General features: G+C 68.5%; 100 protein-coding genes, 2 pseudogenes and 1 riboswitch (2 of these 103 only partly in view). Of the genes and pseudogenes, 45 read left to right on the top strand and 57 right to left on the bottom strand.

Translation table 11 applies throughout. The features are described 5' to 3' along the window. The 11 genes from ACEI37_RS00735 to ACEI37_RS00685 all read right to left on the bottom strand — a co-directional run. Positions 1-1,710, bottom strand: partial view of a condensation domain-containing protein gene (locus ACEI37_RS00735; RefSeq protein ID WP_373376860.1) — the 5' end (the start) only. 2,814 nt of this gene lie to the left of the window's left edge; 1,710 of the gene's 4,524 nt are visible here — the first part of the coding sequence; its start codon is at positions 1,708-1,710; the stop codon falls past the left edge of the window. A gap of 56 nt (positions 1,711-1,766) precedes the next feature. Next, positions 1,767-2,537, bottom strand: a complete 771-nt coding sequence (locus tag ACEI37_RS00730; RefSeq protein ID WP_373376859.1) for a thioesterase II family protein — start codon at positions 2,535-2,537, stop codon at positions 1,767-1,769. 2 nt (positions 2,538-2,539) lie between these two features. Beyond that, positions 2,540-2,761: an MbtH family protein gene (locus ACEI37_RS00725; RefSeq protein ID WP_373376858.1), complete on the bottom strand. Its 222-nt coding sequence runs from the start codon at positions 2,759-2,761 to the stop codon at positions 2,540-2,542. Between the two features lie 214 nt (positions 2,762-2,975). Beyond that, entirely contained in the window at positions 2,976-3,392 is a 417-nt protein-coding gene (locus ACEI37_RS00720; protein WP_092316818.1) for an SRPBCC family protein, read from the bottom strand. A 238-nt stretch (positions 3,393-3,630) separates the two neighbouring features. Then, positions 3,631-5,712, bottom strand: coding sequence for a BCCT family transporter (locus ACEI37_RS00715; protein WP_373376857.1), 2,082 nt, complete (start codon positions 5,710-5,712; stop codon positions 3,631-3,633). A 93-nt stretch (positions 5,713-5,805) separates the two neighbouring features. Next, the gene (locus tag ACEI37_RS00710) at positions 5,806-6,582 is read right to left on the bottom strand and encodes an HpcH/HpaI aldolase/citrate lyase family protein (RefSeq protein WP_373376856.1); all 777 of its coding nucleotides are present in this window, start codon (positions 6,580-6,582) and stop codon (positions 5,806-5,808) included. After that, positions 6,569-7,801, bottom strand: coding sequence for a type III PLP-dependent enzyme (locus tag ACEI37_RS00705; protein WP_373377692.1), 1,233 nt, complete (start codon positions 7,799-7,801; stop codon positions 6,569-6,571). Before ACEI37_RS00705 ends, ACEI37_RS00710 begins: the two co-directional genes overlap by 14 nt. Next, the gene (locus tag ACEI37_RS00700; protein WP_373376855.1) at positions 7,798-9,669 is read right to left on the bottom strand and encodes an IucA/IucC family siderophore biosynthesis protein; all 1,872 of its coding nucleotides are present in this window, start codon (positions 9,667-9,669) and stop codon (positions 7,798-7,800) included. Before ACEI37_RS00700 ends, ACEI37_RS00705 begins: the two co-directional genes overlap by 4 nt. Positions 9,670-9,697: 28 nt before the next feature. Then, positions 9,698-10,873, bottom strand: a complete 1,176-nt coding sequence (locus ACEI37_RS00695; RefSeq protein ID WP_373376854.1) for an MFS transporter — start codon at positions 10,871-10,873, stop codon at positions 9,698-9,700. Then, a complete protein-coding gene (locus ACEI37_RS00690) occupies positions 10,870-12,687 on the bottom strand; it encodes an IucA/IucC family siderophore biosynthesis protein (RefSeq protein WP_373376853.1) in 1,818 nt (605 codons plus the stop codon). Before ACEI37_RS00690 ends, ACEI37_RS00695 begins: the two co-directional genes overlap by 4 nt. After that, the gene (locus ACEI37_RS00685) at positions 12,684-13,889 is read right to left on the bottom strand and encodes an ATP-grasp domain-containing protein (protein WP_373376852.1); all 1,206 of its coding nucleotides are present in this window, start codon (positions 13,887-13,889) and stop codon (positions 12,684-12,686) included. Before ACEI37_RS00685 ends, ACEI37_RS00690 begins: the two co-directional genes overlap by 4 nt. Before the next feature lie 375 nt (positions 13,890-14,264). Here ACEI37_RS00685 and ACEI37_RS00680 point away from each other — a divergent pair, with 375 nt between their 5' ends. Beyond that, complete coding sequence (locus ACEI37_RS00680; RefSeq protein WP_373376851.1) at positions 14,265-14,750, top strand: helix-turn-helix transcriptional regulator; 486 nt, start codon at positions 14,265-14,267, stop codon at positions 14,748-14,750. A 42-nt stretch (positions 14,751-14,792) separates the two neighbouring features. Here ACEI37_RS00680 and ACEI37_RS00675 read toward each other — a convergent pair whose 3' ends face one another. From ACEI37_RS00675 to ACEI37_RS00655, 5 genes are all read right to left on the bottom strand, one after another. Next, positions 14,793-16,193: a 3-deoxy-D-arabino-heptulosonate 7-phosphate synthase gene (locus ACEI37_RS00675; protein ID WP_373376850.1), complete on the bottom strand. Its 1,401-nt coding sequence runs from the start codon at positions 16,191-16,193 to the stop codon at positions 14,793-14,795. Positions 16,194-16,467: 274 nt separating this feature from the next. After that, the gene (locus tag ACEI37_RS00670) at positions 16,468-17,496 is read right to left on the bottom strand and encodes a tripartite tricarboxylate transporter substrate binding protein (protein ID WP_373376849.1); all 1,029 of its coding nucleotides are present in this window, start codon (positions 17,494-17,496) and stop codon (positions 16,468-16,470) included. 46 nt (positions 17,497-17,542) lie between these two features. After that, positions 17,543-20,014: a CoA transferase gene (locus ACEI37_RS00665; protein WP_373376848.1), complete on the bottom strand. Its 2,472-nt coding sequence runs from the start codon at positions 20,012-20,014 to the stop codon at positions 17,543-17,545. Between the two features lie 43 nt (positions 20,015-20,057). Next, entirely contained in the window at positions 20,058-23,375 is a 3,318-nt protein-coding gene (locus ACEI37_RS00660; RefSeq protein WP_373376847.1) for a carboxyl transferase domain-containing protein, read from the bottom strand. A 61-nt stretch (positions 23,376-23,436) separates the two neighbouring features. Further along, positions 23,437-24,987: an acyl-CoA carboxylase subunit beta gene (locus ACEI37_RS00655; protein WP_373376846.1), complete on the bottom strand. Its 1,551-nt coding sequence runs from the start codon at positions 24,985-24,987 to the stop codon at positions 23,437-23,439. A 164-nt stretch (positions 24,988-25,151) separates the two neighbouring features. On the opposite strand from ACEI37_RS00655, the gene ACEI37_RS00650 reads away from it, so the two are divergent. Continuing rightward, entirely contained in the window at positions 25,152-26,927 is a 1,776-nt protein-coding gene (locus tag ACEI37_RS00650; RefSeq protein WP_373376845.1) for a sigma-54 interaction domain-containing protein, read from the top strand. A gap of 208 nt (positions 26,928-27,135) precedes the next feature. Further along, positions 27,136-28,062 carry a LysR family transcriptional regulator gene (locus ACEI37_RS00645; RefSeq protein WP_373376844.1) on the top strand — a complete coding sequence of 309 codons (927 nt, stop codon included), beginning with the start codon at positions 27,136-27,138 and terminating at the stop codon, positions 28,060-28,062. Between the two features lie 53 nt (positions 28,063-28,115). Here ACEI37_RS00645 and ACEI37_RS00640 read toward each other — a convergent pair. The 7 genes and pseudogenes from ACEI37_RS00640 to ACEI37_RS00610 all read right to left on the bottom strand — a co-directional run bounded on the left by ACEI37_RS00640 (position 28,116) and on the right by ACEI37_RS00610 (position 36,283). Then, positions 28,116-29,094: pseudogene (locus ACEI37_RS00640) on the bottom strand (Bug family tripartite tricarboxylate transporter substrate binding protein). 75 nt (positions 29,095-29,169) lie between these two features. After that, entirely contained in the window at positions 29,170-30,381 is a 1,212-nt protein-coding gene (gene tcuB / locus ACEI37_RS00635) for a tricarballylate utilization 4Fe-4S protein TcuB (RefSeq protein ID WP_373376843.1), read from the bottom strand. After that, positions 30,365-31,795 carry an FAD-dependent tricarballylate dehydrogenase TcuA gene (tcuA, locus tag ACEI37_RS00630; RefSeq protein WP_373376842.1) on the bottom strand — a complete coding sequence of 477 codons (1,431 nt, stop codon included), beginning with the start codon at positions 31,793-31,795 and terminating at the stop codon, positions 30,365-30,367. The genes tcuB and tcuA overlap by 17 nt, the downstream gene beginning before the upstream one ends. A gap of 163 nt (positions 31,796-31,958) precedes the next feature. Next, complete coding sequence (locus tag ACEI37_RS00625; RefSeq protein WP_373377691.1) at positions 31,959-32,399, bottom strand: RidA family protein; 441 nt, start codon at positions 32,397-32,399, stop codon at positions 31,959-31,961. A gap of 57 nt (positions 32,400-32,456) precedes the next feature. Further along, entirely contained in the window at positions 32,457-33,905 is a 1,449-nt protein-coding gene (locus ACEI37_RS00620) for an aminotransferase class V-fold PLP-dependent enzyme (protein ID WP_373376841.1), read from the bottom strand. Between the two features lie 231 nt (positions 33,906-34,136). Beyond that, on the bottom strand, positions 34,137-34,808 hold the full coding sequence (locus ACEI37_RS00615) for a response regulator (protein WP_373376840.1): 672 nt from the start codon (positions 34,806-34,808) through the stop codon (positions 34,137-34,139). Continuing rightward, entirely contained in the window at positions 34,805-36,283 is a 1,479-nt protein-coding gene (locus ACEI37_RS00610; RefSeq protein WP_373377690.1) for a cache domain-containing protein, read from the bottom strand. Before ACEI37_RS00610 ends, ACEI37_RS00615 begins: the two co-directional genes overlap by 4 nt. A 696-nt stretch (positions 36,284-36,979) precedes the next feature. Here ACEI37_RS00610 and ACEI37_RS00605 point away from each other — a divergent pair. After that, positions 36,980-38,992 carry a hypothetical protein gene (locus tag ACEI37_RS00605; protein ID WP_373376839.1) on the top strand — a complete coding sequence of 671 codons (2,013 nt, stop codon included), beginning with the start codon at positions 36,980-36,982 and terminating at the stop codon, positions 38,990-38,992. Positions 38,993-39,019: 27 nt separating this feature from the next. Here the strand turns inward: ACEI37_RS00605 and ACEI37_RS00600 are convergent, their stop codons facing one another. The 3 genes from ACEI37_RS00600 to ampC all read right to left on the bottom strand — a co-directional run bounded on the left by ACEI37_RS00600 (position 39,020) and on the right by ampC (position 42,208). Continuing rightward, positions 39,020-40,411, bottom strand: coding sequence for a YncE family protein (locus ACEI37_RS00600; protein ID WP_373376838.1), 1,392 nt, complete (start codon positions 40,409-40,411; stop codon positions 39,020-39,022). A 31-nt stretch (positions 40,412-40,442) separates the two neighbouring features. Beyond that, positions 40,443-40,877, bottom strand: a complete 435-nt coding sequence (locus ACEI37_RS00595; RefSeq protein WP_373376837.1) for a DUF305 domain-containing protein — start codon at positions 40,875-40,877, stop codon at positions 40,443-40,445. A gap of 137 nt (positions 40,878-41,014) precedes the next feature. Further along, complete coding sequence (ampC, locus tag ACEI37_RS00590; RefSeq protein ID WP_373376836.1) at positions 41,015-42,208, bottom strand: class C beta-lactamase; 1,194 nt, start codon at positions 42,206-42,208, stop codon at positions 41,015-41,017. A 193-nt stretch (positions 42,209-42,401) separates the two neighbouring features. Here ampC and phnC point away from each other — a divergent pair, with 193 nt between their 5' ends. The 4 genes from phnC to ACEI37_RS00570 all read left to right on the top strand — a co-directional run bounded on the left by phnC (position 42,402) and on the right by ACEI37_RS00570 (position 45,698). Next, complete coding sequence (phnC, locus tag ACEI37_RS00585) at positions 42,402-43,250, top strand: phosphonate ABC transporter ATP-binding protein (protein WP_373376835.1); 849 nt, start codon at positions 42,402-42,404, stop codon at positions 43,248-43,250. A gap of 62 nt (positions 43,251-43,312) precedes the next feature. Continuing rightward, a complete protein-coding gene (phnD, locus tag ACEI37_RS00580) occupies positions 43,313-44,314 on the top strand; it encodes a phosphonate ABC transporter substrate-binding protein (protein ID WP_373376834.1) in 1,002 nt (333 codons plus the stop codon). A 104-nt stretch (positions 44,315-44,418) separates the two neighbouring features. Then, positions 44,419-45,231: a phosphonate ABC transporter, permease protein PhnE gene (gene phnE, locus ACEI37_RS00575; RefSeq protein ID WP_373376833.1), complete on the top strand. Its 813-nt coding sequence runs from the start codon at positions 44,419-44,421 to the stop codon at positions 45,229-45,231. Between the two features lie 5 nt (positions 45,232-45,236). Beyond that, a complete protein-coding gene (locus ACEI37_RS00570) occupies positions 45,237-45,698 on the top strand; it encodes a GNAT family N-acetyltransferase (protein ID WP_373376832.1) in 462 nt (153 codons plus the stop codon). A gap of 2 nt (positions 45,699-45,700) precedes the next feature. Here ACEI37_RS00570 and phnN read toward each other — a convergent pair whose 3' ends face one another. The 3 genes from phnN to phnF all read right to left on the bottom strand — a co-directional run bounded on the left by phnN (position 45,701) and on the right by phnF (position 47,884). Next, a complete protein-coding gene (gene phnN / locus ACEI37_RS00565) occupies positions 45,701-46,291 on the bottom strand; it encodes a phosphonate metabolism protein/1,5-bisphosphokinase (PRPP-forming) PhnN (protein ID WP_373376831.1) in 591 nt (196 codons plus the stop codon). Then, the gene (locus ACEI37_RS00560; protein WP_373376830.1) at positions 46,288-47,013 is read right to left on the bottom strand and encodes a DUF1045 domain-containing protein; all 726 of its coding nucleotides are present in this window, start codon (positions 47,011-47,013) and stop codon (positions 46,288-46,290) included. Before ACEI37_RS00560 ends, phnN begins: the two co-directional genes overlap by 4 nt. Before the next feature lie 136 nt (positions 47,014-47,149). Beyond that, positions 47,150-47,884 carry a phosphonate metabolism transcriptional regulator PhnF gene (phnF, locus tag ACEI37_RS00555; RefSeq protein ID WP_373376829.1) on the bottom strand — a complete coding sequence of 245 codons (735 nt, stop codon included), beginning with the start codon at positions 47,882-47,884 and terminating at the stop codon, positions 47,150-47,152. Positions 47,885-48,062: 178 nt separating this feature from the next. Between phnF and phnG the strand changes: the two genes are divergently transcribed. From phnG to ACEI37_RS00520, 7 genes are read left to right on the top strand one after another with little or no spacing between them, the layout of a single operon-like run. Next, positions 48,063-48,575, top strand: coding sequence for a phosphonate C-P lyase system protein PhnG (gene phnG / locus ACEI37_RS00550; RefSeq protein WP_373376828.1), 513 nt, complete (start codon positions 48,063-48,065; stop codon positions 48,573-48,575). Between the two features lies 1 nt (position 48,576). Further along, a complete protein-coding gene (gene phnH, locus ACEI37_RS00545; RefSeq protein WP_373376827.1) occupies positions 48,577-49,194 on the top strand; it encodes a phosphonate C-P lyase system protein PhnH in 618 nt (205 codons plus the stop codon). Between the two features lies 1 nt (position 49,195). Next, positions 49,196-50,368, top strand: coding sequence for a carbon-phosphorus lyase complex subunit PhnI (locus ACEI37_RS00540; RefSeq protein ID WP_373376826.1), 1,173 nt, complete (start codon positions 49,196-49,198; stop codon positions 50,366-50,368). Beyond that, positions 50,365-51,276, top strand: coding sequence for an alpha-D-ribose 1-methylphosphonate 5-phosphate C-P-lyase PhnJ (locus ACEI37_RS00535; RefSeq protein WP_373376825.1), 912 nt, complete (start codon positions 50,365-50,367; stop codon positions 51,274-51,276). Before ACEI37_RS00540 ends, ACEI37_RS00535 begins: the two co-directional genes overlap by 4 nt. Then, positions 51,273-52,049 carry a phosphonate C-P lyase system protein PhnK gene (gene phnK, locus ACEI37_RS00530; protein WP_062803124.1) on the top strand — a complete coding sequence of 259 codons (777 nt, stop codon included), beginning with the start codon at positions 51,273-51,275 and terminating at the stop codon, positions 52,047-52,049. The genes ACEI37_RS00535 and phnK overlap by 4 nt, the downstream gene beginning before the upstream one ends. Before the next feature lie 5 nt (positions 52,050-52,054). Then, entirely contained in the window at positions 52,055-52,810 is a 756-nt protein-coding gene (phnL, locus tag ACEI37_RS00525) for a phosphonate C-P lyase system protein PhnL (protein WP_373376824.1), read from the top strand. Positions 52,811-52,837: 27 nt separating this feature from the next. Further along, positions 52,838-54,064 (top strand): alpha-D-ribose 1-methylphosphonate 5-triphosphate diphosphatase, encoded by a 1,227-nt coding sequence (locus ACEI37_RS00520; protein ID WP_373376823.1) that lies wholly within the window; start codon positions 52,838-52,840, stop codon positions 54,062-54,064. A gap of 4 nt (positions 54,065-54,068) precedes the next feature. On the opposite strand, the gene ACEI37_RS00515 is transcribed toward ACEI37_RS00520, so the two are convergent. Continuing rightward, the gene (locus tag ACEI37_RS00515; RefSeq protein ID WP_373376822.1) at positions 54,069-54,902 is read right to left on the bottom strand and encodes an IclR family transcriptional regulator; all 834 of its coding nucleotides are present in this window, start codon (positions 54,900-54,902) and stop codon (positions 54,069-54,071) included. A gap of 240 nt (positions 54,903-55,142) precedes the next feature. Here ACEI37_RS00515 and ACEI37_RS00510 point away from each other — a divergent pair, with 240 nt between their 5' ends. The 3 genes from ACEI37_RS00510 to ACEI37_RS00500 all read left to right on the top strand — a co-directional run bounded on the left by ACEI37_RS00510 (position 55,143) and on the right by ACEI37_RS00500 (position 59,194). Beyond that, entirely contained in the window at positions 55,143-56,078 is a 936-nt protein-coding gene (locus ACEI37_RS00510; RefSeq protein ID WP_373377689.1) for a Bug family tripartite tricarboxylate transporter substrate binding protein, read from the top strand. Between the two features lie 88 nt (positions 56,079-56,166). Next, the gene (locus tag ACEI37_RS00505; protein WP_373376821.1) at positions 56,167-58,506 is read left to right on the top strand and encodes a cytochrome P450/oxidoreductase; all 2,340 of its coding nucleotides are present in this window, start codon (positions 56,167-56,169) and stop codon (positions 58,504-58,506) included. A 112-nt stretch (positions 58,507-58,618) separates the two neighbouring features. Next, positions 58,619-59,194, top strand: coding sequence for a hypothetical protein (locus tag ACEI37_RS00500; RefSeq protein WP_373376820.1), 576 nt, complete (start codon positions 58,619-58,621; stop codon positions 59,192-59,194). 10 nt (positions 59,195-59,204) lie between these two features. On the opposite strand, the gene ACEI37_RS00495 is transcribed toward ACEI37_RS00500, so the two are convergent. Beyond that, positions 59,205-60,110, bottom strand: coding sequence for a LysR substrate-binding domain-containing protein (locus tag ACEI37_RS00495; protein ID WP_373376819.1), 906 nt, complete (start codon positions 60,108-60,110; stop codon positions 59,205-59,207). A 196-nt stretch (positions 60,111-60,306) separates the two neighbouring features. Here ACEI37_RS00495 and ACEI37_RS00490 point away from each other — a divergent pair, with 196 nt between their 5' ends. The 6 genes from ACEI37_RS00490 (at position 60,307) to ACEI37_RS00465 (ending at position 65,889) form a co-directional block, all read left to right on the top strand. Beyond that, positions 60,307-62,298 (top strand): FUSC family protein, encoded by a 1,992-nt coding sequence (locus ACEI37_RS00490; protein WP_373376818.1) that lies wholly within the window; start codon positions 60,307-60,309, stop codon positions 62,296-62,298. Positions 62,299-62,322: 24 nt separating this feature from the next. Beyond that, complete coding sequence (locus tag ACEI37_RS00485) at positions 62,323-62,541, top strand: DUF1656 domain-containing protein (protein WP_373376817.1); 219 nt, start codon at positions 62,323-62,325, stop codon at positions 62,539-62,541. Next, on the top strand, positions 62,538-63,446 hold the full coding sequence (locus tag ACEI37_RS00480; protein WP_373376816.1) for an efflux RND transporter periplasmic adaptor subunit: 909 nt from the start codon (positions 62,538-62,540) through the stop codon (positions 63,444-63,446). The genes ACEI37_RS00485 and ACEI37_RS00480 overlap by 4 nt, the downstream gene beginning before the upstream one ends. Beyond that, positions 63,443-64,906, top strand: a complete 1,464-nt coding sequence (locus ACEI37_RS00475) for an efflux transporter outer membrane subunit (RefSeq protein ID WP_373376815.1) — start codon at positions 63,443-63,445, stop codon at positions 64,904-64,906. Before ACEI37_RS00480 ends, ACEI37_RS00475 begins: the two co-directional genes overlap by 4 nt. Positions 64,907-65,087: 181 nt before the next feature. Continuing rightward, positions 65,088-65,429 (top strand): hypothetical protein, encoded by a 342-nt coding sequence (locus tag ACEI37_RS00470; protein WP_373376814.1) that lies wholly within the window; start codon positions 65,088-65,090, stop codon positions 65,427-65,429. Positions 65,430-65,553: 124 nt separating this feature from the next. Further along, on the top strand, positions 65,554-65,889 hold the full coding sequence (locus ACEI37_RS00465; protein ID WP_018004579.1) for a cupin domain-containing protein: 336 nt from the start codon (positions 65,554-65,556) through the stop codon (positions 65,887-65,889). 7 nt (positions 65,890-65,896) lie between these two features. On the opposite strand, the gene ACEI37_RS00460 is transcribed toward ACEI37_RS00465, so the two are convergent. Next, positions 65,897-66,781, bottom strand: a complete 885-nt coding sequence (locus ACEI37_RS00460; protein ID WP_373376813.1) for a LysR family transcriptional regulator — start codon at positions 66,779-66,781, stop codon at positions 65,897-65,899. A 125-nt stretch (positions 66,782-66,906) separates the two neighbouring features. On the opposite strand from ACEI37_RS00460, the gene ACEI37_RS00455 reads away from it, so the two are divergent. Next, positions 66,907-67,338: a VOC family protein gene (locus tag ACEI37_RS00455; protein WP_115683006.1), complete on the top strand. Its 432-nt coding sequence runs from the start codon at positions 66,907-66,909 to the stop codon at positions 67,336-67,338. A 21-nt stretch (positions 67,339-67,359) separates the two neighbouring features. On the opposite strand, the gene ACEI37_RS00450 is transcribed toward ACEI37_RS00455, so the two are convergent. Next, complete coding sequence (locus ACEI37_RS00450) at positions 67,360-67,683, bottom strand: thioredoxin family protein (protein ID WP_111521599.1); 324 nt, start codon at positions 67,681-67,683, stop codon at positions 67,360-67,362. A gap of 124 nt (positions 67,684-67,807) precedes the next feature. Further along, a complete protein-coding gene (locus ACEI37_RS00445; protein ID WP_373376812.1) occupies positions 67,808-70,093 on the bottom strand; it encodes an ATP-dependent DNA helicase in 2,286 nt (761 codons plus the stop codon). A gap of 220 nt (positions 70,094-70,313) precedes the next feature. Between ACEI37_RS00445 and ACEI37_RS00440 the strand changes: the two genes are divergently transcribed. Next, positions 70,314-71,891, top strand: coding sequence for a fatty acid--CoA ligase (locus ACEI37_RS00440; RefSeq protein WP_373376811.1), 1,578 nt, complete (start codon positions 70,314-70,316; stop codon positions 71,889-71,891). A 7-nt stretch (positions 71,892-71,898) separates the two neighbouring features. On the opposite strand, the gene ACEI37_RS00435 is transcribed toward ACEI37_RS00440, so the two are convergent. The 3 genes from ACEI37_RS00435 to ACEI37_RS00425 all read right to left on the bottom strand — a co-directional run bounded on the left by ACEI37_RS00435 (position 71,899) and on the right by ACEI37_RS00425 (position 73,936). Then, entirely contained in the window at positions 71,899-72,372 is a 474-nt protein-coding gene (locus ACEI37_RS00435) for an RES family NAD+ phosphorylase (protein ID WP_373376810.1), read from the bottom strand. After that, positions 72,369-72,884: an antitoxin Xre-like helix-turn-helix domain-containing protein gene (locus tag ACEI37_RS00430; protein WP_373376809.1), complete on the bottom strand. Its 516-nt coding sequence runs from the start codon at positions 72,882-72,884 to the stop codon at positions 72,369-72,371. Before ACEI37_RS00430 ends, ACEI37_RS00435 begins: the two co-directional genes overlap by 4 nt. Before the next feature lie 92 nt (positions 72,885-72,976). Beyond that, positions 72,977-73,936, bottom strand: coding sequence for a DNA-binding protein (locus ACEI37_RS00425; RefSeq protein ID WP_373376808.1), 960 nt, complete (start codon positions 73,934-73,936; stop codon positions 72,977-72,979). Between the two features lie 112 nt (positions 73,937-74,048). Here ACEI37_RS00425 and ACEI37_RS00420 point away from each other — a divergent pair. After that, positions 74,049-75,171, top strand: a pseudogene (locus ACEI37_RS00420) (site-specific integrase). Positions 75,172-75,413: 242 nt separating this feature from the next. Then, complete coding sequence (locus tag ACEI37_RS00415; RefSeq protein ID WP_092316998.1) at positions 75,414-75,839, top strand: hypothetical protein; 426 nt, start codon at positions 75,414-75,416, stop codon at positions 75,837-75,839. A 61-nt stretch (positions 75,840-75,900) separates the two neighbouring features. Here ACEI37_RS00415 and ACEI37_RS00410 read toward each other — a convergent pair whose 3' ends face one another. The 4 genes from ACEI37_RS00410 to cls form a co-directional block, all read right to left on the bottom strand. Further along, positions 75,901-76,083, bottom strand: a complete 183-nt coding sequence (locus tag ACEI37_RS00410) for a hypothetical protein (protein ID WP_373376807.1) — start codon at positions 76,081-76,083, stop codon at positions 75,901-75,903. Positions 76,084-76,160: 77 nt separating this feature from the next. After that, complete coding sequence (locus ACEI37_RS00405; protein WP_373376806.1) at positions 76,161-76,484, bottom strand: hypothetical protein; 324 nt, start codon at positions 76,482-76,484, stop codon at positions 76,161-76,163. Positions 76,485-76,828: 344 nt separating this feature from the next. Continuing rightward, positions 76,829-77,473: a TetR/AcrR family transcriptional regulator gene (locus tag ACEI37_RS00400; protein ID WP_062803149.1), complete on the bottom strand. Its 645-nt coding sequence runs from the start codon at positions 77,471-77,473 to the stop codon at positions 76,829-76,831. Positions 77,474-77,596: 123 nt separating this feature from the next. After that, complete coding sequence (gene cls, locus ACEI37_RS00395) at positions 77,597-79,033, bottom strand: cardiolipin synthase (RefSeq protein ID WP_373376805.1); 1,437 nt, start codon at positions 79,031-79,033, stop codon at positions 77,597-77,599. Between the two features lie 453 nt (positions 79,034-79,486). Between cls and ACEI37_RS00390 the strand changes: the two genes are divergently transcribed. Next, the gene (locus ACEI37_RS00390) at positions 79,487-80,224 is read left to right on the top strand and encodes a response regulator transcription factor (RefSeq protein ID WP_373376804.1); all 738 of its coding nucleotides are present in this window, start codon (positions 79,487-79,489) and stop codon (positions 80,222-80,224) included. A gap of 4 nt (positions 80,225-80,228) precedes the next feature. On the opposite strand, the gene ACEI37_RS00385 is transcribed toward ACEI37_RS00390, so the two are convergent. Beyond that, positions 80,229-82,079, bottom strand: a complete 1,851-nt coding sequence (locus ACEI37_RS00385; protein ID WP_373376803.1) for an EAL domain-containing protein — start codon at positions 82,077-82,079, stop codon at positions 80,229-80,231. Positions 82,080-82,324: 245 nt separating this feature from the next. Between ACEI37_RS00385 and ACEI37_RS00380 the strand changes: the two genes are divergently transcribed. From ACEI37_RS00380 to ACEI37_RS00370, 3 genes are all read left to right on the top strand, one after another. After that, complete coding sequence (locus ACEI37_RS00380) at positions 82,325-83,950, top strand: methyl-accepting chemotaxis protein (protein ID WP_373376802.1); 1,626 nt, start codon at positions 82,325-82,327, stop codon at positions 83,948-83,950. A 185-nt stretch (positions 83,951-84,135) separates the two neighbouring features. Next, on the top strand, positions 84,136-84,732 hold the full coding sequence (locus ACEI37_RS00375; RefSeq protein WP_373376801.1) for an HAD domain-containing protein: 597 nt from the start codon (positions 84,136-84,138) through the stop codon (positions 84,730-84,732). Between the two features lie 181 nt (positions 84,733-84,913). Then, positions 84,914-85,282, top strand: coding sequence for a 5-carboxymethyl-2-hydroxymuconate Delta-isomerase (locus ACEI37_RS00370; protein WP_026163988.1), 369 nt, complete (start codon positions 84,914-84,916; stop codon positions 85,280-85,282). Positions 85,283-85,531: 249 nt separating this feature from the next. On the opposite strand, the gene ACEI37_RS00365 is transcribed toward ACEI37_RS00370, so the two are convergent. Then, entirely contained in the window at positions 85,532-85,990 is a 459-nt protein-coding gene (locus tag ACEI37_RS00365) for an HU family DNA-binding protein (RefSeq protein ID WP_026163989.1), read from the bottom strand. A 251-nt stretch (positions 85,991-86,241) separates the two neighbouring features. Beyond that, positions 86,242-86,739 (bottom strand): DUF962 domain-containing protein, encoded by a 498-nt coding sequence (locus tag ACEI37_RS00360; protein WP_373376800.1) that lies wholly within the window; start codon positions 86,737-86,739, stop codon positions 86,242-86,244. 201 nt (positions 86,740-86,940) lie between these two features. Between ACEI37_RS00360 and ACEI37_RS00355 the strand changes: the two genes are divergently transcribed. The 5 genes from ACEI37_RS00355 to ACEI37_RS00335 all read left to right on the top strand — a co-directional run bounded on the left by ACEI37_RS00355 (position 86,941) and on the right by ACEI37_RS00335 (position 92,284). Next, entirely contained in the window at positions 86,941-87,642 is a 702-nt protein-coding gene (locus tag ACEI37_RS00355; protein ID WP_373376799.1) for a Crp/Fnr family transcriptional regulator, read from the top strand. A gap of 27 nt (positions 87,643-87,669) precedes the next feature. Then, on the top strand, positions 87,670-88,536 hold the full coding sequence (locus ACEI37_RS00350; RefSeq protein WP_373376798.1) for an arylamine N-acetyltransferase: 867 nt from the start codon (positions 87,670-87,672) through the stop codon (positions 88,534-88,536). A gap of 248 nt (positions 88,537-88,784) precedes the next feature. Next, the gene (locus ACEI37_RS00345) at positions 88,785-89,549 is read left to right on the top strand and encodes an SDR family oxidoreductase (RefSeq protein ID WP_111521579.1); all 765 of its coding nucleotides are present in this window, start codon (positions 88,785-88,787) and stop codon (positions 89,547-89,549) included. 97 nt (positions 89,550-89,646) lie between these two features. After that, positions 89,647-91,395, top strand: a complete 1,749-nt coding sequence (locus ACEI37_RS00340; protein ID WP_373376797.1) for a class I adenylate-forming enzyme family protein — start codon at positions 89,647-89,649, stop codon at positions 91,393-91,395. A 46-nt stretch (positions 91,396-91,441) separates the two neighbouring features. Then, complete coding sequence (locus tag ACEI37_RS00335; protein WP_373376796.1) at positions 91,442-92,284, top strand: phosphatase PAP2 family protein; 843 nt, start codon at positions 91,442-91,444, stop codon at positions 92,282-92,284. A 24-nt stretch (positions 92,285-92,308) separates the two neighbouring features. Here the strand turns inward: ACEI37_RS00335 and ACEI37_RS00330 are convergent, their stop codons facing one another. The 3 genes from ACEI37_RS00330 to ACEI37_RS00320 form a co-directional block, all read right to left on the bottom strand. Beyond that, positions 92,309-92,791 carry a CreA family protein gene (locus ACEI37_RS00330; RefSeq protein ID WP_373376795.1) on the bottom strand — a complete coding sequence of 161 codons (483 nt, stop codon included), beginning with the start codon at positions 92,789-92,791 and terminating at the stop codon, positions 92,309-92,311. 21 nt (positions 92,792-92,812) lie between these two features. After that, complete coding sequence (locus ACEI37_RS00325) at positions 92,813-93,298, bottom strand: acyl-CoA thioesterase (protein ID WP_012355963.1); 486 nt, start codon at positions 93,296-93,298, stop codon at positions 92,813-92,815. Positions 93,299-93,497: 199 nt separating this feature from the next. Continuing rightward, positions 93,498-93,779, bottom strand: coding sequence for an HU family DNA-binding protein (locus ACEI37_RS00320; RefSeq protein ID WP_010814166.1), 282 nt, complete (start codon positions 93,777-93,779; stop codon positions 93,498-93,500). 507 nt (positions 93,780-94,286) lie between these two features. Here ACEI37_RS00320 and ACEI37_RS00315 point away from each other — a divergent pair. Next, positions 94,287-95,489 (top strand): ammonium transporter, encoded by a 1,203-nt coding sequence (locus ACEI37_RS00315; RefSeq protein ID WP_373376794.1) that lies wholly within the window; start codon positions 94,287-94,289, stop codon positions 95,487-95,489. Positions 95,490-95,703: 214 nt separating this feature from the next. Continuing rightward, positions 95,704-96,573 (top strand): mechanosensitive ion channel family protein, encoded by an 870-nt coding sequence (locus ACEI37_RS00310; RefSeq protein WP_373376793.1) that lies wholly within the window; start codon positions 95,704-95,706, stop codon positions 96,571-96,573. An 18-nt stretch (positions 96,574-96,591) separates the two neighbouring features. Here the strand turns inward: ACEI37_RS00310 and ACEI37_RS00305 are convergent, their stop codons facing one another. Further along, positions 96,592-97,815, bottom strand: coding sequence for a Bcr/CflA family multidrug efflux MFS transporter (locus ACEI37_RS00305; protein WP_373376792.1), 1,224 nt, complete (start codon positions 97,813-97,815; stop codon positions 96,592-96,594). 392 nt (positions 97,816-98,207) lie between these two features. On the opposite strand from ACEI37_RS00305, the gene ACEI37_RS00300 reads away from it, so the two are divergent. Beyond that, positions 98,208-98,795, top strand: coding sequence for a hypothetical protein (locus ACEI37_RS00300; protein ID WP_373376791.1), 588 nt, complete (start codon positions 98,208-98,210; stop codon positions 98,793-98,795). A gap of 68 nt (positions 98,796-98,863) precedes the next feature. Here the strand turns inward: ACEI37_RS00300 and mdoH are convergent, their stop codons facing one another. The 3 genes from mdoH to ACEI37_RS00285 form a co-directional block, all read right to left on the bottom strand. Beyond that, positions 98,864-101,488, bottom strand: a complete 2,625-nt coding sequence (gene mdoH, locus ACEI37_RS00295) for a glucans biosynthesis glucosyltransferase MdoH (protein WP_373376790.1) — start codon at positions 101,486-101,488, stop codon at positions 98,864-98,866. After that, positions 101,461-103,059 (bottom strand): glucan biosynthesis protein G, encoded by a 1,599-nt coding sequence (locus tag ACEI37_RS00290; protein WP_373376789.1) that lies wholly within the window; start codon positions 103,057-103,059, stop codon positions 101,461-101,463. The genes mdoH and ACEI37_RS00290 overlap by 28 nt, the downstream gene beginning before the upstream one ends. Before the next feature lie 378 nt (positions 103,060-103,437). Then, positions 103,438-103,809, bottom strand: a complete 372-nt coding sequence (locus ACEI37_RS00285; RefSeq protein ID WP_092317066.1) for a hypothetical protein — start codon at positions 103,807-103,809, stop codon at positions 103,438-103,440. A gap of 201 nt (positions 103,810-104,010) precedes the next feature. Between ACEI37_RS00285 and ACEI37_RS00280 the strand changes: the two genes are divergently transcribed. Next, entirely contained in the window at positions 104,011-104,436 is a 426-nt protein-coding gene (locus ACEI37_RS00280) for an RT0821/Lpp0805 family surface protein (protein WP_373376788.1), read from the top strand. Between the two features lie 37 nt (positions 104,437-104,473). Here ACEI37_RS00280 and ACEI37_RS00275 read toward each other — a convergent pair whose 3' ends face one another. Beyond that, positions 104,474-105,061, bottom strand: coding sequence for a surface-adhesin E family protein (locus ACEI37_RS00275; RefSeq protein ID WP_373376787.1), 588 nt, complete (start codon positions 105,059-105,061; stop codon positions 104,474-104,476). Positions 105,062-105,164: 103 nt separating this feature from the next. Then, entirely contained in the window at positions 105,165-105,872 is a 708-nt protein-coding gene (gene ribB, locus ACEI37_RS00270; RefSeq protein WP_373376786.1) for a 3,4-dihydroxy-2-butanone-4-phosphate synthase, read from the bottom strand. A 165-nt stretch (positions 105,873-106,037) separates the two neighbouring features. Further along, positions 106,038-106,196: riboswitch (FMN riboswitch) on the bottom strand. A 473-nt stretch (positions 106,197-106,669) separates the two neighbouring features. On the opposite strand from ribB, the gene ACEI37_RS00265 reads away from it, so the two are divergent. Continuing rightward, positions 106,670-107,077 (top strand): acyloxyacyl hydrolase, encoded by a 408-nt coding sequence (locus tag ACEI37_RS00265; RefSeq protein ID WP_373376785.1) that lies wholly within the window; start codon positions 106,670-106,672, stop codon positions 107,075-107,077. Here the strand turns inward: ACEI37_RS00265 and ACEI37_RS00260 are convergent. Beyond that, positions 107,052-107,945, bottom strand: coding sequence for a helix-turn-helix domain-containing protein (locus ACEI37_RS00260; protein ID WP_373376784.1), 894 nt, complete (start codon positions 107,943-107,945; stop codon positions 107,052-107,054). The two genes, ACEI37_RS00265 and ACEI37_RS00260, sit on opposite strands and share 26 nt — an antisense overlap. 191 nt (positions 107,946-108,136) lie before the next feature. Between ACEI37_RS00260 and ACEI37_RS00255 the strand changes: the two genes are divergently transcribed. The 3 genes from ACEI37_RS00255 (at position 108,137) to ACEI37_RS00245 (ending at position 111,349) form a co-directional block, all read left to right on the top strand. Then, positions 108,137-109,450: a hemolysin family protein gene (locus ACEI37_RS00255; RefSeq protein WP_373376783.1), complete on the top strand. Its 1,314-nt coding sequence runs from the start codon at positions 108,137-108,139 to the stop codon at positions 109,448-109,450. 305 nt (positions 109,451-109,755) lie between these two features. Continuing rightward, positions 109,756-111,072: a GGDEF domain-containing protein gene (locus tag ACEI37_RS00250; RefSeq protein ID WP_373376782.1), complete on the top strand. Its 1,317-nt coding sequence runs from the start codon at positions 109,756-109,758 to the stop codon at positions 111,070-111,072. 145 nt (positions 111,073-111,217) lie between these two features. Then, positions 111,218-111,349, top strand: a complete 132-nt coding sequence (locus ACEI37_RS00245) for an entericidin A/B family lipoprotein (RefSeq protein ID WP_010814145.1) — start codon at positions 111,218-111,220, stop codon at positions 111,347-111,349. Between the two features lie 84 nt (positions 111,350-111,433). Here ACEI37_RS00245 and ACEI37_RS00240 read toward each other — a convergent pair whose 3' ends face one another. The 3 genes in view from ACEI37_RS00240 to ACEI37_RS00230 are tightly spaced (at most 51 nt apart) and all read right to left on the bottom strand, a layout consistent with a single transcriptional unit that may run on beyond the window. Next, entirely contained in the window at positions 111,434-112,078 is a 645-nt protein-coding gene (locus ACEI37_RS00240; protein ID WP_373376781.1) for a bifunctional 4-hydroxy-2-oxoglutarate aldolase/2-dehydro-3-deoxy-phosphogluconate aldolase, read from the bottom strand. Between the two features lie 51 nt (positions 112,079-112,129). Beyond that, positions 112,130-113,065, bottom strand: a complete 936-nt coding sequence (locus ACEI37_RS00235) for a sugar kinase (protein ID WP_373376780.1) — start codon at positions 113,063-113,065, stop codon at positions 112,130-112,132. A 13-nt stretch (positions 113,066-113,078) separates the two neighbouring features. Beyond that, on the bottom strand, positions 113,079-113,932 hold the 3' portion of the coding sequence (locus ACEI37_RS00230; RefSeq protein ID WP_373376779.1) for an amino acid deaminase. 415 nt of this gene lie beyond the right edge of the window; only the last 854 of its 1,269 coding nucleotides appear in the window; the start codon falls outside the window, past its right edge; the stop codon is at positions 113,079-113,081.

Raw genomic sequence — 113,932 nt, 5'->3', positions numbered from 1 at the left:
AAAGCTGCCGTGCGCCCAGACCGCGCACGCGTCCAGGCTGTCATCCAGCCAGCCAGCGCGGCACGCACTGCGCTGCAGCTTGCCGCTGGTGGTTTTGGGCAGGCCGCCAGGATTGAGCAGCAGCGCGACCGCCAGCGGTTCGCCGCAGGCGTTGCCCACCGCCTGCGCCAGCGCCTGCACCAGGGCCACATGGCCCGCGCGCTTCTGCTCCGGACGGGAGATTTCCACGGCGATGCCGACCCCCTCGCCATCGGGACCTTCGACCGCGAACGCCGCCACCCGGCCGCGACGCGCGGCGGGCACCTGCTCTTCGACCGCGCGCTCGATATCCTGCGGATAGAGGTTCTGGCCGCGCACGATGATCAGGTCCTTGCGGCGCCCGGCAATATAGAGCTGCCCGCCATGCCACAGGCCGAGGTCGCCGGTGCGCAGCCAGCGGCCTGCGCCGGCATCGTCGCCGTAGGCCGAGGCGCTGGCTTCGGCATTGCGCCAGTAGCCGCCGCACAGGCTGGGACCGGCGATCTCGATCTCGCCGATCTGCCCGTCGGGCAGCGCCCGCCCGTCGGCGCCGGCGATGCGGATGGCATGGCCGGCGCGCGGGAAGCCGCATCCGACCAGTTCCATGCCGTCCGGCGCCGGTTCCGCGTTGCCGCGCGCCAGCGCGGCCGCATCGAAGCGCGTGCTGACCATGCCGGCGCCACGCTCGGAGCCGGTGGCGAACAGCGTGGCCTCGGCCAGGCCGTAGCACGGATACAGCGCCTGCTGGCGGAAACCGGCCGCGGCAAAGCGCTCGACAAAGGCGCGCAGGGTATCAGCCCGCACCGGCTCGGCGCCCGAGTACGCCACCGCCCAGCTCGACAGGTCGAGCCCGGCAAGATGGCTGTCGCGCACGCGTTCGACGCACAGCCGGAAGGCAAAGTCCGGCCCGCCGGACAGCGTGCCGCGATGCTGGCTGATCGCCTGCAGCCAGCGCACCGGGCGCTCCAGGAAGAACTGCGGCGACATCAGCACCACCGGGATGCCGCTGTAGATGGGCTGCAGCAGCCCGCCGATCAGGCCCATGTCGTGATACAGCGGCAGCCAGCTGACCATCACGTCGCCGGGCCCCACGCGCATGCCCTCGGCAATCGCCACCTCGTTCGCCATGACATTGCCGTGGCTGACCATGACGCCCTTCGGCGAGGACGTCGAGCCCGAGGTGTACTGCAGGAAGGCCAGCGTCTCGGCACGGGCGGGGTAGGGCTGCCAGGGTTCCGCCGGGGCGGGCCGGGTGGCATCGGCAGCCACCACCGCCGCGCCGGGCGCAATTTCGGCCAGCGCCTCGGCGTGGTCACGCGCCTGCGCGCTGTTGGTCAGCAGCAGCGCCGGTTCGGCGTCGACGGCAATTGCGCGCAGCCGCACCACTTGCGCGGAGCGCACGGCGCCGGGCTCGAACGCCGGCACCGCGACCAGTCCCGCATACAGGCAGGCGAAGAAGGCGGTGACGTAGTCAATGCCGCTGTCCATCAGCAGCAGCGCGCGCGCGCCCGGCTCGGCCTGCGCGGCCAGGTGCGCCGCCAGCGCCCGCACGCGCGTGTCCAGCGCGGCGTAGCTGTAGCGGGTCTCGCCGGCGGCGTCGACGATGACCAGCGCCGTGTCGGCGCCGCGCTGTGCGGCCAACAGGCTGAGATGGGCCACCAGCGTGGCCGTTGGATTCGGAGCGGGCTGCATGCTTGGATCGGCTCTTCGAGAAGACAGTTGGCGTTGGGTCGTGCGGGACGGGGGGGTCAGGCGGGCAACAACGAGGCGGATGCTGTGGGCGAGGGCACGGACGCTCCCACGCTGCCGGCCGACGCAGCCTCCAGGTATGCAATGAGCCGGCCGACCACGTCGGCCTGGCTGTCGTGCAGGAAGAAGTGGCCGCCGGCGAACCAGTCGAGGGTGTGGCCGGCGCGGGTCTCGATGGCCCAGGCGTGCAGGTCGGCCGGCGCAATCGGGTCGTCAAGGCCGGCAAAGACGTGCACGGGCAAGGGCAGGGGCGGCACTGCGCCGCAGCGGAAGCTCTCGCACACGCGATAGTCGGCATCCAGGACATCGAGCGTCAGGCGCAGCAGCTCGGCATCGGCAAACACCGCCTCGGGCGTGCCGCCGTGCTTGCGCAGGTCGGCGCTCAGCGCGGCGTCGCCGCGCAGTGCCGCCAGCCTGCCGGGATCGCGCCGGGTCGGCGCGGCGCAGCCGGACACCACCAGCCGCTGCGGCAGCGCGCGGCCGCGCTCGCGCAGCAGGTGGCACAGGTGCCAGGCCAGCAGCCCGCCCATGCTGTGTCCGAACAGCACGTACGGACCGGCGCGCCGCTCGAGCTGCCGGCACAGCACGTCGGCCATTTCTTCCGCGAGCACGTCGAAATCGCGCAGCAGCGGCTCGTCGAGCCGCGCACCGCGGCCCGGCGGCTCCAGCGGGCGCAGGTCGACCTGCGCCGGCAACAGGCGCCGCCAGCGCAGGTACGCCGTGGCGCTGGCCCCCGCGTAAGGCAGGCAGTACAGCTGCAGGGGCACCATGGTCAACCGCCCGCCTGCGCTTGCGCCTCCATGAAGCGGCGCAGGCTGAGCGGACGCATGTCCACCCAGGTGCGCTCGATATAGTCCAGGCAGGCCTGCCGGTTGCCGCTGAACCCCGCCGCGCGCCAGCCGCCGGGCACGGCTTTGTAGTCCGGCCAGATCGAATACTGTTCTTCGTGGTTGACGAGGACCAGGAAAGTGGCGTCGTCGCGGTCGAAACTCATGGCGGGCTCCCGTTCAGTACAAGGTGTGTGGCGCCATCTGGCGCATCACCCTGTGGGACGAAGGCGGAACGGGAATATTTAGGCGGGAAGGGCCGCGGCGGCGGCCGGCGGCCCGACGGGCAGGGCCGGATTTGGTGGGAGGAACCGGCGGAAACCGGGATGGTGTCGCGGCCTGCCCGGCCAGGCCGCGACCGCGCTGGTCACACCGACGCCGTCAAGCCCGCGCCTCGATGAACTCCTTGAAGCGCTTCAGGTCGCCCTCGACCTTGCGCTTGAGCACGCCGGCGGCATCGCCGACCGCCTCGACCACGCCTTCGGTTTCGTAATTCATGCGCACCGACACCCGGGTCGCGCCCGCATCCAGCGGAGAAAAATTCACCTGGCCCGAGTTCTCCGCCCCGGCGACGCTGCGCCACGCGATGCACTGGTCGGCGACATTCTGCGTTATCTCGGCATCCCACTCCTTCTGCTTGCCGCCGACCTCGGCGCGCCAGTGCAGACGGCGGTCATCGAGCTGCCTGACCTCTTCGACGCCCTCCATGAACCGCGGAAATTCCTCGAACCGGCACCATTGCTGATACGCGACCTGCACCGGCACCCGCACGTCGATCGACTCTTCGATGGTTGACATAGCACCTCCTTTTTTCAAAAGGCGGGCGAACCGGTGCAAATCCCGTTCCATACGCGTGGCGCGGCGCTGGCCCTTGCCAGAGCGATAGGGGCGGGAGCGGTGCAGAAATTACGCGCAGCACTGGAAGAACAGGTCGTGAATACCGGACACGGTGGGTACCGCGGCGTGCCGATGCCGCCACACGGGGGCCTTGGCGTAAATCGGGCGCAGGGCAGGGGAAGCTGCCCCGCTGCCCGCGTCACTCCCCTTCGCCAGCCAGCGACGCATGCCCCGGCGCACGCCGCAGCAACTGCGTGCGCCGGTCGGCCGCCAGCGACAGATAGCGCTCATAGTGGCGCAGGATGTCGGCGATGATCTCTTCCTGCCGCAGATACTGGATGTCGTAGCCTTCGCGGCCATCCTCGAAGAACGTCACCGGCGCATAGGCGTGCTGGCGCCGTGCCTCCGGCTCGGCCGCCTCGCGTACCAGGAACGAGGGCAGCGCCTGGCGCCGGCAATGCACGCCGTAGACGAAGTCGCGCATGTCCGCCACCGGGATGGTCAGGCGCGCGCCGGGGCCGCCAGGCTCCATATCGTCCGCGTGCAGCAGCACCGTGCTGGCGACGCCGCGCCGCTCCAGCTCGGCCGACACGTCGCGCATCGCCGGCACCACCGAGCCTTCGATGAACTGCCGCACATCGGCCTCGCTGGGCTGGTGGACGATCTGCGCCAGCCGGCGGCGCCAGTGCTGGCCGCTCCAGAAGCTGGTGGCCGGCGCCAGCTCCTGCGACGAATGCGCGAGATCCGCCTGCAGCCCCTGCCATAGCCCGTAGCACAGCGCCAGCATCACCAGCGCCACCGGCAGCGCCGCCACCAGGGTCATCGCCTGCAATGCCTTGAGGCCGCCGGCCACCATCAGGATGGCGGCGGTCGCGCCCAGCACCGCGGCCCAGAACAGCCGTTGCCACACCGGCGAGCCGGTCGCGCCCTGCGAGGCAATGGTGTCGATGACGAAGGCGCCCGAATCCGCCGAAGTCACGAAGAACACCGCAATCAGCACGATCGCCAGCCACGACAGCACCGTGCTGAACGGGAAATAGCCGAAGAAGCGGAACAGCAGCGCGTCGACATTGCCGGCCGCCTGCCCCAGCGCGCCAGCCGCGGCATGCATGTCGAGCCAGATCGCGGTATTGCCGAAGGCCGTCATCCACACCAGGTTGAATGCGGTCGGCACCAGCAGCACGCCGATCACGAACTGGCGGATGGTCCGCCCGCGCGAAATGCGCGCGATAAACATGCCGACGAACGGCGACCACGAGATCCACCAGGCCCAGTACAGAATGGTCCAGTCGCCGAACCAGCCGGCATCGCGCGTGGGGGCATAGGCATAGGTCCGCAGCGACAGTCCCACCACGCCGGACAGGTAGTTGCCGATGTTGTCGCTGAGCGCGCGCAACAGCGTCACGGTCGGCCCCTCGACAATGATGAAGGCCAGCAACACGAAGGCGAGCGTCAGGTTAAGCTCGGACAGGCGGCGCACGCCCTTGTCGAGTCCCGTCGCCGCGGAGATGCCGGCCATCGCCACCACGGCGGCCACCAGCCCGACGCGGAAACCCGCGCCGCCGGTATCCCAGCCGACCACCTGCTGCAGCCCCGCGCCCAGCTGCAGCACGCCGTAGCCCAGCGTGGTGGCAATGCCGGCGATGGTGCCGACCAGCGCGAAGGCATCGACGGCATGGCCGGCAACGCCGTTGATGCGCTGGTGCAGCACCGGATACAGGCCGGAGCGCATGGTCAGCGGCAGGTTATAGCGAAAGCCGAAGTACGCCAGCACCAGCCCCATCACGCCATACACCGCCCAGGCATGGAAGCCCCAGTGGAAGAACGTCATCAGCATGGCCTCGCGCGCGGCCTCGGGCGTGCCGCCGGCGACGGTCGGCGGCTTCAGGTAGTGCTGCATCGGCTCGCCCACGCCGAAGTACATCAGCCCGATGCCCATGCCGGCGGCGAACAGCATGGCGGTCCACGAGACAAAACTGAACTCCGGCCTGGCATCGTCCGGCCCCAGCCGGATGTCGCCGAAACGGCTGCCCGCGACCAAAACCAGAAACAGCAGGAAGATGGTGACGGTGAGGGTGTAGAACCAGTCGAAATGGCTCGTGACCCAGGCCTGTGCTTCGGAAAACATGGCATCGGCCTGGCGCGGAAACGCGGCGCAGAACACCAGCAACAGGCCCACCGCCAGCAATGCCGGCACGACGACCTGGGGCTTGAGCGTGGTGCGCGGGCGCGCGGGGGCCGCACCGGAGGGGCCGGGCGCGGCGGCGTGCGGGTCGTTCATGCAAGCTCCTGTCGCGTTGTGCCAGCTTGCATGATGCCAGAGCGGGTAGGCAACGCATACCGGCTGTCAGCGTGCGCGGCGGTTGTCGACGATTCAGCCTGATTGTTCACACCGGTAGCCCGCCACCAATTGCTTCATCGCGCGGAAGGCGGTGGCGCGGTCGTCCCCCAGCAGGAAGGCGTGCACGCCTTGCTTGCGCCATTGCTCGCATTGCCCGGCCGCGCGCGGGATAGCGCAGAATGGCACGCCCCCGGCCTGGCAGGCCTGCGCGACGTGGCGGATCGCAGCCTGCACGGCGGGATGCTGTGCGTCGGCGGGAACGCCCAGGCTTTGCGACAGGTCGATCGCGCCCTCCAGTACCATGTCGATGCCCGGCACGGCCACGATCTCTTCGATCGCGTCGACGCCGGCGCGGTCCTCGATCATCGCCACCACCATCAGCTCGCGATTGGCCCGGTCCATGTACTCGGGCAATGTCAGCGTACCGAAGCCGGTGGTCCGGCCACCGGCGATGCCGCGCTTGCCGAGCGGGTGGTAGCGCGCGCTGTGGACCGCCAGTTCGGCGGTGGCGCGGCTGCATACGTGCGGCACCACGATGCCCTGCGCGCCGGCATCCAGCACCCGCAGGATGATGTCCGGCGCTGCCCACGGCACCCGCACCAGTGCCGTGGTGCCGGCGCACTCCGTGGCGCGGATCATGTTCTCGAGCGTCTGCGGGTTCACGCCGACATGCTCGAGGTCCAGGATCACGAAGTCGAAGCCGGCGTAGCCGATCATCTCCGTCATCAGCGGCAACGGCAGCGAGTTGATCAGCCCGAACACATCGCGCCCGTCCGCGAGCGCGGCCTTGAGACGGTTAGGCTGCAGCATGGGCATCCTCCACCGGCAGGTAGCAGTGCCGCGGGTGCGGGTGGCGCAGGAAGTCGTGGTGCGAGATATGCCAGGCATAGGCGCCGGCATACGGGAACACCACCAGGTCGCCGGCGCGCACGCTGTCGACATACGCGTCGTGCGCGAGGATGTCCTTGGGCGTGCAAAGCTGCCCGACCACGCTGACGCGCGCCTCCTGCACACCGGGACGGGCGAACGGATAGCGCCATGACTCCACCGGCAGCACCCGGAACGGGTGGCTGTGCCCCTGCGCATAGGGCGTGCGGAAGTGGTGCGTGCCGCCGCTGGCCACGGCGAAGGCCTGGTCGAAGGCGTGCTTGACGTCGATCACCTCCATGGCGTAGTAGCCGCAGAACGCGGTGATATAGCGCCCGCACTCGAACCGCACGGTCAGCCCGTCGCGCTGCGCCGACAGCGCCGGCAGGCCTTCGGCAAAGCGGGCCCAGTCGAACTGCCGTTCGGGCTCGCGGTAATTGACGCCGATGCCGCCGCCGACGTTGACCTGGTCCAGCATGGCGAGCCCGTATTGCGCGCGCCAGCGCCTGACCTGCTGCAGGTAGGCCTCGAGCAGGCGCAGGTGGGCGGCGGCGTCCAGCTGGTGGGACATCAGGTGGAAATGGAAGCCGTGCAACCGGATTTCGGGGTGCGCGCGCAGCCAGGCCAGGCATGCGGGCAGCTGGTCGCCGGCGATGCCGAACGGCGTGGGCTTGCCGCCCATCATCAGCGTGGTGGCTTGCAGCCCTTCGACCGCCAGGTTGACTCGCAGCAGGACTGGCGCCGTGGTGCCGCGCTCGCGCGCGAGCCAGGCCAGGCGTTCCAGCTCATGCAGGCTTTCCACATGCAGCGCCTCGACCCCGAGGTCCAGCGCGCCGGCCAGTTCCGCGTCGGTCTTGCCGGGGCCGCTGAAGATCAGCGGCACCTCGGCAAAGTGCTCGCGCACCCAGGCCAGCTCGCCGCCGGAGGAAATCTCGAAGCCATGCGCCAGCGGCGCCAGCGTCTGCAGGATCGGCAGGTCGGAGTTGGCCTTGATGGCGTAGAACAACTCGAAACCCGGCGGCAGGCTGCCCGCAATGCTGGCGGCGTGCGCCCGCAGCGCCTCGAGGTCGTAGACGTAGGCGCTGAGCGGGGCGCCTGCGTCGGCGAGCGCCTGGTGCAGGTGTTCGGTGATGTGCGACCAGCGCAGTACGGGGGCGGTCATTGCCATGCTGCCTCCAGGCCGGCGAAGGGAATCGGATTGGCGACGGGCACGTAGGTCGAGGCGCGGTCGGCACGCTGGAAGAAGCGGTTGCTGAAATTGGTCTTGGCGGGGAACGGGCGGCCGGCCAGCAGGCCGTTGATGCGCCGCGCCGACGCCGCATTGCCATGGCGATGCTGGTAGGTATGCAGGTGCTGGCGCACCACCGACCACAGCCGCGCACTCAGGGCCTGCCTGCCGGCACCGAGTTGCGCGATCACTTCACACAGGTTGTTGACGAACAGGCAATAGGCGACGCGGTTCCAGCCCTGCTCCTCGTCATACCATAGCGACGACCGGGCGCGCTCGCTGATGCCGGCCATGGACGACGCGGGATGGCGCTCCGGGGTCAGCTTGACCCCCTCGAAGTCGCGCAGGAACAGCTGCGCCGGCATGTCCTGGCGCAGGCCCAGCACCACGTTCTGCAGGTGCGGCTCGAAGATGACGCCGTGCGCGAAGAAGAGGTGGAATACCGGGTAAACCAATTGCTCCACATAGGCGGAGAACCAGCGCTCGGTCATGGCATCCACCGTGGTCTTTTCCTGCGCGGCGAGCGCCGTGAGCAGACGCTGCATGCGCGCATCGCCGTAATAGTGATTGCCGAACAGCGAGCCGGCCAGCAGCGGCACGCAATCGGGCGCGCGCAGCGTATCCACGCTCTGGCGCAGGATCAGGCCGAAGCCTTCGATGACCTGGCGGTTCTGTTCGATGTCGTCGTGCCGGAGGTCGACCGACAGGAACGCCGGCTCTTCCATCAGCGCCAGGCCCGGGAATTCGCGCGCCAGCTCCGGCAGCAGCGGGCGCAGCACGCGGTTGACGTGCATGGCGCTCTCCAGCTCATACCATGCGTTCTTGCGCACGCAGTTGGTGATGCGGATGTTCAGCGACAGCTTATAGAAGTACGGATTGTCGGGCTGGTACAAGGTACGGATCGACGAAGTCGGATAGAAGTCCGCGCCCTGCGTGCCCAGGTCCTGCAGGCGTCCGCTTGCCAGTGCATCGCGCACCAGCGGATGCTCGCGCAGGTAGCCCGCTTGCCACGGATGGACCGGCACCGCGACGCGGTCGTCGGCGACGGCCGGGGCATTCGCCGCGATCAGCTGGTCGCAGCTGGCGTCGAGCAGCGACTGCTGCGCGATGTCGTCGCGCGGCACCGCGAACCACGCCAGCGCAAAGCGGGTGCGCAACTCAGGCGAGTAGCGCAGCAGGTCTTCGTCGGAGAAGCCCTGCCGGCTTTTCGGCGTGGGATGGAAGGGGTGGCCGAAGGTCAGCGATTGCTCGGAGTCGATATAGGCGTCGACCGGATCGGCCGGGATGGTCGCGGATACCGGCACAGACAGCACTTCGGTGCTGACCGCGACGCTGTTGCGGATCTGCTCCATCAGCTCGGTGTTGGGCGGCAGTTCGTGCTGTTGCGCCATCTCGCGCAACAGCAGCGCGGCCAGCGCTTCCCAGTCGAGCAGCGCCCACGGCTTGTTCTCGGCCTTGTGGAAGACCGGTGACAGGTAGCGGTAATTTCCGGTCAGCCAGGCCCCGCCGACCACGGCCAGCAAGCGGCCGTGGATATGCGACAGCTGCACTTCCAGCACCTGGGCCACGTGGGCCGCCTGGGCCGCCTCGCGCTGCAGGGTCATGGCGATGGTCGCGGGCCAGTCGTTCTGCCCCGCCGGCGGGCCGACGCGCAACTGGCCGGTGGGGGCCGCGACTTCGCGGCAGTAGCAGTTCAGCAGCGTTTCCTGGCAGCGCCGCGCGGCGGCCAGTGCGGCCAGCTCCGCCATTTCAGCCAGGGGGCGGCGCGTGCCGGCAGATTCCATCTTGCTTTGCGTTTGCATTGTCTTGTGACCTCGTTCTCGGGAGGGATCAGAGCGGGCTCATCCGCTGTCGGGCGGTAAGGACCAGGTAGGCGACGGCCGGCACCAGCAACGCCGCGCCAAGCAGGTAGGGCGCGCGCTGGCCGGCCAGGCCGACCGCGGCGCCGGCGCCAAGCCCGGCCGCGACGCCGCCCCATTTGGAACTGCTTTCAAACCAGCCGAAGGTGCGGCCGGCGTTGCCCGCGTGCACCACGCTGGCCACCAGCGCATGCAGTGCGATAAAGCCGACCGTCATGGCGATACCCATCAGCAGTCGCCAGGCCACCAGCGCGGGCAGCCCCAGCGGCGCGGCCTGTGCCAGCAGCGCGACCGCCAGCGTGCCGTAGGCGCTAGCAAGCAGCGTCAGCGACGGGACCAGGCCCAGCCGCCTTGACAGCAGCGGTGCAGCCGCCAGGTACACCAGATGCGGCAGGCCAAACAGCAGCCCGGCGGTGGCCGTCGACAGGCCGGGCATGCGCTGCTGCAGGTCAGGGATGAAGTAGGGGAACGTCGCCACGGTGGCAAAAACGAACGCGAACTGCAGCACATAGATCTGCCGCGGCGTCGCCGGCGCCGCCGTGCTGGCGCCGCTGGAGCGTGCCGCCGGCCGCTGCGCCGCGCCGGTGGCGTCGCCCGCGGGCAGCCAGGCGATCAGCGCCGCGGCGGCCAGCGGCAGCAGCGCCAGCCAGCGGTACAGCTCAATCGGCGATTCAGCGCCCATCCACAGGCCGAGGCAGGCCGGCGCCGCCACCAGCGCGGCGCGCGCCGACCACTGCATCGCCGTCAGGCTGCGCGTAAGCGTGGTGCCGCTGGCGACCGTGGCCAGGTAGGCGTTGGAGGCGGAGAAGGTCCCGCCCAGCACGCCCTGCAGCACCAGCGCCGCCAGGAACGCAAACGAGCTGGTCGCGTAGCTGGCGAGCAGGAAGCTTGCCGCCAGGCCCAGTTGCGCGCGCATCAGCAATGGCTTCTTGCCGAAGCGGTCCGCGAGCCGGCCCCACCAAGGCGCCGAGATCGCCGCCAGCAGCGTTGGCACCACGTAGAACGCACCGGCGAGCCATGGCACGTCGTTGTGCAGCGAGCGCTGCAGGATCAGGGCGAAGAACGGCGGCATGCCCAGCGCCGCAAACGCGGCGATGAAATGGCATAGCATCACCACCGCGACCACCCGCCGCGTGCCGGCGTTCATGCGGCCACCCTGAGGAAATTGGGGGCACGCTTGCCGTAGAACTTGTTGACGTCGGTCGCGCCCGTCTGGGCCTTTTCGGCGAGCGACGCGGCGGTCAGCAGGTACTTCAGGTGCAGGCGGTCGTCGGCGAGCAGCACCTGGCGCGCGAAGTCGGTGTCTTCGCCCGCGGCGGCCAGGTCGGCAAGGACGGCCTCCACGTGACGCCGGACGCGCACGTAGCCAATCGCAGGGTCGGTGCCGCGACGCTGCGCCAGGCCTTCCACCAGCGCCGCGATGTTCAGTTGCAGCGTGATGGTGACGAACATCTGCGCCAGCGGCAGCGCCGCGTCGACGCCGATGCGCTGGTCTTCCAGCCCGTCGAGGCGGGCCGCCAATGCCGGCCAGCGGCGCGCGAGCATGGCGCGGTCGATGCGCGCGGCATCGTTGTCTTTGAGCATCAGGCGCAGGCCGTCGTCGCCGTAGACCAGCATCGAGTTCTGCTGGTTCGATTCCAGCGCCACGCCATAACGCAACCACAGCGTCAGGTGCAGCTGCAGGGTCAGCGCCAGGTAGGTGTCGAGCCAGGCATCGAGATCGCCGCCGTGATACCGGCCGGCGAGTTCCTCCGCCACGCACTGGCCGCTGGCGGTTTCCGCCAGCAGGCCCGCCACCGGGACCACCGTCTCGTCCATCAGTTGCGGCTCGGGATAGCGGCGCAGGATATAGCCCAGGAACGGGCGCTGGTCGACATGGGCTCCGTTGGCTTCGTCGGTCAGCAGCACCTGCCCGTGCAGGCCGGGTTCCTGGCGGACAATGTCGCCAAGCAGGGTCTGGATGCGATGGCCGTCGCCGATGGTGCTGGGCTTGATGGTGCGGATATTCTTGGCGCCCAGCGTGCGGATCGTCAGCGGCAGCTTGATATGCCATGCGGGGGCGTCGAGCACGACCAGCGAGCGCACTGACAAGGTCGGCGACACGCGCAGGCAGGCGCGCGGCGCGCGGATGACCTGGCCGTCCAGCCCGGCCTCGGCGAGGAAGCCATCGAGGTGATGCTGCCAGACGACGGGATGCACCGGCACCAGCGCATGCGAGCTGGCCAGCGCGGGGTCCAGGCCGACCTCGGCGAACGACGGCCAGTTCGGCGGCAGCACGTCGCCGCTGGCATGATGGCATTCGCGCGGGACCGCAAGCCAGTTCAGTGCGAACGCCGGCTGGAACTCGGGCGCGTAGCGGGCCAGGTCATCGGCGGTAAAGCCCAGCTTGGCGCGCGCGGTGGGGTAGTAGGGGTGGTCGAGGAAACTCGCGACGCGATCGTAGTGCAGCATGCGCTGGTTCCAGGCGGGCAGCGCATGGCCAACAGCGCGGTCAGGCTGCGCGAACCAGCGTGTGCGCTCGGCCATCGAGACGGTGCGATGCTCGGCCGCGGCACGGCACTCGTCGACGTACGCGATGAACAGGCGCGCATCTTCCTCGGGCAGGCCGTCCGCAAATGCGGCCAGGATGGTGTCGACCTGATGCAGCGCGGAGAACGCGCCGCCGGCTTCGTGCAGCACAGGCAGGCGAGTCAGGCGCCAGTCCTGCATGTAGCGCATCGGGGTGACCGGAACCCACAGCGTGCCGGCGCCAAGACGCGGGACACGCAGCCACTGCTGGCTGGCATCGAAACCATACGCGGCCCCCGGTACCGCATCAGCGCCGTACAACTCGCCGCGGCTGGCGCAGGCGCGCACGTCCTCGCGCAGCAAGGTGTCGACGACGCGCACGCAGATGTAGTCGGCATCGGCGTCGGCAGCAGTGCCTGACCGGGACGGCTGCTCGGGCATGCGCGCGCTCATTGTGCGATCTCCCAGGCCAGCTTGCTGCTGGCCAGTTCGACCGCCGCGGCGAGACCGGCGCTGTCGGGGCCGCTGCCACGCAGCACGCCCAGGTAATCCTTGTTGGAGTTGGTCAGCTGGATCGCGTCGCCCACCTTGCGCAGCGGCTGGTAGGTCAGGCGAACGCCTTCGCCTTCATGCTGGCTGTGGGCGGGTGCGTGCCGTAGCGTGCCTTCCGCCTGCGCGGTGAAATAGCGGATCCACGCCGCCCGCCTCGGCACCTCGAGCGCTGGCAGCGCCTCGCCCAGGTGCAGGCGCAAGACCTGCTCGAACAGCGGGAACTGCAAGGTGTCGGATAGCAGAAACTCGCGGTAGTCGCCGATGCTGCGGTAGTTGATCTCGATAAGCCGCGGGCCTTTCGCGGTCAGCACGTATTCGGTATGGCAGGCGCCGAAGCCGATGCCGAAGCGGCGGATGGTGTCGAGCACCTCGGCTTCGACCGAGGCCGGCAGGCCGGTGCCCCATACCGCTTCCATCTCAACGAAGTACGGCGGCGGCGACAGCGTTACGCGAAAGCCGCCCAGCGCGCGCAGTTCCTTGCCATCGCCCAGGGTTTCCAGCGTGTACAGCGGGCCCTCCAGGTATTCCTCCAGCAGCAATACCTGGCCCGGATGCCGCGCCCAGATCGCGCCGCAATGCTCGGCCAGCTCGGCGTGGCTGCGCGCCAGGCTGACCTGCTGGCTGGCCACGCCTTCGCGCGGCTTGACGATGCACGGCATCGGCACGTCGGCCAGCGCGGCCAGGCTGGCGCTGTCGCAAACCACCGCGTGCCACAGCGTGTCGATGTCCGACTCTGCCAGGCGCCGCCGCATCTCTGCCTTGTTCTTGGCGGCGTAGGCGGTGCGCCAGTCCTTGCCCGGCAGGCCAAAGTAGGCCGAGGCGATCGCCGTGGCGGCCTGCAGGTGGTCGCTATTGGAAAAGACGGCCGCGGGCTTGCCGCCGCGTCGCGTGATGGCATCGATCACCGCCAGCGGGTTGAAGACATCGCACGGGACGATGGCATCCGGGTAGGCGGGCAGGCCGGCGCCGGCAAAGTGAGCGCGATGGGCATCGGCACAATCCGTCAATAGGACGACGGTGCACCCGAGCGCGCGCGCCGCCGGCAGGAATCCTTCGTTGACGGCGGGGGTCGGTACGTGAGCGAGTACGAAAATCTCTTGCATGAGTCGGGCCTCAGGTGGATGTGCGGGGGAGCGCAGTGAGCAAGGCGGGGATACGAAATAGCCGAATCATGCTAATGCGACTCATTCTCACGTTCAACGCGACCGATGCCGGTAAGCGGCATTTGCCATGGCCACTCGGGCCGTTTGTTCCGTATTGAGGTGCCATCCGCAGCACATCATCCAGGGTCGGGACATGTGTCCGGTAGCCACTTTGTGCTTGCCGAGCCACTTCTGAAGGCGGTTTCGCCGCTACGGGTCTTGGCCTGTTATTGAGAATCAGTTACATTACGCGTCCGCCGTGATGCTCGTTTTTTCCCAGCCGGCTTGCCATGGCCGGCCCGAGACCGAACGCCTATGCCCCCAAAGTTCTTGCTCATGCTCGCCGTCTTCCCGCTTTATCAGGCATGGGACCTGTACCAGCTTGTCAGCAGCGGGCCGTCGTTCCACTTCTATGCCGAAACCGCGGCGACGCTTGCGTTCCTGGTGATCCTCGGCATCGTGATCGGCGAGCGCCGACGCGCCTTGCAGGCGTTCGAAACGCTCAAGCATTCGGCCGATGCCGCAGTGCGCGCGGCGGCCGAACGCGACGCGGCCGCACAACGGTCCACGCGCGATTTCCTGCAATCGATGCAGGAGCAGTTCGAACGCTGGGGCCTGACGCCGGCCGAAAGGGACGTCGCATTACTGCTAGTCAAGGGCTTGTCTCTGGAAGAAATCGCCGGCGTGCGCGAGACCGGGGCCAAGACGGTGCGGCAGCACGCCGCCAATCTCTATGCCAAGGCCAAGGTCAACGGACGTCACCAGCTGGCGGCGTTTTTCTTCGAAGACCTGTTGGCGCCGCGTCCGGGCAGCGGATCGTAGGTCGATCATGCCGGCGCGCGTCTTGAATCGGCCGCGCCTTGCTTACACCGCGGCCAGCAAGTCGTCCGTATGCACCATCAGTTCACGGACCTGCCGCAGCGTTGCGTACTGGTCGAGCACGGCGCGCCAGCCGGGCGCTTCCAGCAGCGCCTGCCAGACCGGCTCGAGCTCGCGCGCGTCGGCAGACGATGCCTCCGTCAGTGCGGTGGCGAAATCCAGCGTCGGCGTGGCGGACAGCAACTGCATCCGGCTGGCGGCGCTGAGCATGCGTGGCGCGGGCTCGGCAGGCGCGTCGCAGCAATAGAGCACGGTGCGGGACAGGGCCGAGGACGCCGAGGGCAGGGCGCGCAGCGCGGCGCCGCGCAGCGGCACCGTGCCTTGCCGGGTCGCAAACGGATAAACGACGTCCTTGTCCGCATGCGCAAGCAGTCGCAAGCCGCGCAGCAGCCGCGGAAAATCCGTAGTCGCAGCATCGACGGAGGCCTTGACTTCGACCAGCAGGCACACATCCCAGGCCGGAGTGCCTCCAGCGGTGTCGTTTGCCGCGGCAGATTGCCTGAGCAGCACCACATCCCATTCGCTCTTGGCGTGTTTATGCGCGGCCGGGATCGCAGCCGGTACGCGCATCGACGTCACCACGCGGTAGGGTGCCGATGCACCTGCCGAGGCGTTAAGCCGCTGTGCGAAAGCCTCGAGCGCCTGCGCAGCCAGCGCCTCCGCGGCATCGCCACGCTGCCGTGACGACAGCCCCTGCGCGACGGCGGAAGCGCTGCCCGAGCGTGGACCGTAGCGGTCCCACAGCGCTCGGTATTCCACGACGAGCGGGTCCGACGCCAGCGCGTCCAGGCGCCTCAGACGTGCCAGGGCCGGGTGTTCCAGCAACTGGGCCAGTGCGCGTTCTGCCTGCGGTGCGCCCGCCAACTCCGGCGTCTGCGGCATTTCAAGCAGTCGCTGCGCGGCATCGCGAACCTCGTCCCAGGCTGCGGCGCCGACGCATGCATGCAACCGGGCCAGCGCCTCGCGTTGCGAGCCGGGGCCGAGGCGTTGCTGTTTGCCGGGATGGGCGACCGCATTGACGGCGGCGTGAATAGCGCGACGGTCCTGGTCCGCGCGCGCGGACAGCGACGCATACTCCCGCACCGGCGCGGCCCGATGCCGCAGGACCATCGCCTGGAACACCGGATCGCCGCCATCCGCGCGCATCGCGTCCCGCACCATGCGCGCGAGCGCGCTGGTGAAGCGAACTTTCAAGGCCGCATCCGGCGTTTCACCACGCGCCAGCGCGGCGCGGGCTTGTTCGATCACGAGTGCGAGCGCCGTCGCAGGACTGGCATCGAGCGCTGGCGAAAACGCATCGTCGAGTTGCGGCAGGCGATAGCGGCGCGGAACGGCGCGCAGGGTCGCGTCGAGCAAGGGCTGTGGTTGCAGCTTGGGCTTGTCCATGTCCGGGCTTATCGCACGAATCAGGCCTCAAGTCTCGGTAATTCAGGGTGGGTTGTACAAGGGGGTGTCGGCTGGCTGGTATCAACTTGATTTGACATAACACATATTATGCGAAACCCGCGTGTTGGCGCCAGATTCTAATGTCCGCTTCTGGCTAAGTAGAAATGTCCGCCCAAGGCGCTGCCCATGGTATTCAGCCTGCCCGGTTGAATGCAATGGAGACGCCAGGCATGGCGAGGCCAGGGGTCATTGCCTCGCCGTGCCGCCTGCCGGCTCAATCGAGCGTGATGGCTTCGCGCTGGATCACCGCCGTCCAATTCTCCTCTTCCTTTACCACGCGCTTTGCGAAGTTGGCCGGATCGATCATCACGACGTCGCCTTGCTGGCCCAGCGCCGTCTTCGCCTTGCTGTCCTCGAGAAGGCCCTGCGTGACCGAATGAAGCTTCTGGACAATCTGCGGCGGCGTGCCGGCCGGTGCGAGCATGCCGATCCAGAAGGTCACGTTGAAGGGCGAGATGCCAAGCTCCTCCAGCGTTGGCACCTCCGGCAACTGCGCCATCCGCTTCGAGGCGCTGACAGCGATCGGCTTCAGCTTGCCTGCCTTGATCTGAGGCAGCGCCGTCCAGGTGTCGAAGGCCGTATCCAGCTCGCCGCTGATCACGGCCAGTTGGGCCTGCGCCGCGGACTTGTACGGAATATGCGTGGTCTTGATCTTGGCCCGGCTGTTCAGCATGGCGAAGCTGAGATGCGCGATATTGCCCGGTCCGGCCGAGCCATAGCTGACCTTGCCGGGATGCTGCGTCGCGTAGCGCACCAACTCCGGCACCGAACCGACCGCGTTCTTCTGCGACCAGTCAGGGTTGGTGACGAGGATGAAAGGCGCCTCGAGGACCAGCGTGACCGGCGTGAAGTCCTTCGGCGAGTAAGTGCCCTTCTTGTAGATCTGCGGGTTGATGGTGATGCTGCTGGAGTTGGTGACCAGCAAGGTATAGCCGTCGGGCGCGGCCCTGGCGGCCTCGCCGACGCCGATCAGTCCGTTCGCGCCAGCCTTGTTTTCCACCACCACTGGCTGGCCGAGGGACCTGGTCAGGCGCTCCGAAATAGCGCGGGCCACGGTATCCGTGAACGACCCCGCCGGAAAGGGAACGATCATCCGGATCGGTTTGTTGGGCCAGCCCGTATTCTGGGCCGCGGCCGGCGCGGCCATGGTGGTGGCCAGGATGCCCAGCGCGGCCGCCGCCATGCTGAGTTTGCGGGGCTTTGCGCCGGCCTGGCAGCGCTGGATCCATGTCGGATTGTTCATGTCGTCTCCGTATCGTAATAATGGCGTTTCTGGACTCTTGCACGGCTTAGGCCGTTTCCTTTGCCCGCTTTGGTTTCGCGACGGTGCCGGTAATGCCCTGTTGTTCCAGGCTTGCGATCTGGTCCGCGCTCAGTCCGAGCACGCGCCGCAGCACCGCTTCGGTGTGTTCGCCCAGCGTCGGCGCGACATGGCGGATAGGCACGGGGTCGCGGCCGGTCCGGAACCATGCGGTGCTGGATGTGTAGGTGCCGATGTGGGCGCGTTCGACTTCGCGCCAGAACCCGCGGGCGCGCAGGTGCGGGTCTTGCAGCACCTGCGACATGGGCCGCGCCACGCCGGCGGCAATTCCAGCGTGTTGCAGCTGGTGCATTGCCGCTTCGGCGTCGCGGACCGCGCACCATGACTTGATCGCCTGCTCGATCCTGTCCTCCTCGGCGCGCCGTCCCGATGCCTGCGCCAGACGGGGATCGGCCCCGAGTTCTGCCCGGCCGATCGCCCGGCACAGCGCGGGCCAGGTCGCATCGGTCACCGTCAGCACGATCCACGCATCGTCGCCTGCGCAACGGAAGCATCCATGCGGGGCATGTATTGGATGGCGATTGCCCTGCCGCGGCGACACGGCGCCGGAGACGGATTGCTCCAGCAGGAACGGTGCCGCCATCGGCAACATGGCCTCTACCTGCGACAGGTTGATGTGCCGCCCCTGCCCCGTCGCTTGCTGCGCAAACAGCGCGAGCAGAATCGCCGCGCCGCCGTTCAGGCCGCCGATCGGATCGCCATAGGCGTACGACGTCATGGCCGGCGGACCATCGGGATGGCCTGTGTATAGCGGCAGCCCGCTGGCCTGCTCGAGCGTGCCGCCGTACGCGCGTGTATTGCTCCACGCGTTGCCGAGGCCGAAGGCCGGCATCGACAGCATGACCAGCCGTTCGTTTCTGGCGCGCAGGGCTTCATAGTCCAGCCCGAGCTTTGGCAAGACCTCGGCGGAGTAATTCTCGATGACTGCGTCGGCGCTTTCTACCAGCTGCAGCAGCAACTGCTTGCCTTCAGGGCGCGTCAGGTCCAGCGTGATCCCAAGCTTGTTGCGGTTCATCAGGTTGAAGTTCGAGTTCTTCTCGTACAACCTGTCCCGATAGAACGCCTCGGTGAAATTGGCGCCACGCCACCAGTCGGGATAACCGGTGCTTTCGACCTTGATGATCTCCGCGCCAAAGTCGGCCAGCGTCCGCGCCGCCAGCGGCCCCGCCCAGCCCATCGTCAGGTCGACGACGCGAATGCCCTGGAGCGGCAAGCGTTCGCCTGCCGTTCGCCTCAGCAGCAGGCGCGGGCGATGATCCAGTCCCGAGGTGCGGTAGTGCAGGTCATGCGCGCCCTTTTCCGGCGCAACGCCGCCCGGCAGCGGACCCGCGGCATCGAGGCGCAGCGGCACCACCGGGCCTTCGAACGATGCGCCGCCCACGGCGACCGGCACGAAGGCACCGCGCTGCCTGTGCACTTCCTGGCCAAGCAGGGTCTCCATGGTCGGCACGATCACGGCCGGATGCTTCTTGTCGCCCAGGATCTCGAACCACTGCCTGGCCGTGCGCGTCAGGAACGCGGGGATCAGCAGCGCGTCGATCTCGTCCGCGCGTTCCATCCGTTCGGGGCCGCTCGCGTAGCGTGGGTCGTCGCCAAGATCCGGACGGCCGATGGCCTCGCACAGGCCCTTCCACTGCGGCAGGGTGTGCGTAAAGATACCGATCCAGCCTTCGGCGGTCTGGTAGATCCCGGCCGGATGCGTGCCGCAGAACCGGTTGACGCCAAGGCGCTGCAGCGGATGGCGCTTGTCCTGCACCATGCCCGCTTCCATCTCGACCACGCCGAAGACTGCTTCGTGGGCACTCAGCACATAGCGGCGGCTGCCCTGCCCGCTTCCGATCAGCGCCGCGACGGCGGCCGAGAATGCGCTCAGCCCGACCACGATCGCCGACTGCACGTCGTGCGGCATGTGCGGCGGCCCATCCGCCGGGCCGCTGCCGTGCACGGCGCCGGCAAGCGCGCGGCACACGGCTTCGGCGCCGGCGTAATGGCTGTACGGCCCGCTCTCGCCGAACCAGGTGAGTGCGACCTCGATTGGCTCGTGGCCTGGGGTTTCATCGGCCGCCTGCTGCCACACCGGCGTGCCGGGAATGCGCAGGCCTTCAGCCAGCGCACGGGCGTCCAGCACCACGTCGCATGTCAGCGCCAGCCGCGCCAGCCACGCGCCGTCCCCCGCGTTCCGGTCATCGACGGTAACGCTGTGCTTGTTGGTGTTCAGCCATGCAAACAGCGCGCTTTCCGGTTGCGCTGCGCCCGGTGCGCTGACCAGTGGCGGCATCCGCCGCCATGCGTCGCCCGCCGGGCTCTCCACCTTGATGACTTCGGCGCCGAAGTCTGAAAACAGCTTGCCCGCGTACGCCAGCGCGGGGCCGCTACCGACTTCGAGCACGCGCAAGCCGCCCAGCGCCAGCTGCGCCGGATCCAACCCATGCTTGATCATGGAAACCTCTTGGCTCTGTGTAGGGATTGGTCGGGCACGGCGCTTACCACGCATCGACAAAGCCGCGGCGCTCCCTGCGGCCGCGCAGGTCCGCCGAGGCGATGCCCTGTGCGACCCACTTCCGGGTCTGCGCGGGGTCGATCACCGCATCGATCTCGACGGCGGCCGCGGTGTTGATGGCGTGGCCGCGCTCGTAGGACTGGGCCACCAGCCTGTCGAACAGCGCCTTGCGCTCGGGGCCATCCGGCACGGCCTCGAGTTCCTTCTTGAAGCCCAGCCTGACCGCGCCTTCCAGGCCCATCGGCCCGAATTCGCCGGTCGGCCACGACACGGTGAAGCTTGCCGAGCGGAAGCCGCCGCCCGCCATGGCCATCGCGCCCAGGCCGTAGCCCTTGCGCAGCGTTACCGCCAGCAACGCGACCCGCAGCTTGGCCGCCGTCAGGAACATGCGCGACACGTGCCGCACCTGTGCCCGGGCCTCGCATTCCGGCCCCACCATGAACCCCGGGGTGTCGATCAGCGAGAGGATCGGCAGGCCGTGCGCATCGCACAGCTGCATGAAGCGCGAGGCCTTGTCCGCGGCGTCCGCATCGATGGCGCCGCCAAGATGATAGGGGTTGTTGGCCATGATGCCGACGGGCTGGCCTTCCACGCGGGCCAGTGCGGTGTGGATGCCCGCGCCAAAGCCGGCGCGCAGCATCAGCACGCTGCCGACGTCGGCGATGCCCTCGATGGCCTTGCGGCTGTCGTACACGCGCAGCCGGTTCTCCGGCACCACATGGCGCAGTGCCAAAGCTTCCGGCGCGCTCCAGTGCGCCACGCGCCCCTGGAACATCGACAGGTAGTGCTTCGCCGCCTGCACGGCCTCGGCCTCGTTGTCGACCAGGATATCGACCACGCCGTTGGCAACCTGCACCGATGCGGGCCCGACTTCCTCGGGGCTGAAAATCCCGAGGCCGCCGCCTTCGATCATGGCCGGTCCCGCCATGCCGATATTGGCGGACTTGTCGGCAATGATGACGTCGCAACAGCCGAGGAAGGCCGCGTTGCCGGCGAAGCAGCGCCCCGAAACGATGCCCACCACCGGCACATTGCCGCTCAGTTCGGCAAAGGCGGCGAACGACGGCTGGTACAGCCCGGACACCGACGGGAAATCGACGTCGCCGGGCCGGCCGCCGCCGCCTTCACCGAACAGCACCAGGGGCAGCTTGTCGCGCAACGCCACCTCCACGATGCGGTCGGTCTTGATGTGGTTGCGCTTGCCCTGCGTGCCGGCCATCACCGTGGCGTCGTAGGCCATCACCGCGCTGCGTGCCCGCTCCTTGCCGACCAGTTCGCCGTTGATATTGCCGATGCCGGTGATCAGGCCGTCCGCCGGGGTGTTGACGATCAGATCCTGCTGTGTGCGGCGGGACGACTGCGCCGCGAGCGCCAGCGCGCCGTACTCCACGAAGGTATCCGGATCGCACAGGTCGGCAACGTTCTCGCGCGCGGTGCGCTGGCCGCGCGAGCGGCGCCTGGCGACGGCATCGGGACGCGCGGCGTCGTCCAGGTAGGCATGCCGGTCCAGCACGCGCTGCAAGTCGGCGCGGATCGCATCGGGATCGGCCTGCTGCGCGGCGGCCACGGCGATGCCATCCGCCTCGAGCTGCTCCAGCACGATCAGCACCTGGTTGTCGGACGCCAGCGCGCCCGGCTCCAGTCGCAGGTCGACCACGCGCCCGCCGCATTCGGCGACGATGGCGTGCTCCATCTTCATGGCGTCGAGCACCGCAACCGTCTGGCCTGGCTTGACGATTGCGTCCAGCGCGACGCCGATCTCCACCACCCTGCCCGCCAGCGGCGCGCGGACCGCCACCAGGCCCTCGCTGATTGCCTCTTCCGGATCGGCATGGCGCGGCGCGAGCGGCTGCGAAGGACGGGCCGCGCCGCCCAGCAAGGCTTCGTGCGCGCGCCCGGCCTGGGCAATGGCTTCCGCCGCCGCGGTCAGCTCCGGCACGATCGCCTCGAAGTGCCGGGTATGGACATCCTGCGACAGGAAATCTTCGCGCTGCACCAGCGCGCGCAGCAGGTTGAGGTTGGTCGGCACGCCAGCGATGCGGAACTCCGCCAGGCTGCGCTGCAGGCGACGCACGGCTGCGTCGAACTTCGGCGCTGCGCTGCTGACGATCAGCTTGGCCAGCAGGGTGTCGAAATTGGGCGACGGTTCATAGCCGGTGTAGCCATGCGAATCGACGCGGACGTCAGGGCCAGAAGGCGGGTCGAAGCGCTCCAGCCGGCCGTGTGCGGGACGCGCCAGGCCCTGGGCATCGGTCATCTCCGCATTGATGCGCACCTGGATGGCGTACCCCCGGGGTTGCGGCGGCGCAGCCGGATCCAGCCCGAGAGCGGAGAGCGTCTGCCCGGCGGCGATCCCGATCTGCAGCGCGACCAGGTCGACGCCGGTGACCTGCTCGGTGATGGTGTGCTCGACCTGCAGGCGCGGATTGGCCTCGATAAAGACAAAGTCCTTCTGCTCGCCGGAGTCGGTTTCCTCGACCAGGAACTCGAAGGTGCCCAGGCTCTCGTAGTTGACGCGGCGCGCCAGCCTGAGCGCCGCCTTGATGATCTGCTCGCGCAGCTGCGGCTTCAGTACCGGGCTGGGGGCGATCTCCACCAGCTTCTGGAAGCGGCGCTGCAAGGTGCAGTCGCGTTCGCCGAGGGCAATCACGTGCGCGCCGTCGCCGGCGATCTGCACTTCGATATGGCGCGCGCGGGCAACCAGCCGTTCCGCGTAGACGGCATCGATGCCAAACGCCGAGCTCGCCTCGGAACGGCAGCGCGCATAGGCTTCGGCCAGGTCTTCGCGCCGGCGGACCACGCGCATGCCGCGGCCGCCGCCGCCGCCGACGGCCTTGATCACCACGCCCGCGCCGCCTTGCTGGTCGAAGAAGCCGGCGATTTCCTCCAGCGACGCCGCGCCGCGTGTTGCCGGCATGACGCGCACGTCGCAGTCGGCCGCCAGTTCAAGCGCGCGCCCCTTGTCGCCGAACAGCGCGAGCTGCTCGACCGTGGGGCCGATGAAGCGGACGCCGGCGTCGTGGCAGGCCTGGGCAAAATCAGCCCGTTCGCTGAGGAAGCCATAGCCCGGATGAATCGCATCGCAGCCGGATGCCTTTGCCGCGGCGAGGATGCCTGCCATGTCGAGGTATGCAGCCGGCCCGGCCCCTTCGAGGGCAACCGCCTCGTCGGCCAGGATCCGGTGCAGCGCGCCGTGGTCGTCCTGCGAATAGACCGAGACGGTCCCGATCTCGAGATCGCGTGCGGCGCGCAGCACGCGCAGCGCGATCTCCCCTCGATTGGCGATCAACAGCTTCTTCAATGCAGTCTCCTCGTTTGTATGTTGATGTCTGAGCGGTGCCGGCGACGCCTGGCCTGGCCGTTCAGGGCCGGATGCCAAACCGGCTGATCCCGGTTTCGCGCAGCGGCGCCGCCAGGTTGGCGAACTCGCACAGCAGCGTGCGGGTCTCGCGCGGGTCGATGATGTCCTCGATGACGAAGGCTTCGGCGCTGCGGAACGGCGACGTCAGGCTGCGCACGCGCAGCTCGATCTCGGCACGCTTCTGCACCGGATCGTCGGCGCCTTCGATCTCGGCCTTGTAGGCGACGTCGAGGCCGCCTTCGAGCGGCAATGCGCCCCAGTTGGCGGAGGGCCAGGCATAGCGGAAATTGAAGCGCCCCATGTGCTGGTGGCCGGCCGCCGACACGCCATAGGCGCGGCGCAGGATCACCGAGCACCACGGCACCGTGGCCTGGTAGAGCGCTGACAGCGCGCGCACGCCGTAGCGCATGATCCCGGCTTTCTCGGCGTCCAGGCCGACCTGGAACCCGGCCGTATCGACCAGGTTGACCACCGGCAGGTGGAAGGCCTGGGCCATGTCGACGAAGCGCGTGAATTTCTCGGCGCTGTTGCTATCCCAGCTGCCGCCATGGAACGACGGGTCGCTGGCGATCACAGCCACCGGCCAGCCATCCAGGCGGGCCAGCGCAGTGATGACGGCGCAGCCCCAGTGCCTGCCGATCTCGAAGCAGGAATCGGCATCCACCAGCGCCTGCATGATCGGCCGGATGTTGTAGTCGGCCCGGCTGTCCCGCGGAATCGCCGACAGCAGCCATTCATCGCGGCGCGCGGGGTCGTCGCTGGACTCGCCACGCGGCGGCAGCTCGAAGACGGAAGGCGGCAGATAGGACAGGAACTGGCGCGCGCGCGCGAAGGCCTCCTGCTCGGTGCCTACCTCGTCATCCACTACGCCGTTGCGGGTGTGGATCTGGCTGCCCCCCAGCTCGTTCTTGCTCAGTGCCTCGCCCACGCGGGCCACGACCGAGGGCGGGCCCTCGCTGAACAACTGCGAGGTTTCCTTGACCATTACCGAATAGTGGCTCGCGGCCACGCGCGCCGCGCCCATGCCCGCCACCGAGCCCAATGCCAGCGATACCACCGGCACCACCGACAGGTTCTCGACCACGTGTTGCCAGACCTTCATGGTGGGAATCAGGGTATGGCCCTTGATCTCGATATTGCGCACCGAACCGCCGCCGCCGGTGCCGTCGACCAGACGGATCATCGGCAGCCGCAAGTCGTGCGCCATCTTCTCGGCGTGGATCAGCTTGTCGCCCACCGCGCCCTCGTTGGCACCGCCGCGCACGGTGAAGTCGTCCCCCACCAGCACCACGGCGCGGCCGCCGACCTGCGCGCGGCCCATCACCAGGTTCGACGGAACCAGGTCCACCAGCCGGCCGTTACTGTCGTAACGGCCGCTGCCGGTCAGGCCCCCGACCTCCCGGAACGAGCCGGGGTCCGCCAGGGTGTCGATTCGCTCACGCACCGTCAGCTTGCCGGCCGCCTTGTGGCGCTCCACCTTCCCTTCGCCGCCCATCCGGGCGGCGAGCCGTCGGCGGTGGGCCAGTTCATCGATTTCAGGCTGCCAGCTCACTGTCGTCTCCTGTGTCTTCGTCCGATACACGTGTTGCCACCATCTCGCAGGAGCCGTGCCAGGCCCAGCAGGGCTAATTTATCCTTTGATTTCATTGAATAATTTTTCTGTCACCATTACGATGCCTCCAATGACTACAGAGTGTGTCCACAAAGCAGGCACCCATGGAGACACAAGTGTCCTCAACGACGACACATGAAGAAGGCAGGTTCGCGCTCGGCGTGCTCGTCTGTTCCCGCGACGGGACCCGCGAGGCAGCGCTCGGCGCCTGCACCGAGCCGGCCATCGCCGACGCGGCGTTCGCTGCATGCGCCCGCGCAGGCACGCCGGGTTCGCAACGCAGGCTGTTTCCCGTCGACGCAGCCAACCGGCGATTCATCGGCCTGTGCCTGCAAGACCGCGACCGCCAGCTGATCGTCCTGCATCACGCCGACACGCAGGCCGTGCTGCTCGACTTCCTGGGCACGGTGCCGTTCGCCGGCGCGATCCTCGATTACTTCCTGAACGACCCGTACCAGGCCATCACCGTGGTCGACAAGGCGGGACGCGTGCGTTTCATCAGTCCCGTCCACGAGAAATTCCTGGGCCTAGACCCCGGCAGCGGCATCGGCCGCCCGGCGGCCGAGGTCATTCCCAATTCGCGGCTGCCGCAGGTGGTGGCCAGCGGGAAGGCCGAGATCGGGCAGCTGCAGCAGCTTGACGGCGCCACGCGCGTGGTCAACCGCATGCCGATCCGCCAGGATGGCGAGGTGGTAGGCGCCATCGGGCAGGTCATGTTCAAGGGGCCAGAGGCGCTGGTCCGCATGCACAAGGAGCTGGTTGAATTGCGCTCCGAGGTGGCGCGCTACCAGCGCGAGGTCGATGGTCTTCGCCACGGCTTGCACGAACGGCAAGCGACCTTCGGCCTGATCGGCGAAAGCGCGCCGATGCAGCGTCTGCGCCGGGAAATCCAGACCGTGGCTCGTCTCGACGTGCCGGTGCTGATCCTGGGCGAAAGCGGCACCGGCAAGGAACTGGTGGCCCGCGCCATCCACGGCGCCGGGGCCGAGCCGGCCAGCGCGCGACCACTGGTCAGCCTGAACCTCGCTGCCCTGCCCGCCACGCTGATCGAATCCGAACTGTTCGGCCATGCGCCCGGCGCCTTCACCGGCAGCCAGCGCCAGGGACAGGCGGGCAAGCTAGAGCTGGCGGCGGGCGGCACGGTCTTTCTCGACGAGGTTGCCGACATTCCGATGGAGATGCAGGTCAAGCTGTTGCGCGTGCTCGAAGACCACATGGTCGAACGCCTGGGCAGCCGCCGCGCGCAGCGGGTCGACTTCCGGCTGGTTTCGGCCACCAACCGCGACATTCCAGAACTGATCGACGCCGGGCGTTTCCGTCTCGACCTGTACTACCGGCTCAGCGGCGTGGTGCTGCGCATCCCCGCGCTGCGCCAGCGGCGCGAGGACATTCCGGCATTGCTCCAGCATTTCGTTGACGCCTTCTGCACGCGCAACGCCATGCCGGCGCCAGGCATCGACCACGAAGTGGCGCGTTATCTCGCGGGCCAGCCATGGCCCGGCAACGTGCGCCAGCTGCGCCAGCGCATCGAGGAGGCCCTGGTCTTTTGCGATGGCCGGACGCTGCGCGTGGCGGATTTCGCGCGCGGCGAGTCGGCGCGCGGGCTATCGGGACGGCAAAGCCTGCCCGCTGTGCATGCGCCCGAAGAAGCGTATCCATACGAGACAGCCGCGACGGACGACCTGCCATCGCCCACTCCCGCACATCGCGTACCTGCGGGGCCCGACGCGGGCATGCGGGAGCTGGCCTATGCCGCGGTGGTGGACGCAGTCGCTCGCCATGGCGGCAACAAGAAACGCGCAGCCGAGCAACTGCGGATCTCCCGCTCGCACCTGTACAAGATCCTGGAGCGCGGACCGCATGCGTCGCGATCGAAATAGGGGCGCCGCCCGGCTGAGGCTGCCGCCGCGCCGGCTATGCTGAACTGGCCGAAGGCCGGTTGATCCTTCCGTTCGCGCCCGACCACCATCTCCCCCATCCGCGCCGCCCTCCTGCCGGGTGCTACCATTCGCGGCATGCTGCCCCAATCGGCGGCCTGCCTCGCCCGTCGCCGCGGCGCTCGCATAGTGCGATGCCACCGAATACCCCATGGAACTGCGTCAACTCCGCTATTTCGCCAAGGTTTGCGAACTCGGCAGCTTCGGCAAGGCAGCGCTCGAGCTGGAGCTCGCCACCTCCGCACTCAGCCAGCAGATCAGCCGGCTCGAGCGAGAACTGTCCACGCGCCTGCTGCAGCGCCAGTCCACGGGCGTGGTGCCGACCGATGCCGGACTTGCCTTCCTGCGGCAGGCCCAGCTGACGCTGCGCCACGCCGACGATGCGGTTCGGGCCGCGCAGCAAGCGCGGCTGTCCGGGCATGTCAGCATCGGCCTGGCTTCGACCACCGCCGCGGTGCTGGGCGTGCCCTTTCTGCGCGCCATGGCTGCGCGCTATCCCGACGTGCGGGTCCACGTGGTCGAGGCGTTATCGGGGCATCTGAGCGAGATGCTCAATGCGCGGCGGCTGGACCTGGCCATCGTGTTCCGCACCGAGACCGCGCGCCGCTGGAGCGTGACGCCGCTGCTCGACGAGAAGCTCTATGTGCTGGGGGCGTCAGGCTTGCCAGGCTTGCCGAAGAGCCAGCGCGCCCGGCTCGCCCAACTGGCGGAGCTGCCGCTGATCCTGCCGAGCGCTACCCACGGCCTGCGCGCCCTGCTCGATGCGGCCTTTGCGCGGGTGCGCGTGACGCCAAACGTGGTGGCGGAGATCGACGGCCTGTCGCTGCTGATGGATGCGGTGCGCGCCGGCTTTGGCGCCACCATCCAGCCGGGCGCGGCGCTCGCGCGCCTCAATGATCCGACGCTGGTCCGCGCGCCGGTGGCCGACGCCCAGGTCGGGCGGCACAACCTGCTGGCCAGCCTTTCCGACGATGAGCTGTCGCCTGCGGCGCTGGCGGCGCGGGTCGTGCTGGCCGATACCGCGCGCAGCCTGGTTCGCGACGGCGCGTGGTTCGGCGCGACGCTGCACAAGGATTGAGACCGGGATTGAGACCGGCACGGCGGCGCTGCCGCCCGGCCTGATCGTCGGCCTCAATCGACCGTGATCTTCCGCTCCCTGACGATCGCGCTCCACTTCGCGCTCTCCTTCTTCATGAACGCGAGCAGTTCGGGCCGCGTGGTCGGCTGCGGCGTCAGGCCATGCTTGTTCAGGGCATCCTTCACCCCGGCATCGTTCAGCACCTTGACGATCTCCTGGTTCCAGCGATCCAGGACGGGGGCCGGCGTCTTGCCCGGGGCCACGAAGGCATACCAGTTCAGCGCCTCGAAACCGGGGTAGCCGGATTCCGCCACGGTAGGCACGTTGGGCAGGTACGCCGGCCGCACCGGACCGGTGGTGGCGAGCGGCACCAGCTTGCCGGCCTCGACCTGAGGCATTGCGGTCGGCGGTGCCGCAAAGTACGACGTCACACGCTGGCCAAGCAGATCCTGCAGTGCCGGCGCACCACCCTTGTAAGGGATATGGACCATCTCGATGCCGGCACGCTGGTTGAACAGTTCGCCGGCAAGGTGGGAGGCGGAGCCGGCACCGGTCGACGCGTAGTCCACGGCCCCCGGCTTCTTCTTCGCCAGCGCGACCAGCTCGGCCAGGTTGTTCACGCCGGCGCCCTTGTGCACCACCAGCATATTGGGAAAATTCACGCCGCCCGAGACCGGGGCCAGGTCCTTGAACGGATCGTAGGGCAGCTTCATCAGATGTGGCGCGATGGTCAGCGGCCCGATCGCCGAACAGCAGCATGCTGCCGTCCGCCGGACCGCGCGCCACCAGTTGGTGGGCAATATTGCCGCCGGCACCGCCGCGATTGTCGACCACGACCGGCTGACCGAGGTTGTCCGCCAGTTTTTTTGCGATCAGCCGCGCGGCCGCATCGGCTGCGCCGCCGGCGGCGAAGCCCACCGCCAGCGTGACCGGCTTGCCGCCGGCGATGGGTTGCGCTTGCGCAAGGCCCGGTGAAAGAGAAAAACAGAGCGCGGCCAGCATGGTTGCGCGCAGCATCAGTCGACGGTCCATCGAATCGGTCTCCGTATTGTCGTTCTGTAAAGGGTTGTTCGGGAAAGGCGTGGGGATTGGCCGGGCCTCGGCCGGTCAGTCCGCGCCGAGTCCGACCGGGTTAGGTCGGCGTTTCTCGACCGCGTGGCGCAGCAGCGCGGCACCGCGGAACACACCGTGCGCAAACTTGCCGTAGGGCATGGTGGCGAACAGCGCCATCACCGCGCCCAGGTGCAGGCATAAGAGCATCGCCATTGCCGGCGAGCCGCGGCCCAGCCACAGCGCCAGGCCGCTGGTGGCAGTCAGGAACAGCAAGGCGATGAAGCCCAGGTCCATTGGCCGCTGGCCATGCGCCAGGTGCAGGCGGTGGCGTTGCAGGTTGAGCCAGCCGAGCCCCGCGGTGCCGATCGCGAGACTGACGCCGCCGACGGCACCGAGCACCTTGGGCAGGCTCGGCAGTTCGTAGGGCGCTTGCCAGCCGAAGGCATAGTGATAGATCGTCGCCACGGCGGTGGCGGCAAAGCACAGCGCGAAGCCATAGAACGTCAGGTGATGGAAACGCCGGCGTGACAGCGTGAAGGCGTCGTCGGCATTGTTGCAGCCGGCACCGTGACCGCCGTCGAGGTATTTCAGCCGCAGCACGGCGGCCCCCGCCTCTGCCGCCGCCGGTGCGCTCACTGGCGCGCCGCTCGTCGCCGGGGTGACTTCGCGCCAGAACCTGCGCACGCCCATCGCCAGCGCAAGCACGACGAAGCCGAACACCGGTGCAAACATCGACACCAGCAGGTTGTGCGGGAACAGCGCGTAGAAATTGCCGCTGGCAGGTCCGCCCCACAAGGTACCGTTGAGCGCCACGGCGAGCAGCAGGAACAGGGTCAGCGCGAGCGCCAGGGCCAGCGACACGGTCAGGCCATTGCGCCGGTACAGCTTGCCCAGCACTGGCGGCCAGGCATAGTCCTGGTAGGTCTGGCCACGGACCTCCGCCATCGCCACCGGGATATTGACGGCGAACTCGTGCGGCGGCGCGTACTGGCACGCATGCAGGCATGCGCCGCAGTTGTGGCACAGGTTGGCCATATAGTGCACGTCGGCGCGGCCGAACTCGAGCCGGCGCGTCATCGCGGGGAACACCGCGCAGAAGCCTTCGCAATAGCGGCAGGCATTGCAGATCTGCAGGATGCGCGCGGCCTCGCCCTCGGCGGCTGTCAGCGGCAATACGGGGTGGATCGGAATCACGCGCCGGTCAGTGCCGCCCACGCCTTGCGCGTCGGCATGAGCTTGATCGACCAGTTCAGCCAGCGAAGGCATCGGACTGCTCCATATCGAAATCGGGATGTTGGAAGCCGCAGGCGCGCGCGGCGCCCACGCCGGCGATGCGGCCGAACGCCGTGCCGATCGCCATGCCGACGCCGGCGGTATAGCCCTTGCCCAGCACGTTGCCAGCCATCATCTCGCCGGCGACGAACAGGTTCGGGCTCGGCCTGCCATCAAAGTGGACCTGCGCGCTCTCGTTGACCTTGAGGCCCAGGTAAGTGAAGGTCACGCCGGGACGCAGCGCGTAGCCGATGTAGGGCGGCGTGTCGAGCGGACGCGCCCAGTGCGTCTTGGCCGGGGCGATGCCCGCGGTGGCGCAGTCGTCCAGCACCGTGTGGTCGAAGGTGCCAGGCCGGCAGGCGGCGTTGAAGGCTTCGACGGTCCGCACGAAGCTGGCTTCCGGCACGCCGAGCTTGCGCGCCAGTTCGCCGAGCGTATTGGCGCTCGTGCCCGGGAACACCGGCGGCATGAAGCGGCCGATGGCCTTCTGGTCGATGATCGAGTAGCCGATCTGGCCCGGCTGCTGCGCAACCAGCCGTCCCCAGATGGCGTAGCGCTTGGGCCAGAAGTCCTCGCCCTCGTCGTAGAAGCGCTCGGCGTCGCGATTGACGACCACGCCGAGCGAGACACAATCAATCCGCGTGCAGATGCCGCCGTCATAGAGCGGAGCGCGCGCGTCGATCGCCACCATATGCGCCTGGGTCGGATCGCCGATCGCATCGGCGCCGGCGTCGATCATATGGCGCAGCAGCACGCCCTGGTTGAAGCGCGTGCCCCGGATCAGGAAATTGTCCGACGGCCACTCGCCGCGTTCGTTCTGGCCCCAGGCTTCGCGCAGCCAGTCCCGGTTCGACTCGAAGCCGCCGGCGGCCAGCACGCAGGACCTGGCCTCGATGCGCTCGCCGGCAGCGGTCACGGCCGCGACGAAACGGTCGCCGTCGCGCTCGATGGCAACCACCGGAGTGTCGTAGCGGATTTCGACACCAAGTGCCCCCGCACTGCGGAAATAGGCGTTGACCAGCGCCTTGCCGCCGCCCATGAAGAAGGCATTGGTGCGCGCCACATGCAGCGCCCCCGACAACGGCGGCTGGAAATGCACGCCGTGCCGGCGCATCCATCCCCGGCAACGCGACGAGGCGCGGATCGTCATGCGCGCCAGCTGCTCGTTGGTGATGCCACCCGTCACCTTCAGCAGGTCTTGCCAGTACTCCTCTTCCGGGTAGGCGTCGACCAGCACATCCTGCGGCGCATCATGCATGCAGCGCAGGTTGCGGGTGTGCTGCGAATTGCCGCCGCGCCATGCGCGCGGCGAGCCCTCCAGCAACAGCACCGAAGCACCCGCCTCGCGCGCCATCAACGCGGCGCACAGCGCGGCATTGCCGCCGCCGATCACCAGCACATCTTTCATGGGGGAATCTCCTTGTGGGCTCGACTGTAAGCAGGGCCCGATGGAGACGAAAGATGGTGGTGGTTAAGGCGTGTTCAGTTTTTGTGAAGGGTCGGGGGCGCAAATACCAACAGCGGGGACGGCCCAAACCGTACCCCGCTGCCCTCTTCCCCCCAAGACCTCCTCAGGGCTTGACCGCGATCGCCCCGATCTCCACGGCAACGTCGCGCGGCAGGCGCGCGACCTGCACCGTTGCCCGTGCCGGCGCGACGCCGGTGAAGTAGGTCCCGTAGACCTCGTTCATCTTGCCGAAGTCGTTCAGGTCCTTCATGTAGACGGTGGTGGAGACGACGTCGGCCATGGTCATGCCGTCGGCCGCGAGTACCGCCTTCAGGTTGTCGAGCACCAGCCGGGTCTGGGCTTCGATGGGCGCATCCTTGAGCAATTCGCCGGTCTTCGGGTGGATCGGGATCTGGCCGGCAAGATACAGCACGTTGCCGGCGCGGATGGCCTGGGAGTACGGGCCAATGGCCTTGGGGGCGTCGGTCGACGAGACCGCGCGCAGCGTGCCGCCGTGCTGGGCGCAGGCCGAGAGCGATGCCGCGCCGCACAGCGCCGCGGCCATCAGAGCGATAGATCGTTTCATGGGCTTGACTCTTGTCGTGTATTGAGACGGGACCGGTTACGCCATGGCGCCGGACAAGGTCCACATCGAATCGACCAGCCGGTCGATGTCGTTGGCGTCGTGCCACAGGTGCGTGGAGATGCGGATGCCGTAGTGCTGGGCCGGCGCGCCGATGACCTCGAAGTTCACCGAGCGGATCACGAAACCCGGGGCAAAGTCGCTCAGCATGCGGTTGACGAACATCGTGGCCTTTTGCTGGTTCATGACATCGTCGCGATTGCGGAACGGGTTGAAGCAGGTCAGCGCGGACAGCAGCTTCGGATCGTCCTTGGGCGAGTACAGCGACTCGACGCCCCAGCGTTCGACGATCTTCTCCTTCAGGTACGACGACAGCGTCAGGTCGTAGGTCTCGATCTTCTTCCTGCCGATGGTGTCCCACATCTCGCAGGCGCGCGCCAGTGCGCGGAACATCGGCACGTGCAGGCTGCCGCAGGACGTCACCGTGGCGGCGATGTCATAGGCGCCGCGCGGCTGCCTGACGTAGGAGCTGGTATGGATCGGATACCACTCCGGCAGCGGCAGCGGATTGGACGGGCGCATCTTGTTGCGGATCACCAGGATGCCGGTGGAACCCGGGCCGCACTGCCACTTGTGGCCGGCGCCGGACATGAAGTCCATGCCCAGCGCGCCGTAGTCGTACGCCATCATGCCAGGCAGGTGGGCGCCGTCGACGATGCTGATGAGGCTGTGGGCCTTTACCACCTGCATCAGGTCGGCGATCGGCAGCATGGTGCCGGTCTTGTAGGTGGGCGACGACCACATCATCGCGCGCACCCGCTTGCCCTGCCCCTTGAGCGCGCGGATGCGCTCGTCGAACAGCTGGACATAGGTGCTTGCGGTCTGGTTGTTGCCGACCGGCAGCGCAATGGTCGAGACCTCGATGCCGTAGCGGTCCACCGCGATATTGAGCGGGGTCAGGCCGCCGCCGTGTTCGTGGTTGGTCGTGACCACCACGTCGCCAGGTTCCCATTTGATGCCAAGGATTGCATGGCACATGCCCGACGAGGTATTGCCGGAAAATGCCACTTCATCGCCGTCGACGCCGAAGCCCTTGGCTACGGCCGCGCGCAGGTCGGCCAGGTTGCCGTAGCCGCTCGATGAATCCGCGGCCTTGGCCAGGTTCTCCTGGCCGAACACATCGAGCACCACCTTGGGCATCGAGCCTCCGGTGCCGATGTTCATGTAGACCTTCTCGGGCTTGAGCACGAACATGCCCTGCACCTCGGTCCAGAAGGCTTCGTCCTGCGCCAGCTGCGAACGCAGGTCGGACGATGCCGCCGAGGCGTCGTCCGAGCAGGCGCTGATCAGCGGCGCCAACGCCAGCGAGCCGGCCCCGTAGGCCAGCATGCGTAAAAAATCGCGCCGCTTTGGCGTCCAGGTCGCCATGTCTTCCGGATGCGGTGGCGTTGCGACAGCCGCTCTCTGCGTTTGCTTCAGCTCGTCCATGGTGCTCTCCCGTTGTGTCCGACGTTCGGCGCATCGGCCGGCCAGCGTGCCCGCATGCCTGGCGCCTGTTCTGGAAAAAAGTCTACGCAAACAACCGCGGCAACAGCAGCACGACTTTCCCCTACGCAGTAATACAGAGAGCCCGTTTTGCGCGGCGATGATGGTGCGCACCACCGCCCTGCCGCGGTGCAGGCGCACCAGGCATGAACACATCGCACGGGTGAAGGGCAGTCAGCAGTCGGCGGCCAGTGCGGCGTCGGCCAGCTGGATCGTGTGCAGGTCGGAGAAGTGGACCGCGTACTTCACCAGCTCGGCGCGGCCACCAACCTGCAGCTTGCGGCGCAGGTGCAGCCGGTGCGTTTCGACGGTGCGCACCGAGGTGCCGAGCCGCTCGGCGATCTCCTTGTTGGAGCGGCCCTCGGCCAGCAGCTTCAGCACCGTGGCTTCCTTCGGCGTCAGCGCGCGGCGCGACGACGGTGGTGGCTCGTCGGTGTGCAGGAAGGCCTGCAGTTCGGCGTTGAGATAAGTGCCGCCGGCCGCGACGGTGCGGATCGCGGTCACCAGTTCCTGCGCGGGCGCTTCCTTGAGGACGTAGGCGGCGACGCCCAGCGCAAAGGCGCGCCGCACGTATTCGGGGTCCTTGTGCATCGACAGCGCGATCACGCGCACCGACGGAAAGCGTTCGGCAAAGCGCGTGGCCAGCTGCAGGCCGTTGGCATCGGGCATGTGGATGTCCGACACCACCAGGTCCGGGTCGTGCTGACCAGCCAGGACGATGGCCTCCTCCACGCTTGCTGCCTGGCCCACCACCGTCATTTCCCCGGTGGCCTCCAGGCGCAGCCGGACGCCGTCGAGCACAAACGGATGGTCATCGACCAGCAGCACACGAAGGTTGGGGGTCATGCGGCAGGCCTCCTGGCGGGGGAATGATGGCCCAGGCGTCGTGCGGGCCGGGTTGTGGTCCTGATCCTGGTCTGTGTCTCGGGCGCTGGCGCCGGCAGGCGCAGGCGGGCCTCGACGCGCGTGCCGCCGGGGCCGGTGTGCACGGCGAAGTCGCTGCCTTCCAGGCTTTCGATGCGCTCGCGCATATTGCGCAGGCCGATGCCGCCCTTGCCGTCGGCGCGGACCTTGTTCAGGTCGAAGCCATCGCCGTTGTCCTCGATCGTCAGCGCGACGTGATGGCCGCTGCCGGCCAGCGTGACCTGGACCCGGCCCGCCTGCGCATGCGTAAGGGCGTTGTTCAAGGCCTCCTGCGCGACCCGGAACAGCGCGGTTCGCTGGGCCTGCGACAGCGCGGGGATGGCCCCTTGCTCGATGAAGCGCACCTCCACGGCACGCTGCGGGTGCAGCTGCTCGACCAGCATGCGCAGCGCGGCGGCCAGCCCCAGGTCGCTCAGCAAGGCCGGATGCAGCCCGTGCGAGACCCGCCGGATCTCGACCAGCGCTTCCTGCAGGCGGCCCAGGCCCTGTGCCAGCAGTGCCTGCGGCGCGTGGCGGTGCGATGGCGGGTGGTCCTTGTCCGGGGCGGTGCCCGGGCCCTGTTCCAGATGCACCTGCGCGGTCTCGAGCAGGTACTTGGATGACACCAGCACCTGCACCACGCCATCATGCAGTTCGCGCGCGACGCGGGCGCGCTCCTCTTCCTGCGAGCTCACCACGCGCCGCGCCAGGCGCCGCAGCTTCTCGCCGGAGATGCGTGAATTGCGCAGGTTCCAGGCCAGTCCGGCCAGGCTGATCAGCATGACCGAGCCGATCGCGAAGGCCGTCAGCCGAATCTGCGTATCGCGCAGCGTGCGGGCGGCGTTGGCATCGAACGCGGCCAGTTCACGCTCGATGTCGTCCATGTAGAGGCCGGCGCCAATGACCCAGCCCCATTTGTCGGCGGTCCTCACATACGACATCTTGGGTGCCTCGGTACGCGAGGACGGCTTGATCCAGTTGTACCGGACAATGCCGCCGCCGGCTTGCGCCTGTTTGATCAGCATCCTGGCCTGGTCGCTGCCGGTATCGGCCGGGTCGCAGAAATCGACACCGTCGATGCCCATGCTGCCCGGGTTCAGCAGCACGTTGCCGAGGCGATCGTAGACAAAGAAGTAGCCGTCATTGCCGAAATGCATGCGCGACAGCGCGGCGAGCGCCTGTTGCTGCAGCGCGGCCTCCTCGCCGCTGCCCTGGGCGATGCGTGTCAGGGTCGCGTGCCCGAGTTCGACGTAGTGGCGCAGCTCCTTTTCCTTGCTGGCCACGTACACGGCCTGGACCTGTTTGCGGTCCTGGCGGGAATGGCTGACCATCTGGTACGAGACCATCCAGGTCACCAGCAGAAACACCACCAGCATGAAGGCCGCCGACAAGGCGACCGTTCTCATGCGGATCGTCATGCTCTGCACGCGCGGGGGCAGTTGGATCATCGCGGGGGCCCAGGGGAGCCGGTCATACTCGGGTTGGCGGGCCGACTGCAAGCCCGCCGACGAAAACACCGAGGCGGCGTTGGCGAGAATGCCGACGCCGCCACGACAAATCGATTCCTCCCAGTTCGATTTATCGAAACCGTCCTGTGCGCGCGTTTTGGTCCGGTGTTTTGGTCCCGCGCTTTGCCAGCCGGTTTCTCGACCCCTGATGCAGCCGGCGAACCAATGGCTCAACCGATATGCATGAGGAAACCTATGTCGTTTTGTGGCAAAAAGCAAGCAGCGTGCCGGAACCGGCAACGCATTATGCAAGCGCGCCGGAACGTCGATTGGGGCGATTACCGATAACAATGCAGACATGAGCCCACAAGCGCGCCAACTCTGCTCAGCGAAGGCGTCAAACACTACTGTCATTCCCGCGCAGGCGGGAATCCAGCGTCGTTGAAAGTCACTGGGTTCCCGCCTGCGCGGGAACGACAGTGGCTAACTGAACTGCATTAGCTCCCGATGTGCGCGCCTGACGCACCAGAAATATGCGCTGCCGTACTAAGCGGCGCCCAAAAAGCTGCCAAAGTCCAACCTGGCGAATCTTTGCGCCCCACGATTTTCTTTTGCGCCGCATAAAGACTGATGCCTGGGAAACGCTTGCCATCGCACCACACCGCCATGCGTCGGGCCGTCAAACTGACGCTGGCTTCCTGCGTCGTCATGCTGGCGCTGGCCGGCTGCGAACGCGATGCCGAGCGCCGCGCCGCGGCGCCGGTGCCGTCTGGTACCGCATCGGTGGTGGTGGCCGCCAAGCCAGTGCCCGCGCAAGTGCCTGCGGAGCGCCCGCTGCCCGCAGCGACCGTGCCGGCAGCACCGCCGCGGCCATGGTTCGAAGACGTCGTCGATGCCGAAGGCAAGCTGGTGCGGGAAGCCTATCTGGCGATTGCGTCCGACTACAGCAGCGACGAGGCCATCGCCTATCGCTACGGCCCGGCCAATACCAAACCGGTGGCGGGGGCGCCAACGCACTGGCAACCGGGCGACAAAACCTTCTATCCGCACGGCAATCCCTGCTACCAAAAGGAGTTTCCCAAGTCCGAGCCGGATCACAACCTGAAGGTCATCTATCAGCTGGGCGAGCTGGATTGCTCCCGCAACGATTACGGCAGCAATATGGGGGATGTCATTTATCGCGCGGATGCGGCATCGGACCCCGGCGTTACCTCGCTGCTGACACTGGCGCTGAGTGCCGGGACGGTTGCCGAGAAACCGCAGTTGCCGTGGGTTTACGGGCATGTCGCGACCGATCCCCAGTTGAACAACCATATCGCGGCCAATGGCGGCGAATTGCCCAGGCGCCCGATTGCCATGGGGCGCTGCAGCGAACACGATTGCGCGCAGGCTTTGATCGCGTTCCAGAATGGCCTGATTGCCTCCGTGGGCAGCAATACCGCCTCGCACTCCGCGGCCGTGAAGTTGCCTGCCGGCAAGGTGCCCACGGCGATTGCGATCACGACCAATTCGGAATTCGCGCTGGTGACGGTCTGGGATACCGTCAGCTTCAAGGGCCAGCTGGCGGTGCTGGCGCTGGGCAGCCTGGCCGATGGCAGCAAGGTGGGCGGGCCCTATGATCCCAGCGCGGGCTCGTGGCCAGGCCTTTACCCCGGCCTGCGCAACATCTCCAACTTTGTCTTTATCAAGCTGCTGGGCTTTATCGACCTGCCCGGGATGGTAGCGCCGACCGATGTGTCGGCCGTGACGGATTTTGCCGTGATGCAGGACAACAGCACGCAGGGCTGGCTGATCGACCCGGTCGGCCGCCGCGGCGCCAGCCTGACCAAGACCGAGGTGAACCCCGCCACCAGCAGCGTGAACCAGAGGAGCTTCACGCGTGCCGGCATCAACGGCAGGCTGGTATCGCGGGCAGGCGTGGCGGCGGTGATTTCGAAGTCCGAGAAGAAGGTGATTTTCCTGAACCTCAAGCCGCTGTTCGACAAGGTCAACCGCGCGTACTTCGAAGGCAGCCATGCCGCACTGCAATCGACGCTGGCCAACACCGGGCTTGGCGATGCCCAGTGGCCGCCGGTATTTGCCGTCGACAACTATGCACCGACCATCGTCAAGTCGGTGCGCCTGCCGCAGAAGCCCACGGCGGTCCGGATCTCGATCCTGCCGGTCCCCGGCCGCGCCTGGGTGGCGACGGAGGAAGGCAAGATCCGCGCGTTCTCCGTGGCCGGGCTGCAGTCCGGCCGCAATCCCGATCCCGGGCGGATCGAGGAGATGCTGAGCGTGCAGGTCGGCAAGAACCCCACCAGCATGAAGCACCATGTCAACGTGGGACTTGGCAATTCCAACACCAGGCTGTGGGTGGTCTCGCGTGGCGCGCAGAAGATCCAGCTGGTCGACATGGTCGGCCTGACCGTGGAGAAGACGCTGCAGGATTCGCGCATTGTCGATCCCATCACGGTGGACGAGACCCAGCAGAACCCGCTGCTGACCAGCGTGATCACCATTGCGGATTACACCGGCAGGCAGGTGATGAACTACCGCTACGCGCCGATTGCCCTGCAAGGCGGGAATACGCCGCTGCATATCGGCGTCGGCAAGTCGGGCAATGCGCCGTTCGAGTTCGGCGGCGCCTATGACGTGCCCGGCAAGCCCTTCGATTTCACCCAGAGCAATGTGCCGTGAGCCCCCTGCCCCAGCTCGCGATCGCGCTCATGGCGCGCTGACCAGTACCGCGGTGGCCGGGTCCGGCGGCGCGTTGCCCTCCATCACCACCAGTTGCGCCGGTGACGGCGCCTGCGGCGACAGCGTCGACACCACCTCTCGCAGCGGGCCGATCGCGGTGCCGTTGACCATGCCGGCCGGATTGGTCCTGAAGCTTGCCACCGGCGTCTTGTGCCCGCCCACGTAGACGCTGTATTGCGTTTCGGGCTTCAGCTTGAACAGCGAGACCTCGAGCGCATCGACCACACCCAGGTTGCGCGCCACCACAAAGCCCTTGGCGTCGCCGCCGCGGACCGGCCTGAGCGCAACGTTGAGCGGCTCGGTGTTCGCTCTCGGCAACAGGTTGCCGTTGCCGGCGCCGCCGGGTACCGCGTTGCTGACATAGACCAGCGCCTGCGGCGCCTGGCCCACCGGCACGCGCGCGATGACGCGGTTATCCGCGGTGTCGATCACGTCCACCGCGTCGCCGTTCTCCAGGCCGACATACACGCGCGAGCCGTCGTCGGCGGCCCAGATGCCATGCGGCAGCGCGCCGACGGGAATGGTCGCGACCAGCGTGGGCGTGGCATCGGTGGTGAACACCTTCACCACGTTCTCGCCACCCACCGTGACGTAGGCATGCGTGCCGCGCGCGGTGCGGGCAAAGGCCAGGTGGTTGGTGATAAAGCCGGTATCGAACACGCCCTTCACGGCCAGCTTCTCGGTATCGATCCGCGTGACCTTCCCCACGTCCTTGTGCGTCATCCAGACTTCCCTGAAGTCCGGCGTGAATTGCAGGAACGGCGAGAACGGGCTGGCCACGTCCAGCCGCTTCACCACCTTGCGGGCCTTGACATCGATCACGTCGACCACCGGATTGAAACTGGACACGACGAAGGCAAGCTTGCCCGCCGGGTGGAACAGCACCATGCCCGGTCCCGCCGTGGTCGGGATGCGCCGGGTTTCACGGAACGTGGCGGGATCGATGACCGAGATGTAGTCTTCGCCGCGCACCACCACCCATACCTCCTTGCCGTCGGCGGTAAAGAAGCCCTCGTGCGGCGAGCGGCCGATATAGGCGATGCCCTTGACCCGGTTGGTGGCGGTATCGATGAACGCGACCGAGTTGGAGCCATTGGAGATGGCGATCAGGGTCCGGTGGTCCGGGGAGAAGCCCAGGCCGTGTACGTTGAGCTCGCCCTTGTACAGCGGCGACAGCACGTCGGGCCGTGCATTGCCTAGCCGGATCTGGCCCAGCAGCCGGTTGGCGGCGGGGTCGATCACCGACACGGTGTTGCTGTTCTGGTCCGCGGTGTAGACGCGATCCTGCGGTTGCGGGGCGGCGCCGGCCAGTGGGGCGCCGAGCGAGATGGCCAGGGCGACAAGCGTGTTCTTCTTCATGGCGGTAAGGGGATGGATGCGGTTGGTATGGTCAGCGCGGCGTGAGCTGGGACGGCTGGGCCTGGTGACGCTGCAGCCACGCCTGCATCAGCCGTATCTCGTTCTGCTGCTCGGTGATGATGCCCTGCGCCAGGTTGCGCAGCGCGGGATCCTTGCCGTACAGCAGCAGCGCCTTGGCCATGTCGATCGCGCCCTGGTGGTGCGGGATCATCATGGCGACGAAGTCATGGTCGGGATTGCCGTTGGTGGGGGCTTGCGTCATGCCGTGGTGCATCACGTTCATGGCGTCATCGATCAGGCCGGCATAGGGTTTTGCGGTGCTGGCGATGAAGGGCGGCGGTGACGCCTGGCCCGGGTGCTGGTGCGCGTTCTGGGCCGGCGCGGTCAGGCTTGCGGCCGACAGGCACAGTGCCGCCAGGGCGCGTACCGCGGTGCCGGCGCCAGGGCGTAAGGAACTTCGTTGCATCGCAGGGTCTCCGGTTGGCCCGGACTGGCGTGGGCCTGGACCGGGATGGTTTCCTGCGTATACACGCCAGGCGCCCCAACTATTCCGTCACTGACGAAAAATTTTCCTGGGCCTTGGCCTCTACTGAAAACGTCCCTTCAAGGCTTGCCCTCCCCCACCGGCTGTCCGTCCAGATACTGCAGCACCTTGTACGCCGCCTTCACCCGCTCCGCGACCGGGTAGTTCTTGTTTGCCAGCATCACGATGCCGATGCGCTGCGACGGCACGTAGGCGACATAGGCGCCGAAGCCATTGGTCGAGCCGGTCTTGTTGACCAGCATGGCGCTGCGCGGCGCCTGCGGCGGCTCCAGCCGTGCCACCGGGTTGGCCTCGAACACCACCTGCTGCGAGCTGCCCGCCAGCACGCTGTCCCGCTGCGCCGGCCACGCGTACATTTCCCACGCCAGTCCCTGCACCATGTCTCCGACCTTGAAGTAGCCGGTGCGGGTGCTGGCCAGCGCGCGCTGCAAGGTCTGGTCCAGCCCGCTGCCGTCGATATTGGCCATGACGAAGCGCATCATGTCGGCCGATGTGGTCTTGACGCCGTAGGCCTCGGCATCCAGCACGCCGGGCGTAACCCGGACCGCCTTGCCGTCCCTGGCGTAGCCATAGGCATAGTCTTTCATGCGCGCCTTCGGCACCGTGATGTAGGTGCTGCGCAACCCCAGTGCGGGGAACAGCGTCTTCTCCATCAGCACGTCGAACGGCTGCCCCATGCTGCGCGCGGCGAGGTAGCCGAACAGGCCGATGCTGGGATTCGAGTACTGACGGTGGGTGCCGGGGGCGTAGCGGGGACGCCAGCTGCGGAAATAATCGACCATCTTGCCGGTATCGGTGACGGTCTCCGGAAACTGCAGCGGCAGCCCGCCAGCCGCGTATGTGCCCAGGTCCAGCAGGCTGGTCGCGCCCACGCTGCTGCCCGCGAGTTGCGGCAGGTATTTCGCCGCATGGTCGGTCAGCGACAGGTCGCCGCGGGCCTGCGCATAGGCGGCCAGCGTCGCGGTGAAGGTCTTGCTGACCGAGCCGATCTCGAACAACGTATCGGCATCGACCTTGCGGCCGCCCGCCTTGGCGGCGACGCCGTAGTGGAAGTCGTACTGCTTGCCGCCGGCCGTCACGGTCACGGCCATGCCCGGCACATCGTGCGCCTGCATCACCGGCTGGATCGCCGCGTCGACGACACGCTTGAGCGTGGCCGCATCGACACGCTCGGCAGCATGGGCACCGGCGCCGCAAAGCAGCGCCGCGGCAGCGGCAATGGCTTGCATCGCCTTTTGAAGAGTCTGGTTCATATCAAATCGCCGGGCCGTGGTGCGCCGGCAAACAGCGCAGCCTGCGTGGGAAATAAACGAGACTTTACCGGCTCCCCGGCCTCGCCCGCCAAAAACCGGGTGGCCGATGACCGTTCCGGATCGGTCCGCCGGTCATCGTTCTGTCATCCACCCCCGCCAGAATGCGCAGGTCATTCAAGTCAGGGGAGTCGACATGACGCACGCAATTGAAGTCCGCGGACTGAGCAAATCGTTCCGTACGGACCGCAAGGCGCTTGACGATGTCACGCTGCAGATCGCACCGGGCGAGATGGTCGCGCTGCTGGGCGCGTCCGGATCCGGCAAGTCTACGCTGCTGCGCCACGTGGCCGGCTTCGTCGCCGGCGACGCCGGCGAGATCCTGGTCAACGGCCGCCACGTGCAGCGCAACGGCCGCCTGGCCGGCAACGTGCGCCAGGTGCGGCGCGAGATCGGCTTCGTGTTCCAGCAGTTCAACCTGGTGGGACGCCTGCCCGTAATCACCAATGTGCTGGTCGGCATGCTGGCGCGCGTACCGAAGTGGCGCGGCCTGCTGCGTTGGTTCAAGGCCGATGAAATCCGCAGCGGGCTCGATGCGCTTGCGCAAGTTGGTATAGACGACTATGCCTTTCAGCGGGCCTCGACGCTGTCGGGCGGCCAGCAGCAGCGCGCCGCGATTGCGCGCACGCTGGTGCAGAACGCCAGCGTGATCCTGGCCGACGAGCCTATCGCCTCGCTCGATCCGGAATCCTCGCGCCGCGTGATGTCGCTGCTCAGGCAGATCAACCGCACCCGCAAGGTGGCGGTGGTGGTGTCGCTGCACCAGGTGGATGTGGCCCTGCGCTACTGCCCGCGCGTGGTCGCGCTGCGCCATGGCAAGGTGGTCTATGACGGCCCCTCGGCCGCGCTGACGCCGGCCATGCTGCGCGACCTCTACGGCACCGAAGCGGACGAACTGCTGCGCGATGCCGTGCCTGAAGACGACGACAGCGCCGCGCCCATGCCGGCGCCGGCGCTGGTCACGATGAACCTGGCGGCCGCCTGAGCGGTTGCCGCAGCCCCGCCGCAGCCCCATTCCCCCCAAACCGCTTTCCACCGGAGTTGCCCATGCTTCGCAGAACCTTCATCGCCGTCGCGGCCTCGGCCGCGGTTGCCCTCCCGGCCCTGCCCGCCTTCGCCCAGGAGGCGAAGAGCCTGAACATCGGGTTTATCTCGACCGAGTCGTCGTCGAACCTGAAAACCGCCTGGCAGCCGCTGATCGACGACCTGAGCAAGACCCTGGGCGTGCCCATCAAGCCGTTCTTCGCCTCCGACTATGCCGGCATCATCGAAGGCATGCGTTTCAACAAGGTGCAGATCGCCTGGTTTGGCAACAAGTCGGCCATGGAAGCGGTCGACCGCGCCAGCGGCGAGGTGTTTGCGTCGGTGATCGACAAGGACGGCAACCCGGGCTACTGGTCTGTGCTGGTGGTCAACAAGGACAGCGACCTGAAGAGCGTCGAAGACGTAATCAAGCGCGGCAAGGACCTGACCTACGGCGCCGGCGACCCCAACTCCACCTCGGGCACGGCGGTGCCGGGCTTCTACCTGTGGAGCGCCAACAAGGTCGAGCCGAAAACGCTGTTCAAGGCCGTGCGCATCGGCAACCATGAAACCAACCTGCTGTCGGTGCTGAACAAGCAGGTCGACGTGGCCGTCAACAACACCGAGAACATGGAGCGCTACCGCATCAATACGGGCAAGAACGCCTATGACCAGGTGCGGGTGCTGTGGAAGTCGCCGCTGATCCCGGCCGACCCGATGGTCTACCGCAAGGACCTGTCGCCCGAACTGAAGAAGAAGATCCAGACCTTCTTCGTCAACTACGGCAAGGGCACCGACGCGGCGCGCGAGAAGCAGGTGCTGGCAAGCTTGACCTATCAGGGCTTCCGCGCCTCGAACGATGCCCAGCTGGTGCCGATCCGCCAGATCGAGCTCGCGCGCGAAAAGGCCAAGATCGAATCCGACACCACGCTGGCCGCCGCCGACAAGGAAAAGCGCCTGTCCGACGTGACCCGCCGCCTGGCGGAACTGGACAAGGCCGCCGGCAGCGCCAGCAGCACGCAGTAACCGGTTCGCCGCCACCTCACTGTTCGACCTGTCTCACCGGGGCCGGCGGCCGTCGCCGCCTGCCTCGCACCGCTTTCCAATCCCAGCTGTATCCGGACCGCTCCATGACCGTCTCCGCCACGCCCGGCCTGCCCCCGACGCCCCGAAGCCACGTGCGCCCGCCGCGCACGCCCCTTGCCGTGCCGCTGACCTGGGCGGTGCTGCTGGCCATGCTGGCCCTGTCGTGGCAAGGCGCCGACATGCGCCCGCTCGACCTGCTGCGCGATTCCGACAACATGGCCAGGTTCGCGGCGGATTTCTTCCCGCCCGATTTCCGCGACTGGCGCCACTACCTGGACGAGATGCTGGTCACCGTGCAGATCGCGCTGTGGGGCACGGCACTGGCCGTGGTGGTAGCGGTGCCGCTGGGCCTGCTGTGCTCGGCCAACATCGTGCCGGCCTGGGTCTACCAGCCCGCGCGCCGCATCATGGATGCATGCCGCGCCATCAACGAAATGGTGTTTGCCATGCTGTTTATCGTCGCCGTCGGGCTGGGCCCGTTCGCCGGCGTGCTGGCGGTCTGGATCCACACCACCGGCGTGCTGGCCAAGCTGTTTGCCGAAGCGGTCGAAGCCATCGACCCGCGCCCGGTCGAAGGCGTGCGCGCCACCGGCGCCGGCCCGGTCGAGGAAATCGTCTACGGCGTGATTCCGCAGGTGCTGCCGCTGTGGCTTTCGTTCGCGCTGTACCGCTTCGAGTCCAACGTGCGTTCGGCGTCGGTAGTGGGCATCGTCGGCGCCGGCGGCATTGGCACCGTGCTGTGGGAAATCATCCGCAGCTTCCAGTACGGGCAGACCTGCGCGGTGATGATCATCATCATCGTGTTCGTCTCGGCCATCGACATCCTGTCGGCCCAGATCCGCAAGGTGCTGGTCTGAACACCATGCCGGCCACCGAAGTCTCTCTGGCCCTGCGCGAAGTGCGCGGCTCCGACGCCGAGCTGCTGCACCTGTCCGCGCTGCTGGCCGCGATGGACGGCGAGGCGCCGCTGCCGCTCGCCACCATGCGGGAGCGCTATGCCACCATGCGCCGCTATCCGGACTACCGCTGCTACATGATGGTGGGCGCGGACGAGGTGCCGCTCGGCACCTTCAGCCTGCTGGTGTTCCCGGTGATGGTCCACGACGGGCGCCCCGAGGCGATCGTCGAGGCCGTAGTGGTGGCGCCGGCCGCGCGCGGCATGGGCATCGGCAAGGCCATGATGCGCGAGGCGATGCGGCTGGCACGCGAGGCCGGTGCGGCCAAGCTGGCGCTCTCATCCAATGCGCGGCGCCTGCGCGCCCACCAGTTCTATCGCCAGCTCGGTTTTACCGAGCATGGCATCAGCTTCAGCATCGGGCTCTGAACTCAGGCTTGGCGCGCCGCTGCAGGCGAGGCGCCCACCAGTTGCGCCAGCGCCGCCAACGCGTTCTCCAGCCCGCCGCTGTTGTCGATCTCGACCAGCCGGCATCCGGCGGGCACGGCAAACGCCTGCCGCGCGCGGGCCAGCCGTTTCGCAATCGCGTCTTCCGGCTCGCGTCCGCGCTGGCGCAGCCGCGCGGCCAGCACGTCCGGCTGAACCCGCACGTGTACCGCGCACAGCTTCGGGTAGCGTGCCACCGCTTGCGGCAGGTACTCGCGCGAGCCGTTGACGATGACCGTCAGGCCCCGCGCCAGCCACTGCTCGATCTCGATGCCGATGCCGTAGTGCAGGCCGTGGCTGTGCCAGTCCAGCGCCAGGCAGCCCAGCGCGCGGCGGCGGTGGAATTCCTCGGGCGTCAGCGCCACCGAGGCCTCGTTGGCGTCGGCGGCGCGGGTAATGTAGCGATGCGCGATGACGATGCGGTGATCGGCGCCCAGGCGCTCGCGCAGCGCGCGCAGCAGCGAGTCCTTGCCGCTGCCGGACGGTCCCATCAGGTAGAACAGGCCGTGTCCGTCGGCCACGGTCGCCGCACTCATGCGCCCAGGTACGCCGCGCCGGCGCCGTCCGTGGTGCTGCCATCGAAACCGTAATGGCGGGCGACGACAAAGTCCTCGCCCTGGGCTGGCTGCACGAAGACGCTGATGCGGTCCACAGGCAACGGCGCTTGCAGCAGCTTGCCGCTGGCCGCCTCGAGCTGTGCGATCGCGGCGCGCTGGCCGGCGGCATCGAGCATGCCGGTCAGGGTGATATGGAACACGAAAGTGCCGAACACATACGGGTAGCCCCATGCGTCGAGCATGCGGCGCTCTTCATCGCTCAGCCGGTCGGGCACACGCCTGGCCAGTTCCTGCGCCGATGGCGGTGCGCGCAAGGAGTCGAAGGCCAGCACGCAGGCATCGGCCAGCGCCTGCATCGGCGGCGAGCCGCCATCGGCAAGCGTCCACGCTACGAAACCCCGCAGCGCGCGCAGCGCCAGCGCTGCGTCGAACGGCGTTTGCCGGCGCGCAAGCTCCCGCGCGGCGGCATCGACCATCGCCCCGTTGGCGCCGTCGGCAAGCCGGAACGGCGGCTTCAGGGTGGCATGCAGGCCGTAGTGGGCCGGCGCGCTGATCCACTCCGCCGGCGCGGCGGGCAGGTCGGCGGGCGGAGGTAGCGTGGCGCCGGTGTCGGCGTCGCGCCCCAGCCAGTGATTGCCGAAGGTGCCCAGCGGGCCGGATGGCGACAGGTAGATGGCGTAGCGGTACGCGGCTTGAGTCATGCGGCAAGGTTACCAGCGGCATCATGCCTGTGGACGCGCGCACAGGCGCAGACTGCCCCGGTTTGGTGGGGTTGACCGCAGACAGTAGCGCAGGCAGATGACAGCCGGATGTCTAGACCAATCCCGCGCGGCCGCCTCAGTCACGGTCGGACACCGTCAGCTGCACCCAGTCGCCGGCGAATCGCACCACGCTGTACTGCACCGGGTTGCCGTCGATATCGACGTTCAGCGCCTCGACCTGCAGCACCGGGCGCGTCTTGGGCTGGTTCAGCATCCGCGCCACCGGCGCGGTCGGCATCGCCGCGGTAATGCGTGACCACTTGCGCGTGTAATCGGCAATGCCGAACTGCGCCAGCGCGCGCGATACCGATTGTTTGGCGCGCAGCACCTCGTCGATGCCGGGAAAGCGCTTCAGGTCGAAGTAGTGCTCGGCCACGTCGATGGTGCGGTCCTCGGCCTTGCCGATCATCTGCGCATGGAGCAGCTCGGCGGTGCGCCCCAGCCCCAGCTGCTTCGCGACGTCCGGTGCGCGCACCACCTGGCTGGCGACGACTTCGGTATGGCCGCGCACGCCCTGCGCCGCCAGGTTCTGCGAGAAGCGCGTGCGGCGTCCGATGGCGTAGTCGATCGCATGCTCCTGCACAAAGGTGCCGCGGCCCTGCTCGATGCGCACCAGCCCGCTCAGCTCCAGCTCGCCCATGGCGCGGCGGATGGTATGCCGGTTCACGGCGAAGCGGTTGGCGAGCTCAGGCTCCGGCGGCAATTGCTCGCCCGGCAGGTACAGCTTCTTGCGGATGTCGTCCGCCAGCGCCTCGCCAATCTGGCGCCACACCGCGACGCCCGAACCCCGTTCCACTTCTCGATCAGACATCTCGCGCTGTCCTCTTGTCATCAAGCGTTAAACCATGCCGTGCGATTCTGCCTGAGTCACGCCGCGCTGGCAGCGTGCCCGAGCAATCCCCTGCCCCGTCATGAAAGCTTCATTTCGCTGTGGTCTAGTGGCTGCGTGTTCCCGCAACGACATCTAAACGTATAGACGTATAGGGGTGATGATGCAAAGCGAAACCGCGCGGCCGGATGTGCCCGCCGCCCATGCTGCCCGCGCCGCCTGGCTGCGGATCCTGGCGACCGCGCCGACCGATGCGCTCGACGGCGCCTACCAACGGCTTACGCAGGCGCAGGCCCTGCCCGCTTACCGGCTGCTGCGCAAGCCCGAGGCCGGCATGGCCATGGTGCGGGGCCGCGCCGGCGGCACCGGGGCCCAGTTCAACCTTGGCGAAATCACGGTGACGCGCTGCGCCGTCGTGCTCGAGGATGGCGGCGCCGATGTCGACGGGGCCGCTGCCGCTGGCATCGCCTATGTGCAGGGCCGCAGCGAACGCCATGCCGAGCAGGCCGCGGTGCTGGACGCGCTGCTGCAGCGGCCGGCCTGGCACCAGCGCGTGCAGGACCTGGTGCTCGCGCCGCTGGCCGACGCACACGCCAGCCGCGCCGCGCAGGCTGCGGCCACGGCCGCGCAGACGCGCGTCGAGTTCTTCACCATGGTCCGCGGAGAAGACTGACATGCACACCGCCCAACCGATGCTGTCCACGCCGGCCGCCGCGCTGCTGCCCGGCTTCAACGATCCGGTCGACGACGCCCAGCAGGTGTTCCGCGCCGCGCTGCAGGCGTTTGCCCATCCGGGCCAGCTGCAGACGCTGCCGGCCCGCAGCGGCTTGCCCGAAGGCCTGTCGCCGGCGCTGGCAGCGCTGCTGCTGACACTGGCCGATGCCGATACGCCGGTCTGGCTGCCCGCCGCCGTGCCGGCCGCGGCGCGCGCCTTCCTGCGCTTTCATTGCGGCTGCCGGCTGACGGAAGCGCCCGGCGCCGCGGCCTTCGTCTGCGTGCCGGCCGGCCATGCCATGCCGGCGCTCACGGACTGCGCGCAGGGCGACCCGGCCTTCCCGGACCGCTCGGCCACGTTGCTGGTGGAAGTAGCCTCGCTCACCGACGGCGAGGCCCTGACGCTGCGCGGCCCCGGCATCGCGCACACGCAAACGTTGCATGTTGCCGGCCTGCCCGCTGGTTTTCGCGCGGCCTGGCGCGCCAACAACGCCGGCTTCCCGGTCGGCGTGGACCTGCTGCTGTGCAGCGGCGACCGGTTCTGCGCGCTGACGCGCACCACCATCGTGGAGGACTGACATGTACGTAGCCGTCAAGGGAGGCGAGCGCGCCATCCTCAATTCCTACCGGATGCTCGACGCCTATCGCCGCGGCGATACCGCGGTGCCGGAACTGACGCTGGCACAGATCCGCGAGCAGATGCCGCTGGCGGTGTCGCGCGTGATGGCCGAGGGCTCGCTGTACGACCCGCATCTGGCCGCGCTGGCGCTCAAGCAGGCCGCCGGCGACCAGATCGAGGCGATCTTCCTGCTGCGCGCGTACCGCACCACGCTGGCGCGCTTCGGCTACACCCAGCCGCTCGATACCGGCGCGATGCGCCTGCAGCGCCGGATCTCGTCGACCTTCAAGGACGTGCCGGGTGGCCAGGTGCTGGGGCCTACCTACGACTACACGCAGCGGCTGCTGGATTTCTCGCTCGAAACCGGACGCGCGCCGCAGCCCCTGCCTGCTGATCACGAGCCGCTCGCCGCAGCGATGCCGCGCGTGACCAGCCTGCTGGAAGCGGACGAGCTGGTCGAGGCCGATGCGATTCCCCCCGGTGACCCCGCCCCGCCCGACCTGACGCGCGAGCCGCTGACCTTCCCCGCTGGCCGCGCCGCGCGCCTGCAGAACCTGGCGCGCGCCGACGAAGGCTTCCTGCTGTCGATGGGCTACTCGACCCAGCGCGGCTACGGCAATTCGCACCCGTTCGCGGCCGAGATCCGCTACGGCACGGCCGAGGTAGAGCTGTTCGTCGAAGAGCTCGGCTTTGCCGTCACCATCGGCGAGATCGAACTGACCGAATGCCAGATGGTGAGCCAGTTCGCCGGCAATGCCGACGAGGCGCCGCGCTTTACGCGCGGCTACGGGCTGGTGTTCGGCTACAACGAGCGCAAGGCGATGTCGATGGCGCTGGCCGACCGCGCCATGCGCGCCGAAGCGCTGGGCGAGGCCGCCGACGCGCCGGCCAACGATATCGAATTCATGCTGTACCACAGCGACAACGTCGAGGCCTCGGGCTTCGTCCAGCACCTGAAGCTGCCGCACTACGTGGACTTCCAGGCCAACCTGGAGCTGCTGCGCCGGCTGCGCGCCGAGGGCGCCGACGCGCCGGCTTGCCCCGAAGTCGTGACAGCACCATCGCAACCGCAATCACAGCCGCATTCACAGCCGCAACCCCAGCCACAGCCGCAAGAGGAGACGCTGGCATGAGCGCCGCCGACACCGCCATGGCCGCGGACATCGCCCGCGACCAGCACTACAACTTCGGCTATCTGGACGAATCGACCAAGCGCATGCTGCGCCGCGCCTTGCTCAAGGCGGTGGCGATCCCGGGCTACCAGGTCCCGTTCGGCAGCCGCGAGATGCCGCTGCCATACGGCTGGGGTACCGGCGGCATCCAGGTGACCGCCGCGATCATCGGCAAGGACGATGTACTCAAGGTGATCGACCAGGGCTCGGACGACACCACCAATGCCATCAATATCCGCCGCTTCTTCGCCCGCGTCACCGGCGTGCCGACCACCGAGCGCACCGCCGAGGCCAGCATCATCCAGACCCGCCACCGGATTCCCGAAACCCCGCTGCGCGCGGGCCAGACCGTGGTGTTCCAGGTGCCGATCCCCGAGCCGCTGCGCTGGCTGGAGCCGAGCGAAGGCGAGACCCGCACCATGCACGCGCTGGCGGAATACGGCGCGATGCACGTCAAGCTGTACGAGGACATCGCCCGCCACGGCCACATCGCCACCACCTACGACTACCCCGTGATCGTCAACCAGCGCTACATGATGCGGCCTTCGCCGATTCCGAAGTTCGACAACCCCAAGCTGGACCGCAGCCCTGCTCTGATGCTGTTCGGCGCGGGCCGCGAAAAGCGCGTCTATGCGGTGCCGCCGTACACCGCGGTCAAGAGCCTGGACTTCGCCGACCACCCCTTCACCGTGGAGTCGTGGTCCAACTGCTGCGCGCAGTGCGGCGCCACCGACAGCTACCTGGACGAGATCATCACCGACGACGCCGGCACGCGCCGGTTCGTGTGCTCGGATACCGAGTACTGCGCCGGGCGCCAGGCCGCTCAGGCCGCACAAGCCGTCGAGAGCGCTACCGGAGCTGCGCAATGAGCGCCGCCCCGCTGCTGTCGGTGCGCAACCTGACGCGCACCTGGGACGGCCTGCACGGCTGCCATGACGTCAGCTTCGACCTGTATCCGGGCGAAGTGCTGTGCGTGGTGGGCGAGTCGGGCTCGGGCAAGAGCACGCTGCTGCAGGCGCTGTCGATGCAGGCACCGGCACAGCGCGGCACGGTCAGCTACGCCATGCGCGAGTCCGGCCTGACCGACCTCGCCACCTTGTCCAGCGCGCGCCTGCGGCTGCTGGCGCGCACCGACTGGGGCTTCGTGCGCCAGCACGCGCGCGACGGCCTGCGCATGCAGGTCAGCGCCGGCGCCAATATCGCCGAGCGGCTGATGGCCGTGGGCGAGCGCCATTACGGCAACCTGCGCGAAGTCGCCGGCAACTGGCTGGAAAAGATGGAGATCGACCTGGCGCGGCTGGACGATGTCCCCGGCACTTTTTCCGGCGGCATGCAGCAGCGGCTGCAGATTGCGCGCAACCTGGTCACGCATCCGCGCCTGGTGTTCATGGACGAGCCCACGGCGTCGCTCGATGTGTCGGTGCAGGCCCGCCTGCTGGACCTGCTGCGCCGCCTGGTGGCCGACCTGGACCTGGCCGCGGTGCTGGTCACGCACGACCTGGCCGTGGCCAGGCTGCTGGCGCACCGCACCCTGGTGATGCAGGGCGGGCGCGTGGTCGAGCAGGGGCTGACCGACCAGATCCTCGACGATCCCCAGCATCCGTACACGCAGTTGCTGGTTTCTTCCATCCTGCAGGGCTGAGCACGATGCACGCAGAACAACCACAGAAGCTGGTCGAGGTGCGCGGCCTCGGCAAGATGTTTACGCTGCACAACCAGGGCGGGATTCGCCTGCCGGTATTGCGCGCGATCGATTTCGATGCCGCGCGCGGCGAATGCCTGGTGCTGTCGGGGCCGTCAGGCACCGGCAAGAGCACGCTGTTGCGCTGCCTGTATGGCAACTACCTGGCCACCGAAGGCAGCATCCGGCTGCGCGATACCAGCGCCGACGGCGCGCCGTGGGTCGAGCTGGGCCGCGCCAGCGAGCAGCGCGTGCTGCAGCTGCGCCGCGACGTGATCGGCTATGTCAGCCAGTTCCTGCGTGCGATCCCGCGCGTGGGCGCGCTCGACGTGGTGGCCGATCCGCTGCGGCAGCGCGGCGCCGGCGAGGACGAGGCGCGCGCCCGCGCCGCCGAACTGCTGGCGCGGCTGAACCTGCCGCGCCGGCTGTGGGAGCTGCCGCCCGCCACCTTCTCGGGCGGCGAGCAGCAGCGCGTCAATATCGCGCGCGGCCTGATCGGCGGCCATCCGATCCTGCTGCTGGACGAGCCCACCGCCTCGCTCGACCCCGACAACCGCGCCGTGGTGGTCGCGCTGATCCGCGAAGCGCTGGCCGAAGGCCGGGCGCTGATCGGCATCTTCCACGACGAAGCCGTGCGCGATGCCGTGGCCACGCGCCTGCTGCCGCTGCAATCCGCCACCCCTACCGCCACCCCTGCCGCCACCCCTGCCGCCCTCGCCTGAACCGAACCGCCCAGAACGGAGCCAGACATGCCCGCGACCTACCTGACCCACGCCACCCTGGTGCTGCCGGACCGCGTGCTGCACGACAGCGCGCTGCTGATCGAGGATGGCCGCATCGCGGCGATCGAGCCGGCACCCGCGGCCGTGCCCGCGCATGCCACCGTGGTAGAACTGCATGGCCACGCCGTGATGCCCGGGCTGGTGGACGTGCATTGCGACGCCATCGAGAAAGAGGTGGAACCGCGCGCCAGCGTGCTGTTCCCGCTGGATTTCGCCGTGGCGCAGGTCGACCGCCGCAACGCCGCCGCCGGCATTACCACCCCGTATCACGCGCTGTCGTTCGCCGGCAACCAGTTCGGCGTGCGCAACGTCGACACCGCGGCCACGGTGGTGCGCACCATCGCCGCCTACCGGCAGCACAGCCTGGTCGACAACCGCATCCACTGCCGCTACGAGGTCACCGATGCCGGCGCCGTGCCGGTGCTGGAAGCGCTGATGGCCGAAGGCGTGGTCGACCTGCTCTCGGTGATGGACCACTCGCCCGGCCAGGGCCAGTTCAAGACCCTGGACGCTTACCTGGCCTACATGATGGGCAACCACGGCATGAGCCGCGACGCCGCCGCCGATGCCGCGCGCCAGAGGGCCGCGGCGATGGAGGGCGCGCACGAGCGCGTCGACCGGCTGGTGGCCGCGGCGCACGCGCTGGCCATTCCCACTGCCAGCCACGACGACGATTCGCCGCAGCGCATCGCCGCCATGCATGCGCTGGGCGTGCGCATGAGCGAGTTCCCGATCAACCTGGAGACCGCGCAGGCCGCTTGCGCCCGTGCGCTGCCGACCATCCTGGGCGCGCCCAACGTGCTGCGCGGCCAGAGCCAGAGCGGATCGATGCGCGCCATCGACGCGATCCGGGCCGGCGCCGGCACCATCCTGTGCTCGGACTACCAGCCCTCCACCCTGATCGCCGCCGCGTATGCCGCCGGACGCCAGGCCGGGCTGCCGCTGAACCAGGCGCTGGCGCTGGTCACCGCCCACCCCGCCGATGCCTGCCAGCTGGCTGATCGCGGCCGCCTGGCCCCGGGCCTGCGCGCCGACGTGATTGCGGTTTCCGAGGTGGCGGGCCAGCCGATGGTCACGCACACGTGGTCGGCCGGGCGGCTGGTGTTTGCGGCGGGTTATCCGTCGCTGCGGCCCGCCGGCGCTGCGGCCGTGCCGCGCCGGCCCGGTGCCGCGCGAGAGCACGCGACCGTCTGACGGGTCAGCCCTGCGGGTTGAACCCCAGCGCCGCGCTGACCGCGCGCGCCTCGCGCCGCACGGCGCTGCCGATGGGCCCGTCGATGGCGGGGTCGAAGCCGCCGGTGGCGCCCAGCGCGGTCAGCACCGCGCACACCCGACCGGTGTAGTCGCGCACCGGCGCTGCCACCGCGCTGATGCCGGTCAGGTTGGTGTCGCGCACCCAGGCGCAGTCATCGGCCTGCACCGCGCGGCGCAACGCGCCGATGGGGTCGCGGGCATCGAGCTGCGCCAGCCGCGCCGGGCTGGCGGCCGCCAGTTCCTCCCTGGCCTGCGCCAGCACGCCCTTTTCATCGAGCAAGCCCAGGAACACGCGCCCGGTCGCGGACCACAGCAGCGGCATCACCGAGCCCGCGCGCACGTTCACCGTCACCGGCAGGCCCGGTTCCTCGAAGCGCATGATGGTCGGGCCCTTGTTGCCCATCACCGCGACGAAGCAGGTCACCTCCAGGGTCTCGCGCAGGCGCACCAGCGACGCCTCGGCCAGCCGGATCGGGTCGGCCTGGCGCATCGCCGCCATGCCGATCTGCAGCGCCTCGAAGCCAAGGTGGTACTGCTGCGTGCCCGGCTCCTGCGCCACCAGGTCTTCTTCCACCAGGCTGACCAGGTAGCGATGGACCTTGGCCGGGCTTTCGTCGATCTGCGCGGCCAGCGCCGTCAGGCTGGCACGCCCGCCCAGGCGCGCCAGGCCCTTCAAGACGGCCATGCCGGTGACGGCCGACTGCACGCGCTGGCGCCGTTCGCGGGTGCGGGTGGTGGCGGTTTCGATGGCGGGTTCAGCAGCTTTGGATCGGGGCATGGCGGGACGGAGGTACGCGACTTGTGCGGGTGTTCACGGCGACAGCGGACGATGCCACACCGTGCCGAGGAGCCGGTTCAAGGTTAACCCGCATTCAATCGTTACGCAATGCGTATATGATTTACGCAAAACAGGAAACGCCGGGGCAGGACCCGGTCCATCCTTCAGGAGACAAAAATCATGCCCCGCCCCCGCCTTGCCGTTACCGCGCGCCTTGCCATCGGCGCGCTGACCCTGCCGATGCTGGCCGTGAGCATCGCCCACGCCGCCGATCCCTATCCCGCCAAGCCGATCCGCTGGATCGTCCCGTACGCCGCCGGCGGCGGCTCCGATTTCCTGGCGCGGACCATTGGCCAGGGGCTGTCGGCAAAGGTCGGGCAACCGGTGGTGGTGGACAACAAGCCCGGCGGCAATACCGCCATCGGCGCGGCCGAGACCGCGCGTGCCGCTGCCGACGGCTATACCGTGCTGTCGGCCGACAACGGCACGCTGGTGTTCAATCCCGTGCTGTACAAGTCGCTGTCCTACCATCCCGCCAGGGACCTGGCGCCGGTAACGCTGCTGGGCCGCTTCCCGATGATCCTGGTGGTGGGCGCCGCCAGCCCGGCCAGGAGCGCCAAGGACTTCATCGCGCAGGCCAAGGCCACGCAGGGCGGCATCAACTACGGCTCGGCCGGCGCCGGCAGCCCGCATCACCTGGCGATGGAGCTGCTGAAGGTGGAAGCCGGCCTGCCGATGACACATGCGCCCTACCGCGGCGCCGCGCCGGCGCTGTCCGACGTGGCCGCCGGCCAGGTTGCCGCGATGATGGTCGACTACGCCGCCGGCGCCGGCTTTATCAAGGGCGGCAAGGTGCGCCCGCTGGCCGTGGCCAATGCCACCCGCCTGCCGCAGCTGCCCGATGTGCCGACCTTCGCCGAACTGGGCTATCCGCGGGTCGAAGCCGCCGCGCTGGTGGGCATGGTGGTGCCGGCCGGCACGCCGCCGGAGGTGATCAACACGCTGAACAAGGACGTGGTCGCGGCCATCCGCGAGCCGGCGGTCAACAAGCGGCTGGTCGACTTTGGCGTCGAGCCCGTGGGCAACACACCGGCGCAGTTCAGCGAGCTGCTGCGCAGCGAGTCCGGCCGCTGGACCAGGCTGATCCGCGACCTGAAGATCACGCTGGACAACTGAGTCCGGCCGCAACACCGCTGGCCGTCCGGCGCGCCCGGACGGCAGCGCTTTTTTTGCCAGGCATCGCTGTCTGCCAGGAGTACGTATCATGACCCTCCCCTCCCCCGGCGCCGCGCGCGGCTGCCCGATCGACCACAGCACCATCACCGCGCCCAACGGCTGCCCGGTCAGCCACAACGCGGCGCAGTTCGACCCCTTCGGCGACGGCTACCAGCAGGATCCCCCCGAATACGTGCGCTGGTCGCGCGAGCAGGAGCCGGTGTTCTACAGCCCGCGGCTGGGCTACTGGGTGGTCACGCGCTACGACGACATCAAGGCGATCTTCCGCGACAACCTGACCTTCAGCCCGTCGATCGCGCTGGAAAAGATCACCCCCACTGGCGACGAGGCCAACGCCGTGCTGGCCAGCTACGGCTATGCCATGAACCGCACGCTGGTCAACGAGGACGAGCCCGCCCACATGCCGCGCCGGCGCGCGCTGATGGCGCCGTTCACGCCCGCCGAACTGGCGCACCACGAGCCGCTGGTGCGGCGCCTGACGCGCGAGTATGTCGACCGCTTTATCGACGATGGCCGCGCCGACCTGGTCGACCAGATGCTGTGGGAAGTGCCGCTGACGGTGGCGCTGCATTTTCTCGGCGTGCCCGAAGAGGACATGGACCTGCTGCGCCAGTACTCCATTGCCCATACCGTCAATACCTGGGGCCGGCCGAAGCCGGAGGAACAGGTCGCGGTGGCGCACGCGGTGGGCAACTTCTGGCAGCTGGCCGGCCGCATCCTCGACAAGATGCGCGAGGACCCGTCCGGGCCCGGCTGGATGCAGTACGGGCTGCGCAAGCAGAAGGAGCTGCCCGAGGTGGTGACCGACTCCTACCTGCATTCGATGATGATGGCCGGCATCGTCGCCGCGCACGAGACCACCGCCAACGCCTCGGCCAATGCCATCAAGCTGTTGCTGCAGCATCCCGACGCCTGGCGCGAGCTCTGCGAAGACCCCGCGCTGATCCCCAACGCGGTCGAAGAATGCCTGCGCCATAACGGCTCGGTGGCGGCATGGCGCCGGCTGGTCACGCGCGACACCGAAGTGGGCGGCATCCGCCTGCCGGCGGGCAGCAAGCTGCTGATCGTGACCTCGTCGGCCAACCATGACGAGCGCCATTTCGCCGATGCCGACCTGTTCGACATCCGCCGCGACAACGCCAGCGAGCAGCTGACCTTCGGCTACGGCTCGCACCAGTGCATGGGCAAGAACCTGGCGCGCATGGAGATGCAGGTGTTCCTGGAAGAACTGACGCGCCGGCTGCCGCATATGCGCCTGGCCGAGCAGACCTTCACCTATGTGCCCAACACCTCGTTCCGCGGGCCGGAGCATCTGCTGGTGGAATGGGATCCCGCGCAGAACCCAGAGCGCCGCGATCCGGCCCTGCTGGCGGTGCGCCAGCCGGTGCGCATCGGCGAGCCGTCGGCGCACACCATCGCCCGCACGGTGGTGGTCGAGCGCGCCACGCCGGCCGCCGACGGCGTGCTCCGGCTGCGGCTGGTGGCGCCCGACGGCAAGCCGCTGCCGCGCTGGGCGCCGGGCTCGCATATCGACGTGGAATGCGGCGACACCGGGCTGTCGCGCCAGTATTCGCTGTGCGGCGATCCGGAGGATGCGGCGGCGCTGGAGATCGCGGTGCTGCGCGATCCCGCCAGCCGCGGCGGCTCCGCCTGGGTCCACGACCGCGTCAGGGCCGGCGACAGGCTGCGCATCCGCGGCCCGCGCAACCATTTCCGCTTCGATGAGCAATGCGGGCGGGCGATCTTCATCGCCGGCGGCATCGGCGTCACGCCGGTGAGCGCGATGGCGCGGCGCGCGCGCGCGCTTGGCATCGACTACACCTTCCACTACTGCGGACGCTCGCGCCAGGCCATGGCCATGCTGGATGAACTGCAGGCGCTGCACGGCGCGCGGCTGCATGTCCACGCCAGCGACGAAGGCCGGCGCGCGGACTTCGGCACGCTGCTGGGGCAGCCTGACGCGGACACGCAGATCTATGCCTGTGGCCCGCAGCGCCTGCTGGATGCGCTGGCCGAATGCTGTGCGGCGTGGCCGGCGGATGCGCTGCGCGTCGAGCATTTCGTCTCGAGGCTGGGCACCCTGGATGCCTCGAAAGAGCAGCCCTTTACCGTGGAGCTGAAGGACTCCGGCCTGGTGCTGGAAGTGCCGGCGGGGCAGACCCTGCTGGGCGCGCTGCGCGGCGCCAATATCGACGTGCAGAGCGACTGTGAGGAAGGCCTGTGCGGCTCGTGCGAAGTGCGCGTGCTGGCCGGCCAGGTCGACCACCGTGACGTGGTGCTGACGCGCGCCGAGCGCGACGCCAACCACCGCATGATGGCGTGCTGCTCGCGCGCCTGCGGCGGCGGCCGGCTGGTGCTGGAGCTCTGAGCGCGCGGGCACGGCAAGCCCGCTGTTGCAACGTAGGACAAAGCCTGACAACGGCCGCAAGGACACAGGGCTAAAGTAGCAGCGCAACCGCCGCCCCCGTTCTGTCTGCGTCATGCCCCCTGACCCCGCCGCCGTCCACGCCGTTCCCGATCCCGCTCCCTGCCGCTGGCGCCGCAACGCCGCCCACCTGTCGTTGCTGGCTGTGACGCTTGCTCTTTCCGCCACACCAGCCGCCACGCAAGCCGCGACCGTGGCCGCGCCGCCACTGCCGCCGCTGTCGGAGCTTGCCACGCTGCTGCTGGGCACCGTGCGCGGCAAGCCGACCGGCATGCACGGGGTCACGCGCCTGACCACCGGCGACGCCGACCGGCAACTGCGCCTGGCCTGCCAGGAGCTTATGCGCGCGGGCCCGGTCGATCTCGACGACACCACGCGCTTTGACGGGTGCGTGGCGCGGCCGGGCAAGATCGTCGACTTTCACCTGAAAGTCTCCGGCATCGATGCCGGCCGCGACGACACCCGTGATTTCATGGCCACGGCCAAGCCGATCCTGGAGCGCGGCATCTGCCGCAACCCGGATGTGCCGGTGCTGGGCAAGCTGGGGATCCGGCTGCGCTATCACTATGCGGCCGGGCAGAAGCCGCTGGTGCTGCTCGACATCCCGCCCGACCAGTGCCGCGGCAAGTGAGTCGACGGACTCAGGACGCCCGCCCGTTCCCCAGCACCTCGTCGCACACCGCCAGCCACGCCCGCGCCGCGTGCGACAGGTAGCGCCCCGGCGACCAGATATGGGCCAGGGTCCAGTCCACCCCCGGTTCGGTCAGGCGCGCCATGGCCAGCGTGTCCTGCGCCTGCAGGCGCTCGGCCAGCGGCTGGGGCAGGAAGGTGGTGCCCAGCCCCGCCGCCGCCATCGACGCCAGGAAGTCCCAGTGTCCGCTGCGTGCCACCACGCGCGGCTCGATCCGGGCTTCCACGAAGGCCTGGCGCAGCTTGCGCGTCAGCGAGAAATCGTCGGTCAGCATCACCAGCGGCTCGTCGCGCAGCGCCGCCAGCGACACGGTGCGCCCGCGCGCCCAGGCCGCCTTGCGCGGCCCCACCGCCCAGATCGGATAGCGGCCGAACTGGCGCGTTTCCAGAGCCAGGCCGCTGTCGCCAGGCAGCACCGTGGCGCCCACCTCGAGCTCGCCGCTGGCCACCAGTTGCTCCACCACCTGCCCGCCGTGCTCGTCCAGCGTCAGTGACAGGTTGGGATAGCGCTGCCGGAACGCGCTGACCGCCGGCGAGAAGAACAGGTTGACCATCGGCGGGATGCCGACCGTCAACTGCCCCCGCCCCAGCGAGGACAGGTCGGCGACCTCCAGTGTCAGCCGGTGCACCACGCCCAGTGCCTCCTGGCCGCGCTCGTAGACCACGCGGCCGACGTCGGTCAGGCGCACGCTCTTGCCTTCGCGGATCAGCAGTGGCTGGCCGACTTCATCCTCGAGCTGGCGGACCATCTTGCTGATGGTCGACTGGGTCACGAACAGCGACGAGGCGGCCTGGGTAAAGCTGCGCAGCCGCGCGGTCTCGACGAAATAGCGCAGCGCGCGGATATCGATGGGCATGTTGGCGTGGAGCGAGAACCGCCGCTCCATGAATAACGCGAATGGAAAAGCCAATATTAAATCATGAATGGAATGCGAACAGTGGGGCTACACTTCGCTCCCAACATGTCGCCCCTGCCCAGACCGCGCCCCCAATGAAGCGCGGAGCGGCAGGTGGTGGCAAGCGCCCCCAACCTTCCCTTCAAGACCCCGCTCCATGGCTAGCTGGCCGAATGCACGACAGTGGCTGTTCTCGCTGAAGGCATTCGCCGCCGCGATGCTCGCGCTCTACATCGCACTGGCGCTGGGACTGGCGCGGCCGTACTGGGCCATGGCGACGGTGTACTTCGTCTCGCATCCACTCACCGGCGCGACCCGTTCCAAGGCGGCGTATCGCGTTGCCGGCACCGTGCTGGGCGCCACCGCCGCGGTGGCGACGGTGCCGCAACTGGTCAACATGCCGATCGTGCTGATGGGCGCGATCGCGCTGTGGATCAGCGTGCTGGTGTACCTGTCGCTGCTGCAGCGCACGCCGCGCAGCTACGTGTGCCTGCTGGCAGCCTACACACTGCCGATCGTCGCCTTGCCCGCAGTCAGCCAGCCGGCGCAGATCTTCGACATCGCCGTGGCACGGATCGAGGAGATCGTGATCGGCATCGTCTGCGCCGGGCTGGTGGGCTCGGTGGTGTTGCCGGCCAAGGTCGCGCCGGCGCTGCGCGCGCGTGCCGATACATGGCTGGCCGATGCCGCGGCCTGGGCTTCGGACATCCTTGCTGGCAGCCCGCGCGCCGACCACAGCCGCCACCGGCTGGCCGCCGACATCCTGCAGCTGGACCAGCTGATCAGCCAGCTCGCCTACGACACCGAAGGCAGCCACACGCTGCGCCATGCGCGAGCGCTGCGCCGGCGTATGACCATGCTGATGCCGCTGCTGTCGTCGCTGGACAGCGTGCTGCAGGCGCTGCGCTGCCATGCCGGCGGCATCCCTGCTGACCTGCGCGAGGCGCTGGCGGCGACGGCTGCATGGCTCGCCGGCGATGCTGCCACGCCGCCTGCCGCTGCGCCCGAAGGCTGGCGGATGCTGTCCGGACCCGACGCGAGCGGCTGGCATGATCGCCTTGCCGCCACGGCGGCGGACCAGCTGCAGCGCCTGGGCGCCCTGTACGGCGAATGCCGCGCGCTGCAGCAAGGCATAGGCGCCCACCGCACCGGCACGCCGCTGCCACGCGGCGAACCCGCGGCGGAAACTGCCGGCCATCACCATGATCACGGCATGCTGCTGTTCGGTGCGGTGTCCAGCGGACTGGCGGTGTTCTGCGCCGGGCTGCTATGGATCTTCTCGGGCTGGGAGGATGGCGCCGGCGCGGTGGTGGTGGCTTCGATCGCGTGCTGTTTCTTTGCCGCGGTCGACGAGCCACGGCGCATGGCCGGTGCCTTCGTGCGCTGGAGCGCGGTCTGCCTGCTGATTTCGTCGGGCTACCTGTTTCTGGTGGTGCCGCATGCGCACACCTTCGAAGCGCTGGCCGCGCTGCTGGCGCTGCCCTATCTCGGCATCGGCCTGCTGATTTCGCGGCCGGGGTTCCAGCTGATCGCGATGCTGCTGTCGGTCAACACCGCCGCGTTCGCCAACGTGCAGGCGGTGTTCGACGCGGATTTCCTCGCCCTGTTCAATACCTGCCTGGCCAGCGCCGCGGCCATGGTGTTCGCGCCGCTGTGGTCGGTGGCGGCACGCCCGTTCGGCGCGCGCGCGGCGGCACGGCGGCTGGTGCGCGCCAGCTGGCACGACCTGGCGCAGGCCGCCACGCTGCGCGCGACCGATGGCGATGCGCGGCTGGGCGCGCGCATGCTGGACCGGCTGGGCCAGCTGGTGCCGCGGCTGGGCGCAGCCGGCGATTCCTTGTCCACCGACGGCTTCCATGCGTTGCAGGTCGGCTATTGCGCGCTGGCGCTGCACAAGGCGCTGCCGGACTTGCCGCCGCCGGCGCGCAAGCCGGTGCGCCGGGTGCTGGCCGCGGTGGCGCGGCATTTCCGCGCGCATCTGCGCGCCGGCCGGCGCGTACCGGTGCCGGCGGGCCTGGCCGCCGTCGTCGACGAGGCCATGGCAGCGGTGTCGGCCAGCGGCCGCGCCGGCCAGCGCGGCACGCTGGGCGCGCTGGTGGTGCTGCAGGTCACGCTGCTTCCGCTTCCGGTCACGTCCGCGTCCCGCTGATCCACGCATTCTTCGCTGCGCCCCATGCTTAGTGAAATCGACCTCTACGGCGTGTTCGTGCCCGGCGTGCTGGTGCTGGCAGTGCTGGCCTTTGCGGTGGCCACGGCAATCCGCATAGTGCTGGCCGCGCTGGGCTGCTACCGCCATATCTGGCACCGCTCGTTGTTCAACCTTTCTCTTTATGTGATCGTCCTGGGCGCCGTGGCTGCCGTTTTTGCCGCAATGCCCGGACTGCCGTCATGACCTTCCGATTCCGCTCCCTGCTTCCAGTGCTGCCGACGCTGCTGGCCGCCATCGCCGCGCTGCTGGTGCTGCGCCACCTGTGGGATTACTACACCGCCGCGCCCTGGACCCGCGACGGCCATGTGCGTGCCGACATCGTCCAGGTGGCGCCCGACGTCTCGGGGCTGGTCACGCGCGTGCTGGCGCGCGACAACCAGTACGTCCAGGCCGGCGAAGTCCTGTTCGAGATCGACCGCGACCGCTACGCGCTCGCCCTGGAACAGGCGCTGGCGACGCTGGCGACCCAGCGTGCCGCGCTGGCGCAGGCGCGGCGCGAAGCCGCGCGCAATCGCGACCTGGACGGCGTGGTCTCCGCCGAAGTCGCCGAGCAAGGGCGTGCGCGCGTCGAGCAAGGCCAGGCCGCGCTGGCACAGGCCGAAGCCGCGGTGCGGCTGGCACGGCTGAACCTGCAACGCACCAGCGTGCGCAGTCCGGTGGCGGGCTATCTCAACGACCGGCTGCCGCGGCTGGGCGACTACGTCTCGACCGGGCGGCCGGTGCTGTCGATGGTCGATGCCGGCTCCTTTCACGTCGAAGGCTATTTCGAGGAAACCAGGCTGCACCGCATCCACATCGGCAGCCCGGTCGACGTGCATATCATGGGCGAGCCCCGCCACCTGCGCGGCCACGTGCACAGCATCGCCGCCGGCATCGAGGACCGCGATCGCAGCGCGGGTTCCAACCTGCTGCCCAACGTCAATCCCACCTTCAACTGGGTGCGGCTGGCGCAGCGCGTGCCGGTGCGCATCGTGCTGGAAGACGTGCCCGCCGACGTGCGCCTGATCTCGGGGCGCACCGCCACGGTGGCGGTGCGCGAGCCGGCCGCAGACCAGGGCGCCCCGCGCCGCGCGGGGCCGCGATCGTGAAGGTGCGCCGTGCCTGGGTGGCATGCCTGATTGCGTGCCTGAGTGCCTGCACGACGGTGGGACCGGACTATCGCGTCCCCGATCACGCGGCGGTACGCGCGTCCGCGGCCAATGGCCCGTTGCAGTCTGCACAGGCGCCGGACGTGGCGATCGCACCCCTGCCTGACGACTGGTGGCGCCTTTATGACGACGAACGGCTCGACCGGCTGGTCATGAAGGCGCTGGCGGCAAATACCGATATCCGCGCCGCCAGCGCCAACTTGCGCCGCGCGCTGGCGCTGCTGCACGAAGTCGAAGCCGAAAACCTGCCGCAGGGCAGTGCCGGCGCCGCCGTGTCGCGCGCGCAGCTGTCGGGGGAGAGCTTCTTGCAGCAGGCCCAGCCACCGGTGTTCAACCTGGGCGACGTGGGCCTGGGCGCGTCCTACCTGATCGACTTCTTCGGCAAGCTGGCCCGCGCCGACGAGGCCGCGCTGGCCGGCGCGCAGGCCAGCGAGGCGACGCTGGACATGGTGCGCGTCACCGTGGCTGCGCAGACCGTGCGCGCCTACGTGCAAGGCTGCGCCGCCACGCATGACCTGCACGCCGCCACGCAGCAGCTGGCGGTGCAGCAGCGCACGCTGGACGCCACCCGCCGCCTGCTCGCCGCGGGCCGCGCCGGGCCCGCCGAGGTGGCGCGCGAGCTTGCCCGCAGCGAAGCGCTGCGCGCGGCGCTGCCGCCGCTGCAGGCCGCACGCAGCGCCGCGCGCTACCGGCTGGCGCTGTTGCTGGGACAGGCCCCGACAGCGCTGCCGGAGGTCGAGGTGGCATGCGAGGCCGAGCCCGCGCTGCGCGCACCGCTGCCGGTCGGCGACGGCGCCGCGCTGCTGCGCCGGCGGCCCGATGTCCGCCAGGCCGAACGCGAACTCGCCGCTGCCACCGCGCGCATCGGCGTGGCCACGGCCGACCTGTATCCATCGATCCGCATCGGTGCCAGCGCCGGGCTGACCGGCGTGCTGAGCCACCTTGGCAGCGGACCCACGGCGCGCTGGAGCGTGGGGCCGCTGCTGAGCTGGACCTGGCCCACCAATGGGGTGCGGCACCGCATCCACGGCCTGGAAGCCGCCGCGGATGCCGCGCTGGCGCGCTTTGACGGCGTGGTGCTGCGCGCGCTGCAGGAAACCGAGACCGCGCTGTCGGCCTACGCGCGCGAACTGGAACGCCACGCGACCCTGCATGCCGCCGCCGAGCACGCCGCGCAAGCCGCGCGGCAGCAACGCCGGCTGTGGCAGGCGGGGCGCCTGCCCTATCTGGCGCATCTCGATGCCCAGCGCGACCTCGCCGCCGCGCAGGCCGCGCTGGCGGCGTCCGCGGGCCAGGTTGCCGCGCGGCAGGTCGACCTGTTCCTGGCCCTCGGTGGCGGCTGGCAGACCGCCCGCAAGCTGGCTGCCGTGCCAGAATCTATGGATGAAAAAAACGAATGAACGATGGACGGTTAAATCATCACGGGAATAGCTTGGCGTGACTACACTTCGTCCCGTGCCGGGCAAACAACCAGGCGCGGCACCGCCCACAAGGCGAATCCGGACGGCGCAGGCAGCAAACCCGCCAGCCTGCGCGGCTCCTTGCGGGCCAGCCGTCCCCTTACCCCCAAAAACAGCAGACATGCATAAAAACGCTCTCAAAGCCCTTCTTGCCACGACTCTCTCCCTCGCAGCAATCAGCGCCGCCACCCCCGCCATGGCACAAGGCCTGAACGATCGCGGCGTTGCCGGTGACCGCTACGGCTACGCCCTGCACAACGGCAAGCGCGATCCGTTCACCGACGGCGCGCGCGTCAATGACCAGCGCGATCCCTTCACCGATGGCGCGCGCGTCAACGACCGGCGTGACCCCTTCACCGACGGCGCGAACCGCGCCACCGGCCTGGAAGTTGCAGGCCTGGACCGCAGTGGAGTCTCCGCGGCGCCGGCCCATCGCGGCGCGCGCGCTGCCGCCGCGGCCTGATCTGGCGGCGACACCACGCTGCGTGCTACTGATGCGCGCGCTCCGGTGCTAGATTGAGAAGGCGTGCCGCCGCCCGGCGTCGGCGCGCCTGACAAGCCACCCCACCAGACGCGAGGAGCCGCGCATGTCCCTTCCCCATCTTGCTTCCGGACAAATCGCCAGTGTGCTGCCCCTGGGCGTGCGGCTGGACCAGACCGCCACCCAGGCCCTGTTCAAGGAAGGTCCCCTCGAAGTGATGCGGCTGGTGCTGAAGGCCGGCAAGCATGTGCCCCCGCATGCGGTGGACGGACCCATGACCGTGCAATGCCTGGAGGGCGAGGTCCGCGTGCGCGTGGACGGCAGCGAACGCCAGCTGCGCCAGGGCGACCTGCTGTACCTGGGACCCTGCGTGCGCTACGACGTGACGGCGGTGTCGGATGCTTCGGTGCTGGTGACGATGGTGTTGCCGGGCAGCCTCTGAGCCTTCCCTAAGCCTCGACTGGCTGCCAGCGCGCGCTCGCCGCCACGAAGGCGTCGATCAGCGCCGCGACCGGCGCGCGGCGCAGCGCCGCTTCACGCACCAGCACACCCACCTCGCGATAGAGCGGCCCGCCCGGCAGCGGCACCTGCGCCACGCCGGCGGCCTCGCGCAGCGGCACCAGTTCGGCCGGAATGATGGCGCAGCCCAGGCCCGCCGCCACCATCTGCAGGATCACCGCCGGCTCGTCCAGTTCCATCCCTTCCCTGACCCAGAGCCGCTGCCGTTTCAGGTAACGGTCCACCAGCTGGCCGCCGGTGCTGTGGCGGTTGTAGCGGATAAACGGCAACGCCTCCAGCAGCGCGCGCAGTTCCTGCGGCGAGCCTACCGGCCCGATGCCGACGAAGCGCTCGCGCACCAGCGGCACCCACTTCAGGTCCGGCGGCAAACCCAGGCGCGGCCGGATCAGCACCGCCACATCGAGCTCGCGCGCATCAACCTGCGTCAGCAGCTGGGTCGACATGCCGGGCACCACGTTGACGTGCGAGTCCGGGAAGCGCTGGCGGAAGTGCCGCATCGCCTCGGCCAGCAAGGTAGCCTGCACCGTCGACACCGCGCCCAGCTCGACCGGCGCGGCATCGGCGTGCGGGCCGGCGCGGTCCTTCATCGCGGCATAGAGCTCGACAAAGCGCCGCGCCTCCGGCAGCAGCCTGCGCCCGGCTTCGCTGAGCGCGACCGACTTGCCGGTGCGCTCGAACAGGCGGCAGTCCAGTTCCTCCTCGAGGCGCCGGATCTGCGTGCTGACGGCCGACTGGGTCAGCGCCAGCCGTGCCGCCGCGGCGGAAAACGACCCGGTTTCGGCAGCCGTCAGGAAGGTCTGGAAGTAGCGGATCATCTATCGAAATCTTTGATGCTCAGGGCAAAAATGATTCGCTTCATATTACGGGTTGTGCTGACTACAATCAACGCGCAGGCCCGATCCCCGGCCCCGCCAGAATCTTCCCCTCCATCACAAGCCCCATGAACACGACTTCCACGATCCCCTTGTTCCACCTGGCGTTTCCCGTGCGCGACCTGGCCGAGGCGCGCAGCTTCTATGGCGGGTTGCTGGGCTGCCCGGAAGGCCGCAGCTCCGAGGCGTGGGTGGATTTCAACTTCTATGGCCACCAGGTGGTGGCGCACCTGTCGCCCGAGGAATGCGGCCACCGTGCCACCAGCGCGGTCGATGGCGACGACGTGCCGGTGCGCCATTTCGGCGCGATCCTGCCCATGGACCAATGGGAGGCGCTGGCCGAGCGCCTGCGCGCGGCCGGCACCCGGTTCGTGATCGAGCCGCACGTGCGGTTCAAGGGCCAGGTTGGCGAACAGGCCACCATGTTCTTCCTGGACCCGTCCGGCAACGCGCTTGAGTTCAAGGCCTTTGGCGACCTGAGCCAGGTGTTCGCGAAGTAAGCCGGCGCCAGTGCACGGTGGTCAGGCGATGCGGCGCATCGCCTCGCGGATGGGCTCCGCTTCCGTGGGGCGCACCAGCCTGGCCACTTCCTGGCCGTCGCGCAGGAACACCAGCGTCGGCCACAGCTTGATACGGAACGACCGGCCCAGCGGCCGTCCGCTGCCGTCTTCGATCTTCAGGTGGCGCAGATCCGGATGCACGGAAAAAGCCTCGGCCAGGGCCGGCTGCGCCCGCTGGCAATAGCCGCACCACGGCGCGCCGAACTCCAGCACGGTGGCGCCGGACAGCGTGTCCACTTCGGTGCGGGTCGGCTCGGTGGCGGCATAGTGTTGAGTCATCGGCATGGTGTTTCCTTTCGGTTGGCGCGTGATGGTATGCCTGCCAGATTTGTTCCAGGCCAGCGCGAGGCCGACCTGACGCGGGGCTACGGCGCCAGCATGCCGCATCCGCGACCCCAGCGTGTAATTTCTACGCCGCCGGCGCGATTTCCCACCATGACGGCAGCAGCGCCCGCACCTCGGCCGCGGCAAAGCGGTCATCGATCAGATACAGCACGCCCTGGTCCTGCTGCGTGCGAATCACCCGGCCCGCGGCCTGCACCACCTTGCGCAGCCCGGGATACAGGTAGGCATAGGCGTAGCCCCGGCCGAACGCCTGCTCCATGCGCGCGCGGAACTGCTCGTTGACGGCGTTGAACTGCGGCAACCCCAGCGTGGCGACGAAGGCGCCGATCAGGCGCTCGCCCGGCAGGTCGACACCCTCGGCAAAGGCGCCGCCGAGCACCGCAAAACCAATCCCCTCGCCCCCTTCCGCGAAGGCCGCCAGGAACGCCGCCTGCGCGGCTTCGTCCATGCCGCGCGCCTGGATCCAATGCGGGATGTCCGGGTGCGACCCGGCGAAGCGGGTGACGGCCTGCTGCAGGTATTCGTGGCTGCTGAAGAAGGCGAGGTAGTTGCCACGGCGTGCGCGGAACTGGTCCGCCATCAGCGCCACGATGGCCGGCAGCGACTGCTCGCGCCGCGCATAGCGGGTGGAGATGCGCGAGGCAATCCGCACCGCCAGCTGCTCGGCGCGGAACGGCGATGGTACTTGCACGCGCGCGCAGTCGGGCGGCAGGCCCAGCGTGTCGAGGTAATAGTCCGCGGGATCGAGCGTCGCGGAAAACAGCGTGACCGAATGCGCGGCGGCAAGGCGCGGGCGCAGGAACGGGGCCGGGATCACGTTGCGCAGGCAAAGCCGGGCGTGGTGACCGCGCCGGCGCGGCATGCGCTGGATATCGAACAGCGAATGCGCATCGAGCTGCTCGGCCAGGCGGGCGAAATGCAGCGCGTCAAAGTAGAAGCGCTGCAGCGCCGGATCGTAGGCGCCCGGATGCTCGGTCATGTAGGCCAGCGCCGCCGCACAGCATTCGTCCAGCGCGCGGCGAAAGGCCGCGGGCACTTCCGGCAGGACCTCGTAGGCATCATCACCCTGGCGTGCGAGGGCGCTCCACTGCCGCGCCAGCCGGGCTAGCGGCCGGGACATCGCGGCGGGCGCGCTGCGGCGCAGCTCGCGCAGCGCTTGCGGATCCAGCTCCGCGGTGTACATCGCGCGGCCGCGCTCGACCAGGTTGTGGGCTTCGTCCACCAGCACGCTGGCGCGCCAGCCATTGGCCACGGTCAGCGCGTACAGCATCGCGCTGCGGTCGAAGTAGTAGTTGTAGTCGGCCACCACTACGTCGCTCCAGCGCACCAGTTCCTGTGCCAGGTAGTAAGGGCAGATGGCATGTTCGCGCGCCAGTTCCCGCACCGCGGCGCGGTCGCGCACCGGCACGGCGCGGGCCGCTTCGCGCGCCGCGGGCAGGCGGTCATAGAAGCCGCGCGCCAGCGGGCACGATTCGCCATGGCAAGCCAGCTCCGGATGCTCGCAGGCCTTGTCGCGCGCCGTCAGCTCCAGCACGCGCAGCGGCTGCGCGCCGTGGCCGCGCAGGGCCGCGGCGGCGTGCAGCGCCACCCCGCGACCGGTGGAACGGGCCGACAGGAAGAACACCTTGTCGAGCCGCTGGCCCGGCATGGCCTTGAGCACCGGGAACAGTGTCCCGACCGACTTGCCGATGCCGGTGGGTGCCTGCGCCAGCAGGTGGCGCCCGGCGCGGTTGGCGTTGTAGACCGCCTGCGCCAGTTCGCGCTGGCCCGGCCGAAAGCCCTGGTGCGGAAACGCCAACTGCGCCAGCGCGGCATCGCGCGCCTGCCGGTGCGCCAGCTCGGCCTGGGCCCAGTGCAGGAAGCGCTCGCAGGACTGGACGAAGAACCCCTCCAGCGCCGGCGCGTCGAAATGCGCCACCACCGGGTGCTCGCGCTGGCTGACGATATCGAAATAGACCACCGCGATCTCCAGCCCGGGCAGCCCCAGCTTGCGGCACAGCAGGCAGCCATAGATCCTGGCTTGCGCCCAGTGCAGGTGGCGGTGGTTGTCCGGCACGGCGGCGTCGCCGCGGACCGTCTTGATTTCTTCCAGCCGGTTGGCAGCGGGATCGTAGCCGTCGGCACGGCCGCGTACGTGGAGCGGACCGAAATCCGCGGACAGCGCCACTTCCGCCTGATAGGCCGCGCCGCGACGGCTGGTCACCACGCCATGCCCCGCCACCCCTTCCTGCGCCGACGGCGTCGGCACGAAACGCAGGTCTAGGTCGCCCGCCTTGGCGGTGAACTCGCACAGCGCCCGCACGGCGACGACGTACGCCGGCTGCGCTGGCGCAGTGGGTGGTGCGGGCATGACGGGAGGGGGCGCGAGGACGGCGGGCACAGGCAATGGGCACAGCGAAAACTGTACAAATATACAGTAGCGGCCTGGCGAGGAACGCCCTTACCGCCCCACCGGCATAAAGAAAGAGCAAATCGTTATTTCCATGTGCCCCACGCGTCGCTCTATATTGTCCGGCTGACAAGACAACAAGCGCCTGCCAGCCCGGCAGCGGACACGACGGAGCCCGACCTTGACCTGCGGCATCACCCTTGGCGACACCCTTACCTGGTCCGCGCGCAACCTGCCGCGCAAGACCGCGCTGGTCAGCGGCATCGGCGCCGGGCGGCGCGCGTGGACGTATGCGCAGCTGGACGCCGAGGTCAACCGCCATGCGCAGGCCTTGCAGTCGCTGGGCATCGGCAAGGGCGACGTGGTGGCGGCCTTCCTCTACAACACGCCCGCCTTCGTCTTTGCGCTGCTGGCCACGGCCCGCCTGGGCGCAGTCTTCAACCCGGTCAACTACCGCCTGGCGGCGCAGGAGCTGGCCTACATCCTGAACGACGGCGGCGCCAGGGCGCTGCTGTTCGAACGCGAAGGCGCGGCCGTCGTGGAAAAGGCCGCCGAACTGGCGCCCGGCACCACGTTGCGCCTCTATGCCGACGCCGACCCGGCGCCCGCCTTCGCCACGCACCGGCTCGACACGCTGGCGGCAGGCCAGCCCGACACGCCGCCGACGGTGACGGTCGACGAGAACGACCCCTGCATCCTGATGTACACCAGCGGCACCACTGGCCGGCCCAAGGGCGTCATGCACACCCATCGCAGCAAGCTGCAGCACAACGCGATGATGCACCAGGCCATGATGCTGTCGCGCGAGGATGTGGGCCTGTCGATCGCGCCGCTGAACCACACCGCCGAGCTGCACACCAGCTTCCTGCCGCGCCTGCAGGTCGGCGCGACCCAGGTGCTGCAGCGCCGCTTCGATGCGGGCGAGGCCTGGCAACTGGTCGAAGCCGAGGGCGTCACGCACTTCTTCGCCGCGCCGACCATGGTCGGCATGCTGCTCGACCATCCGGACGCCGCAAACCGTGACCTGTCCTCGCTGCGGCTGGTGGAGTACGGCGGCGCTTCGATGGCGCCGCACCTGATCCGCGAATGGGACCGCAAGGTTGGCGCAGGGCTGGTGCAGGTCTACGGCACCACGGAAATGGGCCCATGCATGTCGGTGCTCTACCCGCACGAACAACTGAGCCGCGCGGGCTCGGCCGGCCTGCCGGCGCTGGGCCACGAGCTGGTGGTGGCAAGGCTGCGCGACGACGGCGCACCGACCGACCCGTCGCAGCCGTGCGCGCCGGGCGAAGTCGGCGAAGTGCTGGTGCGCGGACCATGCATGATGCAAGGCTACCTGAACCGCCCCGATGCTAATGCGCGGGCGCTGGCGCACGGCTGGTACCACACCGGCGACCTCGGCAGCGTGGACGTCGACGGCTACCTGTGGATCCGCGACCGTATCGACTACATGATCAATTCCGGCGCCGAGAACGTCTATCCGCGCGAGGTGGAAGACGCCCTGATCGAGCATCCCGGCGTGCTGGAAGTCGCGGTGCTGGGCGAGCCCGATCCCACCTGGGGCCAGGTCGTCGGCGCCTACGTGGTGGCGCGCGGAGAGGCCGCGCTGAGCGCGCAACAGCTCGATGCCTTCCTGCTGCAAGGCGACCGGCTCGCCGCCTACAAGCGGCCGCGCCGCTACCATTTCGTTGAGGCACTGCCCAAGACCACCAGCGGCAAGATCCAGAAACACCTGCTGCGCGCCGGCGGCGCGGCGTGATCGTGCCTCAGGCCAGGCGCGCGTCGTACTGCCAGCGACGCACCTTGGTATAGGCCAGCCGCCCGGCATCCGCGTGCAAGGGATTGACCAGCACGTTGGACTCCTCGGGAATCACGATCGAGGGCACCAGCAGCAAGGCGCTCGTGCCCGCGCGGACCCAGGCCTCGCCGGTGTCGAGGCTGGTCTTGCCCGCGGGAATGGCATCCCAGCCGACCGGCGCGCTGGCAGCCGTCAAGCGCCCTGCCGCGGCCCACAAGTCGTCGGGAATATCGATGCGGACCAGGTAGCGGTTCAACGGCAGGCCGGCCGAGCCCAGGTGGACCAGCGTTTCCAGGCAAGCCAGCGCGATGCTCGAGGCGGCGTAAATGAGGGGCGTGCCCTGCCGGTTCCAGCGCCCTCCGGTCGCCTTGGCGCCGGCGCCGCTGGCATCGTCCGCGGTGTAGAGGGGCGTGTCGGTCGCGATGCGCCAGGCCTGCCTCAAGCGTAGGCCCCGCTCTGCATCCTGGCCACCAGGTCGGAGACGATGCGCTGGCCCGCGACGGTATCCATCAACTCGGCGGGGCGTTGGCCGCCCAGCGCCGGCGACGGCTGCTCCAGCCATTGCGCCACCCACTGCGCCGCATTGAAGTCGCGCGCATCGCCCGAGCTTTCCACCAGCGCCTGCACCTGGCCAACCAGCCGCACCATGCCCAGCACGCGCTCGCTCTGCTCGCTCGACAGGTTCTGGTGCGCGCGTGCCTTGCGGTCGACGGTGGCACGCGGCAAGTCCAGCGTCTTGATCAGCTGTTCCTTGCTCGTACCCATCGATTCGGCCAGCCGGTTGAGGTCGGAAGCCGGCACGCCCTCACGGATGGCGTGGATCACCGACATGGCGCCTTCGGTCGACAGCGTGGCCTCGTAGACGGCCAGATAGCTATTGACGCTGAGCTCGCGGGCGGCCCGGCGTTCGTGTGCGAGCGGATAACGGCCTTCGGGCGTGAGCATGCGCGGCATGGCAGACCTCATCAAATGAGCCTTCAGTATAGCTCAATTGAGCCCCGTCAGCATGCCCTGCGCTGTGCTCGTTGTCGGAAGGCACGGTCGGCCTACAACCCCCGGCCGCGCCGTCGTCCCTTGCCGACGGAGAGCGCGATGCGGGCCGGACGGCTCCGCCGGGGCGGCGTTGCCACAGCCGCGGCTTCGGCAGGCACCGCGCCGGCTTGCTCGCGATACTCCGCAAGCAGGCTCTCACGTTGGCGCACCCGTTCTTCCAGCACCGCAATCGCCTGGCCGAGCCGGGTCATCTCGCTGCCCTGGCGCGACGCCGCCTCGGCGGCCCGGCTTAGTCGCTCGACCGCCGCCTTGCGTTCGGCCTCGAGCAGCTTTTGCGCTTCCCTGGCGGCCACGCGCGCCGCATCGAGTTCCAGCGCCATGCGGCGCTCGTTGGCGGCGGTGCGCTGCATCAGCGTTTCGCGCTCCTGGTCCCATGCCGCGCGCTGGGCATCGAAGTCGTTCTGCATGGCATGGCGCGCGGCCAGCGCGGAGGCATGCTCCGCGCGCAGCGCTTCGGCTTGCTGCTGCCATGCGGCCGCAGCGGTTTCGCCACGCGCTGCGCGCTCGGCCGCCTCGTCGCGCGCCCGCGTCAGTTCCGCCATTGCTGCCTCCGCGCCTTCCATCCGCGCCTGCATGACCTGGCGTTCCTGCGCCAGCGCTTCGCGCTCCTGCTGCAGCGCCGTGCTCGCTTCCACCAGTGCGGCTTCCCGCTGCGCCAACGCGGCCTCGGCCGAGGCTCTGGCGCTTTGCAGCGCCGCCTCCCACAGGTAACGCGCGGCCTCCGTGACGGGCTCGGGGCAGCCTGGCGCCGGCGCGAAACCCTGCGGATCCTGGATCCGCCCGCCCAGTGCAGCAAACCAGGCATCCAGGTGCGGACTCACCGTGTTGGGCGACCCTCGCCCCAGATGCAGGCGGATGCGTTCGATGGTCGGCCGCTGGCCGGCCTTGAGCAGGCTGTCGGCGGCTTGCCAGACGTCGTCGCGGGTAATGCCTCTGCTGCGGAGCGTTTCCATGGTGAGATCCGGCTAATTCCTCAAAAGTCACAAATAAGGTTCGATAATGAAGAATTATCGGTTGTTATTGTCTATTTATGTATGATATATTACAGCATACATCATATTTCATATGATCAAAATCCGAGACGCCCACGAGGCCTATTTCCCGCCGATTCCTTCCGATGTCGACTTACCGGCCCCGCTCCGCACGTCCCAACTGGATCCTCTCGCCGAGCAGGCGGCCAACGCGTTGCGCCAGGAAGGCGAATCCCGAAACACGGTGGCAAGCTACCGCTCCGCATTGCGCTACTGGTCTGCCTGGTATGCCCTGCGCTACCGGCAGCCAGTGCGGCTTCCGCTTGCGTCCGCCGTCGTTATCCAGTTCATCGTCGACCACGCCACGCGCCAGACGCCGCAGGGCCCTGTCTGCGAGATGCCGGCCGCGATCGACCAGGCGCTGGTCGCTGACGGATGCAAGGCACGACCCGGCCCGCCCGCGCTGTCCACGCTGACCCACCGGCTCGCGGTCATCGCCAAGGCCCACCAGCTGCAAGGCCTGCACAACCCATGCGCCGATGCCGGCGTGCGCGAACTGATGGCCAGTACCCGGCGCGCCTATGCGCGCCGCGGCCACCGCCAGGCACGCAAGGCCGCCCTGACGCGCGCGCCGCTGCTGCGTCTGCTCGATACCTGCGATGGCTCGCTGGCCGGGCTGCGCGACCGCGCGCTGCTCCTGTTCGCGTGGGCCAGCGGCGGGCGTCGCCGCTCCGAAGTCGCCCGCGCCACCATGGAAAACCTTACGCGCGTGGGGCCCGGGGACTTTGTCTATGTGCTGGGCTGGTCGAAGACCAACCAGTCCGGCATCGAGCACGCCGATACCGCCAAGCCCGTCACCGGCGCCGCCGGGCGGGCGCTCGAGGCATGGCTGGCCGCCGCGGGGATCGAGCACGGTCCGCTGTTTCGCCGCATCCGGCGTGGTGGGCATGTGGGAGAAGGCTTGTCGGATGCGGCGGTCAGCCGCATCGTCAAGGCGCGTTGTGCGCTGGCAGGGCTGGACGGCGACTATTCCGCGCATTCGCTGCGCTCGGGCTTTTGTCACGGAAGCGGCGGCGCAGCAAGTGCCGCTGGCTGAAACCATGGCCATGACCGGCCATGCCAGCGTCTCGACGGTGGTCCGTTATTTCCGCGCGGCCGATGCACGGCGCTCGCGCGCGGCCGACCTGCTGGCACCCGATGCGAGCGACAGCCCCTGAGCGACTCGCCATGTCCGCCAACCATGCGCCGGGGCCGGCGCAAATACGGGTATTTCGCTAGCCGGCGCCTCTGGCTCGCCCCGCGGGGCCTGCCTATACTGGCAGGCGCGCGGGACAGTGCCGGCACAGGCCGGACGCCGCGCACGGAACATCCGGCAGACAGTCACCGCCGCGCAAGCGCTGGCGGTACAGGCGCGCGACGACGCGCCGCTGCGCGGACCCGATCAAGTGGAAACGCGGAGATGGGCATGCCCAACGAACAATTCCTCGCCACGCAGGAAACGCGCCGCTCAGGGCTGAAGGCCTTGCGGGCGGCCCTGCTGCAGGTTCACAAGGAAGTCATCGGCTATGACCGGGCCCAGTACGAACGCCTGAACGGTCCGATTCCGGCCGGCCTGTTTGTCCAACTGGTGACTGAAGACAACTACTTCCGCTGGCTCGACCCGCTGTCGCGCCTGATCATCGAGATCGACGAAGAGCTCGAGGCCAAGGAACACCACGACGACACCTGCCGTGCCGTCGGGCGCGCCGCCGAAAAACTCTTCAGCGACGGGGCCGACCCCGCGTTCCGCAAGCGCTACCAGGAAGCGCTGCAGGACGAGTCCGGCGTTATCGTCGCGCACGGGCGGCTGATGTCCGTCATCGGGCAACTGCGCCAGCTGCCCTAGCGCGCCCGCGCGTCCGGACGCCTTGGTCCGGACGCCTGCTTTCCTCGCGCTTTACTTGCCCTTACTTGCCCGGCTTCGACTTGCCGGGCCGGCGCGGCACGTCGGTGTCGATCGCGACCGGGTCGCTGGCGGGGAAGGTGTCCTTCAGCGCCTCATCCAGTTCGCGCTCGATCAGTTCGTCGCTGGATGGCTGCTGCGCTGGCTTCGTCGGTTGGGGCGGGTGTTTCTGTGCGGACTTGCTCATGGCGATAAGGCTCCGTTGGCGACCGTGAACCGATGGTAACCCTGGCGGCCCGGCGTTGCCATGCGCAGGCCCACCGCTCAGTGGCCTCTGCCGCCACCTCCTCTGCCACCCCCGTGCCCGCCGCCATGCCAGCCACCCCGCCCGCGGTGGCCATGGCCGTGCCAGTGGTGACCACCGCGTCCGCCGCCGCCATAGATGAAGGCGAAGCTGCCATAGGCAGGCCACGGGCGGTAGTACGGATAGCCGTATGCCGGATAGACGGGATAGGCCGGGTAGGTCTGGTAGTACGGCGTCGACACCGTGTAGGCGGGATATGCCGGATACGGGTCGCCGGCGTACGGGTACGCCACGCACCCGGCTAGCGCGGTCGCCACGAGGATCACTCCGATTCCGTATTGCATGATGCCCCTCCCATCGTCAGCGCGCTCAGCCTGCCAGACCTGGCCGGCACGCAAGTTAGACCGCGCTCCCGGCCCTGCATTCCGGTGAACCGCACCCGCCCGACGCGCGGCCCAAGCCATGGCCGGGCGGGTGCCTATATCGGGACAAAACAAAGGCATATTTAAGAAGTGTCCGATATTCAGATGAGAATCAACGGAATACATTGTTCTTGCACCCGACCCTGGGTGCCCGATCGAGCCAGGTTGCCCCCCTTCCTGGCTCCTTACGTTGCCACGATGGTCCCCGCCATCGTGGCATTTTTTTGTGCCGCGATTTATGCCGCGATTTATGCCGCGATTTCGGGCTACAGGCCCTTCTCGACCATCTCGAGCACGCGCTGTCCCAGTATCTCCGCCTGCTCGCTGGCGCGGCTGCGCAGCGGGCCGTCGATCAGCAGGATCGCCAGGCCGTGCACGGCCGACCACGCGAGATATTCGGCCCCCGGGCGGCGCTCGGCCGGCAGCACCCCCGCCTCCACCAGCTGGTCCAGCGCCGCGCCCAGCAACTGGAACGGGTTCAGGCCGCTGTTGCCGGCCTTGGCCGGGTCGGCGTCGTCTTCCACTTCATCCGGGACCGAGAATGCCGTGCGGAACAGGCCGGTTTCCGTGAGGGCAAAACGGAGGTAGCCCGTGCCGACCGCGCGCAGGCAGGCACGCGCATGCGCGGCGGCGCCACGGCCCGGGCGCAGCCCGCCGATTTCGGCTTCCATGGCGATCGCCAGCGAAGACAGGGCCGAGGCCCGCACCGCCTGCAGCAGGTCTTGCCGGCTGGCGAAATGGCGGTACGCGGCATTGGGCACCACGCCGGCGCGCCGCGTCGCTTCGCGCAGCACGATAGCGTCGGGGCCGCCCTCGCGTGCCAGGTCGATGCCGGCGTCGAGCAGCGCGCGACGCAGGTCGCCATGGCGGTAGGTCGCCCGTGCGGGCGGTGCGGAGGCCTCCCGGTTCATGCGGGCCTCCCGGAAAACGAATGACGGTTCATGATGTGCAGAGTCTTATAGTGAACAGTGTACACAATCAAACTGTCACAAGCTTGTTGCATCTGCGATGACAAGGGTCCGGCAGGCCGCGGCTCAGAGGATCGGCGCGAACAGCGAGGCGACGTGCATCGCCACGCGCAGCGGCGCCGGTGCGGCGAGGAACTCGTCCAGCCCGACCCGACGGGCCTGCGCGAAGTCGGCCTCGAGCATTGCCGCCACCTGCGCCGCAAAGCCCTGGTCGGCCGTCATCACCATCAGCTCGAAATTGAGGCGGAACGAGCGGTTGTCGAGGTTCGCGGTGCCGATGGCGGCGGCCTCGTCGTCGATCAGGATCACCTTCTGGTGCAGGAAGCCGGGCTGGTAGCGGTAGATCTTGATGCCCGCGGCAATGGCCTTGTGGGCGTACAGCGTGGAGGCGGCATAGACCACCAGGTGGTCCGGCCGCGCCGGGATCAGGATGCGTACATCGACGCCGCGCAGCACCGCCAGCCGCAGCACCGCGAACACGGCCTCGTCCGGAACGAAATACGGCGACGTGATCCACAGCCGGTGGCGCGCCGACTGGATTGCCTCGACAAAGAACAGGGAGCAGGTTTCCTGCGCATCGGCCGGCCCCGACGGCACCACCTGGCAGGTCATGCTCCCGCCCGCCTCCGGCGGCGGCATCAGCAGATGCGGCACCTCGCGCGCGGCCCAGTACCAGTCTTCGGCAAAGGCCATCTGCAAGTCCAGCACGGCACTGCCGCGCAGCGCGATATGGGTGTCGCGCCAGGGCGCCAGCGGCGGACGCTGGCCCAGGTATTCGACACCGACATTGTGGCCGCCGATGAATGCTTCGCAGCCGTCGACGACCACCAGCTTGCGGTGGTTGCGGAAATTGAGCTGGAACCGATTGACGAAACCGCGATGCGTGGAAAACGCCCGCGCCTCGACCCCGGCATCGAGCAACGTGCGCACGTAGCGGCGCGACATCGCGTGGCAGCCGATGCGGTCGAACAGGAAGTACACCTTGACGCCAGCCTGCGCGCGCTCGCACATGATCGCCTGCAGGCGCCGGCCCAGCGCATCGTCGTGGACGATGAAGAACTGCACGATCAATACCTGCCTGGCGCGCGCCATCGCCGCGAAGATCGCCTCGAAGGTCTGCTCGCCGTCGATGAGCAGGCGCACATCGTTGTTGGCCAGGCACGGCATGCCGGTCAGGCGCGGCAGCGCGCGCATGCAGGCCTGCACCGGCGCGTGGACCACGCAGGCGCTGCGGGCCTCGCGCTCGCGCGGGGTCATGCCGTGGCGGATTTCGCGCAGCCGGTCGTCGTTGAAGCGTCGTGCGTCGACATAGCCGGCGAAGGTGCTGCGCCCGAAGATCAGGTACGGCACCAGGGTGAAGTACGGCATCATCAGCAGCGAGCCGGCCCAGGCAATCGCGCCCGGCGCGGTGCGCACCGTCATGACGGCATGCAGCGCGGCCACCACGCCTACGACGTGAAAGGCCAGCACGATGATGGCGATGACACTCGGGCTCTGCAGCATCGGTGGGCTTGTGTCCGCTGACCGGGTCGCGATGCGCGCTATTTTGGCACAGCACGGTCCGGATGTTGGCGCCCGCTTGTGCGCAGCCAGCCGGAGCTGCCTTCTTTTTTGGCAGGCCGATGGCATCACGGTGCCAGGCCGCCGTCAGGGCAGCATGCCCCCGTTTGTCCACAGGAACTGTGGACAACTTTCCGTAGCGCCTGGCAGCTGCCGCAGCTTCACCATCGACTCCGCTTCGATCACCGCAAACCGCAAGAATCGAAAGATATTTCAGCAATGTCTGATTGTTTTTCGGACCGCACTTTTAATACGCTTTCTGGCTAGGCAACGCGGTGCCATCGAGGTGTCGCGGCCAGGGCTGTCCGACCGCGGCCCCGGCGTTCATTGCCGGCTTTCGCCTTACGGTTCGTACTCCTGCCCTGTGGTCCGCCTCCGATGAATATTGCGCTGCTCATGGGCTTTTCGCCCCAACTCCGTACCGTGGCCGAGCTGCTGGAGGGCGCCGGCTTCCGTTGCCGCGTGTTCGAGACCGGCCGCGAGCTGATCCACCGCATCAGCCAGGAGCTGTACGACATGCTGCTGATCGACGATACCCTGCCCGACCTGCCGGCGCTGGAAGTTGTGCGCGCGGTGCGCACCGCGCGCTCGCGCGATGTGCCGATCATCCTGCTGGCTGCCGATAACAGCGAAGACAAGCTGGTCGATGCGCTCGACGCCGGCGCCGACGACTACGTTTGCCGCCCGCTCAATGCGCGCGTGCTGATGGCGCGCATCACGGCATTGCGCCGGCGCGTGACCGGCGAGCGCGTGCGCCAGGGCCTGGTGGTGCAGGCCGGCCCCTACCAGCTCAACAGCATGGGGCGCTTCGCCACGCTGCACGGCGAGCGCATCGCCATGACGCCGAAGGAATTCGACCTGGCCATGATGCTGTTCTCGAACGTGGGCCGCGTGCTGGCCGCCGAGCGCATCCAGCAGGCGATCTGGCGGCATGAGCTGCCACCGCTGTCGCGGGCGTTGGCGGGCCTGATCTCGCGGCTGCGCAAGACCCTGCGCATCGGCGTGGCCAACGGCATTGTCATCACGGTGGTCTACGCGCACGGCTACCGGCTCGACGTGCTCGAAGAGAGCATCGCGCCAAGGCTGCCGAAGCCGCCGATGCGGACCACCATGCCCGGCCCCTCGGGCACCTGAGCCGCTACGCCGGCAGCGTCTGCGCCAAGGCCAGGAAGTCGAGCACGGCCATGCCGTCGGCGGAACGCTTGGCCTCCCGCTTGGCCGCTGCCGCCGCGGCGCCGATCTGCTGGCTGCCCAGGCGCTGCAGGCCGGCGACACCCTCGCCGCTGACGCATACCACCCCCACCGCCATCGACACCGGAGGAAAGAACACCGGCCGCCCGTGCCGGTCTTCACCATGCATGCCGCCGGCGGCGCGGTCGGGCGGCGCATACATGGCGCGCGCGGCATCGTTGAAGCGCAGGATCGCCGCCCGCATGCGCTCGGCCCAGTCGGCGCTCTGGTACAGCACCAGGAAATCGTCGCCGCCTACGTGGCCCAGGAAGTCGCGGGCCGGGTCGCACGCCTCGGCCAGGATCGCGGCCGCGCCCTTGAGCATCTCGTCGCCTTTCCAGTAGCCGTATTTGTCGTTGAACGGCTTGAAGTGGTTCAGGTCGACATAGCAGGCATGGAACTCGCTGGCGGCCTCGATCAGGCGCTCGATGTGCTGGTTCAGCGGGATATTGCCCGGCAGGAAGGTCAGCGGATTGGCGTAGCGCGCCGCTTCCATGCGCACCTCGGTGATCGCCCGGATCAGGTCCGCGCCGGTGCCGAGCCCGATATAGCGGCCCTGGTCGGTGATGACAAAGCCGTCGGCCAGCGAGCGCGTGTTCTCGCCCGAAAGGATCTGCGCCATGTCCTCCAGGCTGGCGCGCTGGTCGAAGCAGGCCGGATCGCGGCTGGCCATGGCGATGCAGGCCTTCTTGCCATAGAGCTCGCGATGGAACGGCGCCGCATAGCGGTCGATAAACGCCTGGCGACCGATGATGGCCAGTGGCCGCCCCTCGTCATTGACCACCGCCACCGCCTGCAGCTCGGGCTGGTGCTGGAAGGTGCGCAGTACCGCATCGTTGCTGGCCGACGGCGATACCGTCGGCGCCGGCCGCAGCAGCCGTCCAGCGGTGATGCCGGACCAGCCCGAGCGCACCATCTGCGGAAACACGGCAATGCGGCGCGATGCCAGCGCCTGCCGTACATGCAGCGCGGCCTGCGCCGCCGGTTGCGCCACCGGCCGTCCCACGTAATAGCCCTGGGCACCGGTCACGCCCAGGTCGCGCACCACGGCCAGTTCATCTTCGTCTTCAATGCCTTCGGCGATCACGCGCCCGCCAAAGGCGCTCATCATGCGCAGCAGCGCGCGCAGGATCTCCAGCCGGCGCGAGCACGATGCGATGCCGCGCACCAGCGACTTGTCGATCTTGACGAAATGCGGCGACAGGTGCGCGAGCAAGTCCAGGTTGGCGTGCCCGGTGCCGAAATCGTCGAGCGCGTACTGCATGCCGAGCTCGCGCAGCACCGCCATGGCCACGCCAAAACTGGCGGCATCGCCGATCGGGGTCTGTTCGGTGACCTCGATCACCAGCAGCGACGGGGCAATGCCGGCTTCGAGCAGGGCCGCCATCAGCCGCCCCCGGTCCGCCAGCAGGTGGCGCAAGGTCTGCGGGCTGAAATTGAGGAAGAGCTTGCCGGGCAGGTCGAAGCCCCGCCAGGCGACCAGCGCGGTGCGGGCCGCTTCCACTTCCAGCGCGATGGTGGCGGGAACGCCCTGCGCCAGCCGGAACAGCGCGTCAGGGGCCGCCCAGGGCGAGCCCACGGGCCCGCGGATCAGTGCTTCGTAGCCGAGGATGGCGCCGCTGTCCGCCTGCACGATGGGCTGGAACACGGCGTGCAGCGGCGGCAGACGCGCCGGCGCAAGCACGGCCCCGCCCGGGACAACGCTGGCTGCGTCAGGCGCGGGATCGTACTGGAACGTGGCGACAGTCAGGCCATTCATAGAGAGCAAGCGGAGGGATGGTGCGGCAGCGGTCAGGGCGCAGTGCGGCCCACATTGCATGACATCCACATGACAGCACGATGACAGTCCATATTGGGAGGATGTCACGTTGGCGTCACGTTGATCGACGACGATCCGTGCGCCGCGGCGACCGTCCCGTACAGAGGACAGCGCGCGCGGCGAATCGGGTCAAGCCCGGGCTGCGCAGGCCAGTCACGCCTGTGCGCCCGTCTGGAGTCATCTCCGTGCTGCAAGTTTTCAAGACATCCCTGCCCGGCCAGCGTCGGGCAGTCGCCCCCGCGCGCTGGCTGGCGCGGCTGGGCCGCCTGCCTCTGGTGGCGCGCCTGTGCGCCGCCTTCGCCCTGGTCTACCTGTTCGGCGCCGCGGTCGGCCTGACCGGCATCGCCAACCTGGTCTCGATCAAGGCGCGCACCGATACCCTGTACCAGCACGACATGCATGGCGCGATCTCGGCAGAGCGGGCGCAATCGGCGCTGGCCGCGCTCGGGCGTGGCCAGCTGGCGCTGACCATGGCCACCAGCAGCACCGAGCGCGACGGCGCCGCCGACGAGATCGCGGCGGCGCTGTCACAGCTCGATGCGGCACTGGCCGGCGTGCAGCGTGCCGCCCCGGCTCAGGCGGCGCCACTGCTGCGCGAACGCCAGCGCGCCAGTGAGCTGGTCCAGGCCTACGTTGCGTTGCTGCGCAAGCAGCCGCTGGATCCGCTGCAGTTCGACAGCGCGGTCTCGGTCGATGGCCATTTCGTCACCGAGCAGCTGCAGCGGCTCAGCAGCCAGGTCGAGGCCGTACGCCGTCAGCAGGAGCAGCAGGCCGCCGCCACCGTTGCCAGCGTTGCCGCAAGCCAGCTGCGCGCGCAGGCGTGGATGGCGGCCCTGCTCGGCGCCAGCCTGCTCGCTGCCGTCGCGCTGGCTTGGATTGCCGCGCGCAGCTTGCGCGCCGAACTGGGCGGCGAGCCGCGCGATGCCGCCGACATCGCCCGCCGCATTGCCGCAGGCGACCTGACCGCCCCGATCGCGCTGCGCCCCGCGGACCACAGCAGCATGCTGCACCATGTGGCCAGCATGCGCGACCAACTGGCCGGCGTACTGGCGCGCATCCAGGCCAGTGCCCACGAGATCACCGCGGCCAGCCAGCAGATCGCGGCGGGCAACCAGGCCCTGTCGGCACGCACCGAGCAGCAGGCCAGCGCGCTCGACGCCACCACCGACAGCATGCAGGCGCTGGCGGCGCACGTCGCCGCCGCGCACGCGCAGGCCACCGAATCGAGCGAGATGGCCAGTGCCGCGCGCGCCGCCACCGACGACGGCGCGGCCGTGGTGCAGCGCATGCGCGGCGCCATGGACGCCCTGCACGGCCATTCGCGCCATATCGCCGAGATTGTCGGTGTGATCGAAAGCATCGCGTTCCAGACCAATATCCTCGCGCTGAACGCCGCCGTGGAAGCGGCGCGTGCGGGCCCGGCGGGCCGCGGCTTTGCCGTGGTGGCGCAGGAAGTGCGCGCGCTGGCACAGCGCAGCGCCGAGGCGGCGCGCGAGATCGGCGGCATCGTCGGCAATGCCACGCACGAGATCCAGCAAGGCGCCAGCCTGAGCGGCAGCGTGGTGGCGGCGATGGACCGCATTGCCGCCACGGTGGGCCACAGCCATGCGCTGGCCGAGGGATTGCGCACGCTCGCGGACGAGCAGGCCGACAGCGTGAAGGACGCCGGGCAGGCGGCGGCGCAACTGCGCCAGACGGCCCAGCAGAACGCTGCGCTGGTCGACGAACTGGCGGGCCAGGCGGCGCGGCTCGACCAGCAGGCCGCGGCGCTTGCCGGCGATGTCGCGCGCTTTCGATTCCAGCAGCCGTGAGCAGGCCGACGCGACCAAGATGTGTCGGGTCGAAACATTTGTCATGACGACGTAACCGGCATTTACGTCTTCCGCGACGAAGTTACAGATATGTTGCAACTGAACCAGCCCCGGTAACGTGACAGCCCGGTTGCGGCGAGTAACCTTGCTTCACACCAACTGAACTGGCACCCGCACAGGAAACCATGGCTGAACGACTCATCATGCTGGACGTACCCGGCGTCCTGTACTCCGACCGCTCCCGCGCCCGCCTCGGCGGCATTCCGGATTCGGGCACGCCGCGCGACGTGAGGTTTTTCGACCCGGTCGCGCTTGGGTTCGTGCGCAGGCTGTTCGGCGTGGCTGGCGCCCGTGTGGTGGTATCCGACGCGTGGCGCCGGGGCACCCCCGCCGCCGTCCTGCAACAACTGGACCTGCAGGTCGAAGCCATGACGCCGCCGGTCGCAGGCGGCCACGGCGCCGAGATCGAAGCGTTTTTCGCCGAAGGAGCGCGCCCGGTCCATTACGTGATCCTGTCCTGCGCCGCGGCGGAGTCGATGCCCGAGGCGCTGCGCGAGCATCTGGTCACGGTCGACCCGGCCGTGGGCCTGACCCTGGAAAATTTCCAGCAGGCGCTGGATATCCTGGGCGTGGCCTGCCCGTCGACAGTCATGCCGGCGCCGAAGCTCGATGCCGGACTCAAGGCCAAGCTGGAGCAACTGCAGCAACTGGCACGGGACAACCCTGCCCGTTTCGGCAGCGCGCTGGCGCCGGCGCGCGAAGTAACAGCCGTCCACGCCTGAGCCGACGCTGCCATGCAGTCCCCGACGGGGCGCCCACGGGCGCCCCGTCTTGCGTCCGCCGATCCTGAACGCGCGATGCAAAGGGCCCGGCTTCGTCGCGCCGACGTATACGCGTGGCAGTGATCCCGTATCATGCTCGCTGTCGCCGGCCCCATGCCGGAGCTTTGTGCCAGGACCCGCCATGCCTCACCTCGTCATCGAACTGACCGAAAACACCCGTCTGAACTGCTCGCAGGAAGAACTGCTGGATGAGGCCAATGCCGCCCTGCTGGCTTCCGGCCAGTTCCAGGAGGCGGATATCAAGTCGCGCTGCATCACGCTGTCGACCTACCGCCAGGGCATCGATGCCGTCGAGCGGGCTTTTGTCCATGCGCGCCTGTCGATCCTGGACGGGCGCGATACCGCCGTGCGCCAGGCGCTGGCGCAGGCGGTCTGCGATGTGATTGCCGAAGCCGTACGCTCCGGTGGCGGCACCGGCCAGAACGTGCAGGTGTCAGTGGAAGTCTGCGAGATGGCGCGCGCCACCTACGCCAAGCAATTGGTGGCCTGATCCGCCGCGCCGTCGGGCGGCCGCCCAATAAAAAACCCGCGGCCGTTGCGGCCGCGGGCGGAAGCTTCAGGAAGACTCCGGAAGCTCTGTCATGGGGAGCGCCCCCGCACCCATGACGTAGTCGATTCTAGGTGGGCGACATGGCCACCGACTTGACCTGGATTAAACACTGCCGGATTGGTGCTGGCGGCTATAAAAAAAAAAGGAGCCTGCAAGCGGCTCCTTTTCTTTCTGGACAACTGGCGCAGATCAGGCTGCGGCGTCCTTCAGCTTCTTCAGCGGACGGACCTTGACCTTGACGCTGGCCGGCTTGGCCGGGAACCAGCGCTCTTCACCGGTGAACGGGTCCTTGCCGAAGCGCTTCTTCTTGGCCGGCACTTGCTGCGCCGTGACCTTCAGCAGGCCGGGCAGCGTGAACTCGCCAGCGCCCTTCTTGTTCAGCGCGCCGACGATGGTGTTTTCCAGGTGGGCCAGCACCGTCTTCACGGTCTTGGCTTCCAGTTCAGTCTGGGCTACCAGGTGAGCGACCAGGCTCGACTTGTTGAAGGTGTCCTTCAGCGGGCGCGCAACGGGCGCAGCGGCGGGAGCAGCCTTCTTGGCCGGCGTGGCCTTCTTGGCGGCAGCCTTCACGGGTGCCTTGGTTGCCGCAGCCTTCTTGGCGGCGGGCTTGGTTGCAGTCTTCGCGGTCGGTTTCGCTTTGGTCGCCATATCGATATTCGTAAGTTGAACAGATGGATGCCGGCAGGAGTCATGCATTGCTTCTCAGCGTTGCGCAATCGCCTGATCGACGCCCACTGAATCATAGCGGAAAGTGCCCTAAGTCAAGGGGTTTTCATGCATGCGACACGCAAAACCCGTTGAAAACCCCGGGTTTTGTCGCGGCTTTGCCTCAGTCGAGCGCGAAAACGGCCTACGTCCCCCCGTTTTGGCATTCCAAGGACCGGCGCGGCAGCCCTTGATCAGTGCGCTCGGGCGGCCATGGCCTCGCGCGTTTCGCGGGCCAGGCCCAGCGCAAACGCAGTTTCGGCGACCAGGAACAGCGGGCCGATCAGCAGCCCGATCAGGTCGTCGACGAAGGCGGGCTTGCGCCCCTCGTAATAGTGGCCGATGAACTGGATCACCCATCCCACCACGAACAGGCCTATGCCGATCGCAAGCCACCAGCTCGTCGGCATCGCCGCGATATGCGCGCCAGCGTAGAGGAACACCGCGAGGATCAGCGCCATGGCCACGCCGAAGCCCAGCGACAGGCGCAGGTAGAACAGGCACGACAGGATATACAGCAGCATGGCCGGCGTCAGCACGGCGCTGCCATCGCCGAGAGCCAGCGCCGGGCGCGCCAGCAACGTGGTCACGGCCAGCACGATCATCGGGATGCCGATGAAATGCGTGAAGACGTTGCGCGGATCGCGATGGTAGGCGGCGTAGTTGGCGAGATGTTCGATCAGGGTTTTCACGGGGCGTCTCCTGGACTGCGCTATGGTGCGCGCGCGGCTGGCGCGAGGTGGATTTATAGTAGTGGGCGCGCACCGGCCGGTCTGTCAGGTTTTTGACATTCCGCCGGGTGCCCGGACATGGAGAGCGGGGTGCGGCTGGCGCGCCCGCCACACTCCGCTCTCCTCGCCCCACACGACCCCAAGACGCAGCCCCCAGACACCATGTCCAGTCCGATGTTGCCATGCAGCGACCCGCTCGCCGCGGTACGCGCGGGCGCGTGGTTCAGCCAGTTGCCGCCGGCGCTGCGGCAGGCGCTGCTGGACGACGGCAGCCTGCGCCGGCTGGTCGCCGGCGAGACCCTGTTTGCGCGCGGCGACCACTTCGATGGCCTGTATTGTGTCGCCAGCGGCACCATGCAGATCCACGCCAGCGGCGAATCGGGAAAGGCCGCGGTGCTGGGCCTGCTCGAACCCGGCACCTGGTTCGGCGAGATCTGCCTGTTCGATGGCCTGCCCCGCACCCATGACGCGCGTGCGGCCAGCGCCGCCACGCTTTGGCATGTGCCGCGCACCGCCCTGGCGCAGCGCCTCGCGCTGCAGCCGGCATGGTGGCAGGCGTTCGGGCAACTCCTGGCGGCCAAGACCCGCGAGGCCTTCCACTACGTCGAGGAAGCGCAGCTGCTGCCGCCGCCGGCACGCGTCGCGCGCCGGCTGGCGGCGATCGCGCATGGCTACGGCAACCTGCCGGACGGCAGTGCCACGCGGCGGGTGCGCATTGCGCAGGAGCAGCTGGCGCAGATGCTGGGCCTGTCACGCCAGACCGTGAACCACGCGCTGCGCGAGCTGGAAGCGCACGGCCTGCTGCATCTTCAATATGGCGGCATCGAACTGCTCGACCTGGCCGCGCTGGAAACGCTCAACTGATCGCACCGTACCGGAGCCCCATACACCATGACTATCCTGGACGCCTCCCAACTGGACGCCTGGCTGGCGCGCCTCGGCATCGCCGCGCCACCCTCGCCGACACTGCAGGCGCTGGACGCAGTGCTGGCCGCGCACCTGGCCAGCATTCCGTTCGAGAACCTCGACCCGCTGCTGCGCCGCCCCGTGCGCATCGACCTCGACGCCGTGTTCGACAAGCTGGTCACGCGCCGGCGCGGCGGCTACTGCTTTGAACTCAATACGCTGCTCAGCGCCGGGCTGGGCGCGCTGGGCTACGAGGTCACGCCGCTGGCCGCGCGCGTGCGCTGGGGCGTGCCGGACGACGTGCCGACCATGACCTCGCACATGCTGCTGCGCGTGGAAGTGGCGCACCGCAGCTATCTGGTCGATGTCGGCTTCGGCGGCCCCACGCCGTTCCGTGCGATGCCGCTGTCCGAACCGGCCGACGATGGCTTTCCCTACCGGCTTGCGCCCTCCCCGGCGCAAGCCGGCACCAGCGCATTCCACAGCTACGACCTTCAGGCACGCGGCGATGCGGGCTGGATCCCGGTCTACCGTTTCGACCTGACGCCGCAGCCGCCGATCGATTTCGAGGCACGCAACTGGTATGTCTCGACGCACCCGGACAGCGTCTTCCTGCAGCGCCTGATGGCCGCGCGCACCGATGGCGGCACGCGCGTGACGCTGGCCAATGGCGAGCTGGCCGAGCGCGCCCCGGACGGCAGCGTGCGCCGCACGCACCTGCAGCATGCCGACGCCGTGGTGCAGGCCCTGTCGGAACGCTTCGGCATCGTGCTGGACGACGAGCTGCGCCAGGGCCTGATGGCTGCGCTGCCTGGCTTGCTGGCGCCTGCGACGGCATCCGCCGGCGGCTGAATTGCAGCTGGCTGGCAGCGGCTGCGCACTGCAGCATCGGCGCCATGCACGGCGCGCATTGCCGGCAGAAAGAATGCTGATAAGGCCTGTAACCGCCACCCGGCGCTGTGGACGCGGCCATGGCCGCGCCACATAATGTCCCGGCGATGCCGCCTGCGGGCGCGTCCGCAGGACAACAGCGCGGCACCCCGCCGCCAGCACAAGCCGGCCAGCATCGCTGACGCCGGCACAGCCATACAGGAGACTCCATGTCATTGTTCGATCTGACGGGCAAGGTTGCCATCGTCACGGGCTCTTCGCGCGGCATCGGCCGCGCCATCGCCGAGCAGATGGCCGTACAGGGCGCCAAGGTCGTGATTTCCTCGCGCAAGGCCGAGGCCTGCCAGGAAGTGGTGGATGCGATCAACGCCCGCCATGGTGACGGCACCGCAATCGCGGTCCCGGCCAACATCTCTTCGAAGGACGACCTGCAGCGGCTGGTCGACGAGACCAACCGCGCCTTCGGCAAGATCGACGTGCTGGTCTGCAATGCCGCGTCCAATCCGTACTACGGGCCGATGAGCGGCGTCTCGGACGACCAGTTCCGCAAGGTGCTGGACAACAACGTCATCTCCAACCACTGGCTGATCCAGATGGTGGCGCCGCAGATGATCGACCGCAAGGATGGCTCGATCATCATCGTGTCGTCGATCGGCGGCCTGCGCGGCTCGCCCACCATCGGCGTCTACAACATTTCCAAGGCCGCCGACTTCCAGCTGGCGCGCAACCTCGCGGTCGAGTTCGGGCCGCACAACGTGCGCGTGAACTGCATCGCGCCGGGGCTGATCAAGACCGACTTCGCGCGTGCGCTGTGGGAAGACCCCGAGCGCTACAAGCAGTCCACCCAGGGCGCCCCGCTGCGCCGCATCGGCGAGCCCATCGAGATCGCCGGCGCGGCCGTGTTCCTGGCCTCCGCGGCCAGCACCTTCATGACCGGCCAGGCCATGGTGGTGGACGGCGGCGTGACCATCTGATCTTCAGTCGCAAGCGTTGCCAGGCGGCCGGCGCTGACTGCGCTGGCCGCTCTCCTGCATTTCCCTCAACCTGCAGTGCAGTTCCGGGAGGCAGTCCATGTCGAGCAATCCGCAGTCGGCCGGCACCTGGCCGGTCATGTCGCTGGCCGAGGCCCACGCCCGCCTGACCGCGCCGGGCGCGCCGTTCGAAACCGAGACGCGCGTGATCCGCGGCATCCCCACCACGGTCTGGAAGAACGCGCCGCCCACGCTGCGCGAGCTGCTGCTGGCCACGCGCGCGTTTGCCGAGCGCACCTTCGTGGTGTACGAGGACGAGCGCGTTTCCTACGATGCCTTTGTCCGCGCCGCCATCGCCATGGCCCACACGCTGGTGCGCGACGGCGTGCGCAAGGGCGACCGCGTGGCGCTGGCCATGCGCAACCTGCCCGAATGGCCGGTGGCGTTCTACGGCGCGCTGCTGGCCGGCGCCATCGTGACCCCGCTCAATGCGTGGTGGACCGGGCCGGAGCTGGAATATGGCCTGGCCGATTCCGGCAGCCGCATCGCCATCGTCGATGCCGAGCGGCTCGACCGCATCCTCGAACACCTGCCGGGCTGCCCGGCGCTGGAACGCATCTACGTCTCGCGCGCGGGCGCCGCACCCGCCGACCCGCGCGTGATGGCGCTGGAAAGCGTGATCGGCGCTTCGGCGAGCTGGGCGGCGCTGCCGGAGCAGGCGCCGCCTGCGGTCGACATCGACCCCGACGACGACGCCACCATCTTCTACACCTCCGGCACCACGGGCAAGCCGAAGGGCGCGCTCGGCACGCATCGCAACTCCACCTCGGTGGCGGTGGCCGGCGGCTTCAGTCCGCTGCGCAACCTGCTGCGCCGCGGCGAGCCGATCCCGGCGCCGGATCCGGCCGCGCCGCAAAAATCGATGCTGCTGGCGGTGCCGTTCTTCCACGTCACCGGCTGCATGGCGGTGCTCAACGGCGCCATCGCCACCGGCGGCAAGATCGTGCTGCTGCACCGCTGGGACGCGCTGCGCGGCATGGAACTGATCGAACGGGAGCGCTGCACCGCGGCCGGCGGCGTCCCCACCATCGCATGGCAGATCCTGGAGCATCCCGAACGCGGCCGCTTCGACCTGTCGTCGCTCGAGAACATCAACTACGGCGGCGCGCCGGCCTCGCCCGAGCTGGTCCGGCGCATCCGCGAAGTGTTCCCCATGGCCGCGCCTGGCATCGGGTGGGGCATGACCGAAACCTCGTCCACCTTCACCAGCCACAGCGCCGAAGAATACGTGATGCGCCCGGACAGCAGCGGCCCGGCGCTGCCGATCGGCGAGATGAAGGTGGTGGACGGCCGCGGCCAGGCGCTGCCGCCCGGTGAAACCGGCGAGCTGATGGCGCGCGGCGCCAATGTCGTGCGCGGCTACTGGAACAAGCCCGAGGCCACCGCCCAGACCTTTGTCGACGGCTGGCTGCGCACCGGCGACATCGCCCGGCTGGATGACGAGGGCTACGTCTACATCGTCGACCGGATGAAGGACATGCTGATCCGCGGCGGCGAGAACATCTACTGCATCGAAGTGGAAAGCGCGCTGTACGAGCACCCCGCGGTAATGGATGCGTCGGTGGTCGGGCTGCCGCACCGGACCCTGGGCGAGGAGCCGGCCGCCGTGGTCAGCCTGAAGCCGGGCATGCAGGCAAGCGAAGCCGAGCTGCAGGATTTCGTGCGCGAGCGGCTGGCGGCATTCAAGGTGCCGGTGCGTATCCTGATTTACCACGAGATGCTGCCACGCAATGCCAATGGCAAGATCATGAAATCGAACCTGCGCAAGCTGTTCGACGCCGCTGCGTAAGCCAGGGCAGCACCGCATCGATCCGATCCCTCACCAGGAAGACAAATTGACGGACCAGGCCAAGCCGGATTCCTCCCTCTCCCAACCCATGCGGGTGCTTGGCGCAGCAGCCCTCGCCGCGCTGCTGGCCGGCTGCGCCGCCGGCGGCACCAACCTGGCCGCGGTGCCGGAGCTGCGCCCCGGCGTGCCGGCCGGCTACCTCGCCGCCGATGCGCGTCCCGACAGCCTGAAGCTGCTGCCCGCGCCGCCGGCGCAGGGTTCGGCCGCGCTGGCGCTGGATGAGGACGCCGCGCGCCAGGCCGGTCCGCTGCGCGGCTCGCCCCGCTGGCAACTGGCGTCCGACGATGCCGTGCTGACGTTCCCGCAGGCCGCCAGCACGTTCTCCTGCGCGCTGGGCGTGCCCGTCGGCGAGAAAGACACGCCTTACCTGAACATGCTGCTGCGCCGCAGCCTGGTCGATGCCGGCCTGTCTACGTACAAGGCCAAGGACCATTACAAGCGCACCCGCCCGTTCGTGGCCACCGAGACCCCGATGTGCACGCAGGCCGAGGCCGCCAAGCTGGAGAAGGATGGGTCCTACCCGTCCGGCCACAGCGCCATCGGCTGGGCCTGGGCGCTGATCCTGACCGAGATCGAGCCGGCGCGCGCCAATGAACTGCTGGCGCGCGGCCAGGCCTTCGGGCAAAGCCGCGTGGTGTGCAACGTGCACTGGCAGAGCGATGTCAACGCGGGCCGCACCATGGCGGCGGCCACGGTGGCACGGCTGCATGCCGATCCCACCTTCCGTGCCGACCTGGAACGGGCACGCAGTGAAGTGGCTGCCGCGCGCGCCGCCGGCGCGCGGCCATCGCGCGATTGCCAGGCGGAGACCGCGGCGCTGGCCCGCTGATGACGGGCGCCCCGGCCGGTGCGCTTATTTCACCGGAATCGCCGTGCCGGCCGGCACCGGCACGGCGGTCACGCTGTTCTGCGGGCTGCCGCTGACGATGCGGTCCGAATACGTCAGGTAGACCAGCGTATTGCGCTTGCGGTCGACCGCGCGCACCACGTGCAGCGCCTTGAACAGGATCGACATGCGCTCGGAAAAGACATTGTCCTGCTGCTTGATCGGCGCCTTGAAGCCGATCGGACCCACCTGCCGGCACGCGATCGAGGCCTCGGGCGGGTCTTCGGCCATGCCGAGCTGGCCCTTGATGCCGCCGGTGCGGGCGCGCGACACGTAGCAGGTGACGCCGTCCACCTGCGGGTCGTCATAGGCTTCGATCACGACCTTGTCGGAGCCGGTCATGCGGAAATTGGTGCTGACGCTGCCGATCTCCTCGGCACTGGCCCCCAGGGCAGCGCCGGCGCAGGCGGCGGCAAGCAGGAGGCGAACGAGTGGGTGGTTGGACTTCATGGCTGTATCGCGCATCGGCACTCAGTTCACCGACGACTTGATGTCGCCGTGGCGTTTTTCCATTTCCTGGCGCAGCGCGCGGCGCTGCTGCGCGGCGGCAAAGCGCTGGCGCTCGACCTCGTCGCGCGGCTCCAGCGGCGGCACCTCGGCGGGGGTGCCGTTGTCATCCACCGCCACCATGGTGAAATAGCAGCTGTTGGTATGGCGCACCAGCTTGCTGCGGATGTTCTCGGTCACCACCTTGATGCCGATCTCCATCGAGCTGCGGCCGGTGTAGTTGACCGATGCCAGGAAGGTCACCAGCTCACCCACGTGAATGGGCTGGCGGAACACCACCTGGTCCACCGACAGCGTGACCACGTAGCGGCCGGCGTAGCGGCTGGCGCAGGCATACGCGACCATGTCCAGGTACTTGAGGATGGTGCCGCCGTGGACGTTGCCGGAGAAGTTGGCCATGTCCGGCGTCATCAGCACGGTCATGGAAAGCTGGTGGGACAGGTCATTCATGATGCGGGATACGAAGATTGCGGGGGCGGGATTGCCGGCTGCGGGCGCCGGCAGTTTAACCCGGATCGCCGCGCCGTTGCCGGCGGGCATGGCGCGGCGTCGGCAATTGGTCTGCCGGCGCATCGGGCCCAGCGGGCGCGTCCGGCACATAAAAAAAGCGGCCTGCCAGGCCGCTTCTTTCGCTATGGACGCAAACTGCTTATTTTTTCTTGTTCACGGCGTCCTTGAAACCCTGGCCTGCCGAGAACTTGACCGTCTTGGCGGCCGGAATCTTGATGGTTTCGCCGGTGCGCGGATTGCGGCCGGTACGGGCAGCGCGCTTGCCGGCGCTGAAGCTGCCAAAACCCACCAGCGTTACAGAATCGCCCTTTGCCACTGCCTTCTTGATACTGTCCAGCGCTGCGTTGAGCGCACGCTCGGCGGCGGCATTGCTCAATTCTGCTTCCGCGGCGATGGCCGATACCAGTTCACCTTTATTCATGGCTGATTTCCCTTGTTGGTCGTCGTCACCGATGTGCGTGCCTCGCGGCAGGCCATCGATCGGCGCAGTCTAATCTGCCCTTCGCGCGTTGAGCAATCCCCAGTGGCACCAATGCGACAAAAAAACCCGCAAATCCTTGCTTGAGGCCGGTTAGCGGGCAATTTCCACTGCTGTTCGCGCTTGCCAGGCACCGGTTTTAGCCAGGCCGGAGCCACGCCGGGACCGGTCGCCCGACATCGTGCCCCCAAAGCTAGACAGCATAGGACAGATTCCCCCAAATGGGGCGACGCACCATAACGGATCGCCAGGCGCACCTTGCCGGCTCCATTCTGGCGCAGGGGCGCCTGCTGTCGGCAACGTCCCGACCGCACCGCCCCCAGGGAATCGGACCACGTGCGGCATGCCGGTGCGGGGTTTTACCCGGCACGGTGCAAGCGGCACCAGGATGCGGCCCTCTGTGGAACGCTTTTTGCATACTGGTGCGCCCATTTTGAGCATGAGGTCACTATGGACAACTGGAAGACCGGCACCGACGCGCTGTTTATCCTGCTGGGCGCCATCATGGTGCTGGCCATGCACGCCGGCTTTGCGTTCCTCGAACTCGGCACGGTGCGCAAGAAGAACCAGGTCAATGCGCTGGTAAAGATCCTGGTGGATTTCGCGGTCTCCACCATCGCTTATTTCTTTATCGGTTACACCATTGCCTATGGGGTGCAGTTCTTCTCCGGCGCCGAAACGCTGGCCCAGAAGAACGGTTATGAACTGGTCAAGTTCTTTTTCCTGGCGACCTTTGCGGCGGCGATTCCGGCGATTATCTCCGGCGGTATTGCCGAACGTTCGCGATTCAATCCGCAGCTGGTCGCCACCTTCGTGCTGGTGGGTTTTGTCTACCCGTTTTTCGAAGGCATGGTGTGGAACCAGCGCTACGGCGTGCAGGACTGGATCGCGCGCGTGGCCGGCGCGCCCTTCCATGACTTTGCCGGTTCGGTGGTGGTGCATGCGCTGGGCGGCTGGATTGCGCTGCCGGCGGTGCTGCTGCTAGGCGCGCGCCGCGGCCGCTACCAGAAGGATGGCCGCATCAGCGCGCATCCGCCCTCGAACATCCCGTTCCTGGCGCTGGGCGCCTGGATTCTTGCGGTGGGCTGGTTCGGCTTCAACGTGATGAGCGCGCAGACCGTCGACAAGATCAGCGGCCTGGTGGCGATCAATTCGCTGATGGCGATGGCCGGCGGCACGCTGGCCGCCTGGCTGGCCGGACGCAACGATCCGGGCTTCGTCTACAACGGGCCGCTGGCCGGCCTGGTGGCGGTCTGCGCGGGGTCGGACCTGATGCATCCGCTGGGCGCGCTGGTCACCGGTACCGTGGCTGGCGCGCTGTTCGTCTATATGTTCACGCTGGCGCAAAACAAATGGCATATCGACGATGTGCTGGGCGTGTGGCCGCTGCACGGGCTGTGCGGCGCCTGGGGCGGCATCGCCGCGGGCATCTTCGGCGCGAAGGCGCTGGGAGGCCTTGGCGGGGTATCGCTCGGCGCGCAGTTGCTCGGCACCTTGCTTGGCATCGTGGTAGCGCTGGCCGGCGGCACGCTGGTCTATGGCACGCTGAAGCGGCTGGTGGGCATCCGTCTCGACGCCGAGGGCGAGTTCAACGGCGCCGACCTGACGCTGCACCGGATTTCCGCCACCCCCGAGCGCGAAACCAACTGGTAATACCCGCCAGCGGCTTTCCGATATAAACAGACGAGCCGCGCAACGCGCCTTGTCTTAACAATTCTTTGCTTGCACTTCCGCGCACGGCCTCTCAATAATTGCCGTGCCCGGGAATTGCGCGCAATGCGCAGGGGCTCGCACGCCGCAGCCGGCTGTTTTGGGGGATGTTGGGCCGGCGGCTGGCCGGTTACACCAACACGAAAGGAATACGCCGATGGACGCCTCTACCTTCGACAACCTCAAGACCCTGGTGGTCTCCTACGCCACCGAATTCGGCGTCAAGATCCTGGCGGCCCTTGCCTTCTGGGTCATTGGCCGCTGGCTGATCCACTTTGTCGTGCGCCTGGTGCAGAATGCGCTCGGCAAGCAGAAGGTCGATCCGACGCTGCTGCGCTATGTCGGTTCCATCGTCACCGTGACGCTGAACGTGGTGCTGGTGATCGGCATCCTTGGCTACTTCGGCATCCAGACCACCACCTTTGCCGCGCTGATCGCGGCCGCCGGCGTGGCCATCGGCATGGCCTGGTCGGGGCTGATGGCAAACTTCGCCGCCGGCGCCTTCCTGGTGGTACTGCGGCCGTTCAAGGTGGGCGACTTCGTCACCATCGGCGGCGTGACCGGGACGGTGCGCGAAATCGGCCTGTTCGCCACCACGCTGGACACGCCGGACAATGTCCAGACCGTGATCGGCAACAACAAGATCTTCAGCGACACCATCCAGAACTTCACCGCCAATGCGTTCCGGCGCGTGGACCTGAAAGCGCAGCTGGCCGGCAGCACCGACGTGGCCGACGCGGTGGCGCTTCTGAAGACCCGCATCGCCGAGATCCCCAACGTGCTGGCCGAGCCGCCGGTCGACGTCGAAATCCTCGAGTTCACGCTGGTCGGCCCGGTGCTGGCGGTGCGGCCCTATTGCCATAACGACCATTACTGGCAAGTCTATTTCGACACCAACCGCGTCATCCGCGAATGCTTCGGCCAGGCCGGCTACGCAGCGCCGATGCCGGCGCACATGGTGGTGGTGCAACAGGCCGGGGTGCCGCACGCTGCCGCGGAGCAAGCCGCGGCACAGCAGGCCGCCTGAACCGGCGCGGCGGCGGTTTCAGCGGGTGCCCGGACGCGCGCGTGCGCCCGAGCGCCCGTAATGGCGCATCAGCACCGCACCGGCGCCGCAGGCTGCCATCACCACGCCCAGCGGCAGCGCACTGCCGTCGCGCCACACGCTGACCGCGGCACCGCCGAGCGTGCCGAGCGAAAACTGCAACGTGCCCATCAGCGCCGAAGCCGTGCCGGCGCGATGCCCCTGGTGCGCCAGCGCCAGCGCCGAGGCATTCGGCGAGACGCAGCCCAGCGCACCGATAAACACGAAGAAGCCGCCCAGCAGCACCGGCAGCACCGCCATCCCCGCCAGCGCGGCCAGCGCCAGCACCAGCCCCGCGGCCAGCGCCGCCAGCAGCGTGGCTCCCAGCACCTGGTCGAGCGAGCGCCCGCGCACCAGCCGGGCATTGAGCTGCGACATTGTGATCAACCCGAGCGCATTGGCGCCGAACACAAAGCCATAGTGCGACGGCGCAATGCCGTGCAGTTCGATCAGCACGAAGGGCGAGCCCGAGATATACGCAAACATGCCCGCCGAGCCAAAGCCGGCCGACAGCGAATAACCCAGGAACTCGCGGTCGCGCAGCAGTTCCGCGTAGCTGCGCGCGACGGTGCCGAGCCGCAGCGGCGCGACATGGCCGCGGTCCAGCGATTCCTCCATGCGCAGGTGGACCAGCAGCAGGATCAGCAGGCCCGCCCCCGCCAGCACCCAGAAGATGGCGCGCCAGCCCGATACGGTCAGCACCGCGCCGCCGATGATCGGTGCCAGGATCGGCGCAACCCCCATCACCAGCATCAGCGAGGAAAACGCCCGCGCCGATTCATGCGCCTCGAGCCGGTCGCGGATCACCGCCCGGGCCATCACCATGCCGGCGCAGCCCCCCAGCGCCTGCAGGAAGCGCCATAGCATCAGCGACTCCACGTTGCGCGCCAGCGCGCAGCCCACCGCGGCGATGATGTAAAGACATAGCCCGACATAGAGCGGCGGCTTGCGCCCGAAGCGGTCGCTGAAGGGACCATAGAAGGCCTGTCCGATCGCCAGCCCGACCAGGAAGGTGCCCAGCGTCAGCTGGACCTGGCCGATATCGACGCCCAGGTCGCCGGCCAGTGTCGGGAAACTCGGCAGGTACATGTCGATCGACAGCGGCGCGATCGCCATCAGCGAGCCGCAGATCAGCAGCCAGGCAGGGAAACGCGGCATCGACGCGGCGCTGGAGGAATGAGGCATAGGGGGCAGTATCCGAGGCCCATGGGCTGCCGTACGCGGCCGTGCGGCACGGGCAGCCCCGGGGACAGACGCAATTGTTGCACAACGTAATCAATGCAGCCGCGGACCCGGCGACGTTGGCATGCGGCGGTTCGCGCAGGAAGACCGCCCTTGCTGCATTGCGTCGCCGAAGTCGGGTCCGGCAAAGCTGGCAAACCCGGCAGGATTGGTGAATAGTGGTGACAGGCCCTGTTGTTCATCGGCATGGCCATGGCGGCAACGCGACGATGCTTGCGGGGCGCGACTTTCATGCGTGCCGGCGTGGAGGGTACAATGCCAGCCTGTCGGCGTAAGACTCGCCGTCGGCCTCGCAGAGAGGGACGACAGTACAGGTCCCCGCAACATTAGCCTGCATGAGAATACGACAAACGCCGCTTTCCGCTTCGCCAGGCACCGCCATACTCGCGGTCGTGCTGCTGCTGCCGCTGCCCCAGACGGCCAAGGCGGCGCCGGCGCAGTTGCGCAATGCCAGCGTCCCGTTGCTGGTTCCCGCGGCCGATGAAGCCGACCCGGTGGCGCGCATGCTCAAGGGCGCGGCCACCGGCCAGAACACCGGCGCCGCCGGCGTGCCCGAACTGCTGCGCAACGCCACCCGCCCTGACAACGTGCTGGCGCGCGCCTGCCGCCAGCTCAACGATGCCCTGCCGATCGAGATCGACGGCGAAACCCGCCTGCGCCGCTGCCAGTCGGTTCCGGGCAAACACGTCTTGTTCCAGCTGGAACTGACCAACTACCGCGGGCCGATGCTGGACCTGGCCAGCTTCGAGGTCAACTACGCCGCGCCGCTGCAGCGCAATATCTGCGCCAACCGCGATGTCGAGATCCTGACCAAGCTCGGCGTCAGCATGTTGTTCCGCTACATGACCCGCAAGGACCGCGGCGAGCGCCGCATCGGCGACGTCTATATCAACGGCCCGATCTGCAGCGCAGCGTTGCGCTGACCTGCGCGCCCGCGCCAACAAAAACGGCCCGCTGACGCGGGCCGTTTTTTTGTTTCAGGCAACACGCCTTAGGCGGCGCGGGGGCGCAGCGGCACCACGTTGGCGGCGCGCCGCACCAGCATGCGCGTCTCCTTCCAGCCGGCGTCGGCCAGCGGCGAGCCCCACACCAGTTCATGCAGGCGCGCCAGTGCGAACGGGTTGCCCAGCAGCACGTGCTTCTGCGCCGGCGTGAGCGCGCGCGGGCCGTGCGTCAGCGCATGCTCGACCAGGCTCTCGTGGCGCTTGCGTGCCGATTCCGGCTGCACCACGCGCGGCGTCGCAGTGGCGCACATCAGCGCGTTGGTGACCGGGTCCACCACGGCGTCGACGAAGTTGGGCGTTTCGCCGGCGTTTTCGACATGCTGCTGGGTTTCGACGATCTCGCGCGGCACCAGCGTTTCCTCCGGGATCATGAACAGCCCAGCATTGCGCGAAGCGCGGCCCAGCGAGACCCGCGACAACATCACCGACAGCGGGATCGACAGCGCCAGCGAGCCGACGATCGGCAGCAGCCACAGTACATAGGAGGGGTTCAGCCAGTACACCAGCCCGCCCCACGCCAGCCCCAGGGCGGTATGCCAGCCGTGGCGGCGGAACGCTTCGCCCCAGGTGGTCTCGGCGTCCTCGCGCGGCGGCGATTTCCACGAGATGCCCCAGCCGCTGTACGCCGCGACCACGAACTTGGTATGGAACAGCATGCGCGTAGGCGCCAGCAGCGCAGACAGCAGCACCTCGATCAGCATACTGGCAAAGAGCTGCACCGCGCCGCCGTAGCGCCGCGCCTGCTTCATCAGCAGCGCCACGCTGGCGAGCTTGGGCAGGAACAGCAGCGTGGCCGTGGCCGAGAACAGCGCCAGCGCCTTTTCCGGATGCCATTCGGGCCAGGTCGGGAACAACTGGTACTGCTGGGTGAAGTATTCCGGCGGCACCAGCGCGTGCTTGGCCAGCATTGCCGTCGACAGCAGCAGGAACAACAGCCACAGCGGCGCCGACAGGTACGCCATGATCCCGGTCAGGAACACCGCGCGGTGCACCACGTGGAAGCCCTGCTTGAGCCACAGCCGGAAATTCATCAGGTTGCCCTGGCACCAGCGGCGGTCGCGCTTGACCTCGTCGAGCAGGTTGGGCGGCAGTTCTTCGTACGAGCCCTCGAGGTCGTAGGCAATCCACACGCCCCAGCCGGCACGGCGCATCAGCGCGGCCTCGACAAAGTCGTGCGACAGGATCTCGCCCGACAGCGGGCCGCGGCCCGGCAGCGGCGCCAGCGCGCAGTGTTCGATGAACGGCTTGACGCGGATGATGGCGTTGTGGCCCCAGTAGTGCGATTCGCCCAGCTGCCAGTAGTGCAGCCCGGCGGTAAACAGCGGTCCGTACACGCGCGTGGCGAACTGCTGCACGCGTGCATACAGCGTTTCGCGGCCCACCGCCAGCGGCGCGGTCTGGATGATGCCGGCACCCGGGTTGGCTTCCATCAGCCGCACCAGCGTGGCCAGGCAGTCGCCGCTCATCACGCTGTCGGCGTCGAGCACCACCATGTAGCGGTACTTGCTGCCCCAGCGGCGGCAGAAATCGGCCACGTTGCCGGTCTTGCGCTTCACGCGATGGCGGCGCCAGCGATAGAAGATGCGGCCGAAACCGCCGACGGCGCGGCAAAGTTCCATCCAGGCATCGTGCTCGGCGGTGCGCAGGTCCGGATTGCCGCTGTCCGACAGCACGATGAAATCGAAGTTGGACAGGTGCGGCGTGCGCGACAGCGATTCATAGGTGGCGCGCAAGCCGGCGAAGACGCGCGTCACGTCTTCATTGCATATCGGCATGATGATCGCGGTGCGGGCCTCGGCCGCAATCGGCGCGTCGGGCCGGTCCGGCACCGCCGAGCGCGAGATCAGGTGCTTGTCGCCGCCCTTGGCCAGCACCAGGAAGCCCATCATCGCGGTCCAGAAGCCGGCCGACACCCAGGAGAACAGGATGGCGAACAGCACCAGGATGGCAATCTCGAGCGGATCGGCGCCGTGGTACGGCAGCACGTTGGTCATGAAGTACGTGGCCAGCACGGTCTGGACGGCGACCAGTGCCAGCAGCACCCAGCGCCGGTGCGAGCCGGCGGGATGCCATTTGCCTTCGGCGTCGGGGCCATCGTGCAGCGTGTCCCAGGTCTCTGGCACCGGGGGGCGCCCCAGCATGCGGCGCCACGTGTTGCGCAGCCAGCCGGTGACGATATGCGGCGGCCACTGGCGCGGCACCATCGAGCTGCGCTCGGGCGCTGGGCCGGTGTCGGCCTTCACGGTGCCGTCTTCGCGCCGGCGCAGCAGCGGCGCGCCGCCGACCTGCGGATTGCCGTAGGCCATGGCGAAACGCCGCTGCACCGAGGCGTAGGCGCTGCTGCCGTGCGCCGGCGGCGCGTCCTTGCCGGCCAGGCGCGACTGCAGGCGCGTGATCGCCTCCTGCGCGTCGCGGCCGTCGGCGGTGACCGGGATCACCGGCGTCACCGCAGCCAGCGGCGTGGCGGGTGCCGCCGCGGCGGCCATGGCGGCGCTGTCGGCCAGCAGTTCGCTACGCACTTCAGGCGATACGGGCAGGCGGTCGAGATAGCGCTCGCATGCCGCCGCCTGGGCCGGTCGCTGCTTTAGGCGGGGGGTAAGATGTAGCTCCACGTCTCGGACAGGGTTGTATTGCCGTTGCGAAGATAGCCGCGCAACTCTACCGGCTTGGTTTCGTCCTTGCGGCGCATCAGCATGGTCATGCGCCAGCCGCCGGTCGCGTCATTGCGCTGCACCGACGTCTTCAACAGCTCGCCGTTGGCATCGGCCGAAACCACCGGGTCGATGCGAACGTCCGCCGGCAGCCTGCGGAAGGCCGGGCCTTCGAAGTCCACCACCAGCGAAAAGCTCGTGTCCTCCTTGCTGCGGGTCTGGCCCTGGCCCAGGCGGGTCTGGGTCACCCACGACAGCGGCGGCTCCTGCTCGCCGTCCTTCTGCCACAGCAGGCGGTATTCGTAATCGAAGGCCTGCTTCGGCTTGGGCGGGTTGTCGGGCACCCAGTACGCGACGATGTTGTCGTTGGTCTCGTCCGGCGTCGGGATCTGCACCAGCTCGACCCGGCCCGAGCCCCAGTTGCCGCGCGGCTGCACCCAGCCGCTGGGCCGGCGCTCATACCACGCGCCGATCTCCTGGTAGCTGTTGAAGCTGCGGTCGCGCTGCATCAGCCCGAAGCCTTGCGGATTGGTCGCCGCGAACGACGTCACCAGCAGCCGCTTGGGATTGACCAGCGGACGCCAGACCCATTCGCCGGTGCCGAGGTGGATCGACAGGCCGTCCGAGTCGTGCACCTCCGGCCGGAAATCCTGCGCCGGCGCCGGCTGGTTCTCGCCGAACAGGTACATGCTGGTCAGCGGCGCGAGGCCAAGCTTGGTCACGTTCTCGCGCAGGTAGAGGCGCGACTTGACCTCCATCGCGGTCTCCGCGCCGGGTTTGATGGTGAAGCGGTACGCCCCGCTCATGCGGCGCGAATCCATCAGCGCATAAATCGTGATTTCCTTGGCATTGGCGCCCGGACGCTCGATCCAGTATTCGACGAAGCGCGGGAATTCCTCGCCCGAGTTGAGCGCGGTATCCACCGCCAGCCCGCGCGCCGAGAGCCCGTACCACTGGTCCTTGCCGAGCGCGCGGAAGTAGCTGGCGCCGAGGAACGACGCCAGTTCGTCCTTGCGCTTGCCCTGGTTCAGCGGATACAGGATGCGGAAGCCGGCGTAGCCCAGCCCTTTCAGCTTGGCGGCATCGACCTTGTGCGGGCCGTAGTTGAACGCGGAGGGGTCGAAGCGGAATTCGCGCACGCTGTTGCCCACCACTTCATGGATGCGCACGGGCTGGTCGAACACCATGCCCTCGTGGAAGAACGACAGCTCGAACGGCGAACGCGTGCCGCGCCAGGCGAAGCGCTCGGGCTTGTACTCGATCTCGCGGTAGCGCTCGTAGGTCAGCTCGCGCAACTCGCGCGGCAGGTTCTGGGCCGGCGCCTTGTAAGGCGACGCCGCCAGCTGGCGCGCGCGCGAGGCGACCGTGTCGAAGTCGAACGCATGGGCCGCCATCGCACACAGTGCCAGCGCCCCGCCGCCGAGCCAGGCCGCGATGCGCGCTCCGGCGCGCGCGGCGCGGCGGCGCGTCCCCGGCCCGGCAGCGGGCAAGGTAAACGGTACGGCTATTCGTGGCGAGGCGATCTGTGACATGTATGCCAGGGTGAGCGGTTGAATCGGAGTGGCCGGCATCGACGGCCTGAACGATGAGGGACACGGCAAGAGATGAGCCCGGCGCCGAGTGGCGAGGCCCTGACGCGGGGCAGGTTGCCCGCGGGGCACCGTGTCCGGGTTGTTGCGATGCGCAATAAACCATAGCAATTCGAGACGCAAAAGTCACGTTTCGATCACGCAAGGTTTGAAACAAAATGTTGGCCACGTAGCCCGAAAGCCGCTCCACACATGGCTTTGCGGGCGATCAGGTCACATCGCCGCGAACCTCGGCACGGTCAGCCTCGATCGGCGGCCCCGGTTGCGCACCGATGCGGGCCCGAACGCATCCGGCCTGCGTCCGGCCCGTTTAATACACTGTTACTTTTTGGCGCCTTCGCTGTATGGATCAAACTTGCCGCTCTTGGCGCCTTCGGAATAAGGATCGAACTTGCCACTGTTCATGCCGCCCTGGCTGAACGAATCGAACGATTTTTGCGCCCCGCCCTGGATCGGCTCCATCTGGTCGGGCCTGGCGCCCGGGTTCAGCGCGGTCACGTTGTCGCTTTTTGCGCCGTCGGTGTACGGGCTGAACTTGTCCTGCCTGGCCCCATCGGTGTAAGTACTGAACTTGTCCTGCTTGGCACCGTCGGTGTACGGACTGAACTGGTCGGCCTTGCCCGCGGTCTGGGCGTGCACCGTGCCGAAGGCGCAGGCGACGGCCAGGCCGATTGTGAGATAGCGCAGCGTCATGGGATCTCCTCTCGCAGGAATGGGCGCCCGTCGTGCCGGCGGCACGATGGGACAGAAATCAACGCTAGGTCAGGGGCACGCACGTGTCAACCGCGGGCCGGTGGCCGCAGTGGGCCAGGCCCGTCGGCAACCGTCGTCCACCGCATCGCATTGCGCTTACAATGCCACTCGAACGCCACCATGTAGCCACAAGGAACCGTCATGCTGACTCGGCAAACCTCATCCTCTGCCAGCCTCGCCCGCCCCGCCCTGAGTGCCGCACTTGCAGGCGCGCTGGGGGCCTTGCTGTTCTGCGCCGCGCCCGCGCACGCGTACTTCGACAACTACCTGAGCGGCACCATCATCGGCACGCTCAACGACAAGGAAGGCGCGTCGCTGGCCAAGTCGGTGCGTACCGCACTGAACGATACGGCCGATGGCCAATCGGTGGCATGGACCTATCCGGCAGCGGGACGGCGCCAGCAGATCGACGGCACCATCACCCCGGTCGAAAGCAAGACCGACAAGGGCCAGCCGTGCCGGCGCCTGAAGTCAGACCTCAAGCGCGGCAGTGCCGAAGAGCACTGGAGCGGCTGGTTCTGCAAGCAGTCCAACGGCCAATGGAAATCGCGCCACGTAGGCGAATAAGCTGGCCGGCAGCAGGCTGTGCTGCGCCGCTGCTGGCTTAGCGGCACAGCTTGCGCAGCAGCTCCCCCGCGATGGTGCCGGGGCCGGCCAGCTGGAAGGTGCCGGACTGCGGCGCGCGGATGGTATAGAGCGATTCGCCGCGCGCAAAGCGCTTGCTGTAGAGCGTCTGCTCGACCACGGCGAACATCGACGTGGCACAGTTCAGCACCATGCGCTTGAGCGAGGAACGGATCGGTTCGCCGCTGGCGGTGCGGATCACGCCCGACGGCGAATTGCGCATCACCACCACGCCAACCTGCGTGCCCTGGCGGCGCACCGCCGACTGATCGAAATAAGAAATCACGCCATTGGCGCCCATCAGCGGCAGCCAGCGCTGCGGGTCGGGCGCGCCGGGATCGGGCGCGGCCACCAGGCGGCAACCTTCCCTGGGTGTGGAGCGGAACACGGTGCCGGAGCCAGGTACCTGGCACTCGTAGAGGCCGGCGGCAGCGGCCGGCCGGGATGCAGAGGCCGGCGCCAAGTCAGTGGCCGGCACAGCGCCGTCATCGGCGTGCGCCTGCGGCAGGGCCAGGCCGAACACGCAGCCGGCCAGCGCGGCTGCGTGTCGAAACATGCGGAACATCATGGAATTACCCTCATGTAGACGGGAAAAAGCGATCCGCATTGTCGCACAGGATGCATGCATCGCGGCGCGCGGGCACGCCCCGATCCATGCGGCGCGACCGCCTTCAGCCGTGCAGGCGTCGCCAGGCGACCAGGTCCTCGATGGTCAGCACCGGCAAGCGGTACATCCCGGCAAAGGCCAGCGCTTCCGCACGCCGCGCCATGGTGCCATCCGGATTCATCAGCTCGCACAGCACCGCGGCGGGAGACAATCCCGCCATGCGCGCCAGGTCGACCGAGCCTTCGGTATGGCCGCGGCGCTCGAGCACGCCGCCGTCGCGCGCCACCAGCGGGAACACGTGGCCGGGGCTGACCACGGCATCGGCGCCGGCGTCCTCCGCAATCGCCGCGCGGATGGTAGTGATCCGGTCAGCCGCGCTGACCCCAGTGCTGACGCCCTCGCGGGCCTCGATCGACACGGTGAAGGCGGTGCCGTACTGGCTGCGGTTGTGCTCGACCATCGGCCGCAGGCCCAGGCTGCGCACCTTGTCCGTCGGCAGGCACAGGCACACGATGCCGCTGCATTCGCGAATCATCATGGCCATGTTGGCCTGGGTCAGGCGCTCGGCGGCAAGGATCAGGTCGGCCTCGTTCTCGCGGTCGTCGTCATCGAGCAGCACGACCGGCCGGCCTTCGTGCATGGCCTCGAGGGCCTGTTCGATGCGCAACTTCAGCGCGCGCGGGTCGGCGCCAGCCATCGTATCGACAGTGACACTGGGGTTGGCATCCGCGGACACCGCGGGGGCAATGGCTTCGGTGGAAAAGCTAGACATGAAACGCTCCTGTTCAGCATCAATGGGCGTTCCAGGGGAAGGTTCAACGGAACTGCAAGGCCCGCATGCCATGCTGAGCGCACGCGCACGAACCGCCGCGCCCTGCGCGCGCAAGGCTCGGCAAACCACGGGCCAGGCAGGCGCCAGGCCACGCAGGCAAGCTCCGTCCATCTTCTTTCATCCGGACTATGACCGTCGGCCCTGGCCTCTCACCAGGTCTGCTGACCTCGCACGGGAATGCGAGCGCTCGCGGGCTCGCCGGACACGCGCTGCGCGTCGCGGCATACCGCCGGTGGGGACTTTCACCCCGCCCTGAAGACGTAACGTAACCGGGCCGGCCAGACGGCCGGCACCGGCCCGCGCATGTTAGCACGATTGTTCTTTGTCACTGCGCGCCGCGCGCGAAGACCGTATCCTGCTGCGGCCCGCGTCGTGGTGCCTGCCACGTTCGGTCTCGGCAACGTGCCTTTCCGTGTACTACAAATAGGGTAAGGAGGCAGCGCCTGGGGGCTGCAAGCGCCGGTTTTCCCATGGCTTGCCTGACAACAACGCAGCATCTTTTCAGCGTGCTTCCCATGCGCCGACCCGATCAAGAAGCCAGACAAGACAGCCATGCGAGTTGCATCCCCCTCCTTCCAACCTTCTCCGCGCCGCGGTGGCGACGGCCGCGCCGCGCCGCCATGGCGGCGCTGCTTGCACTGGCCGGGTGCCTGAGCACAGCCGCGCGCGCGGCGCCTGCGGTCCAGCTTGGCTACGGCTTCGACGACAGGCATCACGTGCAAAAGGCGGAGATCGCCATGCTGTGGGATTCAGGCCTGGCGTGGGGCAACCCGCAGGGCTGGCAGGTCGACCTGCAATGGGAGGTCAATGTTGCGCGCTGGCTCAGCGACAGCAACAACAATCCTAACGATCTGTGGGAATTCGGCGCGTCACCGGTGGCGCGGATCGCCTGGTGGCGCCACAGCTGGGTGCCGTTCCTGGAGCTGTCGGTGGGCGCGCGGCTGCTGAGCGGCACGCGCACCTCCGACGATCACGTCATCTCCAGCGCGTTCCAGTTCTCGGAGTACGCCGGCCTTGGCGTGATGCTGGGCAAGGACCGCAACTTTGCCGCCGGCTACCGGATCCAGCATCTGTCCAATGGCGGCATCAAGGAGCCCAACCCTGGCACCACCTTCCACGTCATCTACCTGCGCTACCGCTTCTGACCTGCCGGTCATGCGCCCCGCCCTGCGTTTCAAACAGGACGCGCGTGGCGTCGTCGGACGGGAAGAAGCATTCGATGCGCAGCTCCTGCAGCGTGACGTCCTGCGGAATCCCGAGCGTGGTCAGCGTCGAGAACAACGACGCGCGGAATGCCCCCGCATGCAGCACCACCGGCAACAACGGCGGCGGCGGCCCGTCGCTACCGTCGTCCTCGGGCAGCAGCACGCCGCCGGGGCCGACCATGTCCGGATGCCAGTCCGCGATGCGCGCGAACAGCGCGCGCGCGGTCTGGTCGTGCGCCTGCACCTGCAGCTCCTGCCAGACGCGCCGCAACAGGTAGCGGCCGACCTGGCGCGCGTTCTCGATCACCGGCCACAGGCCGTCCGGGTCGAACACGGTCAGCATCAGGTTGATCCGGTGCGGATCGTCGGCCAGCGATGCCGGCGGGCGGCCGCCAAGCAAGGTGTCGAACATGCGGCGGTAGGCGGCATTGGCGTCGACCAGGTTCCAGAAGCGGTCCAGCACCACGGCGGGGTACGGCTCCTGCTTGGCCAGGATCAGGGCGATTGCCTGCTGCACCATTTGCAACGGCGGCGCGCTCAGCGCGTGTTCGCTGTAGGCCGGTGCGAAGCCGCTGGCGAGCAGCAGCCGGTTGCGCTGGCGCAGCGGCACGCCCAGCCGCTCGGCCAGCGCCAGCACCATTTCGCGGCTGGGGCGGGCGCGCCCGGATTCGAGGAAGGAGATATGGCGCTGCGAGACCCCGGCGGCCAGCGACAGCGCCAGCTGGCTGTAGCCGCGCTTGCCGCGCCAGTAGCGCAACAGTCCGGGAAAGTCGAGAGTGGCCTCGGAGGCAGGGGTCAGCGTTTCCATGCGGGCTATTACAGCATGGCGGCGGCCTCGCGGCGAATACCTTGCAGGTAATCGCAGCGATCCATTGATCCGCCGATGGCCGAAAATCGCCACCGTTTGCGGCGGGCGCATCACAGTGGCGATGTCATGTAACAGGCGAATGGTATGCTTGATCTTTTCAGACACCCGGCGCGCAGAGGGCGCGCACCCTGATGGAAATTGCCATATTACTGGCGCTGATCCTGCTGAACGGCCTGTTTGCGATGTCCGAGATCGCACTCGTTACAGCCCGCAAGGCACGCCTGCAACGCCAGATCGAGAACGGCGACCGCGGCGCCATTGCCGCGGCCAAGCTGGGCGAAGACCCCACCCGCTTTCTCTCGACCGTGCAGATCGGCATCACCTCGATCGGCGTGCTCAACGGCGTGGTCGGCGAAGCCACGCTGGCGCAGCCACTGGGCCTCTGGCTGCAAGGTTTGGGCTTCTCGGACACCACCGCCGGCTATATGGCCACCGCGATCGTGGTGGCGGGACTGACCTATTTTTCCATCGTGCTGGGCGAACTGGTGCCCAAGCGCCTGGGCCAGATGGCCCCCGAGGCGATCGCGCGGCTGGTGGCGCGCCCGATCGGCTGGCTGGCGGTGGCGTCGACCCCGTTCGTCAAGCTGCTGTCGAGCTCCACGCGGCTGGTGCTGCGCCTGCTTGGCACCAAGGTAGACCGCGGCCCCGGGGTGACCGAGGAAGAAATCCATGCACTGCTGGTGGAAGGCTCCGAAGCCGGCGTGATCGAGCAGCATGAGCACACCATGGTGCGTAATGTGTTCAGGCTCGATGACCGCCAGCTGGCGTCACTGATGGTGCCCCGTGGCGACGTGGTCTACCTGGATGTAGAAGCCACGCTGGACGAGAACCTGCGCCGCATCGAAGAATCCGACCACTCGCGCTTCCCGGTGGTGCGTGGCGGCATGCACGACATCATCGGCGTGGTCAGCGCGCGCCAGCTGCTGGCGCGCCGGCTGCGCGGCGAGGAAGCCGACCTGCAGGCAGCGGTGCAGCCTGCGGTGTTCGTGCCCGAAAGCGTGACCGGCATGGAACTGCTGGAAAACTTCCGCGCCTCGGGCGGGCAGATCGCCTTTGTCATCGACGAATACGGCGAGGTGCTCGGCCTGGTGACGCTGCAGGACCTGATCGAGGCCATCACCGGTGAATTCAAGGCCGAGGCTGCCGGCGAGCAATGGGCGGTCCAGCGCGACGACGGCTCGTGGCTGCTCGATGGCCTGATCCCGATCCCCGAACTGAAAGACCGCATCGGCCTGCGCCAGGTGCCGGAGGAAGAAAAGGAGCGCTACCACACGCTGTCCGGCATGCTGCTGTTGCTGCTGGGGCGCCTGCCCCAGATTGCCGACACGGTGCAATGGGGCGACTGGCGCTTCGAGATCGTCGACATGGACGGCAAGCGCATCGACAAGGTGCTGGCCGAGCGCCTGCCGCCGCAGGAGGGGCCCGAGGAAGAAACCACCGGCTGAGCACCAGCGTGCCGGCATCACCGTTACGCCGCGGCGTCAATCGCATCTTCCCTGGATCGAAGGCGCCGCGTTGATCCAAATCAAATGCAGTTGCGGCCAAATCACTTTGGCCTAATCGGCAACGCCCCTCCCCCTTCCGTTCGCTTATGATCGGGCCTTCGCGGCCCGCAGCGGCCGCGGCACGCATGGCTGCACCCGGGCGACGACTGCGACCGCAGCGCGCCGGCGGCCTGCCAAAGAACCATTTCAGACACGGGGAGACGCGTGCGCCGCAAGCCATTGTCGGGCGGCCCGCAAGATCATGCATGGATCCTGATGCCGACGACCTCGTCGAAAGCGCTGCCAGCAGCGGCAGTGGCGCGATGCAACCGTCCGTGCTGGTACGCGCGCTGACCGCGCGCCGCACCCAGGCCGGTCCGCCGGCGGCGATCCTGGCGATCCGCCTGGACCGCTTCGCCAACGCTTGTGAAACCCTCGGGACTGCCCGCTCTGCCCGGCTGCGCGGCATCGTGCAGGCGCGCATTGCCTGCCTGCTGCCGCCGGGCGCGTTCATGCACTGGATAGCCACGGCCGACCTGGTGGTCATCACCGCGCTGCCTGCGGGCGTGCCGGATCCGGGCCAGGTGGCCAGCCGCGTGGCCGAGGACCTGTCCCGGCCGTTCGCCGTGGACGGCTTCGAGCTGCACCTGTCGTGCAGCATCGGCTTGGCCAACGACCATGCCGACATCCCGGCCGAGCGCTGCCTGCAGCAGGCGTTCGACGCCATGCTGCGGGTCAATCGCCAGGGCGGCGCCGGCCTGGCGCGCGCCGACAAGCCGCTGTCCCCGCCCGTGGCCCCGTTGCTGGCGGCGCTGCCCGACGCGCTCGAGCGCGGCGAACTGAGCCTGCAACTGCAGCCACGCGCCGATCTTGCCCGCGCCGCCGTCAGCGGCTATACGGTGCGGCTGCGCTGGCAGCATCCGGTGCTCGGGCGCGTGGCGCCGCAGGACTTCCTGCCCGGCGTGGAAGCGCTCGGGCTGGTCGGGCGCATCGGCAACTGGCTGCTGGAGAGCGTGCTGCCGCTGATCCGCGCCGCCGAGACCATCGCCCCGCTGCAGTTCACCCTGCTGGCCTCGAGCGCGCAGCTGCATCGCCCGCAAATGGTCGAGTGCCTGGCGCAGGCGCTCGATGCGGGCGGCATCGCGCCCGAGCACCTGTGCATCGAACTGCCGGCCAGCACGGTGCCGACCGACGCCGACCTGATCGACCGCTTTGCCGCGCTGCGCCAGCGCGGGCTGCAGCTGGCGCTGGGCGACTTTGACGACAGCCCGGCCTGCCGCGAGGCGCTGGCGGCGCTGCATCCGGACGCCGTCACGCTGGACGCCAGGGGCCTGGGTCATGCGCGCGAGACCCGCTGCCGTGCCGACAACCTGCGTGAAGCCTGCCGCGCGGCGCGGCGCGCCGGCGCCTCGGTCTGCGCCAAGGGCATCGAAACCCGCCAGCAGCTGGAAGCGGTGCGTGGCTGGGGCTGCCACAGCGTGCAGGGCTACCTGCTGGCGCAGCCGTTTCCCGCCGTCTGGCTCATGCAGACCCATGCGGCGATCCAGCAGCGCGCCCGGACCTTGCTGGCGCCGCTGGCCTGACCTCCAGGACCCGTACGTGGGGTTGCACGATTTACAAATTGCGACATACCGGCTATCAAAGCCGCGCGCAGCAGCGGTAAAATCTGCGTCAATCCCAAAACTCGGAGAATCGCTCGATTCTCGACCCTATCGAAAGGAGCCCGGCGTGAAGAAAGGTTGGATCTGGTGCGTTTTGTTTGCCACTCTGTTGGCCGGTTGCAACACGATGGCGGGGCTCGGCCAGGACATTCAGCGCGGCGGCCAGAAGCTGGAAAGCTCGGCAGACCGCCACAAGTAAGCCGGCCAGGCTGCATCGACAGCAAAACGGCACGCCCGCTGGCGTGCCGTTTTGCTTTGCAGTTTTGCCTTGCTGCGCGCCGGCTCAGGGCTTGCCGCGCAGGGCCCTGGCCTGTTCGGCCAGCGCGCGGATGCGGCCCCAGTCGCCCCCGGCGACGGCATCCTTGGGCACCACCCACGATCCGCCCACGCACACCACGTTGGGCAGCGCCAGGTACGACGGCGCCAGCGCGGCATCGATGCCGCCGGTCGGGCAGAAGCGCAGCTGCGGCAGCGGTCCGCCCAGCGACTTCAGCATCGGCACCCCGCCCGCGGCCTGCGCCGGGAAGAACTTGAGGAACGTGAAGCCGGCTTCCAGCGCCGCCATGGCCTCGCTGGCAGTGGCGACGCCCGGCAGCAGCGAAATCCCCGCGCCTCGCGCGCCCGCGGCCAGCGTCGGCGTCAGGCCGGGCGAGACCGCAAACTGGGCGCCCGCGTCGCGCACCGCGTGCAGTTGCTCCTCGTTCAGCACCGTGCCGGCGCCGACGCAGGCTTGCGGCAGCGCCGCCGCGACGGCACGGATCGCTTCCAGCGCCACCGGGGTGCGCAGCGTGATTTCCAGCAGCGGCAAACCACCGGTCACCAGCGCCTCGCTGACATGCAGGGCCTCCTCGACCGAGTGGAATTCCAGCACCGGGATCACCGGCACATCGGCAAGGCGTTGAAGCAGCGGGGAAGTCTGGTTTGACATGGCGATCTCGCGGTATATGGGTTCAGGAAAACATCAAGGCTGGGCAGCGGCTCAGGCGATCACCGATACCGATTGCGCCAGCCGCGCCAGCACGGTCTGCGCATCGGGAATCGGCGCCACCGCGCCATAGCCAGTGGTCGACAGCGCTGCCGCAACGTTCGCATAGCGCGCGGCCTCGAACGGGTCGGCGCCCGCGGCCAGCCGCGCGACGAAGCTGCCGCCGAAGCAGTCGCCCGCGCCGGTGGCGTCGACCGGCTTGACCGGATAGGCCGGCACCAGGCTGCGGGACTCGGGCGTGGCGATGTACGAGCCCTCCTCCCCCAGCTTCAGCGCGACCAGGCCGATGCCGCAGCCGAGCAGGTAGTCGGCGATGGCATCGCGGTCGTCCAGCCCGGTCAGCACGGTGATGTCGTCCCAGCTGGGCAGGCATACGTCCGTCATCCGGAACGCTTCGCGCATGATGCCGCGCGCGCGCGCCAGCGACCACAGGCGCAGCCGCAGGTTGGTGTCGAGCGTGACCTTGGTGCCGGCCTTGCGCGCGTGCTCCATCGCCTCCAGGCCGGCATCGCACGCGCTGGTGCTGATGGCGAGGCTGATGCCCGACAGGTGCAGGTAGCGCGCCGACGCAATCGCGCCGAGCGGCAGCTGTTCATGCTGGTAGCGGCTTGCGGCCGAGCCTTCGCGCAGGTAGTCGAAGCGGTGGCCGTGGCTGTCGTGCGAGACAAAGTAGACACCGGTGGGAGCCCCGGCGTCGACATGCACGTGGCGCGTGTCGACCCGCTCCTGCCTCCACAGTGCGCGCAGGCGCTCGCCGAAGGTATCGGCACCGACCGCGCAGATATAGCCGGTGCTCGCGCCCTGGCGCGCAGCGGCAATGCAGAAGTTGGAGGTATCGCCGCCAAAGCCCTGCAGGTAGCGCGACGGATCGTCCGGTTGCTGGTTGAATTCAACCAGCGGCTCGCCATAGGCCAGGATGTCGATGCTCATGGGGCTGTTTGCCTCAGAAGAAGGTTTGCACGATGTCGATCACGCGCAGGTCGCGATCCAGCACCGGGATATGGCGCCACTTGTCGAAGGTCAGGCACGGGTGCGAGATATCGAAGGCGATCATGTCGCCAACGCGGATGTCGTCGCCCGGCCGGATCTGCAGGTAGGCGTGCTGGTCCATCATGCCGGTGACCTCCCAATGCGCGGGCACGTCCACCGGCGCTTCTTCACCGGGACGGTAGCGGCGCGCCGGGATCGGCATGCCGGCGTCGAAGGCGGCATCGCGCTTGCCCATGCCGATGATGACGCGGTCGGGTTCCGGAATCGACTGGACATAGGCCCACAGCTGCAGCGCCGGCAGCAAACCCTCGCGCATCTTCTGCGCGACCGGGTTGCTGGCCAGGATGCGCTGCTGGGCGGCGCGGTAGATGCCCACATCGTGCGTCAGGTAGCAGCCCGGGCGCAGCACGATGTCGATCGGCGCACCGATGTCGGTGCGCGCGAATTCCTCGGCCACCACGTCGTACCAGGCCGAGCCCGCACCCGACATCACCACCGGGCTGCGGCCAAAGCGGCCTTGCGCGGCGAGCTGCTTCGTCACCGCCACGGTGCGCTGCAGGAACTGGCGGATATCGGCCTCTTCCTTCAGCACGCCCTCGTAGATTTCCACGCCGGCCAGCGACAACGCGTCGGGCCAGCGCGCCAGCGCGTCGAGCACGGCCTGCTGCTGCGCGTCGTCGCGCACGCCGGTGCGCCCGCCTTCGACGCCCAGTTCGAGCAGCACCTGCAGCTTCTGTCCGCGCTCCTTGAAAAACTTGCCGAGCTGGTCGACGAGGTCTGCCGAATCCACCAGCGCGAAGAATTCAA

The organism is Cupriavidus nantongensis, from assembly GCF_041726985.1.
Lineage (GTDB): Bacteria > Pseudomonadota > Gammaproteobacteria > Burkholderiales > Burkholderiaceae > Cupriavidus > Cupriavidus nantongensis_A.
The sequence above is the reverse complement of the archived record's forward strand: the minus strand, read 5'-3'. Positions and strand labels throughout refer to the sequence as shown.

Coding starts and splice junctions, on each gene's coding strand:
- ACEI37_RS00680 (WP_373376851.1), top strand. CDS start 14,265: ATGCTCGCCGTCTTCCCGCTTTATCAGGCATGGGACCTGTACCAGCTT.
- ACEI37_RS00620 (WP_373376841.1), bottom strand. CDS start 33,905: ATGGACGAGCTGAAGCAAACGCAGAGAGCGGCTGTCGCAACGCCACCG.
- ACEI37_RS00725 (WP_373376858.1), bottom strand. CDS start 2,761: ATGAGTTTCGACCGCGACGACGCCACTTTCCTGGTCCTCGTCAACCAC.
- ACEI37_RS00510 (WP_373377689.1), top strand. CDS start 55,143: ATGCTGGCCGTGAGCATCGCCCACGCCGCCGATCCCTATCCCGCCAAG.
- phnE (WP_373376833.1), top strand. CDS start 44,419: ATGACCGTCTCCGCCACGCCCGGCCTGCCCCCGACGCCCCGAAGCCAC.
- ACEI37_RS00305 (WP_373376792.1), bottom strand. CDS start 97,815: ATGCCTCATTCCTCCAGCGCCGCGTCGATGCCGCGTTTCCCTGCCTGG.
- phnD (WP_373376834.1), top strand. CDS start 43,313: ATGCTTCGCAGAACCTTCATCGCCGTCGCGGCCTCGGCCGCGGTTGCC.
- ACEI37_RS00625 (WP_373377691.1), bottom strand. CDS start 32,399: ATGGCCGCGGCGCTGTGCGGCGCGGCATCGCTCTCGGCCTGCGCCCAG.
- ACEI37_RS00535 (WP_373376825.1), top strand. CDS start 50,365: ATGAGCGCCGCCGACACCGCCATGGCCGCGGACATCGCCCGCGACCAG.
- ACEI37_RS00235 (WP_373376780.1), bottom strand. CDS start 113,065: ATGAGCATCGACATCCTGGCCTATGGCGAGCCGCTGGTTGAATTCAAC.
- ampC (WP_373376836.1), bottom strand. CDS start 42,208: ATGAACCAGACTCTTCAAAAGGCGATGCAAGCCATTGCCGCTGCCGCG.
- ACEI37_RS00355 (WP_373376799.1), top strand. CDS start 86,941: ATGTCCAGTCCGATGTTGCCATGCAGCGACCCGCTCGCCGCGGTACGC.
- phnK (WP_062803124.1), top strand. CDS start 51,273: ATGAGCGCCGCCCCGCTGCTGTCGGTGCGCAACCTGACGCGCACCTGG.
- cls (WP_373376805.1), bottom strand. CDS start 79,033: ATGCTGCAGAGCCCGAGTGTCATCGCCATCATCGTGCTGGCCTTTCAC.
- ACEI37_RS00690 (WP_373376853.1), bottom strand. CDS start 12,687: ATGAGCGCGCGCATGCCCGAGCAGCCGTCCCGGTCAGGCACTGCTGCC.
- tcuA (WP_373376842.1), bottom strand. CDS start 31,795: ATGAAAGATGTGCTGGTGATCGGCGGCGGCAATGCCGCGCTGTGCGCC.
- ACEI37_RS00695 (WP_373376854.1), bottom strand. CDS start 10,873: ATGAACGCCGGCACGCGGCGGGTGGTCGCGGTGGTGATGCTATGCCAT.
- ACEI37_RS00430 (WP_373376809.1), bottom strand. CDS start 72,884: ATGCCGCGCATGCTCACGCCCGAAGGCCGTTATCCGCTCGCACACGAA.
- ACEI37_RS00720 (WP_092316818.1), bottom strand. CDS start 3,392: ATGTCAACCATCGAAGAGTCGATCGACGTGCGGGTGCCGGTGCAGGTC.
- ACEI37_RS00455 (WP_115683006.1), top strand. CDS start 66,907: ATGAACACGACTTCCACGATCCCCTTGTTCCACCTGGCGTTTCCCGTG.
- ACEI37_RS00700 (WP_373376855.1), bottom strand. CDS start 9,669: ATGCAAACGCAAAGCAAGATGGAATCTGCCGGCACGCGCCGCCCCCTG.
- ACEI37_RS00260 (WP_373376784.1), bottom strand. CDS start 107,945: ATGGAAACGCTGACCCCTGCCTCCGAGGCCACTCTCGACTTTCCCGGA.
- ACEI37_RS00605 (WP_373376839.1), top strand. CDS start 36,980: ATGCGTCGGGCCGTCAAACTGACGCTGGCTTCCTGCGTCGTCATGCTG.
- ACEI37_RS00290 (WP_373376789.1), bottom strand. CDS start 103,059: ATGTCACAGATCGCCTCGCCACGAATAGCCGTACCGTTTACCTTGCCC.
- ACEI37_RS00730 (WP_373376859.1), bottom strand. CDS start 2,537: ATGGTGCCCCTGCAGCTGTACTGCCTGCCTTACGCGGGGGCCAGCGCC.
- phnF (WP_373376829.1), bottom strand. CDS start 47,884: ATGTCTGATCGAGAAGTGGAACGGGGTTCGGGCGTCGCGGTGTGGCGC.
- ACEI37_RS00365 (WP_026163989.1), bottom strand. CDS start 85,990: ATGGCGACCAAAGCGAAACCGACCGCGAAGACTGCAACCAAGCCCGCC.
- ACEI37_RS00560 (WP_373376830.1), bottom strand. CDS start 47,013: ATGACTCAAGCCGCGTACCGCTACGCCATCTACCTGTCGCCATCCGGC.
- ACEI37_RS00670 (WP_373376849.1), bottom strand. CDS start 17,496: ATGAACAATCCGACATGGATCCAGCGCTGCCAGGCCGGCGCAAAGCCC.
- ACEI37_RS00315 (WP_373376794.1), top strand. CDS start 94,287: ATGGACAACTGGAAGACCGGCACCGACGCGCTGTTTATCCTGCTGGGC.
- ACEI37_RS00385 (WP_373376803.1), bottom strand. CDS start 82,079: ATGAATGGCCTGACTGTCGCCACGTTCCAGTACGATCCCGCGCCTGAC.
- ACEI37_RS00495 (WP_373376819.1), bottom strand. CDS start 60,110: ATGCCCATCGATATCCGCGCGCTGCGCTATTTCGTCGAGACCGCGCGG.
- ACEI37_RS00710 (WP_373376856.1), bottom strand. CDS start 6,582: ATGCTGCAGCCTAACCGTCTCAAGGCCGCGCTCGCGGACGGGCGCGAT.
- ACEI37_RS00675 (WP_373376850.1), bottom strand. CDS start 16,193: ATGGACAAGCCCAAGCTGCAACCACAGCCCTTGCTCGACGCGACCCTG.
- ACEI37_RS00450 (WP_111521599.1), bottom strand. CDS start 67,683: ATGCCGATGACTCAACACTATGCCGCCACCGAGCCGACCCGCACCGAA.
- phnN (WP_373376831.1), bottom strand. CDS start 46,291: ATGAGTGCGGCGACCGTGGCCGACGGACACGGCCTGTTCTACCTGATG.
- ACEI37_RS00390 (WP_373376804.1), top strand. CDS start 79,487: ATGGGCTTTTCGCCCCAACTCCGTACCGTGGCCGAGCTGCTGGAGGGC.
- ACEI37_RS00370 (WP_026163988.1), top strand. CDS start 84,914: ATGCCTCACCTCGTCATCGAACTGACCGAAAACACCCGTCTGAACTGC.
- phnL (WP_373376824.1), top strand. CDS start 52,055: ATGCACGCAGAACAACCACAGAAGCTGGTCGAGGTGCGCGGCCTCGGC.
- ribB (WP_373376786.1), bottom strand. CDS start 105,872: ATGTCTAGCTTTTCCACCGAAGCCATTGCCCCCGCGGTGTCCGCGGAT.
- ACEI37_RS00425 (WP_373376808.1), bottom strand. CDS start 73,936: ATGGAAACGCTCCGCAGCAGAGGCATTACCCGCGACGACGTCTGGCAA.
- ACEI37_RS00470 (WP_373376814.1), top strand. CDS start 65,088: ATGCATAAAAACGCTCTCAAAGCCCTTCTTGCCACGACTCTCTCCCTC.
- ACEI37_RS00345 (WP_111521579.1), top strand. CDS start 88,785: ATGTCATTGTTCGATCTGACGGGCAAGGTTGCCATCGTCACGGGCTCT.
- ACEI37_RS00540 (WP_373376826.1), top strand. CDS start 49,196: ATGTACGTAGCCGTCAAGGGAGGCGAGCGCGCCATCCTCAATTCCTAC.
- ACEI37_RS00705 (WP_373377692.1), bottom strand. CDS start 7,801: ATGACCGCCCCCGTACTGCGCTGGTCGCACATCACCGAACACCTGCAC.
- ACEI37_RS00445 (WP_373376812.1), bottom strand. CDS start 70,093: ATGCCCGCACCACCCACTGCGCCAGCGCAGCCGGCGTACGTCGTCGCC.
- ACEI37_RS00485 (WP_373376817.1), top strand. CDS start 62,323: ATGCTTAGTGAAATCGACCTCTACGGCGTGTTCGTGCCCGGCGTGCTG.
- phnH (WP_373376827.1), top strand. CDS start 48,577: ATGCACACCGCCCAACCGATGCTGTCCACGCCGGCCGCCGCGCTGCTG.
- ACEI37_RS00490 (WP_373376818.1), top strand. CDS start 60,307: ATGGCTAGCTGGCCGAATGCACGACAGTGGCTGTTCTCGCTGAAGGCA.
- phnC (WP_373376835.1), top strand. CDS start 42,402: ATGACGCACGCAATTGAAGTCCGCGGACTGAGCAAATCGTTCCGTACG.
- ACEI37_RS00375 (WP_373376801.1), top strand. CDS start 84,136: ATGGCTGAACGACTCATCATGCTGGACGTACCCGGCGTCCTGTACTCC.
- ACEI37_RS00650 (WP_373376845.1), top strand. CDS start 25,152: ATGGAGACACAAGTGTCCTCAACGACGACACATGAAGAAGGCAGGTTC.
- ACEI37_RS00330 (WP_373376795.1), bottom strand. CDS start 92,791: ATGAAGTCCAACCACCCACTCGTTCGCCTCCTGCTTGCCGCCGCCTGC.
- ACEI37_RS00465 (WP_018004579.1), top strand. CDS start 65,554: ATGTCCCTTCCCCATCTTGCTTCCGGACAAATCGCCAGTGTGCTGCCC.
- ACEI37_RS00280 (WP_373376788.1), top strand. CDS start 104,011: ATGCTGACTCGGCAAACCTCATCCTCTGCCAGCCTCGCCCGCCCCGCC.
- ACEI37_RS00400 (WP_062803149.1), bottom strand. CDS start 77,473: ATGAACCGGGAGGCCTCCGCACCGCCCGCACGGGCGACCTACCGCCAT.
- ACEI37_RS00610 (WP_373377690.1), bottom strand. CDS start 36,283: ATGACGATCCGCATGAGAACGGTCGCCTTGTCGGCGGCCTTCATGCTG.
- ACEI37_RS00415 (WP_092316998.1), top strand. CDS start 75,414: ATGGGCATGCCCAACGAACAATTCCTCGCCACGCAGGAAACGCGCCGC.
- ACEI37_RS00240 (WP_373376781.1), bottom strand. CDS start 112,078: ATGTCAAACCAGACTTCCCCGCTGCTTCAACGCCTTGCCGATGTGCCG.
- ACEI37_RS00505 (WP_373376821.1), top strand. CDS start 56,167: ATGACCCTCCCCTCCCCCGGCGCCGCGCGCGGCTGCCCGATCGACCAC.
- ACEI37_RS00265 (WP_373376785.1), top strand. CDS start 106,670: ATGCTGTGGGATTCAGGCCTGGCGTGGGGCAACCCGCAGGGCTGGCAG.
- ACEI37_RS00520 (WP_373376823.1), top strand. CDS start 52,838: ATGCCCGCGACCTACCTGACCCACGCCACCCTGGTGCTGCCGGACCGC.
- ACEI37_RS00515 (WP_373376822.1), bottom strand. CDS start 54,902: ATGCCCCGATCCAAAGCTGCTGAACCCGCCATCGAAACCGCCACCACC.
- ACEI37_RS00255 (WP_373376783.1), top strand. CDS start 108,137: ATGGAAATTGCCATATTACTGGCGCTGATCCTGCTGAACGGCCTGTTT.
- ACEI37_RS00320 (WP_010814166.1), bottom strand. CDS start 93,779: ATGAATAAAGGTGAACTGGTATCGGCCATCGCCGCGGAAGCAGAATTG.
- ACEI37_RS00405 (WP_373376806.1), bottom strand. CDS start 76,484: ATGCAATACGGAATCGGAGTGATCCTCGTGGCGACCGCGCTAGCCGGG.
- ACEI37_RS00595 (WP_373376837.1), bottom strand. CDS start 40,877: ATGCAACGAAGTTCCTTACGCCCTGGCGCCGGCACCGCGGTACGCGCC.
- ACEI37_RS00325 (WP_012355963.1), bottom strand. CDS start 93,298: ATGAATGACCTGTCCCACCAGCTTTCCATGACCGTGCTGATGACGCCG.
- ACEI37_RS00275 (WP_373376787.1), bottom strand. CDS start 105,061: ATGATGTTCCGCATGTTTCGACACGCAGCCGCGCTGGCCGGCTGCGTG.
- ACEI37_RS00685 (WP_373376852.1), bottom strand. CDS start 13,889: ATGCAAGAGATTTTCGTACTCGCTCACGTACCGACCCCCGCCGTCAAC.
- phnG (WP_373376828.1), top strand. CDS start 48,063: ATGATGCAAAGCGAAACCGCGCGGCCGGATGTGCCCGCCGCCCATGCT.
- ACEI37_RS00460 (WP_373376813.1), bottom strand. CDS start 66,781: ATGATCCGCTACTTCCAGACCTTCCTGACGGCTGCCGAAACCGGGTCG.
- ACEI37_RS00310 (WP_373376793.1), top strand. CDS start 95,704: ATGGACGCCTCTACCTTCGACAACCTCAAGACCCTGGTGGTCTCCTAC.
- ACEI37_RS00300 (WP_373376791.1), top strand. CDS start 98,208: ATGAGAATACGACAAACGCCGCTTTCCGCTTCGCCAGGCACCGCCATA.
- ACEI37_RS00250 (WP_373376782.1), top strand. CDS start 109,756: ATGGATCCTGATGCCGACGACCTCGTCGAAAGCGCTGCCAGCAGCGGC.
- ACEI37_RS00615 (WP_373376840.1), bottom strand. CDS start 34,808: ATGACCCCCAACCTTCGTGTGCTGCTGGTCGATGACCATCCGTTTGTG.
- ACEI37_RS00665 (WP_373376848.1), bottom strand. CDS start 20,014: ATGATCAAGCATGGGTTGGATCCGGCGCAGCTGGCGCTGGGCGGCTTG.
- tcuB (WP_373376843.1), bottom strand. CDS start 30,381: ATGCCTTCGCTGGCTGAACTGGTCGATCAAGCTCATGCCGACGCGCAA.
- ACEI37_RS00480 (WP_373376816.1), top strand. CDS start 62,538: ATGACCTTCCGATTCCGCTCCCTGCTTCCAGTGCTGCCGACGCTGCTG.
- ACEI37_RS00570 (WP_373376832.1), top strand. CDS start 45,237: ATGCCGGCCACCGAAGTCTCTCTGGCCCTGCGCGAAGTGCGCGGCTCC.
- ACEI37_RS00600 (WP_373376838.1), bottom strand. CDS start 40,411: ATGAAGAAGAACACGCTTGTCGCCCTGGCCATCTCGCTCGGCGCCCCA.
- ACEI37_RS00350 (WP_373376798.1), top strand. CDS start 87,670: ATGACTATCCTGGACGCCTCCCAACTGGACGCCTGGCTGGCGCGCCTC.
- ACEI37_RS00340 (WP_373376797.1), top strand. CDS start 89,647: ATGTCGAGCAATCCGCAGTCGGCCGGCACCTGGCCGGTCATGTCGCTG.
- ACEI37_RS00715 (WP_373376857.1), bottom strand. CDS start 5,712: ATGAACGACCCGCACGCCGCCGCGCCCGGCCCCTCCGGTGCGGCCCCC.
- ACEI37_RS00500 (WP_373376820.1), top strand. CDS start 58,619: ATGCCCCCTGACCCCGCCGCCGTCCACGCCGTTCCCGATCCCGCTCCC.
- ACEI37_RS00410 (WP_373376807.1), bottom strand. CDS start 76,083: ATGAGCAAGTCCGCACAGAAACACCCGCCCCAACCGACGAAGCCAGCG.
- ACEI37_RS00645 (WP_373376844.1), top strand. CDS start 27,136: ATGGAACTGCGTCAACTCCGCTATTTCGCCAAGGTTTGCGAACTCGGC.
- ACEI37_RS00285 (WP_092317066.1), bottom strand. CDS start 103,809: ATGACGCTGCGCTATCTCACAATCGGCCTGGCCGTCGCCTGCGCCTTC.